The sequence below is a fragment of the Sphingomonas sp. Leaf22 genome (genome assembly GCF_001421715.1).
In the GTDB taxonomy this organism is placed as follows: Bacteria; Pseudomonadota; Alphaproteobacteria; order Sphingomonadales; family Sphingomonadaceae; genus Sphingomonas.
The window spans coordinates 56,810-138,525 of sequence record NZ_LMKP01000003.1; the positions used below are offsets into that span (position 1 = coordinate 56,810).

At 67.0% G+C, this 81,716-nt stretch carries 70 protein-coding genes and 1 tRNA gene; 36 read left to right on the forward strand and 35 right to left on the reverse strand.

Translation table 11 applies throughout. The annotated features are described in order from the left end of the window. Nucleotides 1-162: 162 nt before the first annotated feature. Entirely contained in the window at nucleotides 163-795 is a 633-nt protein-coding gene (locus tag ASE70_RS02840; protein WP_056399358.1) for a tyrosine-type recombinase/integrase, read from the reverse strand. Nucleotides 796-1,020: 225 nt separating this feature from the next. Further along, on the reverse strand, nucleotides 1,021-3,027 hold the full coding sequence (locus ASE70_RS02845) for a TonB-dependent receptor plug domain-containing protein (protein ID WP_055818822.1): 2,007 nt from the start codon (nucleotides 3,025-3,027) through the stop codon (nucleotides 1,021-1,023). 120 nt (nucleotides 3,028-3,147) lie between these two features. Here ASE70_RS02845 and ASE70_RS02850 point away from each other — a divergent pair, with 120 nt between their 5' ends. Then, a complete protein-coding gene (locus ASE70_RS02850) occupies nucleotides 3,148-3,582 on the forward strand; it encodes a MerR family transcriptional regulator (RefSeq protein WP_055818817.1) in 435 nt (144 codons plus the stop codon). Further along, nucleotides 3,579-4,190 carry a cation diffusion facilitator family transporter gene (locus ASE70_RS02855; RefSeq protein ID WP_056399361.1) on the forward strand — a complete coding sequence of 204 codons (612 nt, stop codon included), beginning with the start codon at nucleotides 3,579-3,581 and terminating at the stop codon, nucleotides 4,188-4,190. Before ASE70_RS02850 ends, ASE70_RS02855 begins: the two co-directional genes overlap by 4 nt. Nucleotides 4,191-4,404: 214 nt before the next feature. Here the strand turns inward: ASE70_RS02855 and ASE70_RS02860 are convergent, their stop codons facing one another. After that, entirely contained in the window at nucleotides 4,405-4,812 is a 408-nt protein-coding gene (locus tag ASE70_RS02860) for a MerR family transcriptional regulator (protein ID WP_056399364.1), read from the reverse strand. A gap of 63 nt (nucleotides 4,813-4,875) precedes the next feature. Here ASE70_RS02860 and ASE70_RS02865 point away from each other — a divergent pair, with 63 nt between their 5' ends. Then, nucleotides 4,876-5,643, forward strand: coding sequence for a MauE/DoxX family redox-associated membrane protein (locus ASE70_RS02865; protein WP_055818807.1), 768 nt, complete (start codon nucleotides 4,876-4,878; stop codon nucleotides 5,641-5,643). Between the two features lie 425 nt (nucleotides 5,644-6,068). Continuing rightward, entirely contained in the window at nucleotides 6,069-6,272 is a 204-nt protein-coding gene (locus ASE70_RS02870) for a hypothetical protein (protein ID WP_055818803.1), read from the forward strand. 36 nt (nucleotides 6,273-6,308) lie between these two features. Here the strand turns inward: ASE70_RS02870 and ASE70_RS02875 are convergent, their stop codons facing one another. The 8 genes from ASE70_RS02875 to ASE70_RS02910 form a co-directional block, all read right to left on the reverse strand. Continuing rightward, the gene (locus ASE70_RS02875; RefSeq protein ID WP_055819568.1) at nucleotides 6,309-6,740 is read right to left on the reverse strand and encodes a DUF411 domain-containing protein; all 432 of its coding nucleotides are present in this window, start codon (nucleotides 6,738-6,740) and stop codon (nucleotides 6,309-6,311) included. Nucleotides 6,741-6,799: 59 nt separating this feature from the next. Then, nucleotides 6,800-7,183, reverse strand: a complete 384-nt coding sequence (locus ASE70_RS02880; RefSeq protein ID WP_055818800.1) for a DUF305 domain-containing protein — start codon at nucleotides 7,181-7,183, stop codon at nucleotides 6,800-6,802. A 93-nt stretch (nucleotides 7,184-7,276) separates the two neighbouring features. Further along, a complete protein-coding gene (locus ASE70_RS02885; protein ID WP_055818797.1) occupies nucleotides 7,277-8,011 on the reverse strand; it encodes a PepSY domain-containing protein in 735 nt (244 codons plus the stop codon). Continuing rightward, on the reverse strand, nucleotides 8,002-9,156 hold the full coding sequence (locus ASE70_RS02890; protein WP_056399372.1) for a copper resistance protein B: 1,155 nt from the start codon (nucleotides 9,154-9,156) through the stop codon (nucleotides 8,002-8,004). Before ASE70_RS02890 ends, ASE70_RS02885 begins: the two co-directional genes overlap by 10 nt. After that, entirely contained in the window at nucleotides 9,153-11,102 is a 1,950-nt protein-coding gene (locus tag ASE70_RS02895) for a copper resistance system multicopper oxidase (protein ID WP_056501212.1), read from the reverse strand. Before ASE70_RS02895 ends, ASE70_RS02890 begins: the two co-directional genes overlap by 4 nt. Before the next feature lie 66 nt (nucleotides 11,103-11,168). Then, nucleotides 11,169-11,738 (reverse strand): RNA polymerase sigma factor, encoded by a 570-nt coding sequence (locus tag ASE70_RS02900; protein WP_056399380.1) that lies wholly within the window; start codon nucleotides 11,736-11,738, stop codon nucleotides 11,169-11,171. A 10-nt stretch (nucleotides 11,739-11,748) separates the two neighbouring features. Then, nucleotides 11,749-12,189 (reverse strand): periplasmic heavy metal sensor, encoded by a 441-nt coding sequence (locus tag ASE70_RS02905; RefSeq protein ID WP_056399383.1) that lies wholly within the window; start codon nucleotides 12,187-12,189, stop codon nucleotides 11,749-11,751. Further along, nucleotides 12,186-12,452, reverse strand: a complete 267-nt coding sequence (locus ASE70_RS02910) for a hypothetical protein (RefSeq protein ID WP_056399576.1) — start codon at nucleotides 12,450-12,452, stop codon at nucleotides 12,186-12,188. The genes ASE70_RS02905 and ASE70_RS02910 overlap by 4 nt, the downstream gene beginning before the upstream one ends. Before the next feature lie 126 nt (nucleotides 12,453-12,578). On the opposite strand from ASE70_RS02910, the gene copC reads away from it, so the two are divergent. Together copC and copD are read left to right on the forward strand one after the other, a co-directional pair. After that, on the forward strand, nucleotides 12,579-12,950 hold the full coding sequence (gene copC, locus ASE70_RS02915) for a copper homeostasis periplasmic binding protein CopC (RefSeq protein WP_056399385.1): 372 nt from the start codon (nucleotides 12,579-12,581) through the stop codon (nucleotides 12,948-12,950). A 19-nt stretch (nucleotides 12,951-12,969) separates the two neighbouring features. Further along, on the forward strand, nucleotides 12,970-13,875 hold the full coding sequence (gene copD, locus ASE70_RS02920) for a copper homeostasis membrane protein CopD (protein ID WP_056399581.1): 906 nt from the start codon (nucleotides 12,970-12,972) through the stop codon (nucleotides 13,873-13,875). A gap of 342 nt (nucleotides 13,876-14,217) precedes the next feature. Here copD and ASE70_RS02925 read toward each other — a convergent pair whose 3' ends face one another. Beyond that, complete coding sequence (locus ASE70_RS02925; protein ID WP_056399389.1) at nucleotides 14,218-15,363, reverse strand: hypothetical protein; 1,146 nt, start codon at nucleotides 15,361-15,363, stop codon at nucleotides 14,218-14,220. Between the two features lie 147 nt (nucleotides 15,364-15,510). Between ASE70_RS02925 and ASE70_RS02930 the strand changes: the two genes are divergently transcribed. The 8 genes from ASE70_RS02930 to ASE70_RS02965 all read left to right on the forward strand — a co-directional run bounded on the left by ASE70_RS02930 (nucleotide 15,511) and on the right by ASE70_RS02965 (nucleotide 26,047). Further along, on the forward strand, nucleotides 15,511-16,302 hold the full coding sequence (locus tag ASE70_RS02930; RefSeq protein WP_156347387.1) for a hypothetical protein: 792 nt from the start codon (nucleotides 15,511-15,513) through the stop codon (nucleotides 16,300-16,302). Nucleotides 16,303-16,415: 113 nt separating this feature from the next. Next, the gene (locus tag ASE70_RS02935) at nucleotides 16,416-16,688 is read left to right on the forward strand and encodes a hypothetical protein (RefSeq protein ID WP_056399395.1); all 273 of its coding nucleotides are present in this window, start codon (nucleotides 16,416-16,418) and stop codon (nucleotides 16,686-16,688) included. Nucleotides 16,689-16,839: 151 nt separating this feature from the next. After that, nucleotides 16,840-17,652 (forward strand): hypothetical protein, encoded by an 813-nt coding sequence (locus ASE70_RS02940; RefSeq protein ID WP_056399398.1) that lies wholly within the window; start codon nucleotides 16,840-16,842, stop codon nucleotides 17,650-17,652. Nucleotides 17,653-17,678: 26 nt separating this feature from the next. Beyond that, nucleotides 17,679-19,985, forward strand: coding sequence for a hypothetical protein (locus ASE70_RS20110; protein WP_056501214.1), 2,307 nt, complete (start codon nucleotides 17,679-17,681; stop codon nucleotides 19,983-19,985). Nucleotides 19,986-20,011: 26 nt separating this feature from the next. After that, nucleotides 20,012-21,220 (forward strand): ATP-binding protein, encoded by a 1,209-nt coding sequence (locus ASE70_RS19055; protein WP_162235914.1) that lies wholly within the window; start codon nucleotides 20,012-20,014, stop codon nucleotides 21,218-21,220. Between the two features lie 4 nt (nucleotides 21,221-21,224). After that, entirely contained in the window at nucleotides 21,225-23,075 is a 1,851-nt protein-coding gene (locus ASE70_RS02955) for a TniQ family protein (RefSeq protein WP_056399416.1), read from the forward strand. Nucleotides 23,076-23,256: 181 nt separating this feature from the next. Next, entirely contained in the window at nucleotides 23,257-25,158 is a 1,902-nt protein-coding gene (locus ASE70_RS02960) for a DUF4209 domain-containing protein (RefSeq protein ID WP_056399424.1), read from the forward strand. Between the two features lie 16 nt (nucleotides 25,159-25,174). Beyond that, nucleotides 25,175-26,047 (forward strand): bacteriophage abortive infection AbiH family protein, encoded by an 873-nt coding sequence (locus ASE70_RS02965; RefSeq protein WP_056399427.1) that lies wholly within the window; start codon nucleotides 25,175-25,177, stop codon nucleotides 26,045-26,047. On the opposite strand, the gene ASE70_RS02970 is transcribed toward ASE70_RS02965, so the two are convergent. Beyond that, a complete protein-coding gene (locus ASE70_RS02970) occupies nucleotides 26,044-27,036 on the reverse strand; it encodes a DUF4238 domain-containing protein (RefSeq protein WP_056501217.1) in 993 nt (330 codons plus the stop codon). The genes ASE70_RS02965 and ASE70_RS02970 overlap by 4 nt on opposite strands. 178 nt (nucleotides 27,037-27,214) lie before the next feature. After that, nucleotides 27,215-27,290, reverse strand: a tRNA-Thr gene (locus ASE70_RS02975). 252 nt (nucleotides 27,291-27,542) lie between these two features. Here ASE70_RS02975 and ASE70_RS02980 point away from each other — a divergent pair. Continuing rightward, the gene (locus ASE70_RS02980; RefSeq protein ID WP_156355938.1) at nucleotides 27,543-28,571 is read left to right on the forward strand and encodes a PAS domain-containing protein; all 1,029 of its coding nucleotides are present in this window, start codon (nucleotides 27,543-27,545) and stop codon (nucleotides 28,569-28,571) included. 150 nt (nucleotides 28,572-28,721) lie between these two features. Here the strand turns inward: ASE70_RS02980 and ASE70_RS02985 are convergent, their stop codons facing one another. Further along, entirely contained in the window at nucleotides 28,722-33,335 is a 4,614-nt protein-coding gene (locus tag ASE70_RS02985; RefSeq protein ID WP_056501223.1) for an NAD-glutamate dehydrogenase domain-containing protein, read from the reverse strand. A 217-nt stretch (nucleotides 33,336-33,552) separates the two neighbouring features. Between ASE70_RS02985 and ASE70_RS02990 the strand changes: the two genes are divergently transcribed. The 4 genes from ASE70_RS02990 to ASE70_RS03005 all read left to right on the forward strand — a co-directional run bounded on the left by ASE70_RS02990 (nucleotide 33,553) and on the right by ASE70_RS03005 (nucleotide 39,681). Next, nucleotides 33,553-35,178 (forward strand): DUF5597 domain-containing protein, encoded by a 1,626-nt coding sequence (locus ASE70_RS02990; RefSeq protein ID WP_056501226.1) that lies wholly within the window; start codon nucleotides 33,553-33,555, stop codon nucleotides 35,176-35,178. Beyond that, nucleotides 35,178-38,030: a glycoside hydrolase family 31 protein gene (locus tag ASE70_RS02995; RefSeq protein ID WP_082450587.1), complete on the forward strand. Its 2,853-nt coding sequence runs from the start codon at nucleotides 35,178-35,180 to the stop codon at nucleotides 38,028-38,030. The genes ASE70_RS02990 and ASE70_RS02995 overlap by 1 nt, the downstream gene beginning before the upstream one ends. A gap of 124 nt (nucleotides 38,031-38,154) precedes the next feature. Beyond that, entirely contained in the window at nucleotides 38,155-39,207 is a 1,053-nt protein-coding gene (locus tag ASE70_RS03000) for an aldose epimerase family protein (RefSeq protein WP_056501231.1), read from the forward strand. Between the two features lie 90 nt (nucleotides 39,208-39,297). Continuing rightward, nucleotides 39,298-39,681, forward strand: a complete 384-nt coding sequence (locus ASE70_RS03005; protein ID WP_056501235.1) for a hypothetical protein — start codon at nucleotides 39,298-39,300, stop codon at nucleotides 39,679-39,681. Nucleotides 39,682-39,813: 132 nt separating this feature from the next. On the opposite strand, the gene ASE70_RS03010 is transcribed toward ASE70_RS03005, so the two are convergent. Further along, a complete protein-coding gene (locus ASE70_RS03010; RefSeq protein ID WP_056501237.1) occupies nucleotides 39,814-40,761 on the reverse strand; it encodes a TraB/GumN family protein in 948 nt (315 codons plus the stop codon). 147 nt (nucleotides 40,762-40,908) lie between these two features. On the opposite strand from ASE70_RS03010, the gene ASE70_RS03015 reads away from it, so the two are divergent. Continuing rightward, nucleotides 40,909-44,064 carry a DEAD/DEAH box helicase gene (locus tag ASE70_RS03015; protein ID WP_082450589.1) on the forward strand — a complete coding sequence of 1,052 codons (3,156 nt, stop codon included), beginning with the start codon at nucleotides 40,909-40,911 and terminating at the stop codon, nucleotides 44,062-44,064. A gap of 42 nt (nucleotides 44,065-44,106) precedes the next feature. Beyond that, a complete protein-coding gene (locus ASE70_RS03020; RefSeq protein WP_056501240.1) occupies nucleotides 44,107-44,868 on the forward strand; it encodes an SDR family oxidoreductase in 762 nt (253 codons plus the stop codon). A 213-nt stretch (nucleotides 44,869-45,081) separates the two neighbouring features. Here ASE70_RS03020 and ASE70_RS03025 read toward each other — a convergent pair whose 3' ends face one another. After that, the gene (locus tag ASE70_RS03025) at nucleotides 45,082-45,369 is read right to left on the reverse strand and encodes a 4a-hydroxytetrahydrobiopterin dehydratase (protein ID WP_055996701.1); all 288 of its coding nucleotides are present in this window, start codon (nucleotides 45,367-45,369) and stop codon (nucleotides 45,082-45,084) included. A 47-nt stretch (nucleotides 45,370-45,416) separates the two neighbouring features. On the opposite strand from ASE70_RS03025, the gene ASE70_RS03030 reads away from it, so the two are divergent. From ASE70_RS03030 to ASE70_RS03040, 3 genes are read left to right on the forward strand one after another with little or no spacing between them, the layout of a single operon-like run. Further along, the gene (locus ASE70_RS03030) at nucleotides 45,417-45,812 is read left to right on the forward strand and encodes a metallopeptidase family protein (protein ID WP_056501243.1); all 396 of its coding nucleotides are present in this window, start codon (nucleotides 45,417-45,419) and stop codon (nucleotides 45,810-45,812) included. Then, nucleotides 45,809-46,375 (forward strand): heme ABC exporter ATP-binding protein CcmA, encoded by a 567-nt coding sequence (gene ccmA / locus ASE70_RS03035; protein WP_056501247.1) that lies wholly within the window; start codon nucleotides 45,809-45,811, stop codon nucleotides 46,373-46,375. Before ASE70_RS03030 ends, ccmA begins: the two co-directional genes overlap by 4 nt. Then, complete coding sequence (locus ASE70_RS03040; RefSeq protein ID WP_056399459.1) at nucleotides 46,372-47,007, forward strand: heme exporter protein CcmB; 636 nt, start codon at nucleotides 46,372-46,374, stop codon at nucleotides 47,005-47,007. Before ccmA ends, ASE70_RS03040 begins: the two co-directional genes overlap by 4 nt. Nucleotides 47,008-47,032: 25 nt before the next feature. On the opposite strand, the gene ASE70_RS03045 is transcribed toward ASE70_RS03040, so the two are convergent. From ASE70_RS03045 to coxB, 13 genes are all read right to left on the reverse strand, one after another. Beyond that, nucleotides 47,033-47,902: a class I SAM-dependent methyltransferase gene (locus ASE70_RS03045; RefSeq protein ID WP_056501250.1), complete on the reverse strand. Its 870-nt coding sequence runs from the start codon at nucleotides 47,900-47,902 to the stop codon at nucleotides 47,033-47,035. Then, nucleotides 47,902-49,296, reverse strand: a complete 1,395-nt coding sequence (thrC, locus tag ASE70_RS03050) for a threonine synthase (RefSeq protein ID WP_056501252.1) — start codon at nucleotides 49,294-49,296, stop codon at nucleotides 47,902-47,904. The genes ASE70_RS03045 and thrC overlap by 1 nt, the downstream gene beginning before the upstream one ends. A 10-nt stretch (nucleotides 49,297-49,306) precedes the next feature. Next, complete coding sequence (locus tag ASE70_RS03055; protein WP_056501255.1) at nucleotides 49,307-49,915, reverse strand: SURF1 family protein; 609 nt, start codon at nucleotides 49,913-49,915, stop codon at nucleotides 49,307-49,309. After that, nucleotides 49,912-50,295: a DUF983 domain-containing protein gene (locus ASE70_RS03060; RefSeq protein WP_056501260.1), complete on the reverse strand. Its 384-nt coding sequence runs from the start codon at nucleotides 50,293-50,295 to the stop codon at nucleotides 49,912-49,914. The genes ASE70_RS03055 and ASE70_RS03060 overlap by 4 nt, the downstream gene beginning before the upstream one ends. After that, nucleotides 50,295-51,209: a cytochrome c oxidase subunit 3 gene (locus ASE70_RS03065; protein WP_056501297.1), complete on the reverse strand. Its 915-nt coding sequence runs from the start codon at nucleotides 51,207-51,209 to the stop codon at nucleotides 50,295-50,297. The genes ASE70_RS03060 and ASE70_RS03065 overlap by 1 nt, the downstream gene beginning before the upstream one ends. A 52-nt stretch (nucleotides 51,210-51,261) precedes the next feature. Next, nucleotides 51,262-51,798 carry a cytochrome c oxidase assembly protein gene (locus ASE70_RS03070; RefSeq protein WP_056501299.1) on the reverse strand — a complete coding sequence of 179 codons (537 nt, stop codon included), beginning with the start codon at nucleotides 51,796-51,798 and terminating at the stop codon, nucleotides 51,262-51,264. Continuing rightward, nucleotides 51,792-51,926, reverse strand: coding sequence for a hypothetical protein (locus tag ASE70_RS20845; protein WP_268795536.1), 135 nt, complete (start codon nucleotides 51,924-51,926; stop codon nucleotides 51,792-51,794). Before ASE70_RS20845 ends, ASE70_RS03070 begins: the two co-directional genes overlap by 7 nt. Next, nucleotides 51,923-52,822, reverse strand: a complete 900-nt coding sequence (locus ASE70_RS03075) for a heme o synthase (RefSeq protein ID WP_056399489.1) — start codon at nucleotides 52,820-52,822, stop codon at nucleotides 51,923-51,925. The genes ASE70_RS20845 and ASE70_RS03075 overlap by 4 nt, the downstream gene beginning before the upstream one ends. A gap of 300 nt (nucleotides 52,823-53,122) precedes the next feature. Further along, nucleotides 53,123-55,414: a TonB-dependent receptor gene (locus ASE70_RS03080; RefSeq protein ID WP_056501262.1), complete on the reverse strand. Its 2,292-nt coding sequence runs from the start codon at nucleotides 55,412-55,414 to the stop codon at nucleotides 53,123-53,125. A 162-nt stretch (nucleotides 55,415-55,576) separates the two neighbouring features. Next, nucleotides 55,577-56,968 (reverse strand): DUF1501 domain-containing protein, encoded by a 1,392-nt coding sequence (locus ASE70_RS03085; RefSeq protein ID WP_056501264.1) that lies wholly within the window; start codon nucleotides 56,966-56,968, stop codon nucleotides 55,577-55,579. Further along, entirely contained in the window at nucleotides 56,965-58,734 is a 1,770-nt protein-coding gene (locus ASE70_RS03090; protein WP_082438945.1) for a DUF1800 domain-containing protein, read from the reverse strand. Before ASE70_RS03090 ends, ASE70_RS03085 begins: the two co-directional genes overlap by 4 nt. 194 nt (nucleotides 58,735-58,928) lie before the next feature. Continuing rightward, nucleotides 58,929-60,587 carry a cytochrome c oxidase subunit I gene (gene ctaD, locus ASE70_RS03095; protein WP_055996667.1) on the reverse strand — a complete coding sequence of 553 codons (1,659 nt, stop codon included), beginning with the start codon at nucleotides 60,585-60,587 and terminating at the stop codon, nucleotides 58,929-58,931. Nucleotide 60,588: 1 nt separating this feature from the next. Further along, the gene (gene coxB / locus ASE70_RS03100) at nucleotides 60,589-61,785 is read right to left on the reverse strand and encodes a cytochrome c oxidase subunit II (protein ID WP_056501265.1); all 1,197 of its coding nucleotides are present in this window, start codon (nucleotides 61,783-61,785) and stop codon (nucleotides 60,589-60,591) included. A 204-nt stretch (nucleotides 61,786-61,989) separates the two neighbouring features. Here coxB and pyrE point away from each other — a divergent pair, with 204 nt between their 5' ends. From pyrE to ASE70_RS03140, 8 genes are all read left to right on the forward strand, one after another. Beyond that, nucleotides 61,990-62,571, forward strand: a complete 582-nt coding sequence (pyrE, locus tag ASE70_RS03105; protein WP_056501302.1) for an orotate phosphoribosyltransferase — start codon at nucleotides 61,990-61,992, stop codon at nucleotides 62,569-62,571. Next, entirely contained in the window at nucleotides 62,568-63,296 is a 729-nt protein-coding gene (locus ASE70_RS03110) for a pyridoxine 5'-phosphate synthase (protein ID WP_055996661.1), read from the forward strand. The genes pyrE and ASE70_RS03110 overlap by 4 nt, the downstream gene beginning before the upstream one ends. Nucleotides 63,297-63,447: 151 nt before the next feature. Beyond that, nucleotides 63,448-63,855: a holo-ACP synthase gene (gene acpS, locus ASE70_RS03115; protein ID WP_056501268.1), complete on the forward strand. Its 408-nt coding sequence runs from the start codon at nucleotides 63,448-63,450 to the stop codon at nucleotides 63,853-63,855. 8 nt (nucleotides 63,856-63,863) lie between these two features. Beyond that, nucleotides 63,864-64,820, forward strand: coding sequence for a signal peptidase I (gene lepB / locus ASE70_RS03120; RefSeq protein WP_056501271.1), 957 nt, complete (start codon nucleotides 63,864-63,866; stop codon nucleotides 64,818-64,820). After that, nucleotides 64,817-65,467: a maleylacetoacetate isomerase gene (gene maiA / locus ASE70_RS03125; RefSeq protein WP_056501275.1), complete on the forward strand. Its 651-nt coding sequence runs from the start codon at nucleotides 64,817-64,819 to the stop codon at nucleotides 65,465-65,467. The genes lepB and maiA overlap by 4 nt, the downstream gene beginning before the upstream one ends. A gap of 42 nt (nucleotides 65,468-65,509) precedes the next feature. Further along, a complete protein-coding gene (locus tag ASE70_RS03130; RefSeq protein ID WP_056501280.1) occupies nucleotides 65,510-66,424 on the forward strand; it encodes a hypothetical protein in 915 nt (304 codons plus the stop codon). After that, on the forward strand, nucleotides 66,421-66,936 hold the full coding sequence (locus tag ASE70_RS03135) for a DUF2141 domain-containing protein (RefSeq protein ID WP_443024825.1): 516 nt from the start codon (nucleotides 66,421-66,423) through the stop codon (nucleotides 66,934-66,936). The genes ASE70_RS03130 and ASE70_RS03135 overlap by 4 nt, the downstream gene beginning before the upstream one ends. A gap of 8 nt (nucleotides 66,937-66,944) precedes the next feature. After that, nucleotides 66,945-68,141, forward strand: a complete 1,197-nt coding sequence (locus ASE70_RS03140; RefSeq protein WP_056501282.1) for a glycosyltransferase — start codon at nucleotides 66,945-66,947, stop codon at nucleotides 68,139-68,141. A gap of 166 nt (nucleotides 68,142-68,307) precedes the next feature. Here the strand turns inward: ASE70_RS03140 and ASE70_RS03145 are convergent, their stop codons facing one another. After that, complete coding sequence (locus ASE70_RS03145; RefSeq protein ID WP_056399506.1) at nucleotides 68,308-69,444, reverse strand: GGDEF domain-containing protein; 1,137 nt, start codon at nucleotides 69,442-69,444, stop codon at nucleotides 68,308-68,310. Between the two features lie 74 nt (nucleotides 69,445-69,518). Further along, nucleotides 69,519-72,107, reverse strand: coding sequence for an aminopeptidase N (pepN, locus tag ASE70_RS03150; protein WP_056501308.1), 2,589 nt, complete (start codon nucleotides 72,105-72,107; stop codon nucleotides 69,519-69,521). 97 nt (nucleotides 72,108-72,204) lie between these two features. Here pepN and ASE70_RS03155 point away from each other — a divergent pair, with 97 nt between their 5' ends. The 3 genes from ASE70_RS03155 (at nucleotide 72,205) to ASE70_RS03165 (ending at nucleotide 76,482) form a co-directional block, all read left to right on the forward strand. After that, a complete protein-coding gene (locus tag ASE70_RS03155) occupies nucleotides 72,205-73,875 on the forward strand; it encodes a M28 family metallopeptidase (RefSeq protein WP_056399512.1) in 1,671 nt (556 codons plus the stop codon). A 157-nt stretch (nucleotides 73,876-74,032) separates the two neighbouring features. Continuing rightward, nucleotides 74,033-75,655 carry a M28 family peptidase gene (locus ASE70_RS03160; protein ID WP_056501285.1) on the forward strand — a complete coding sequence of 541 codons (1,623 nt, stop codon included), beginning with the start codon at nucleotides 74,033-74,035 and terminating at the stop codon, nucleotides 75,653-75,655. Next, the gene (locus ASE70_RS03165; RefSeq protein WP_235519533.1) at nucleotides 75,652-76,482 is read left to right on the forward strand and encodes an NAD(P)-dependent oxidoreductase; all 831 of its coding nucleotides are present in this window, start codon (nucleotides 75,652-75,654) and stop codon (nucleotides 76,480-76,482) included. Before ASE70_RS03160 ends, ASE70_RS03165 begins: the two co-directional genes overlap by 4 nt. Here ASE70_RS03165 and ASE70_RS03170 read toward each other — a convergent pair. From ASE70_RS03170 to ASE70_RS03180, 3 genes are all read right to left on the reverse strand, one after another. Next, nucleotides 76,392-77,303 carry a DMT family transporter gene (locus ASE70_RS03170; protein ID WP_056501288.1) on the reverse strand — a complete coding sequence of 304 codons (912 nt, stop codon included), beginning with the start codon at nucleotides 77,301-77,303 and terminating at the stop codon, nucleotides 76,392-76,394. The two genes, ASE70_RS03165 and ASE70_RS03170, sit on opposite strands and share 91 nt — an antisense overlap. Further along, nucleotides 77,300-78,301 (reverse strand): threonine aldolase family protein, encoded by a 1,002-nt coding sequence (locus ASE70_RS03175; RefSeq protein WP_056399524.1) that lies wholly within the window; start codon nucleotides 78,299-78,301, stop codon nucleotides 77,300-77,302. Before ASE70_RS03175 ends, ASE70_RS03170 begins: the two co-directional genes overlap by 4 nt. Nucleotides 78,302-78,852: 551 nt before the next feature. Beyond that, on the reverse strand, nucleotides 78,853-81,024 hold the full coding sequence (locus ASE70_RS03180) for a transglycosylase domain-containing protein (RefSeq protein WP_056400216.1): 2,172 nt from the start codon (nucleotides 81,022-81,024) through the stop codon (nucleotides 78,853-78,855). 136 nt (nucleotides 81,025-81,160) lie between these two features. Between ASE70_RS03180 and ASE70_RS03185 the strand changes: the two genes are divergently transcribed. Next, a complete protein-coding gene (locus ASE70_RS03185; RefSeq protein WP_056501289.1) occupies nucleotides 81,161-81,523 on the forward strand; it encodes a hypothetical protein in 363 nt (120 codons plus the stop codon). Nucleotides 81,524-81,716 lie beyond the last annotated feature (193 nt).

An 81,716-nucleotide genomic window follows, 5' to 3' on the forward strand; every position in this document is an offset into this window, starting at 1 on the left:
TGGAACCTACCACGGCCTCTCAAGGGTTTGCGTGTGTCAGAACCGTGGTTCAGAATGTCCGCTCCGGAGATCGGCAACGTGCCTCGGCTACGACCGACTTTGGGTCGGCAGCGGTCTGGCATGGAAGCGACCCACCGCTCGTTGAGATGGGCCGCCCCAGGGTCAGATTTCGGTCCGTTCAGCCAGGACGAGGGCATCTTCGATGTCCACGCCGAGGTACCTGACAGTGTTCTCGATCTTCGTGTGGCCCAGCAGGATCTGGATCGCCCGAAGGTTCCCGGTGGCCTTGTAGATCATTGATGCTTTTGTGCGGCGAAGCGAGTGCGTCCCGTACTCGGCCCGGCGAAGTCCGACCGCATCGACCCACTCGTCTACGAGCCGGGCATACTGCCTCGTGCTGAGATGCCCCGCATGATCGACGCGGCTCGGAAAAGCGTAGTCGTGGACAGTGCCGCCGCGGCGTTCGAGCCACGCGAGGAGGCTTGCCCTGACATCGGCCGTAAGCTCGAACTGGACAGGGCGTCCGGTCTTCTGCTGCACGACGATCGCTCGAGTTCTGATATCAGGCCCGGAGACGAGGTCGCCGATCCTGATCTTCACGAGATCGCAGCCTCGCAACTTGCTGTCGATCGCTAGGTCGAAAAGCGCTCTGTCGCGGAGGCGGCCTTCCCGATCCAGGAAGAAGCGAACCGCCCAGATTTGCTTCTGCGTCAGCGGTCGCTTCGTGCCGACCGTCTTGCCCGCATTCCACACAGGGCGGCGGTGCGTGGCAGGATCATATTGTGCATGTCCCATTGTTCGTCTCCACGGCCGTGATTGGCCGTGGAATCAACGTGGTCACCCGATGGGATTGCGGGCGGCCCTGTCAGCAACCGACCCAAAGGCAGACGTAGCCGCGGCATGTTGCCGGTTTTGGAAACTGACATTCTGAACCGGGGTTCTGACACACGCAAACCCTCGGAATACCGTGGTCGAGTCTGCAGCGTCAAAACCGACCGGTTTTGACACCGGTAGCTCGGGTCAGTTCCGGCCAAAGCGGAGCCGGACGCCGCCGTTCAACACGAATCCCTCGGTCGGAGCCCACACGTCCACGGTCCAGCGCCCATCCGACCCCCGGGTCGGACGTAGGATCGGGTCGTATTTGGTCTGTCGGACGCCAAGGATGTTTTCGGCATTGAGGAACAGGCTGGCGCGGCCAAGGATGATCTCGCCCAACACGCCTAGCTCCACATAGGGACGGCTGCGGTCGCGGTAGGGATTGTCCTCCAACCGCTGCCGTCCGGTATAGTAAGCCTCGAAGCCGAGTCGGCCCTTGCCCTCCGCTTCCCATATCGCGGTCACGCCCGCGGTGTCGCGCGGGGTGCGCTCAATCCGCTGCCGTCCTCCCACCGAGCTTGGCTCGGTCGCGTCGATGTGGACGTAGCTGCCGGTGATGCTGAACGCATCCCAGCGCTGCCGCACCAGCAGCTCGACGCCGCTAGTGCGCGTGATGCCGTTCACGGAGACGAGCCGGACGCTTGCCGGCCCGGTCGAGTCAAGCCGCAAGGCGTTGTCGACACGCGACGCGAACAGCGAAGCGTTCACCTCGGTCCGGCCGCGCACATAGCCTATGTCGAGCGAGGCGGTGTCCGCCACCTCGGCCTTCAAACCTGCCAGCGGCTCCAGCCGCGACAGCCCGGCGTCCTCGATCTCGTCCACGAACGGCGTAGGCGCGAAGAAGCCGCGCCCGACTGACGCGCGCACCGTCCAACGGTCGGGCCGCCAGAGCAGCGACACGCGCGGGGAAAGCCGGGTGCCGTAATCGCTGTGGAAGTCGGCCCGTGCGCTGCCGGCAATCGTCACGTCGGGGCGAAGGTCATGCTCCACCTGCCCGAACACACCGGGCGCGGTGTAGGTGTAGTCGAACGCGGCAAACGTCTCGTTGCGGTAATCATCGACCTGGAAGGCGACGCCCGCCACCCAGCTCGTCGCCCCTGCCCGATCGCCAATCGACGCTTCGCCGAACGCGGTGCGGTGCCGGTCGTCCTCCACCACATCGCCGAACCTGTGCCGGTGATCCTGCGTCACGCCGGACGCGCGCACCCGCAAGATGCCAAGGCCGTCGATCGGCTTCTCGGCGACAAGCCCGGCGTCCAGTCTCGTGCTGTCCTGGTCCTGCTGGAACGGTCGCCCGTCCGGCACGGTGCGCCCGGGTAGGGTGCCGCCGTCGCGGTTCTCCCTCATCGCGCCGATCGTGAGCAGCGCACTCGTGCCGTCCGCCCCTTTGAAAAACAGGCGCGGGCGCACCGTGAACCGCTCGAAGCCGGGCATGTCCGCCCAACCGTCGCCGTCCAAGTCTTGGGCGCGCTGGCGATGCGCACCGCCGGTGATCGACGCCCCGAACCCGCCTCCCAGCGGCGTTGACGCGTAGCCGGTCGCGTCTTGGCCGTTGCGGGTGGTGGCGTTCAACAGCGCCTCGGCCACCGGCTCATCACTCGGGCGACGCGAGACGAGATTGATGACGCCGCCTAGCGCGGACGGGCCGTAAAGGGCTGACGCCGCGCCCTTAATGACCTCCACCTGACCCAAGTCGGTCGGCGGTATCTGCAACAGGCCGATGCCGGCGGCCTGGCCGCCGTAGAGCGGAAGCCCGTCCGATAGGATTTGCGTGTAGCGACCCTCCAGCCCCCGTACCCGGACATTCGCCGCGCCAAGCCCGGGAGAAGTGACCTGCACCCTCAAGCCGCCGGTTTCAGCGACGATCATGCTGATGTTACCGGGGACCATGAGGTTCTTCTCCTCGATCTCCTCCCGGTCGATCACCTCCACCCGGATCGCCTCGTCCTGCACGCGGCGGCCGGAACGAGTCCCCTGAACAATAATCTCCTCGCCTTCCTCCTCCTCGGGCGCTTCGGCCTCGATCTGAGCCAGCTGCGTCTCCTGGGCGCGCGTCGGGCTCGCGATGCCGATCGCCAGCACCGCTGCGGCGCTGGCAAGGAACAGGTGAGTTGAAGCCGGTCGGCTTGGCGCGTTGTTCTTGAAGGTCATGCAGGTTCGTCGTTGCTCACTCTGGCGGGCTCATTGTTCGCTGCGGATGCCGCGACCATCGGCTCGACCGAATCGGGATAACGACCTATATGCAGCCTGTAGCCGCTACAGGGTCAAGGCATGGAACAGGCGCTCACTATCGGAAAGCTCGCCAAGGCGGCCGACACCAAGGTCGAAACCGTGCGCTGGTATGAGAAGGAAGGACTCATCGACGCGCCCGCGCGGACGGAGGGCAACTATCGCTCCTACACGCCGCGCGACCTTTCCCGGCTCACCTTCATCCGGCGCGCGCGAGACCTAGGGTTCTCGCTCGACCAAGTGCGCGCCCTACTCGACTTGGCGAGCGATCCCGGCCGCGACTGCGGTTCGATAGACGAACTCGCCACCGGGCACCTGGCCGCGATCGACCGCAAGATCGCAGACCTGTCCGCGTTGCGGCGCGAGTTGGCGGCGCTTCTGACCTCGTGCCGGGGCGGCACCATGTCCGAGTGCAGCATCCTTGAAGCGTTCAGCCCGGCATCAATCCGATCCGCGCCCGCCGGAGCGGTGACGTGAGCGACGATTGCGGCTGCACGGGCGATCAGGACCGTGCCAAGGTCGATCCAGCCTACCGCCGCGCACTATGGATCGTCGTCATCCTTAATGTCGGCTTCGGCTTCGCCGAACTCGTCGGCGGCTTCTGGACGGGCTCGCAGGCGCTCAAGGCGGACTCGCTCGATTTTCTCGGCGACGGCTCCATCACGTTCGTCGGCCTGCTGGCACTAGGATGGAGCGCGCGGGCGCGCTCGCGCGTCGCGCTCGTCCAGGGGCTGTTCCTAGGGGCGCTCGGGCTAGGCGTGATCGGAACGGCGATCGTCCGCGCGCTCGACGCCGAACCGCCGGAAGCGTTGTTCATGGGCGGCATCGGCGTGGCGGCACTGGTCGTCAACGTGGCCGCGGCGCTCGTCCTGGCGCGGTTTCGCAAAGCTGGCGACGCTCAGGGGCGCGCCATCTGGCTATTCTCGCGCAACGACGCCCTCAACAACGTGGCCGTGATCGTCGCGGCCGGCCTAGTGGCGTGGACCGGCAGTGGCTGGCCGGACCTCGTGGTCGCCGGCGTCATCGCGGTCGTATTTCTACAATCGGCCTGGGAGATCGTGCGCGACGCGCGACGAGAACGGTAGTGTCAAAACCGAACGAGGCTGTTGAAAAAGTAGCTCCGGCGCGGAAGAGGCGTTGGTCCGAGCAATATTCTTCTTGTATCGCCCCGACCGTCGCAACCTCTTGTGCAAAAGAGGCGACCTGCAAGCAATCATATTACGCGCGAGGTGGCCGCACTGCCTGCTCGCCGAGTTTTTCAACAGTCTCGACCGGTTTTGACACCTATGTTCAACAAGGTCAGCCCTGCTCGAACGCGGTCAGTATAGGGCATGGACCTGTCGAGCTGGACCCGCACTCCTGCGCGAGCCGGAGAAGCGAGGCGCGCACCCGCTTAAGGTCCACGATCTTCTCATCCAATGCCGCAATGCGTTCGGTCGCAAGCTCGCGGGCGCGGGCGCGATCGTCGGTCGCGTCCAGCGCTAGCAGCTCGCCGATCTGTTCAAGCGTGAATCCGGCTGCCTGAGCTGATCGAATGAAGCGGAGCCGGCGCACGTCCTGCACCCCATAGCGCCGGACGCCACCCGCGATCCCGGCCCCGTTCGGCCGGTCGGGCGTGTCGAGCAAGCCGCGGCGCTGGTAGTAACGTACCGTCTCGACGCCCACGCCGCCCTCTCGCGCCAGCCCCGCAATCGTGATGCTCGCCATGTCTTGACTCCGGACTATGGTACGGACCCTATATAGGTGGGGCGAGCAAGCTGGAGAAGCGACATGGCGACCGCCCCCGTCAAACAGGCGACGATCTACCGGATGGTGATGTCTGAACACACCTGCCCCTATGGACTGAAGGCGAAAGACCTTCTGCGTCGCCAAGGCTATGCGGTCGATGACCACTGGCTGACGACGCGCGACGAAACGGATGCCTTCAAAGCAAAGCACGGGGTCAAGACCACGCCGCAAACCTTCATCGGTGGCGAGCGGGTAGGCGGCTATGACGATCTGCGCCGCTTTTTCGGCAAGACCGTCCGCGACCCCAAGGCGCTTACCTATCGACCGGTGATCGCGCTGTTCACGATGACGGCGCTGATGGCGCTCGCCGCCAGCTACGCGGTGCTGGGCACGCCGTTCACAATTCGCGCGATCGAATGGTTCATCGCCTTCTCGATGTGTGTGCTGGCGCTGCTCAAGCTCCAGAACATCGAGAGCTTTTCGAGCATGTTCCTCAACTACGATCTGCTCGCCAAGCGCTGGGTGCCCTACTCCTATATCTACCCGTTCGCGGAAGGCGGAGCGGGCGTGCTGATGATCGCGGGCGCGCTTACCTGGCTGTCGGTGCCGGTCGCGCTGTTCATCGGCTCGATCGGGGCGGTGTCGGTGTTCAAGGCCGTCTATATCGACAAGCGTGAGCTGAAGTGCGCGTGCGTGGGCGGGGACAGCAACGTGCCCCTAGGCTTCATCTCGCTCACCGAAAACGTGATGATGGTGGCGATGGCGCTGTGGATGGCCGCCGCCGCGATCGGCATCGCCGGGGCGCACTGACGCTCGTTGACATTGGATCGGAGAGAGTGCCGATAGCCGGGATGACGAAGGGAGCACCAGCCTTAGCCCGAGCGCTTCGCGCGACCGTCCTGGTCGTGCTCGCGGCGCTGCTGCTAGTGCGTCTCGGCCCGTTTTGCGAAACGGCGGCGCAAGCCGCACCGATCGCGTCGGCGATGGTCGGGTGCGATGGCGATGGCACGCCAGCGCCCGTTAAAAAGGCTCCGCTATCGAGCTGCGCCACGCCTTGCACGGCCGTTCCCGGCGAAGCCCTGGTGCGGGTCGAGCCGATCGCCAACCATCCGGTCGCGCCTTGGCCTGCTCTACTGACCGGGCTGGCCGGTTCTCCGATCCCGCCGGCGACACCGCCTCCTCGAACCGTGTGACGCTTCAACAACCTCACATATTTGATCGATGGAGATTTTCTGATGACCAAGCTGAAACTGATCGGTGCCGCACTGGCGCTCGCCCTCCCAACCGCGGCGTTCGCGGCCGGCTCCTGCTGCGCCGACATGGCGTGCTGCAAGGAGGGGGCGGACTGCTGCAAGGACGGCAAAGGGGACTGCTGCGCGGACATGAAGAAGGGCGGCGACCACGCCGGCCACGACATGCCGGGCGCGCCCAAGAAGTAAGTCGGCGGGGGGAGGCGTTCGCGCCTCCCCTTCGTCTCAATGGCGCGCGAAAACCCTGCGCCCGTTCGGCCCGAACGCGACGACCTCGAAAGACTGCGCCGCTCGTCCCGGCACTTCCATTCCGGGTGATCCAAGCGGCATTCCGGCGACCGCTAGACCGCTGACACCCTTTGGACGCTGCGCGAGCGCGCGCTTCATATCGGCGATCGGGACATGACCCTCGAAGGTCATCCCGTCGATTATCGCGGTGTGACAGGATGCAAGGTCGGCGGGGACGCTGCGTGCCTTCATCATTGCGGGACGGTTCGCATCGTCAACAATCCGCACCGTGCGGCCGAACTGCGCCTTCACGATCTTCGCCCATTCGCCGCAACACCCGCATCCGGGGTCGCGATGCACGAGGATCGCATCGGCCGCGACGGCGACGGAGGGGACGCCCAGCGCGAGGGCGGCAAACAGGTAGCGCATATTGGTCATGGTCGATGCCTGGTTGGCGGCCCCGCCCGGTTGGGAGCGGGGCCATGCATTTATTGAGCGGGCTTGCCCATCTTGCGAAGCATAGCGTTCAACATGGCGATCTCGCGATTCTGGCTGGCGATGGCCTTCTGCGCCTCGCGGCGAACCTCGGCATTCTGTGTGCTACGAAGCGCGATCTGCGACATTTCCACCGCGCCACGATGATGCTCGATCATCTTGCGCGTCCACGTTTCGCCGGCGTCGGCCCCCATCGCCGCCATCATCTTCTCGTGCATTTTCATCTCGGCCGGACCGTAGGGGTTGGCTGCGGTCGCTGGCATCGCATGGTTCATGCCGGCCATGTTGCCGTGGTTCATGCCCTGGTGGTTCGCCTGCTGTGCAAGAGCCGGGGTCGCCAGCGCGGCGACGAGGAAAAGGGGTGCGAGTTTCATCATCAATCTCCTGGGGTGCGAGGTGTTAAATGCCTCTCACGTCAATTACGCGGCGCGAGCACCTACCCCTCATGTCGGACGCGATTGGCTGCTGGGTCAGCTTCCCGGCGATCTGCGGCGTCGCCGTACGGGCCAGCGCATCCACAGGAGAACCGCGCCGCCTATCCACAACGCCAGCCCCCCGATCGCGAAAGCGAGCAGCCAAGGCGTGTTAAAGTCCTCGTGGTTCTTCCAGTCCATGATGTGGAGACCCCAGAAAAAATCGTAAAGCCGCCAGGTGCCTGTCCTGACAGCGGTGATCCGTCCTGTGTCACTGGCGACAAAGACGCGGGTGTTGTTGGGGTCGTCAAACGCGATCCGCCATGCGGGGAGCGCGCCACGATATTCGGGTGCGGCACGCTCGATCCGCTCCACGCGAGCAACCAGTCGACCTTCCCCTCGCCAAGCAGCGCGTGCCACGGCCTCGGCCTGGGCGGCGCTAGCAGCCGGCAGGAGCACCCCCGTGGTCGCATCGGCAAGCCGGGTGCCCTTGGCCGTTGACAGCTCGGCGACGGGACGCCCGAGCAACATGCGATAGGTGAGCGATGTGACGGGCGTTCCGACGCTTCTCGTCAGGTCCGCTGGCGACGCCAAGGCCATGCCCGCCGGTATAGGGGCGACGGTCTTCCGATCAACGAGGTGATCGCCATGCACCTTGTCGATCGGCAGGAAGCTCATCACCGTCCCACTGGTGAACCAGAGGAGGAGCTGGATGCCGATAATGATCGCGAGCCACTTATGCGTCTTGCTCGCTAGCTGGTGAAGCCTCGCGCGCCGGCCCCTCAGAACCACGTCCGAACGCCGACAACAAAGCTGGGTCCGCCAACGCCCTCGCCATCGGCGCGCGCGAAGCGGGCGCTGTCGCCTAGACGGCGATCGTAGGAGACGCCGATATAGGGCGCGAACTCGCGCTTGATCTCGTAACGAAGGCGAAGCCCCAGCTCGATGTCGCTCAGGCCCGAACCGATACCGTTCTCCGGCACGTCCTGCGCCGCGAAATTAAGCTCGGCGCGCGGTTGCAGGACAAGTCGCTGGGTGATGCGCTGGTCGTAATAGCCCTCAAGCCGCCCCAGCACGTCGCCCTTGTCGGACAGAAACAGCGCGCCCTCCACGTCGAACCAATAGGGTGCCAGTCCCTCGAATCCGAGCGTGGCGTAGGTGCGCGAGGGGTTCGGCTTGAAGTCATAGCGGATGCCGGCCTGGAGATTGAAGTAGGGGCCGATCGCGCGGCTGTAGAGCGCCTGCACCTCGGCATCGTCAACGCTTCGCCCGAACTCGCCTTCGCCCTCGGTCTTGACGGTCAGCCGGTTGATGTCGCCCCCGAACCACGCTTCGCCATCCCAGCGGAAACTATCGCTCCCGTCGCGTATCTGCACCTCGGCCAAGTTGAAATTGACCTGCCAGAAAGTGCTCCCACCATGCTCGCCGCGAAGAATGGCACGAGCATCGGCCATCTTCTGCGGCGAATAAACGCGATCGGCATAATTCGGCTTGGGCGCGGCCGGGGCGGGTGCGTTGCCGGGGGGAAGGGCGGTTCCCCCCGTTCCCATATCGTGGCTCATCCCGCCCGCCATGCCGCTCATGTCATGGCCCGCGTGAGGATTGGCCGGCGTCGCTACCGCCGCGCTATCGGGCATGACGTGCCCGGCATGGGGATCTGCCTGGGTCGGGGCGTCAGGCATCGTCATTCCGGGCATGGTGTGGCCCGCGTGCGGGTCGGCCGCCGCGGCCGGAGCTGGCGACGGCTTTTTTGGTGCGGGCTTTGCTTTCGTGCGAGCGGGGGGGCGCGGCTTGGCGGTTGGCTTCGCCTGGGGCTTCGCTGCCGGCTTCGCCGGCATGGTCATCCCCGGCATGTTGTGCATCGAGTGATCCTGCGCGGTGACGGGGGTCGCAAGCGCGATCGGGGCCGCGGCGACGAGTAGGGAAAGCGCCTTCATGCCGCGTCTCCCCCGCGTGGCCGGACGGTCACGACCTGCATCATGCCGGCGTGCATGTGGTAAAGCATGTGGCAGTGGAACGCCCAATCACCGACGGCATCGGCGGTAAGGTCGAACGTCGCGGTCCCGCCCGGCTGAACCATGACGGTGTGCTTGCGCGGTGCGAACTCGCCATGCCCCGTCACCAGCTCGAAAAAGTGGCCGTGAAGATGGATCGGGTGACCCATCATCGTGTCGTTGACGAGCGTCACCCGCACCCGCTCGCCCTCAAGGAATGGGATCGGGTCTTTGACCTCCGACAGCTTCTCGCCGTCGAACGCCCACATATAGCGTTCCATGTTGCCGGTGAGGTGGATTTGCATCGCGCGATCAGGCGCGCGCACGTCGGGGTTGCGGTCGACGGCCATCAGGTCGCGATAGACCAGCACCTTGTGTCCGACATTTTCCAGCCCCTGGCCCGGCTCGCCCATACGATCCATCGGCATCGGGGATATGGTCTGCACGGTCGGAGTCTTCTTGACCCCCGGCGCATTCGAGAAGTCGCGCATCGAGTGATTCATGCCGCCCGCGCCGTGATCCATACCTGCCATCTGCCCGCTAGCGCCGCCCTGCATGGCCCCGTGGTCCATTCCGGCCATGCCGCTTGCGGCTGCTCCCTCGGCGGGCATCGTATGCCCCATAGCGGCGTGATCGACGGCCGCACCCGCCTGGGGAGCGCCACCCTGGTTCATGCCCGCCATCGCGCCAGTCGCCGCACCCGTCGCGGGCATGGCATGGCCCATCGCGGCATGATCCATGCCGGCCATTGAACCGCCGCTCATGTCCATGCCGCCCATGCCCATGTCCTTCATGCTGGCGAGCGGGCGCTTGCGAAGCGGCGGGACCGCCGCGGCCATGCCCTCGCGGGGCGCGAGCGTGGCGCGCGCCATGCCGGAGCGATCTACGCTCTCGCCGACGAGCGTGTAGGCGCGATCGTCGGTCGGGGTGACGATCACGTCGTAGGTCTCGGCGACGCCGATCTGGAACTCGTCGAACGTCACTGGCCGGACATTCAGGCCGTCGCACGCCACCACGGTCATTTTCAGGCCGGGGATGCGGACATTGAAGGTGGTCATGGCGGAAGCGTTGATGACGCGAAGCCGCACCCGCTCGCCGGGGCGGAACAGCCCGGTCCAGTTGTCCAAGGGGCCGTGGCCGTTGACGAGATAGGTATAGGTCGAGCCGGTCACGTCGGCGACGTCGGTCGGGTCCATCCGCATCTTGCCCCAGTCGGCGCGCTCCTTCGCCGACTGGCCCTCGCCGCGTAGCAGCCCGGCGATCGTCTGCTTCTGATAGTTGAAATAGCCGCCCTGCATCTTGAGCTTGCGGAAGATGACGTGCGGGTGAAGCTGGCTGTGGTCGGACAGCATGATGACGTGCTCGCGGTCGGACGCGATCGGGTCTTCGCCCGCCGGGTCGATCACCAGCGGGCCGTAATGCCCCATCTGCTCCTGCAAGCCGGAATGGCTATGATACCAGTAGGTGCCGGCCTGCTTGACCGGAAACTCGTAGGTGAAGCTCTTGCCCGGATCGACGCCGGGGAAGCTGATGCCGGGGACGCCGTCCATCTGGAAAGGCAGGATCAGTCCATGCCAGTGGATCGAGGTCTGCTCGTCGGGCAGCGCGTTGGTGAGGGTCAGCCGGGCATTCTGCCCTTCGCGCAACCGGATCAGCGGTGCGGGCGCGGTGCCGTTGATGCCGATCGCGTGACTCTCACGCCCGTCGATCATCATCATCTGGTGCGCGACGCGAAGGGTGATGTCGTCACCCGAGACGGTCGGCATCGGCTTGACGACGCCGCCGGAAGTCGTCTGCGCCCATGCCGGCATGTAGGCCGATAAAGCGAGTCCGCCCCCTGCGAGGGTTGCGCCGCGCAAAAGCTGGCGGCGGTCGATGGTCCGGGTCATGGGCTTCCTGGTCGATTGGACGCGTTGGTGTGGTCAACGATGATACGCGGGCCTGGTCGCTACCCCTTACCTCGCGTCCAGCTTTTCCCGCAGCTTCGCGCGGGCGCGGTAAAGCCGGGTTTCTACTGCCTTTTCGCTGATGGACAGGACGGCCGCAGTGTCAGCCTGGCTAAGCCCCTCGATGGTGTGGAGCACCAAGGGTTCCTTCAACGTCGCCGGCAGCTCGGCAATGGCGCGGCGAACCCGGTCCAGCTCCTGCCGGTCGCCCGCGGCGTCATCGACCGCCACGCCGGTATCGACGACAGCCTCGGCGTCCGCCCCGATCGGGACCGCGAACGACAGGAACCGCCGCACCTTTCGTTTGCGGGTCCAGTCGCGGCATTTATTGAGCGCGATCGCCGATAACCACGTCCGCATCGGACGCGCGCCGTCATAGCGGCCGATCGCTCTATACGCGGCGACGAACGTCTCCTGGGACAAGTCCAGCGCCTCGTCGGCATCGCCGATGCACCCTCGGGACAGCCGAAAGATCGCCTGCCCGTGGCGGCGCATGATCTCGGCGAACGCGGCCTGCCGCCCCGCAAGGCTGAGCGTCGCCAGCTCTCCATCGGAAAGCGCCGTCCAGTCGAGGCTCATCGCCTCGATCTCAACGGGCGTCGTCGGTGAGCGCCTTCACCACCGCCCGGTCGAACTGCGCGGTCTGGTCGGGTCGCAAGAGCTGCCGCATCGCGAAAATATGCGCGAGCGTCGCCTTTTGCAGCTCGCCCATCGCGGCGTGGCTCCGATCGACCGCTGCGGCGACACGGGGGCCGTTGCCATGCTCGGCCTCGATCGCCTCGGCGAGCCGCGCATTGTCGGCCCGCAATTCCAGCTCCAGCGCACGGCGTTCGACCGCGAACCGCTGCTCCAGCTCTTTCAGTCGAGCCTCCTGGTTCGTGTCGAGCGCGAGCCGATGATGCAGCACGTCGTGCAGCTCCGCGCCTGGCTGAGCCGGGGCGGGCAAAAGCGCGCGCCCGACGAACACGCCGCCGATCGCGGCGACGAACGCCGCGATCACGCACAAAATCAGCCGCGCGCGCGCGCTCATTGCGCCCCGACAAGCAAGGTCGAGGGCGCGAACGGGGAGTTTGCCCCTAACGGGGATATCGAGGCCGCGGCGCTGGGTGATGCCGGGAAGCCCGCCCCGATCACGCCGATCGCGAGCGCCGCGACCATGATCGCGCCTATGCCAAGTCCAGCCTGGGTGGCGCGAGGCGTCGCGATCTGCGCGAGAACCCGCGCCTCCAGTCCGTCCAGTTCGGGCACCGGCGCTCGCGCGAGCCTGGTCAGCGCCTCGTCAAGATCGTTCATGTCGTTCACCTCCGCTCCCCTTGTTCCATGTTACGCGGGATCGCCCGCTACCCCTCATGGCGCATGGTGAGGGGTGGGCGGCCTGGGCGCGTAGATGGATGTAGCCGCCTTTTTGGAGAGTGTTCCATGCGTCGTGTGTTTGTTCCTGCCGCTGCTGCCCTTCTCGTCGTCGCGGGTGCCGCGAACGCGCATCCCAAGCTCGTCTCCGCAACCCCCGCACCGAACGCGACGGTTGCCGCGCCCGCTCGCGTCACGCTGCGATTCAGCGAGAAGCTGATGCCGAAGTTCTCGGGCGCGGACCTGATGATGACAGGAATGAACGGCATGAAGCACGCGCCCATGAAGGTCGCGAGCGCCGCCACGGTGGCGGCCGATGGCCGCACGCTGGTCATTGCGTCGAAGTCGCCGCTGGGTGCCGGCAACTATAGCGTCGCCTGGCACGTCGTCTCGGCCGATACGCACCGGATCGCCGGAAACTACGCTTTCGCGGTGAAGTAAGGTGGGTGCCGACTGGCCGATGATCGGCGTCCGCTTTGCGCTCTACGGCGTGCTGGGCGGCCTGTTCGGCTTGTCGGCATTCAGCCTCTATGGTCTGCGCGCTGGCGAGCGTGTCAGTGCGCTCGCGCTCCGCCCTTGGCTGGTGGCGGGTGCGGTGCTCGGCCTCCTGCTCTCGGCCGTCGCGCTCGCGCTGCTCGCTGCTGCGATGATGGGAACGCCACCCTGGCCGGTCGATCGCGATGCGATCGGGATGCTGCTCGATCAGCCGGGGATCGGAACGGCGTGGAAGCTGCGGGTGGCCGCGCTCGCCGTGGCGGCGCTGGCGGCGCTATTCACGGCTCGGCGCGGGCTTTGGCTGGTGGTGGTCGCGCTCGCCTCGGGCGCGTCGCTGGCGACGCTCGCCTGGACCGGGCATGGCGCGATGAATGAGGGAACGGTGGGCTGGGTGCATCTGGCCGCCGACATTCTCCACCTGGTCGCGGCGGGGGCCTGGACTGGTGCGCTGCTTGGATTGGTCTTGCTGGTGGCGCGGCCCGCGCGCCGGGTCGATGCCACGCACCTCGCGCTCTCGTACCGTGCTCTCCACGGGTTCGGCACGGTCGGGACGATCGTTGTCACCACGCTGGTCGTCACCGGCCTCATCAACGCTTGGCTGCTGGTTGGCCCCGGCAACGTCCGGGCGCTAGGGACGACGCTCTATGGTCAGCTCCTACTCGCCAAGCTGGCGCTGTTCGCCCTCATGCTGGGTCTTGCCGCGCTAAATCGCTTTCGCCTGATGCCGCGGTTCGAGGCGTCGATCGCCGCGAGCGATCATCGCGGCGCGCTTGGCGCGTTGCGCCGAAGCTTGGGTGCCGAGACGGGATGCATAATTGCTATTCTTGCGCTGGTAGCATGGCTTGGGACCCTTGAACCGCTCGCCCCCTAAGTGTCACAACCGAACGGTTGTGACACCACGTGCCGGCGGCTTTCGACCATTCCAATCCTGAAAGCTGACTAGCAGGAAAGTCCCCACCTCATGCCATTTGGGACGGCTGAAGCCGTCCCGTTATTCGATCGTTTTCAAGAATGCTGGTCGAGGTCGGCACGCCGCAATGAGGAGTCACTCGCGCATAAAGTGGCGAGTCATATCGACTGGAGCCAACATTGAGCACGCAAGCGGGAGATATCCGACCGTCGCAACCTTACCCGGAACACGTGATGATCGAGACCCTGATCGGGTCCGCCTGACAGGGCCGATGTGCCACCTCCGGTTGAATAGCGAGTCAGGTCAATTCGAACCGCCCGCCAGCGTCCTCAGCGCGACGAGAAGATCGTCGGGCAGGGTCGCGTCGGGTGCCGGGGGAAGCAGCGCACGACGATCCGCGTCGTGCTCGTCGAGCTGGACCGCGAGGAAGGCGTCCGCGTCCGCCGGATCGAGGCGGAGGCTGCGATCGGCGACCTTCGGCGCACGCGCGTCGTCCGGAACCGTCCGCCCGTACCACATGTCCAGACGGCCGAGGCGATCACCCACCGCCGGTTTCAGGTAACGCCCGAACCGCTTCGGGCTGGTCGACGGCTGCACCGGTGCCTTCACTCCGGCGGACGCCATCCGGGCCTGAAGCGCCACCCAGTGGTCGGCGTCCAGCCCCGCGACCAGCGCCATGCGCGCCACGGCCTCGACCCACGGCAGTCCGTCGAAGAGGCCGGCGTCGATCCGGCGCAGCGCGTCCCCCGCCGCGGCCGCATAGCCGGCCCGACTGTCCGAGACGTCGCCGAGCGCCGCCCCCAGCAGCAGCTGGCTGCCACGGTCGAGCACGGCGAACAGCGTGTAGGGCGAATCGTCCGGACGCAGCAGCGAGCACGCACCGCAGTCGAACTGGATCTCGTTGCCCAGCTGACCCTCGACCTCGCGGCGGCGGAGCTCGTCCTCGACCACGCGACGCAGCATGCTCGTACCGACCTTGCCCCCGCCCGCCTCCTCGAACGCCTGACCCAGGTCCATCGCCATCTGCCTCACGCTCCCGGTCGGCCACTTGCCGATCACCCGAGCCACGATCCGCTGGAGGGCAACCTCGCGGGGATCGGTGCGGCGGGATGACTTGGCGAAGGTTCCGAGCGAACTGAGCGACCTGGCTTCACGCCAGGCTTTGGCCATCTCGAAGAAGCGGTTCAGCGACACGCCGGCATCGGCCGCGGCCTGGGCGGGCGGGATGTCCCCCTCGCCGTCCTGCCATCGCGCGAGCGTCTTCAGGCGCTGCATCGCTTTGGCCCGGCGTTCCATCGACATCGCCGCCCACATGGCAACCTCGGCCGGGGGCGGCGGATCGCCGAGGAAGGGGATGAGCACCGTGTGGCCCGCATCGTCACCCGATTCGGCGGAGCCCGTCCCCGGTCCGGCCGAGCCGTCGTCATCGTCGCGCAGATCGTCATTCATGACCGCGTTCTAGCCGCTCACGAGAGGTCGCGCCACCTTTCTGCACATTTTTCGACTTTCGGCAGACGTTTTTGCACAAGTACCGATTGACACTCCTGGACGGCCCACCTAGTTGGCGGCCTCCACCCAGTCGAGGATTGTGCAAAAATGATTCGCCATCTCCAGAAAGAAGCCGACGTCGCCCGAGCCTCAACGTGGCGTCGGCGCCGACGCATTCAAGAGTCGGCGACCCGCCTGCCGTCGCACAAGCCAGGTCCGGTCGATTGGAACGATGTCGTTCGCCCCGTCCCTGAAGCGGTAGACCCGATGCCGCGAAGGCTTCCCGCGAAGAAGTCGCCCGCGAAGAAGTTGCTTGAGACCGTACCCGCCGCGGTCGCGGAGAACGTCCCCGTCATCCTGAAGCTCATCGAGCGCATTCCGTCCGGCACCGACCCGCTGCGCGACGTGGCGATCTTCAACATCCTCACCGGAATGGGCGGGAAGCCATCCGGGCCGATGACCGCGATGCTCGTCGGAGATCTCGCGGAACGCATCGCCAACGGTTCGATCCGCCTGGATCGCGGGGACGGCCACCGTCGGCGCAGGACAGGCGGATGGGAGGCTCCGCACCATTTCGAGGAGATGAAGACATATGTGATCGATCGCGTCCGCGAGGCGCGCCTAGAAGAACTGAACATCTGCGCCGCCAAGCCGTACGAGATGGTTTGCCTCCTGGCGCAGGCAATGCGCGTGCCGAACACCCTCCGCGACAACGATCGATATATCGACGCCGTGTGGACGGCGGGGCATGACGCGGTGTTGGGCCGCCGCCCGACCGCCCGCAGGCTCATGACAGTGCGCGAGGCGCTTTATCTCCGCGAAGTCACGCGGGCGCGACGCCGGTGGAACCGCGGCGTGAGTGGCCCGGTCCGCACGGCAGGTTCCCCAACGGAAACCTGAGCGAACGCCACCGCTCCGCCCGCCTGCAATCGACCTTCCGCGCCGAGCACGAGATCGATCGCCCAGCCCAGCCAAGCGCGGTCCAGCCCAGCCCAACCCGAAGGAACACGACCATGAAGACCATCCGCATGTCCGCTTCGACCGAGAACCGCAACGCCCGCAAGGCGATCACCGCCCTCGGTGGCAACCGTGGCCGGGGGGTGAGGATCCCCCAGGAAATGCAGATCGTGAGCGGCCGGCGCCTGCGTCGCGCAAACCGGTCGGGGAAAGCGCATATCGGCACCTTCATGCTCGAGGACGATGGCACGCTCCGTCACCTGCCCGTCAACCTGAAGGTCGACGTAGACCCGTACACCCGCCTGATCACAGCCTGGTACGTCGGCTGATCCGCTCGGGCCGCACCAGACGGGGCGGCCCGGCATCCTGGATAAGGATGTCGCACCCTCGGGACCTGCGTTCCCCGCGCCATACCTCCCTGCGGACGGCCGCCGCCGCAGACACCCACCGCCGCACACCCCCGCCAAGACGGAGAACGCAGTGCCACACCAGTCCGAGGTCTTCCCGAAGACGTTCCCCGATGAGGACGAGGGCGGCCGTCGTCTCACGTTCGTCGAGCACGGCTCCGACGCGGCGGCGGCGGCACGGATCGGCGCGCGCATCTACGTGGCGGACGACGGCGGCCCGATCCGCACAATCATGGGCGACGCCCACCGCCACTACACCGGGGAAGAGCATTCGGCGAAGACCGGGCTCTCCAACCCCTACGAAGGCGGCACGGAGCACGCCCTCATCGTCGACAGTGAACTGCGTCCTTCGGTCCTGGACTACCGGACGCAAGGGGCGCGCCTCCGCTACCCATATGGCGGCGGGCGGGCCGAGTGGATCATTGACCACCTGCGCCACGTGCGCGGTCCGGGTGGAGACCATGTGGAGGCAATCGAGTGCAAGCCCGACGTCTCCTACCTCGCCGACCCCGAGGAACGCGCCAAGCTGGAGGCCGCATTCCGCGTCGCCGCCGCGATCGGCTGGCGTCCGCGCGTCATGTACGAACGCCAGATCCGGGGCGGCGGCGAGCGGCAGATCAACTTCGGCCACATCTACGCCCATCAGACCGCGACAGTGCCCGGAGACCGCCTCGACGCCTTCGAGGAATTGGTCCTGCGCACCCCGGACACGACCTTCCGCGAGCTGCGCGAGGCGCTCGACCCGGATCGTCGTCGAGGGACGGCGATGGCGCACGCCCTGATCTGCCGCGGCCGCGTAGACGTCGACCTCGACCTCCACCTCCATGGCAAATCGCGCGTGCGGCTGCTGCCCGAACCCGCCTTCACCTCCCTGATCCGCTTCTGAGGCCCGCTGTGAGCACTCTGACCAGGATGATCGGCTCGCTGTTCGTCGCGGATGGGCGCGAGTGCGTCTATCGCGGTTCCGCGATCAACGGCCGACACATGGTCGGGGACGGCGCGGGCTGGATGTTCGAGATGCCCGATCCGGTCACCGGCATGCCGATGTGGCCGACGACGGCCCAGTTCATCGACGCCATGGCGACCAAGCGCCTCGTCCTGCGCTCGGACCCGCTCCAGAGCGCCGTGCGCAACCGTGCCCGGCGCAAGGAGATGACGCGGGAAGATCTCGTCAAGGCACAGACGAAGGACGGTTCGAAGAGGCTGCGCGACCGTTGGTTCACGCTTCGCGAGGACGCCATCAAGAAGTGGCACGCGGGCGACGGATGCGCTCTCAGCAAACGCGGCATCGATGCCTGGTTCGAGGACAATTACGACGTCGCGGCGCTGAAGGCGGAATATGGCCGCCTGCCCAGCGACACGACCTTTCGCACCTGGGTTCGCACCCGCGGCCTTCCGAACGACTACCGGCCCGCCGACTTCGCGTCGGAGAGCGGGCTTGGTCCGCGTCGCCGCAAGATCGACCCCGTCGTCCTCGCGATCATCAGACACTGGGCGCTGAGCTTTCACTCCAAGCCCAAGCAGTTCGTCAACACCTACTTCCGCAAGGCCAAGGACGACGTCGAGCGCTACGTGCTCGGCAAACCGCTGGAGATGTTCCAGTTCCAGGAGGCGCTCGCCAAGCCGGCGAAGAAGAAGAAGATGTGCACGCGGCGCATCTTCACCAACGAGGTCGGGAAGGCGAAGAGCGCCAAGGGTCTGGGCATCGCCTACAACCAGGCGGCGGCTCGACAGCGGTACGGCGGCGGTGGTGTGGCCCAGGAGCCGACGCGCTTCCTGGAATACGTCCAGATCGACGACACCCCGTTCCCGATGGTCTTCGTCATCGATGCGGTGCGCCGCTTTCCCGTGGGCGTTCCGACCGTCACCATCGCGCTCGACGTCTTCACGCGGGCGATCGTCGGATGGGACATCTCGTTCGATCCGCCCGGCCACGCGACGTACATGCGGACGCTGCTCAGCATCGCCACCCCGAAGCGGATTCCCGAGGGGTTCGAAACCTTTCCGGACCTGGCCGAAGTAGGCGGCAAGATCGTCGGTCACGCCGTCCTCGACCACGCAAAGCACCAGACCGCGCGTTCTGCCCAGGATGCGGGCGGCGACATCGGCCAGGCGGTCAGGGCCGCCGGCAGCAAGGAGCCGACCCACAAGCCGCACGTCGAAAGTTGCATCGGCACGCTCGAGAACATCCTGCGCGAGATGCTTCCGGGTGGCACCTGGGACATTCCGCTGATGCGGGAGTTCGATTACGATCCGTCAAAGCAGGCGATCGTGACAATCGAGCAGTTCCGGTCGATCTTCGCCATGGTCGTGGCGAAATACCACACCCACGATCACTCGGGTCATGGCGAGCGCCCGCCGCTCGACGTCTGGACTGAGCAGCGCAACGCCCACGGGCTCGACTGGGTCTACGACATCGATCAGTTCGAGCGCGCCATCGGCAACGTCTACTACCCCAGCTTCCGCGGCGCGGGCGCGGTGATCGAGGGCCTGAGCTACGGCGGCGACGACACCGACGAGCGCTACCCGTATTCCAACGTCGAGATCCTGCACCATCTGGCACTAGCCCGGGGTACGTCGTCGCAGACCAAGAAGCCGACCTACAAGAACGTCAAGATCAAGGTCGACCCGAACGACATCGGTCGCGCATGGCTTTTCGACGAGCATCTGGTCACCTACGTCCCGATCCCCTGCACGATGCGCCGTTACTCCGATGGACTGCCGCTCTGGCTGCATCTGAAGATCAAGGCCTTCGCCAAGGCGCGCGGCCTCGCGTTCGCCGAGGAGAACGACATGCTCTCCGTGCGCGAGAGGTTCGTCAAGGAGGTCGATGCCGTCCTTCCAGCCGCCGGGGTGGCCGATCGCCACGCGGCCGCCCGGCTCGCCGATTCCACCGAGGGACGCGCCTATCTGGGCGATTCCGTCGAGGTGCTGCGCGTCGCCGGATCGGTTTCGGGGATGGAGAGCAGGATCATGCACGACCTGCGGACCAACACCCGCGGCGACGCCACCCGGATCGCGCCGCGCTCGTCGAACCGTGGTGGCGCCAACGCTGGCGGAAAGCGCGATCGGCGCGGGACCCCGGCACCCAACCAGGACCAACCCGAGACCACCCCGGCCCAGCAGGAGAGGCAGGACCGGGAGGACGCCGCCTACCTCGCCCGCAGGCTGGACCCGGGCGGGTCGGACGCCGGCCACCAGTGGCAGGGCTACAAGTGAACGACAACGTGAAGGGAAGGACGACGATGACCGACGCCTCGAAGAAGAGTCAATCCGCATCCGACGCAGCCCTGCCGGACGCAGCACCCCCGCCGCCCCGTCGACGCACCCGCTCCAACACAATGCCATCAAAACATGGCACTAGGAGTCGCGCGTCGAGTGCCGGGGTCATGCGGTGCGTAGAGCCGGACGAGAATGCCGTCGACGATTGCGTCACCGGCGAAGAGCCGACGCCGAACATGTCGTCGGATCTCACCTCCGTGTCGACGGAAGCGGCGCCGGCGCAACCGGCCTTGCCCGCGACTCCTGCGGTCCCGGTAACCGCTCCATCATCCCTGGCCCAGATCGCAGGAGAGGGCATGGCGGCGTTCGAGAACATCGTCCTGCCGACGCCGGCACAGGTCGAGTGCATCCGCCAGATGGACACGCTGCGCATCATGGGCCTGTCGCAGCCCGCCGGCCAGCAGCGCCGTGCGTTCCGCTACCTGAACCAGTCCGGCTCGGGGAAGAGCACGTGCGCCAAGCTGCTCAAGCGGCACGTCGAAGGCCAGCCTGGCAGGGATCCGCGGAAGAAGCCGATTCTCCACGTGACGCTGTCGACCACGGGAACGCCGAAAAGCCTGGCCACGTCGATCCTCAACGAGGTCGGTGACGGCTACTCCACCCGCGGCGAGGCGGAACTGCTGCTCGAGCGCGTCAAGACCGCGCTCAACGAGCTCGAGGTCGAGCTCCTCGTCATCGACGAGCTGAACCACTTCAAGCAGAAGCACCTCGCCGAGGACGCCGCGAACACCATCAAGAACATCCTGACCATGGGATGGGTGCCGATCGTCCTGATGGGCACGACGGACGCGCAGACGCTCTTCACCCGCAACCGTGAGCTCAAGAACCGTTGCCTCCCGCAGGTCGTCCTGCAGCCGTTCGTCCACACCGACGCGGGCAGTCGCGAGGTATGGACGCAGTTCCTCCACCAGATCGACCTGGAGCTGGTCGGTCGGGGTGTCATGAAGGAACTGTCCGGGCTGGGTGAGCCCACGCTGGCGAAGGACCTCTGCGAGGCGAGCAACGGCCTGATCGGCGAGTTCCACAACATCGTCCTAGCCGCGCTCGAGGCGACGCTGCTCGCGGGGGAGCGGTTCATCGGCCATGCCCGCCTCATGGCCGCCATCGACGCCTGGTGCATCCAGGACGGCACCATCGACCACAACCCGCTCCGCCTGCGCGTGGGCGGCTGACGCGATGCCCGGCCCCGTCCTCCTACGCGTCGCGCCGATCGCCGGCGAAAGCCTGATGAGCCTCGCCACGCGCGCCGCGGTCCGCAACGTCCTGCCCTCGTCGCACGTCATCCTCGAGCAGGTCGGGGCACCGCACGCGCAGAACCCAACCGCCGCAATCGCCCCTTCGCTGGACAGGGGCCTGCTCGCGCACATCCTCAGGGTGCCACTCGAGGAGGTGGTCGATCGCTATCACCCGTCCGCGAACGACCCGGGCTTCATCGAGTTCTTCGGCGCCGCCGTCCGCGTCGACGAGATGACGTTCCGGCGCCGCCGCTTCTCGCCGGCGAGCATCGGCATCAGCCCGCACGTCCGGGCGCTCTGGTCGCTGATGATGGTGCCGTGCTGCACGGAGACCTGGGAATACCTCGTCGATGCATGCACCTGCGGGACGGTGCAGGGTTGGCGGCAGGCGTGGAGCCTCCATCGCTGCGACCGCTGCAACACCCGGTTGGACAGGCAGCCGGCCGATGTGGTGGACGGTCCGCTGCGCGATGGGCTTGGCTTCCTCATCGGCCTGCTCGATCCGGACCGGGACCGCCGCGACGCCGCCCGCGCGATGCTGCCGCCCGCTCTCGCCGAATGGGACGGCGGCATGGCCTTCGAGCTCGCGCTGGCGCTGCTGCCGCTGTCCCCGACGGGGTATCGCCTGAAGCGCGGCGCGGCCATCCCGTCCGGTGACCGCAGCCGGTACGCGACCGCGGTGGCAGAGGCGGCGGGCCTCGTCCGCAGGTGGCCGGACTCCCTCGTCCCGGCTCTCCAGGCGGCGGTCGCGACCCGCTCGAGGTCGCGCGCCAATGTCCGTTATACCGGCACCGCGGACTACATCCCGGCGCTGGCCAGCGACATCCTGCCGCCGACCGTCCGCACCGCCATCGAGGACGCGTTGGCCCCAATCACGGCGGAATCCGGCGGGACGCCGGCCGGACAGATCGGGATGATGGACGCGGCGGCGCTGATGGGCCGGCCGCTCCAGGTCCTCGCGCCCGCGCGGCGCGACGGTCACCTGCAGACCCGCATCTGCATCCGCGCCAACCGCGTCTTTCCGACCCTCGATCGGGCGGAAGTGGACCACATCCACGACTTCGCCGCCAACCGCATCAGTGCGGAGAAGGTCTCGGATAGCCTCGACCTGCCGGCCTACGCCATCACCCAGATCGCAGACGCGCGCCGCATATCGGTCGCTGACCACCCCTACGTCATCGCCCACTACGTCGATCCGCAGCTGCACCGGGCGGAGTTCGCCCGCTTCAAGGCCGCACTGCGGGCGGCGGCGCTCCCGATGGTCGTGGATCCAGAAGCCTCCGCCGCTGCGCCGGATGGCGGCACGCCTCTCGTCAGCCCAATCGCCGACCCGATCGCGCTCCACCGCGCCGCCCGCGCCATCGGTGGCGGCTTCAAGCCTTGGGGCGTCATCGTAGATCGCCTCCTGGTCGGCACGATCCCGTTCACCGCCACCGGGGATCGCATCGGCAGAATCGCGGTAAGTGCGAGGGACGCTTGTTCGTTGCGCACGCTGCCGTCCGCCCCGCCTACCATCCTGCCGCCGACATGCTCGCAGCGCGACGCCCTTGAGATCCTCAACCTGCCCGGCAAGCACGCCCACCTTCTGAAAGAGTTCGCCGACGCCGACGACGGCTGGGAAATGGATTGGGACAAGGTGCTGACGCTCGCGGCGACGCGCATCACCCTGACCGAACTGTGCGCGCGCACCGGGGTGAATGGCGTGAGGTTGGAGAAGCGGCTGGAGGAGGACGGTTGTCCGCGCCTTGATCGGTTCGGGTGGTGGCGGGATGAGGTGCTCGCCGCGATCTAGCTCAGGCTCCGGGACAGAGCGACGCCGCGATGCGCACGTGCCGCTCTTCTTGCCTCGACGCGCCAGCATCTGACAGCGTCAACCCGCGGCCGAGCGAAGTGAGCCTCTGCCGCGGCGGCCTATCACAGCGCCAGAGGGTCGGGCAGACTGCTGTCCGATAAACCAGAACAGGCTGCCCCCAATGGACGACAACACAATGCTTGATAACGAGGGTTCTCCCGATGTTCGGGAGCAGGCGCTCATCGAGCCGGTGTCGATCGACGACTTGGAAGCCGTTGATCTCAACGCGATCACAGCTGACGTCAGGCGCCTCGATCGCCATGTCCTGGTAGACCTGTTCCGATCCGAGTTGATGACCACCCTCGAGAACGCAGATCCGGTCCGCGAACGAGTTCTTCGACTGACGGCGAACCTGGTCGGGCTTCACCTTCGGGTCGAAGCGGAGGGCGATCCGTTCGGCGTGCAGTGGCAGAGCGCGACGCGGCGCACCGCCCTCCCGCACGACTTCAGTGGAGACCAGAGCGAGGTCCTAGCTACATACGCCCCCAGGATCCTGCATCCCACGCTCCGCGCCCGCTTCGCCGACATCGCCTACGAAACGGGCGTCCGCCGCGCCGGCCGCACGGCGATCGAGGCCTATTGCGAGATCGTCCACCGCCTCGCCGATGGCACGGCCGAGCACCAGTTCCCCGACATCGGCACGCGCGCCATGGACTGCGTCAAACCGCTCGAGCGCTGCTTCATGATCAACTCCCGGATCGCCAAGCGCTTCACCTACGTCGAACCGATGGAGGAGACGCTGCGCCTCGCGTTCCGGTACGCGATCGAGGAACGTGCCTTCTTCCCCCTCGCGCAGATCGGCAGGCGGGTGCTTCACACGAAGGTGATCCCGGCCGACGAGGTCGCCGGAGCGGTTGCCGATCTGGCCGGCAACGCACTACCTGAGGACTACCAGCTGGCCGTCAAGGAATGCTGGACGCTGGCAGCCGAGGCCTTCTCACAGGCCGGTGACGTCGATGGCAGCCGCGACGCATCGATCAACGCGATCGAGCAGACGCTCGCGATGGCGGATACCGTCTCGCAGAGCTCCGCGAAGGCGCACTGGGTCAAGGAGGCGCTCCGCGAGTTCCGAGGACTGGGTGACGCCAAGGACCGCGTCACGAAATTACGAAGGCGTCTTCGCGAGCTGCAGGACCAGGCCATGGATGAGGTCCATGGCATCGAGATGCCGCTCGACGGGATCGCGGAGGTGCGCGATCGCACCTACGAGCAGTTCAACGCACTCGGACTATCGGATGCGCTCCGCGACATCGCCGGCTTCTCGGCTCCGGACGACGTGGGGGCGCTCAAGTCCGCGGTTCTGCAACAGGCCCGTGACTTCCCCCTCTCCAACCTGTTCGCATCGAGCTACGCCGATAGCGAAGGCCGCGAGATAGCCAGGGGCCCGTCACTCGACTTCGCGGACGAGCCGACCGAAGCCTGGTATAAGGAGCATGGCATCAGGCATCTCGAGATCGTGCGCCGCTTCCGCGTGCATGGGAACATCGAGCCGGCCCGCCGTTCCGTAGTGGAGCGCTTTTCCATCAACGAGCAGCACATGCTCCCCATCGTCCAGCTGAGCGGTCTCATCCCGGCGGGACATCATCACATATTCTCGATCGGGTTCGCCCGGCTATGGCAGGGTGATTACGTCACGGCGGGACATCTGCTCTTCCCCCAGGTCGAGAACTCGCTCCGCCATCTTCTCAAGTTGCACGGGCACGACTCTTCGAAGATCGAGGAGGACGGCATCGAGGGAGATCGTTCGCTCAGCGTGCTGCTCACGACCTTCCGGCGCCAGCTGGAAGCAATACTGGGCGAGAAGCTCGTCTGGGAGATGGACAGCCTCCTGAACTTCCGGCCGGGACCGGCGCTTCGAAACGAGCTTGCCCACGGCAAGATGCATTGGAACCGCTTCTTCAGCGATGAGGCGATAATGGCCTGCTGGCTAATCTATCTTCTCGTCATCTTACCGATCAGGCCTCATTGGGAGACTCATGTTGCTCCAGCATTGAGATCGATGTCATCTTCATCGCAGATTTGAAAGCGAGCGACTCCATATGGCATGTCGCCTTTACATCATCGGTAACGGCTTCGACCTCCACCACGGCATTCCATCCGCTTATGGCGAGTTCGCCAAATATCTGCGTGACGCGGATCCCACCGTCTATAGACTGGTGGACGAACACTTCTCAGTCGACGCTGCTTTCTGGGCAGAGTTTGAGACTCGATTGGCCGAGTTTGATGCCGACAACGCCATCGACTACGCCTCGCAGTTCCTCGACGACGAGGGGCACGGCGACTTCCAATACGAACTGGAGCAGATAGCCACCGGCCTGTCATCCGGCCTGCGTGGAAGATTTGCAGAATGGATCCGCGGCCTCCACATCCCGACGCTGCTGGAGGTCGACCGACCACTCGTCATCGATCGGTCCGCGATCTTCCTCAGCTTCAACTACACCACGACGCTGGAGCGGGTCTATGACGTGCCCCGCTCGAACATTCTCCACATCCACGGATACGCTGGCGACCCAACAGACTCGTTGATCCTCGGTCACGGTTGGGAACGTAGGCCCGAGGACAGTCTGAACTTTGCTCCGGTCGGCCCCGACGAAGATTGGCGGGTCCGCGATGGAATCGAATACGTGGATGGCTATTTTTCCGACACCTTCAAACCTACCGCCAAGCTGATCGAGCGGAATGCTCTATTCTTCGATAGCCTCTCGACGATCACCGACATCATAATCATGGGTCATGGTCTTGCCGAGGTCGATGAGGCCTACATTGAGGCGATCATGGAGCGGGTTGATCTAGCCACCACCCGTTGGACGATCAGCGTCTACGGCGATATGCAGGAACGGATGGCCCGCTTCGGAGCGTATGGGCTGCGGCCCGACCTCGTGCGATACCTTCCGCTCGACCAGTTCGACTAGGCGCCAGCGTCGTCCACGCGATCGTCAACCGGACGGTCCCGCACCCGACGCCACAACTCGCTTCCTGAGAAGGATCGAACGACGCGACCGGCATCGTTGATCGAGAAGTCGGCCTGGGCATAGACCTGACGCATGGCCGAGAAGAACATGGTCGAGTTCACGGCCGCGACCATCCGCTCGTCCACCACGCTCGATCCTGCGCCATCCTCGAAACTGCCGATCAGGGCGAGGTCGTGGCTGATGGGGAAGACGAGGGTCGTCTCGCTGCATCCCAGCCCGACACCGTAGGGACCACGGTTCATCGCCTCGTCGTTCCAGCGCAGCGAGAACGGGCGATCGGACGTCACGAAGCCGGCAGAACCCGGTGGCGCGATCAGTAACGTCCACTTCCGAGCCTCCAGCACCGGCAGGATCTCGGGCCAGAGCGCGATCTCCTGCTCGATGAGCGTCTCGCGAGCGGCCGTCGCAACAATGCCCCCGCTCTCCACGATCGCCCGCATCTCCTCATACGGGACCGGATCGCCGATCAGTTCGGCACCCGCCTGACGGGTCACCGCCTCCCAGCGCTCCGGAGTCGCCACCATGTTGCGCATCATCATGGAGCCCATGTCACTGATCAGCCTCCCGCGTTGACCGCGGAAGGACGGGTTCGAAAGCGCGATGCGGGCGATAAGCACTAGGACAAAGGAGAAGTCCTCGCGATCGTCGATAGAGCGTGAGGCGATGATGCGCCGGAAAGCCTGATCCGCATCCCCCTCGAACTTCGCAAGCTGGCTTTCCACGACGTTCGGGTCCTGGCCTTCGATATCGACCCGGTTGTAGTCGCGCTTGGCGGCCACGTTCCGAGGGCGGGTGACGAAGTTCTTCCGATCCTTCAGATCGAAGACGACAAGCTTGCCGTCCTTGGACCGCGGCTTGGCGAAGCCCTTCAGGTAGAATTGCGGGACGAAGTGGTGGTTGCGCGCACCTCCATCAGTGTCATTCGTCATCGGCTCAGGTCCCACACCCCGGAGCGGCAAGCCGGCGGATCGTCAGCATGATAGGACGCCCGACGGCAACGGGACATACCTGCCTAGCAACCGGGCTGGGCAACTGCCGCCGGTTGGACGCCGCAAACTTCGCCTAAGTAGCAAAAGCGAAGGCGCTAAGTAGCAATGTCAAAAGGGGTGGTGCCGCTTACAGGACTCGAACCTGTGACCCCCGCATTACGAATGCGATGCTCTACCAACTGAGCTAAAGCGGCCCGGGACGGTGTGCCGTCTGGACGCGGGCGATTAGCAGCGGGGGGCGGGGGTGGCAAGCGGATTTGCATGGGAAAGTGTCGCGCGGCACTTTACCTGACGTTTACCACGCGTGGTACAAAAGGCGAGCGATCGGGCAGAAGGCCCATGGGGACCTGTATATGGACATTGTGGGTGGGCCTTCGGAGCGGGGGGATGGGGACCGGGAGGGTGTTGGTAGCGAAGTGGTCTCCGTCGGGACCGACGAACGCCGCATGCATGTCCGCGCGTACAATTACTGGGTGTCGCTGCTGCACGGGCGGCCGTGCCCGCTGATCGAGTCGCTCGACCCAGCAGGCATCGCCGATTTCGGGCCGAACAGCGTCCTGCTCGACTTCACCGCAGGGCGTGACGATGCCGAGATCCGGTTCCTGGGCCATGCCCTGCGCGAGGAAAGCGGAACCGATTCGTCGATCGTCCGCATGTCGCAGGTACCGTCGCGATCGCTGCTGTCGCGGCTGACCGACCATTATCTGCAGATCATCGCCAACCGCGCGCCGATCGGGTTCGAGGCCGAGTTCGTCGGCCATCGCGGCTTTCCGATGCTGTACCGCGGGATCCTGATGCCGTTCTCGTCGGACGGGGAGGCGATCGACTATCTGTACGGCGTCATCAACTGGAAGGAAGTGGTCGATGCGAGCGTCCAGTCGCAGCTGGCCGCCGAGCTGAGCGAAGCGCGCCGCACCACTACCCCGCGCCGCACCCCCGTCATCGCCACCGCCGCCGCATGGGCGGACGGCCCGAGCGCCCCGATCGAGACGATGCCGGCCGCCCCCGCCGCGCCGACGCTGTCCGAGCAACTGGTCGCGACGCGGCGCACGATCGAGGCCGGCCCGGCATCGCCCGAAGCACTGGCCCGGGCGTATGACTTCCTGATCGCCAGCGAACGCGACGCTGCCGGCTATGCCGCGATGCTCGCCGGGGCCGGCCTGACGGTCGATCCGCGCGCGCCGGTCGAGGCGCTGGTCCGGCTGTTGTTCGGCACGCCGCACGAGGGCAATGCCCGCCTGCTCGCCCGCGCGCACCGCGCCGGGGTGGGCGAAGGCGAGTTCGCCGAATGGATCGAGCGGACCGGCGCCCGCCCCGCCGCCGCACCGAACGTGATCGTCCCCGTCGCACCCGGCGACGAACCCTATGTCCTGCTGCTGGCCCGCGCGGTCGATGCCGGGTCGGTCGAGATCATCGGCCGGGTCGCGGCGGATGCGGCGTTCGTCGACGCCGCCGTGCGCGATCTGGGATATTGAGGGCGGTTTCGGCAGGCGGTCGCGGGCACCGGTTGATCTGACACCGGAGCCGGCGATGCCGGCGTGACCGCCGACGGCCGGTATCGCAGCCGGCCGGCCGACGGTCGCCAACGACCATCGGCCGTACCGTCACTCCTCGGGACTAAACACCTACCGCGCCAGCAGGACGCGGGCCTGTCCGGCGATCTGGGCCAGCATCGCGGCGCTGGCCACCGGGGCCTGCCGCGCGCGGTGGACCAGCGCCGCGAACTGGGCGACGCGGTCGCGGTTTGCCTCCAGCCATTTCTCGACCGCCGCCTGCGGGTCCTTGCCGGCATTGCGGTTGAGAAATTCGAAGCGCAGCTGCTGGAAATCGCGGGCGAGGCCGGCGATCAGCAGCCGTTCCCACGGATCGCCGGTCTGGATGCGCGCCGCCACCGCCTGTGCCCAGTCCAGCCCGAGCGCGAAGCCGAGATGGGTGAAGGCGAGCGTCAGCCGCGTTTCGTCGAGCTTCAACCGCTGACCGAGATCGGCGAGGCCGACCGCGCCGTCGAGTTCGAACAGGCGTACCACCTGTCCGGCCAGCTCCTGCGGTGCCCCCGCATCCTGCAGGATGCCGGCGATCCGGTCGCGCTGTTGCGCCGCCTCGGCGCGCAGCAGCGAACTGGTCTGCCCGGCAAGGCTCGCCACGCCCTTTTGCAGATGGGCCACGGCGCGGGCCGGGGTGGTGCCCGCCGGGAAGGCGCGCAACAGGTCGGCGATCTGCGAGCGGACGCCCACCGCGACCTCGTCGAGCAACGCGATGCGGGCACGCTCCGAAATGTCGGCAGCCTCGATCCGGTCGTACAGCTTGTTCGTGTCGAACAGGCGTTCGGCGGCGACGAACATCGCGGCGATGTCGGCCAGTGCTTCGCCCTCTTCCTCCGCCAGTTCGAAGACGTGCAGCACGCCCAGCCGGTTGACGATCCGGTTGGCGAGCTTGGTCGCGACGATTTCCCCGCGCAGCCGGTGATCGAGAATCGCCTGTTTGTGGCGCTCCTGCATCTCGCGCGGGAAGGCGGCGAGCAGGTCGCCGGACATATCGGCATCGGTTGCGACGGCCGAGTGTTCGATCGCCTCCTGCAACGCCAGCTTCACGCTGGCCAGCAGCACCGCCAGTTCGGGGCGGGTCAGCCCGCGTCCGTCCTGTGCGCGGCGGACATAGTCGTCATTGCCGCTCAACCCCTCGACCACGCGATCGAGCTTGCCGGCGGCTTCGAGCATTTCGATCACGCGGACATAGCTCGGCACCGCGACCGGCCCGTCATTCTCCATGACCGACAGCGCCAGCGTCTGCAGCCGGTTATCCTCCAGCACCAGATGCGCGACATCGTCGGTCATCCGCACCAGCAACGCGTTGCGATCGTCCTGCGTCAGACGTCCTTCGATCACCTCGCGGTTCAGCGCGATCTTGATGTTCACTTCATTGTCCGAACAATCGACGCCGGCCGAATTGTCGATGAAGTCGGTGTTGATCCGCCCGCCATTGGCGCTGAACGCGATGCGCGCCGCCTGTGTCACGCCCAGATTCGCGCCTTCGCCGATCGCTTTGGCACGCAGGGTCTGCGCATCGACGCGAATCCGGTCGTTGGCGGGATCGCCGACGTCGAGATGGCTTTCGGCGCGATCCTTCACATAGGTGCCGATGCCGCCGAACCAGATCAGGTCGACCGGTGCCTTCAGAATGGCAGAGATCAGCGCGCTCGGTTCCATCTCGCGGTCGGTGACGCCCAGCATCGCGCGGACCGCATCGGTCAGCGGGATCGTCTTGGCCGTGCGCGGGAACACGCCGCCGCCCGCGGAAATCAGCGACGGGTCGTAATCGGCCCAGCTCGACCGCGGCAAGGCGAACAGCCGGTCGCGTTCGGTCCAGCTGGCCGCCGCATCGGGTTCGGGGTCGAGGAAGATGTGGCGATGGTCGAACGCCGCCTTCAGCCGGATCGCCTTCGACAGCAACATGCCGTTGCCGAACACGTCGCCCGACATGTCGCCGCAGCCGACCACGTCGATCGACTGCGTCTGCACGTCGACGCCGAGTTCGAGGAAATGGCGCTGCACCGAAATCCACGCGCCCTTGGCGGTGATGCCCATCGCCTTGTGATCGTAGCCGACGCTGCCGCCGCTGGCGAAGGCGTCGCCCAGCCAGAAATTGCGTTCGAGCGCCAGCGCGTTGGCGACGTCGCTGAACGTCGCCGTGCCCTTGTCCGCCGCGACGACGAAATAGGGGTCCTCGCCGTCATGGATGGTCACGCCCTGCGGATGGACGACCTTCCCATCGACGATATTGTCGGTGATCGACAGCAGCGAGCGGATGAAGATGCGGTAGCTTTCGGTCCCCTCCGCGATCCACGCATCGCGGTTCGACGGTGCGGGCAGTTGCTTGGGGTAGAAGCCGCCCTTGGCACCGGTCGGCACGATCACCGCGTTCTTGACGCGCTGCGCCTTCATCAGACCCAGGATTTCGGTGCGGAAATCGTCGCGCCGGTCGGACCAGCGCAGCCCGCCGCGCGCGACCGGTCCGGCGCGCAGGTGGATGCCCTCCACGCGGGGGCTGTACACGAACACCTCGCGCCACGGCAGCGGCTTGGGCAGGCCGGGCACCTTCGCGCTGTCGAGCTTGAACGCCAGCGCCTCCTGCGACGCCGGGGCAAAGGCGTTGGTGCGCAGCGTGGCGGCGACGACCCCGCGATAGCTGCGCAGGATTCGGTCGTCGTCGATCGCCGACACCGCGTCGAGCCCGGTTTCGATCGCGGCATCGGCGGCGGCGACGCCGCCGTCGCGGTCGGTCCGCGACGGGTCGTGCGCGGCGTTGAACCGCTCGATCAGCGCGGTGGCGACGCCCGGCGCACGGCGCAGCGCGTCGACGGCGGTGGCGAGGCTGTAGCTCAACCCCGTCTGGCGCAGATACCGGAACCATGCGCGCAGCAGCACGACGGCGGTCGGGGCGATCCCCGCCTCAACGGTCAGGCGGTTGAACGCATCGTTTTCGGCGCGGTTTTCCAGCACCGCCTCGATCGCGCGTTCGACCACCGACACATCGAACTTCGGCGCGACCCCCGATGCGACCTCGACCTCGAAATCATGGATGAAGCTCTTTTCGTCATCCTCCAGCCGGGTCGGCAGTTCCTCGATCACGCGGAAGCCGAAATTCTCAAACACCGGCACCGCATCCGACAGCGGCAGCGCGCCACCGCGGCGGTAGACCTTGATCCGCATCCGTTCGCCGGGGGCGGTGAGGATGCGCACCGACCGCGAGGTCGCGTCGGTCAGCCCCGCGACGCGGACGATGTCGCGGGCCGCCTCGTCGGGCAGGTTCGAATTGCGGTAGTTGGCGGGAAAGGCGTTGGCGAAGCGCAGTGCCATGCGCGTCGCCCCTTCGGGAGCCAGTTCGGTCAGCGCCCCTTCGACCGCCGGCCGCCAGCCGCGCACCATGCGTTCGATCCGGCGGTCGAGGTCGCCCGCCTCGGGCATCCGTCCGTCCTGTCGCAGGTCGAGGACGTAGCGGATCAGCGCCGCCTCGCCATCCTCCATCGCGATCGACCAGTTGAGGATCGACGCATTGGCCGCCTGTGCCAGCATGTCGCCGATCGCGAGCCGCCGCTGCGTCGTGACGTCGTCGCGGCCGAGCCAGACGAAGGCGAACAGATGCCGGCCGAGCGCCGAGCGGATCAGCACGAGGCGCGAGCGGGGCCGGTCGGCGACCGACATGGCGGTCAGCGCCAGTTGTTCGAGCGCGTCGGGGCTGAACGCGGTGGTCAGGTCGTGCGGCAGCGTGGAGAGCGCGTGGCTCAGCGCCTTGCCCGCATGGCCCGACGGGTCGAAGCCGAATTTGGTGCGCAGCGCCGCCAGATTGCGGCGCAGCACCGGCACGTCGGCCGGATCGGCCTGCAACGCGGCGCTGGTCCACAGCCCGCCATGGATCGAAAGGCCGGTCACGGTGTCGCCGTCGACCACCGGGACCAGCACCAGATCAATCGGCGCGCGGCGATGGACGGTCGAGATGCAGTTGGATTTGAGCAGCAGCGGCTGGCGGTTGCCGGCGTCGAACCACTCGATCGCGCGCTGGCGCGATGCGTCGGCGAGCAGCGGCACGTCGAGCCGCGCGCGCGACAGGCCCAACCGTTCGCCGACCACGCCGTCGCGCGACCAGCGTTCATGCGCCAGCTGCGTCAGGTTGCCGGCGATGAACCAGTTCAGCAGCGCCGCATCCTCGGCCGTGTCGGCATGGGCGGTCAGCCGTGCGGCATCGGCCTGCATCGCCGCCTGCATCGCGCGCCAGTCGGCGACGGCGGCGCGGACATGGTCGAGATTGCGTTCGATCTCGGCGACCAGCGCGTGGCGTACGCGGGCATCGGCGCGCTCCATCTCGATATAGATCATCGATTCGCGGCGACCCTCTCCCGCCAGATCGACCAGCGTGCCTGCCGCATCGCGGGTGACCGGCGCGACCGGGTGCAGGATGCGGTCGATGGCGATGTCGTGCGCGACGATGGTGCTGGCGATCGAATCGACGAGGAAGGGCATGTCGTCGTTGATGACCGCCAGCCGCATCCGCCGCGCCTCGCCCCGGCTCAACGTCTCCAGCGCGACGCTGACCGTGCCGGGCGACCGGTGGGCGGCGGCGGCCGCCACGAACTGCGCGGCATCGGCGCGGGCGGCGGCGTCCAGACCTTCGATTTCGCCGGGGAGCGCACTGTCGACCAGCAGCGTTTCCAGGGGGCGGGCGAGCTTGGCTTTTGGTGTCATGGCCGGGATATGCGACGCCTTGCCGACCGGCTCAACCCTTGTGGCAGTTGCGAACAAAATGTCGCGATGCGGCAATTATATTACTTGCCGCGGAGTCACGGTTCCGGCGTACCTGCGGTAACCCGGCAATAAAGAAGGTAATTGTCTGATATGTCGTCCCGCGGTAAGGGCGTGACAACGTTGTCGGCACCAAGCCGGAGGCAGGGGGAGAGCAGCGATGCGCGGATGGGCGGCGGCACTGGCTTCATGGGCGCTGGTCGCAGGGGTGGCGGCGTCGGCCGCCCCCGGCGACGTGCCGCGGATCGAGCGCCGGGACGGTCGCCATGCGTTGCTGGTCGACGGTGCGCCGTTCCTGATGCTGGGCGTGCAGGCGAATAATTCGAGCAACTATCCTGCCATGCTGCCGCAGGTATGGCCGATGGTCGAACGGCTCCACGCCAATACGCTGGAGATACCGGTCGCGTGGGAACAGATCGAACCGGTCGAGGGGCAGTTCGATTTCAGCTATCTCGACGCCTTGCTGCCACAGGCGCGCGAACACGGCGTCAAGCTGGTGCTATTGTGGTTCGGCACGTGGAAGAACACCTCGCCCGGCTATGTCCCGGCATGGGTGAAGCGCGACAATGCGCGCTTCCCGCGGATGCGGACCAAGGACGGCAAGACGCACTACGCCTTGTCGCCGCATGGCGAGGCGACGTTCGAGGCCGACCGCAAGGCGTTCGTCGCGCTGATGCGGTATCTGAAGGACCACGACCCCGATCACAGCGTCATCATGGTCCAACCCGAGAACGAAGTCGGGGTGTACCAGCAGGCGCGCGACTATTCGCCCGAGGCGAACCGCCTGTTCGCCGGCGACGTGCCCGCCGCACTGGCAAAGCAGACCGGCAAGCGCGGCAACTGGACGCAGGTCTATGGCGACAATGCCGAACCAGCGTTCAACGCATGGTACACCGCGCGCTATATCGACCGGATCGCCGCGGCGGGGAAGGCGGTGTGGAAGCTGCCGATGTACGTCAACGCGGCGGTCGGCGGTCCGTTCGCGCCGCCGGGCAAGTCGGGAGGGGCCAGCGGCGGTCCCGACTGGCAGGTGATCGATGTGTGGAAGGCGGCGGCACCGAACCTCGATGCGGTGGCACCCGACCTCTATACTCGCGATGCCAAGGATTATCTGAAGTTCCTCGACCATTATGCGAGGCCGGACAATCCGCTGATGGTGCCGGAAACCGGCAATGCCGTCGATTTCGCACGCTTCCTGTGGCCGACCATCGGGCGCGGTGGCATCGGCTGGGCACCGTTCGGCATGGATGGCACCGGATATTACAATTACCCGCTGGGCGCGGTGACGCTGGACGATGCCACGATCGAGGCGTTCGCCAGCAAATACCGGTTCCTGAAACCCATGGCGCGCGGCTGGGCGGCAATGGCGCTGGCGCATCCCGGCTGGGGCACTGCCAAGGGCGCGCCGGACGCCGAACAGGCGAAGGTCATGGGCCGGTGGCGCGTATCGGCCAAATATGGCGAATGGCAGTTCGGATCGATGGATTCGCCATGGCTGAAGGCTGCACCGCCCGCCACCGCCACGCAGCCGGTCGGCGGCATGGCGGTGTTGCAGGTCGCGCCCGACCAGTTCCTCGTCACCGGGACCGATGTGCGCGTGAACGTCGACCTGGCCGACAAGGGCAAGGGCGATACCGCGATGTTCATCAGGGTCGAGGAGGGGACGCTGGCCGATGACGGCCGCTTCGTCGCCCGCCGCGTGATGAACGGCGACCAGACCGATTATGGATTGAACTTTACCGCGCAGCCGATGCTGCTGCGCGTGACGATGGGGACGTATCGCTGATGAAGACGCTTCGCTGGACGCTGTTGTCGCTTGCCCTGTCGGTCTCGTTGCCGGCGCTGGCCGCCGAGCTGGCCAAGGTGCCGGGCGGGGTGGTCGTGACCCCCGATGCCGGCCCGGCCAAGCGGGTACGGGTGCTGGTCTATGGTCCCGACCGGTTCCGGGTGACGGCGGTGCCCGATGCCAGCCTCGACACGCCCGACAGCCTGATGGTGACCGCCAAACCCGCCGGCGACTTCACGGTGCGCAAGACGCGGGGCATGGTCGTGATCAAGGCCGCCGGTGGATCGGCCGAGATCGACACCGATGACGGGCAGGTCCGGTTCCGCGATGCCGCGGGCAAGCTGACGCTGGAGGAAGCGCCGCGCGCCGCGTTCGTGCCGCGCAGTGCCGGTGGCGAGCAGTTCGTGTCGATCCGCCAGCAGTTCAACCGCGGCACCGACGAAGGATTCTATGGTCTGGGCCAGCACCAGAACCGGCAGATGAATTACAATGGCGAGGACGTCGAACTCGCCCAGCACAATATGGATATCGGCATCCCGTTCGTTGTATCGACGAAGAATTACGGGGTGCTGTGGGACAATAACGGCATCACCCGTTTCGGCAATCCGCAGCCCTACAAGCTGGTCGGCGATGGTATGAAGGTGACGTCGGGCGGGCAGGCCGGGTGGCAGGCGCAATATTATCTGGGCGACCGGCTGGCGGTGACGCGCCGCGAACCGACCATCAACTATCAGTTCATCAAGGATCAGGCGAACTGGCCGGCGGAGGCCAAGGCGCAGACCGTCGCGGCAACCACCGGACAGAATACCGCCGGCAACGCAGTGCAGACGCAGAAAGTGGTGTGGACCGGCACCGTCGTGCCAACTACGACGGGCGTGCAGAAATTTCGCCTCTATTCGTCGAGCTACGTCAAGGTCTTCGTCGACGGCAAGGAAGTGCTGAACCGCTGGCGGCAGAACTGGAACCCGTGGTTTCATAACTTCGACCTGCCAATGACCGCCGGAAAAGCCGCCGAAGTGCGGATCGAATGGGAGCCGAATGCCGGCTATATCGCGCTGTTCCAGAACGATCCGTTGCCGCAGGCCGACCGCCATTCGCTCTGGTGGTCGTCGGACGTCGCCCATGCGCTCGATTATTATTATGTCGCGGGCAAGAACATGGACGGCGTCATCGCCGGATACCGCGCGCTGACCGGCAAGGCGGCGCTGATGCCGCGCTGGGCCTATGGTTTCTGGCAGAGCCGCCAACGCTACAATACCCAGGCCGAGGTCGAGGGTGTCGTCGCCGAATATCGCAAGCGCGGCCTGCCGCTCGACAATATCGTGCAGGACTGGTTCTACTGGCCCGAGGACCAGTGGGGCTGCCACTGTTTCGACACCAAGCGTTTCCCCAGGCCGCAGGCGATGGTCGACACCGTCCATAGCCAGAACGCGCGGATCATGATTTCGGTGTGGCCGAAATTCTATCCGAACACCAAGAACGCGCAGGAACTGGCCGCCAAGGGCTATCTGTATCAGGGTAACCTGATCGCGAAGGAGCGCGACTGGGTCGGCAAGGGCTATCTGAACACCGATTACGATCCCTATGCGCCCGAAGCGCGCGCGATCTATTTCCGGCAGATGAAGGAGGCGCTGGTCGACAAGGGCTTCGACGCGTGGTGGATGGACGCGACCGAACCGGATATCCATTCGAACCTGTCGATCGAACAGCGCATCGACCGGATGGGACCGACCGCGCAGGGGCCGGGCGAGGAGTTCTTCAACAGCTATCCGCTGGTCCATGCCGAGGGGGTCGCCGACGGATTGCGCGTCGCCAAGCCCGATGTGCGCCCGTTCATCCTGACGCGGTCGGGCTATGGCGGCATCCAGCGTGCCAGTGCCGCCTTGTGGTCGGGCGACGTCGCATCGCGCTGGGACGATCTGCGCGACCAGATTTCGGCGGGCGTGAACCTGTCGATGTCGGGCATTCCCAACTGGACCCATGATATCGGCGGCTTCGCGGTCGAGGATCGCTATGCCAAGAAGGACCCGGCGCATCTGGCCGAATGGAAGGAGCTGAACCTGCGCTGGTTCCAGTTCGGCGCGTTCAGTCCGCTGTTCCGCAGCCATGGCGAGACGCCGTATCGCGAAATCTATGAGCTGGGAGCCAGCGATCCGGCGCTGTACGATGCGCTCGCAACCTATGACCGGCTGCGCTACCGCCTGCTGCCCTATATCACGTCGCTGGCGGCGGAGACGTGGCATCGCGACGGGACGATGATGCGCGGGCTGGCGATGGACTTCACCGCCGACCGCAAGAGCTGGGGCATCGACGACGAATATATGTTCGGATCGGCGTTTCTCGTCGCGCCGGTCACGCAGTTCCGCGCGACCAGCCGGTCGGTGTATCTGCCGGCCGGGGCCGACTGGTACGACTTCACGACCGGCGCCTATGTGAAGGGCGGGCAGACGATCACCGCCGCCGCCCCGATCGCGGTGCTGCCGCTCTATGTCCGTGCCGGATCGATCGTGCCGACGGGTGCGGCGGTGCAGTCGACCGCCGAAAAGCTCGACGCGCCCTATGTGCTGCACGTCTTTACCGGCAAGGACGGGGCGCACACGTTGTTCGAGGATGACGGCCTGAGCGAGGGCTATCGCAAGGGGCAGTCGTCGCAGATCCCACTGACGTGGAACGAAGCGACGAAGACGCTGACGATCGGCGCGCGTACGGGCAGCTTTGCGGGGATGGCGGCGAAGCGGTCGATGTCGGTGCGCTTCCATGTGCCGGGTAAGGCGGTCGCGCCGGACTTTGCCGACAATGCGGCGACGGCCGTGGTGTATGACGGGCGGGCGGTGAGCGTGCCGTTGCGGTAATATCCGTATCCCCGCGCAGGCGGGGATCCAGGGTTCCAAGCGCCCACGGTGCATTGCTTGGCTCTGGACCCCCGCCTGCGCGGGGGTACGGTGGTGACTGGTCCAGGCGTTGGCGGAGAGTGGCATGGCGGACGCAGAACGGATGGCCTTCGGCACGCTGGACGGCGCGCCCGCCGAGGCGATCGAGCTTCGTGCGGGGACGCTGTCGGCGCGTATCCTGCCGTTCGGGGCGACGCTGCAATCGCTGTGCGTGCCCGATCGCGACGGGGTGGTGGCCGATGTCGTGCTGGGGTTCGACGACGTGCAATCCTATCGCGACCGGCCGTCATGGTTCGGGGTGACGGTCGGCCGCTATGCCAACCGGATCGCGGGCGGGCGGTTCAGCCTCGACGGGCGGAGCTACACCCTCGAAACCAACAATGCGCCCAATCATCTGCACGGCGGGTCGGACGGGTTCGACCAGCGGCTGTGGGACGTGGCCGAGATCGGCAGCGACGCCGATGCGGCGTGGGTGCGGCTGACGCTGACCAGCCCCGATGGCGATGCCGGCTATCCAGGGACGTTGCGGGCGGGCGCGACCTATCGCCTGACGTCGCAGGCGCTGACCATCGATTATGAGGCGACGACCGATGCGCCGACGGTCGTCAACCTAACCAACCACGCGTTCTTCGACCTGGGCGGGCGGGGTGAGGCGCTGCGCCATTTGCTGACGATCGAGGCGGATGCGTTTCTGCCGGTCGATGCGACATCGATCCCGACCGGCGAGCAGCGCGCCGTCGCGGGCACGCCGTTCGATTTCCGCACCCCCCATGCGATCGGCGATCGGGTGCGTGACGGGCAGGACGAGCAGATTGCGATCGGGCGCGGCTACGACCATAATTTCATCGTGCGCGGGGACGTAGGCGCGTTGCGCGCCGCCGCCGTGCTGGCCGATCCGGAATCGGGGCGGGTCATGACGCTGTCGATCACCGCGCCGGGGCTGCAACTCTATTCGGGCAATTTCCTGGGCGGGGCGGAGCCGGGCAAGGACGGGCGGCTGTACCGGCAGGGCGATGCCGTGTGTCTGGAGCCGCAGGCATGGCCCGATACGCCGAACCGGCCGGAATTTCCGTCGGCGCGACTGGACCCGGGCACGCGGTGGAACAGCGTCCTGCGGTTCGCCTTTTCCGCCGCCTGACCGGGCGTGCCACGCCGCGACGGGCGGTCGTTGCGCGGTGCACAACCCTGCTTGACGAAAACGTTTGCGTTTGCGAACGGCTTTAATCCTATGAAGCACCCCCTTCTCCTTGCCGCCACTGCCGCGGCCTTCGCCCTTTCGGCCTGCGGTCAGTCGCAGCCGGAACAGCTCGACACCCGCGCCGCCGATCCGCTGGCCGCCGAAGTCGCCAACCGCGCACCCGTGGAACTGCCGCCGCCCGTCAAGGCAAGCGTGACGTTCCGCTGCAAGGACAACACGCTCGTCTATGTCGACTTCTTCGATGGCGATACGCAGGCCAATTTCCGCAGCAAGCAGGGCGACATGCCCGTCCGCCTGAAGGCCGAGGAAAAGGGCAAGCCGCTGACCGCCGAGGGCGGCTACAGCCTGACCGGCAGCCCGAAGAGCATCACCCTGACCCAGCCGGGCAAGGCGGCGCAGGCCTGCAACGCGTGATGTGATTGCCGATGCGGCCGCCTTCCGGGCCGCAATTCGGAAACCGTGCCTGACGGCCGGCGGAGCGATCCGCCGGCCGTTTTCTTTTGGGGGCTTCTGCTCCCCTCCCTTGTCAGGGAGGGGAGTCAGCCTTCAGTACTTCACCCGCGTCGCGCGCAGCTTGTAGCGCTTGAGCGCGTCCTGCACGCTGCCGGTGCCGGCCAGATGGCCCGCGCCGACCGCGACGAAGACGGTGCCGGGGCGCTTCATCCGTTCCTCGATCCACTTCGCCCAGCGGGCGTTGCGGTCGGTCAGCAGGACGCGGCGCAGTTCGGGGGAGACGGTCATGTCCTCGTTCATCGTCGCGGCGAGCGCGGCGGGATCGCCCTTGGCCCATTGGTCGACCATCTTGTCGATCTGTTCGCCGGCGGTCGGCAATTCCTTGATCGTTTCGCTCAAGAAAGTGACCTGCGCGGCATCGGACAGGGCGTCGAAGAAGCCGAACTGCTGTTCGAGCGTTTCGAGGCCGGTGACCGGCTTGCCCGCGACCTTCGCCGCCTGCGAGATGGTCTGTTCGGCGCCGCTCTGCGGATCATAGCCCTGCTTTTGCAAGGTCACGAGCGTGAGCGTCGAGGCGGCGAACCATGGGTCGAGCTGTTCGAGCGCGCCCGCCGGCAGGCCGGCATCGGCCACCGCCCTGGCATAGGCGTCGCGTTCGGCGGCGGGCAGCTTTTCGCTGAGCTTCGGACCGGTCACGTTGACGGCGGACTTCATCACCGCCGCCTGCGCCTGTTCGGGCGTCGGCATCGGAATTTCGAGCACGACCTCGTTCGATTTGTCGAAGGCGGTCTTCACCGCTTCGTCGAACCACGACAGGCCGGGTTTCAGGACGTGGATCGTCCCGAACAGATAGATGGTCGTGTCCTTGTCCCTGACCACCCACAGCGCCGGATCGGCTTCGCGCGGGGCAGCGGCGGCGGGGTCGGCGGAGGTGGTATCGGCCGGGGCTTCGGCGGCCGGGGCCGGTGCGGTCTGCGCCATGGCGGGCAGGGCGGTCATCAGGCTGAACGCGGCGCCGAAGCGCAGCAGGATCGAGGGCATCGGCGTCTCCAAAGCACCGGCGAACCGGCAGTCCCGCTTGCATAGCAGCGGCTGCGCCCATGCGACAGGCCGCAGGAACGGACGCGGCAGACGCTTCGTTGGGTTTGCATCTCCGCCCGTCTTCAGGGCCTTGCCGGGACCTCCGCTATGCCGAACACGACCGCCGCCCCCGATCGACCCGATGCGAAGGGGGAGGACGCCGCGATCGGACCCGTCGCGGCGCTGCTGGCGGGGGAAGTCGCTACACGTTCGGTACTGTTCATCGCCTCCGACGAACTGCGCGCCGGCGCGATTGCGGCGGCGCTGACCGCGTTCGCGCCCGATGTCGAGGTCGTCCATGTGCAGGCGAGCGACGCGCTGCCCGGCGACGATGCCCCGGCATCGCCCGGCAATGCCGGCGCGCGGGTGGCGGGGCTGCGCCGGTTGCGGCTGGCGTCGGTCACCAGCCGCCGCGTCGCGTGCATCACCACGCCGGAAGCGACGGCGGTGCGGATCGCCGCTCCGGACGATTTCGATGCCGCGCCGCCGGTGCTGCGGATCGGCGATGCGATCGACATGGCGGACTTTGCCGAACGCGCGGTCGAACTGGGCTATGTCGTCGACGACCGGGTCGACGAACCGGGCGAGGTCGCGGTGCGCGGCGGCGTGGTCGATATCTTTCCCGCTGATGCGATCTGCCCGATCCGGGTGACCGTGGAGGATGGCGCGATCCGCACGATCCGCAGCTATGATCCGGTCACGCAGCGCGGCGATGCCGATCTGGGCGAGGTGACGATCGGCCGCGCCGCCGAGCCGGTGGCGGCCGAGGGCGTGTCGCTGCTGGATCATCTGCCCGAAGCGGCAGTCGCGATGGACCCGGACGTCGAGCGGCGGCGCGCGCGGTTCCTCGATCTGGTCGAGGATGCGACGCGGCGGCGGCGGCGTGGTGCGGCGGCGCTGGTCGACCGGACGGCGTGGGAGCAGTTGCTGAACGGCCGCGACCGGATCGACGTGCCGGCGGATGCCGCGCCGCCGCCGCGCTTCGTCACCAGCCGGGCACCGACGCGCGCGTTCGGCAAGTTCGCGCGCGAGGTGCTCGGTGGTGGACGGCTGGTGCTGGCCGGCAGTCCGCGCGACCTGCGGTTCCTGCGCAAGCGGCTGGCGACGCTGGGCCGGACCGAGCCGGTGACGATCGGGTCGTGGGACGAAGCGGTTCGCGCCGAGCCGGGCAGCGCGATGCTGCTGGTCGCGCCGATCGATCGCGGTTTCGTGGCCGATGGCGTGACGGTGGTGACCGGCGGCGACCTGCTCGGCGGGCGGGCGCGGGGCGACGAACTGGCGGCGGCGAGCGCCAATCCGTTGTTCGCCGAGGCGGGCGAGTTACGGGTCGGCGATGTGATCGTTCACGAGGATTTCGGCATCGGGCGCATCGTCGGGCTGGAGCAGCTGCCCGGCGAGGAGGCGGGCGACGCCGTCGTGCTGGAATATGCCAAGGGCGCACGGCGGCTGGTGCCGGTGGCGGAGGCCGACCGCATCTGGCGCTATGGCGCGGACGGCGATGCGGTCACGCTCGATGCGCTCGACGGATCGAGCTGGCAGAAACGGCGCGGCGCGATCGACGCGGCGATTGCCGAGAGCGCGCGCGAACTGGCGGCGATCGCGGCGGCGCGCGATGCGATCGAGGTCGCGGCTGTCGAGGCCGATATCGCCGCCTATGAACGCTTCGCCGCCGGCTTCCCGTTCACCGAAACACCCGATCAGGCGCGCGCCATCGCCGCCACCCGTGCCGATCTTGCGGCGGGGCGACCGATGGACCGGCTGGTGATCGGCGATGTCGGCTATGGCAAGACCGAGGTCGCGCTGCGCGCCGCCGCGATCGTCGCGCTGGCGGGGCGGCAGGTCGCCATCGCCGCGCCGACGACGGTGCTCGTCCGCCAGCATGTCGAAACCTTTCGTCGCCGGTTCGAGGGGACCGGGATCGAGGTCGCCGGCCTGTCGCGCCTGTCCGATGCGGCGGAGAAGAAGCGGGTCAAGGCGGGCCTTGCCGACGGATCGATCGGCGTCGTGATCGGGACGCAGGCGGTGGCGGGCAAGGACGTCGACTATCGCGATCTGGCGCTGGTGGTGATCGACGAGGAACAGCGGTTCGGCACGAAGGACAAGGCGCGCCTGCGCGACATTGCCGACCATGTCATGACGCTGTCGGCGACGCCGATCCCGCGCACGCTGCAAAGCGCGCTGATCGGGTTGCAGCAATTGTCGGTCCTCGCCACCCCGCCGGCGCTGCGCCAGCCGATCCGGACCGCGGTGACCGCGTTCGACGAGGTGACGGTCCGCACCGCGCTGCTGCGCGAACGCACGCGCGGCGGGCAGAGCTTCGTCGTGGTGCCGCGGATCGAGGATATCGCGCCGCTGGAGGAACGGCTGCGCAAGATCGCGCCCGAACTGACCCTGACCGTTGCGCATGGCAAGATGCCGGCGGCGGAGATCGACGCGGCGATGGTCGGCTTCGCGCACGGCGAGGGCGACGTGCTGCTCGCGACCAATATCATCGAGGCGGGGCTGGACGTGCCGCGCGCCAATACGATGATCGTCCACCATGCCGACCGGTTCGGCCTGTCGCAGCTGCACCAGTTGCGCGGGCGCGTCGGGCGCGGTGGGCGGCGCGGGCAGATCCTGTTGCTGACCGATCCCGAGCATTCGATCGCCGAGGCGACGCTGAAGCGGCTGCGGACGTTGCAGGCGTTCGACCGGCTGGGCGCGGGCTTCGCGATCAGCGCGCGCGACCTCGACCTGCGCGGGGCGGGCGATCTGGTTGGCGAAGCGCAGGCCGGGCATATGAAGCTGATCGGCATCGACCTGTACCAGTATCTGCTCGGTCGGGCGCTGCGGGCGGCACGCGGCGAGGTGGTCGACCGGGTCGTGCCCGAACTGCATCTAGGTATCGCTGGACGTCTGCCCGAGGGGTGGATCCCGGAGACCGAGATGCGGCTGATGCTCTATGGTCGCCTTGCGCGGATCGAGGATGCCGGCACGCTCGACGCGTTCGAGGAGGAGCTGGAGGACCGGTTCGGCACCCTGCCCGAGGAAGCGCGGTTGCTGGTCGATCTGGCGCGCATCCGCTTGCTGGCGCAGGCGGCGGCGGTGGCGAAGGTCGATGCCGGGCCGGCGGCGATCGCCCTGACGCCGCAGGGGGGCAGCGAGGTGCCCGCCATGGACGGGCTGACCGAAAAGAACGGGCGGTGGATCGTCGCGGCGCGAATCGAGGATGCCGGCGAACGGCTGACCAGGGTCCGCGACGTGCTGGAGATGGTGGCGGCCTGAAAACCGTTGGCATCGTTGCCGTTCTTGTCCGATGCTGCGGGGATGAAAGCGATCTTCATCACCGGCGGCGGGTCGGGTATCGGGCGGGCGGTGGCGCAGTTGTTCGCGGGCCGCGGCTGGCGGATCGGTCTGGCAGACGTCAATGCTGCGGGACTGGCGGAGACGGCGGCGTTGTTGTCCTGCGGGGCGGCGACGTTCGTGTTCGACGTGACCGACCGCGCGGCATGGGATGCGCCGCTCGCCGGGTTTGCCGTGGACGGCGGGATCGACGTGCTGTTCAACAATGCCGGCATCGCGGCAGGCGGGGTCTTTGCCGAGATGACGCCCGCCGCGATCGAACGAACGATTGCCGTCAACCTGACCGGGGTGATCCACGGCGCGCATGCCGCGCATTCGTTGCTGAAGGCGAGCGGTGGCTGCCTGCTCAACACCGCATCGGCGGCGGGGATCTACGGGACGGCGGGGGCTGCGGTCTATTCGGCGACGAAGTTCGGAGTGCGCGGGCTGACCGAGGCCCTTGACGGCGAATGGGCGGCGGACGGCATCCGCGTGCGCTCGCTAATGCCGGGGTTCATCGACACGCCGCTGCTCGACGCGTCACTGGCGGGGAGCAACCATACTGTCCGCCAGCAGGTCCGCGCGGCGGGGCTGGAATTCACGCCGGTAGAGGTGGTGGCGCAGGCGGCATGGGACGCCGTCCATGGTGACGCGATCCACACGCCGGTCGGGCCGACCGCCCGGCGGATGCGCTTCGCCGCGCGGTGGCTGCCGGGAAAATTGCGGCAGCAGATGCGGCGGCGATAGGGGCGGTCGACGCTCAGCGGCAGGGTTCGGGCATTACTCCCCTCCCTGACAAGGGAGGGGCTGGGGGTGGGTCGGCCTGCGAGGGACGGTCACGCCCGCCAACAAACCGACCCACCCCCGACCCCTCCCTTGTCAGGGAGGGGAGAGGAAACGCGGTTCTCGAATGTCGGTCGGCCTTCGTATCCCTCGACCTGCGCGCGTAGGACCGTTGGCCTATTCCACCAGCGCGTCGATTGCCTGCGCCATGTCGATATCGCGGTCCGACAGCCCGCCCGCGTCGTGGGTGGTGAGCAGGATGTCGACGCGGTTGTAGACGTTCGACCATTCGGGGTGATGGTCGGCCTTTTCTGCCAGCAGCGCGACCTGCGTCATGAACGCGAACGCCTGCGAAAAATTGTCGAAGGTGAAGCTGCGCACGATCGCGTCCCGCCCGCCATCATGGTCCCAGTCGGGCAGGCCGTCGAGCGCATCGGCGCGTTCGGCTTGGCTCAGCGGTTCCATCGTCGCTCCCTTGTCTCGTGGTGGCGGCAAGGCCTATTGCGTGGACCATGTCCGATCAAGCGCGAACCGCCCCGAGTGCCGCCGAGATGGAAGCGTTGGCGCGTGCCGCGCTGGCGCGCATTCCCGAACCGTTCGCCGGCCACCTGTCCGACATCGTCCTGCTGGTCGAGGAATTTGCCGACGAGGAGACGCTGTCGGCGATGGCGATGGAGCCGTACGAACTGACCGGCCTGTATCATGGCAGTCCGGTCGGCGAAAAATCGATGTTCGACGGAATGCGCCTGCCCGATCGCATCCATCTGTACCGCCAGCCGCTGCTCGCCGAATGGTGTGAGACCGGCGTCGATCTCGGCGACCTGATCCGGCATGTCGTGGTGCATGAGGTCGGCCATCATTTCGGCCTGTCCGACGACGACATGCACGCGCTGGAAGATGCGGATTGAGCCTGCTGGCGTTCGACCGGGTCAGCGGCGCGCGCGGACAGCGGGTGCTGTTCGCCGACCTGTCGTTCGACCTGGGGGCCGGCGCGGCGCTGCTGGTGCAGGGGCCGAACGGGGTCGGCAAGTCGACGCTGGTGCGGATCGCCGCCGGTCTGTTGCCGCCGACCGAGGGTGACGTCACGCGCGGCGGGGCGGTGGCGTTGCTGGGCGAGGCGGCGGCACTCGACCCGCAAGTGCCGCTGGCCACGGCGCTCGGCTTCTGGGCCGGGCTGGACGGGGCGCGGGACGGGGTGACGGCGGCGCTGGCGGCGATGGGGATCGGGGTGCTGGCCGAGGTGCCGGTGCGGATGCTGTCGACCGGGCAACGGCGGCGCGCGGCGATCGCGCGGGTGATCGCCGGCGGTGCGCCGATCTGGTTGCTCGACGAACCCGCCAACGGATTGGACACGGCATCGCTCGAACGGCTGGAGGCGGCGATCGCGGCGCGGCGGGCGGACGGCGGCGCGGTGCTGGTCGCCAGCCATGTGCCGGTGGCGTTGCCGGGTGCCGTCATGGTGACGCTGTGACCCCGCTGATCGTCCGCGAATTGCGGATCGCGTGGAGCGGGGGCGGGTTGCTGCTGCCGGTCGCGTTCTTCCTTCTGGTCGCGACGCTGTTTCCGTTCGCGATCGGGCCGGATGCGGCGCTGCTGGCACGGATCGGCGGCGGGGTCGCGTGGGCGGCGGCGCTGCTGGCGGCGTTGCTGCCGATCGAGCGGCTGGTCGCGCCCGATGTCGACAGCGGGGTGGTGGATCAACTGGTCGTGCGCGGGTGGAGCGACAGCGGCATCGCATTGGCCAAGACGATCGGCCACTGGCTGGGCTTCGCGCCGGCGGTGATGCTGGCGGCGGCGCTGTCGGCGGCGCTGCTCGGGATAGATGGCCGCACGCTGGTGATGCTGGAGGCCGGGTTGCTGATCGGCACGCCGGGGCTGGCGGCGCTGAGCGTGGCGACGGCGGCACTGGTCGCGGGCTTGCGCGGCGGGGGCGCGGTGGCGGGGCTGGTGATGCTGCCGCTGGCGTTGCCGATCGTGATCTTCGGCGCGGGCGGGCTGGAGGGGGGCGCGGGGGCGATGAAGCTGCTGGCGGCGACCAGCCTGTTGCTGTGCGCGGGCGGGCCGGTGGTGGCAGGCGCCGCGATGCGGATCGGCCGGACGTAAAAATCCTCCCCGGCACGGGGAGGACTCAGTCTCTACGCCACCGTGCGAAGATCGCGGTCGGTAGGGTCAGCCCGCGCGTTTCCTCGCGCACGCCCAGTTCGCCGCATTCGACCCGCCCGCCCAGATCGCCGAGTGACTGGCGCAGCAGTTCCCCGATCGCCAGCGCCGACATCCGCACGGCATAGACGGTGAGGAACAGGAAGCGCGACTCGCCGTCGAGCAACTGGCGACAATCGGCGATCATCGCCGGCAGATGCTCTTCGAGCTTCCACACCTCGCCATTCGGCCCGCGTCCCCATTTCGGCGGATCGAGGATGATGCCGTCATAGCGCCTTCCGCGCCGCACCTCGCGCGCGACGAACTTCGCGGCATCCTCGACCAGCCAGCGGACCGGCTTGTCGGTCATCTCCGACAGCGCGGCATTGGCGCGCGCCTGTTCGACCGATTTCTTCGACGCATCGACATGGACGACGCGCGCGCCCGCCGCCGCCAGCGCAAGGCTGCCGACACCGGTATAGCCGAACAGGTTGAGGCATTCGGGATCGCTCGCCCCGTCCAGCCGCACGCGCATCCAGTCCCACACCGGGGCCATGTCGGGAAAGAAGCCGAGATGGCGGAACGGCGTGTTGCTCGCCGAAAACCGCACCTCGCGCCATGTCAGCGGCCAGTCACGCGGGGGTTGTTTGAAGAACTGCCAGCGGCCGCCGCCATCTTCGTCCGATCCCGGCACGAACTCGCCATGCGCGTCCCATTCGGCCAGCGCCGGTGCCCACATCGCCTGCGGTTCGGGCCGGATGAAGCGGAACGGGCCATAGCGTTCGAGCTTGCGACCATGACCGCAGTCGATCAGCCCGTAATCACCCCATGGTTCGCCGATAAGTGCGATCGGGTCCATTACGCGCGGGGCGTCGCCCGTTCGGCGATCCAGCTCGTTACCGCCTCGAACGTCGCGGGCAGGGTGACATAGCGTTCCTCGCGATCGAACAGGTCGCCGACGCGCGGCGGCAGCGGGGCGCGGGTGCCGATCGCGCGTTCGACTGCGTCGGGAAATTTGGCCGGGTGTGCGGTCGCCAGCGTCACCATCGGCGCGTCGATGTCGCTGTCGAGCGCGGCGGCCAGCGCGATGGCGGTGTGCGGATCGATGATCTGCGAGGCATGATCGCGTGCCCAGCGCATCGCCCGCGCCATGCCCTCGCCATCGACGCGCGCGCTCTGGAACAGCGATGCCGCGCCCTGCTGCTGCGCATTGGTCAGCCGCATCGCCCGCGTCGATTCGAACCCGCGCATCTGTTCGCCCAGCGCGACGCCGTCGCGACCGCCCAGATCGTACAGGAGCCGTTCGAAGTTCGAGCTGACCTGGATATCCATCGACGGGGTCGCGGTCGGCGTGACCTGCGCGCTGGAATAATCGCCGTTGGTCAGCGCGCGGTGGAGGATGTCGTTGACGTTGGTCGCGACGATCAGCTTCGCGATCGGCAGCCCCATCTGCGCGGCGACGTATCCGGCGAACACATCGCCGAAATTGCCGGTCGGGACCGAAAAGGCGATCGCCTTGTCCGGTCCGCCCAACCGCACCGCGGCATAGAAATAATAGACGACCTGCGCCATCAACCGCGCCCAGTTGATCGAATTGACGGCGGACAGGCGGAAGCGACCCGAGAAACCGGGGTCATTGAACATCGCCTTGACCAGCGCCTGCGCGGTGTCGAAATCGCCCTCGATCGCGATATTGTGGACGTTGGGCGACAACACGGTCGTCATCTGCCGCCGCTGCACGTCGGACACGCGGCCGGCGGGGTGCAGCATGAAGATGTCGATATGCTCGCGCCCGGCGACTGCATCGATCGCCGCCGATCCGGTATCGCCGCTGGTCGCGCCGATGATCGTCAGGGGATCGGTCGTGCCGGTCAGGAACCGTTCGAAGAACAGCCCCAGCAATTGCAGCGCGACGTCCTTGAACGCCAGCGTCGGCCCGTGGAACAGTTCGAGCAGCCATTGGTCATGGTCGATCTGCACCAGCGGGGTCACTGCCTTGTGGCTGAACCGGCCATAGGCGGTTTCGCACAGCGCGAGCAGTTCGGATTCGGACATCGCATCGCCGACGAACGGCGCCATCACCTTGGCGGCGGTCTCGGCATAGCTCAGGCCGGCCAGTGCGGCGATCGCTTCGCGGGTCAGCGTCGGCCAAGCATAGGGCAGATACAGGCCGCCGTCGCTGGCCAAACCGGCCAGCGTCGCGCCGGCGAAGTCGAGGTCGGGCGCATGGCCCCTGGTGCTGACATACCGCATGGGGCTGCGGTTAGCGGCTGCGACGGCGAAGTGCCAGCAAGTATATGATGACCGCGGCCAAGGCGAAGGCGAACCACTGGATCGCATAAGCGAGGTGGTTGTCGGGCAGGCTGGCGGGATCGGGGCGGCGGCTGGCCTTCAGGCCCGGGGCGGGCGTATCCGACACGATCATCGGCGCAGGCGGCGTGGCGCGGCCGGTCATCCGGTCGAGCAGCGTCGGCCCGCCCGGTGCGTGGCTGAGCGTACCGGCCACCGCGCCACCGGACCATAGCGGACGCAGTTTCGGATCGGCGGCGACGCCGAGGTCGACGCGGAACACCTGACCGGTCGGACCGGTGCAGCTTGCGATATGGCGATAGCCCGAGCTGTCATCGACCGCGCGGCCGGCACCCATCGTCCAGTCGCCGACCCGCGCACAGGTGGCGGTCACGCGGGCGAACAACAGGTCGTCGGTGATCCGCGACGGTAGGGGCTGCACCGGCCGGTCGAGATTGGCACTGGCATGGGCGATCAACGCCGCCTTTTCGGCGCGGCGCTGCAACTGCCACAGCCCGAGCGCGACCATCGCCGCGACCGCCAGCAGCACGATCAGCGTGGACAGGATCGGCAGGCGTTTCATGGGCGCGGGTCGATCCGGCCTTCGCCCGCGCCGCGCCGATATTCGAGTGCGATCAACATGCCCTTGGCGATGCGCAGGCTGCCGACCACGCCGAGGATGGTCAGCGGTACCCACAGCAGCACATGCACCCACCATGGCGGTCCCGCGGCGAGTTCGAGCCAGATGGCGAGGACGGTGATGATCGTGCCGATGCCGAGCGTCAGAAATGCCGCCGGGCCGTCACCGACGTTGAACGCGTCGAAATCGAGGCCACAGGCCGAACAGCGATCGGCGAAGGCTATGGGACTGCGGAACAGGGTTGGCGCGGCGCAACGCGGGCATAGGCCGCGCACGCCGCAGTCGAAGGGCGCAGGGGCACCCGCGCCCGGTTGGCCGGGCATCAGCCGCCGTGGATCGGCGCGCCCCAGCCGCCCCAGACATAGATGACGACGAACAGGAACAGCCACACCACGTCGACGAAGTGCCAATACCACGCCGCCGCTTCGAAACCGAAATGCTGCTTCGGGGTGAAGTCGCCCTTATAGGCGCGGATCAGGTTGACGGCGAGGAAGATGGTGCCGACCAGCACGTGGAAGCCGTGGAACCCGGTCGCCATGTAGAAGGCCGCGCCATAGTTCAGCCCTTTGAACGGCATCGGCGCGTGGATATATTCATAGGCTTGGATGCACGAGAACAGTGCGCCGAGCAGGACGGTCAGCCACAGCCCCTTCTTCACGCCGTCATTCTCCCCCACGCCGATCGCGCCCCACAGCCCCTTGAGCGCGCCACCGCGCTGGTTGTGGATCAGCGCGTGATGCGCCCACGTCACGGTGGTGCCCGACAGCAGCAGGATGAAGGTGTTGAGCAGCGGCAGTTCGAAGGCGTTGAGTACTTCGAGGCCCGCCGGCGGCCATTGCGCGACGACGGCGGTATTGCCCGCCTCGATCAGCGAGACGCCGTCTTCGTGATTATACTGGACCGCGGCGGGGAAGAGCGAGAAGTCGAACCACGACCAGAACCAGCCGACGAAGAACATCACTTCGGACGCGATGAACAGGATCATGCCATAGCGCAGGTGCAGCTGCACCACCGGGGTATGGTCGCCCGCCTTCGCTTCGCGGATCACGTCGGCCCACCAGAAGCCCATGCAGGACAGGGTCGCGATCAGGCCGGCACCGAACACGAATCCGCCGAGCGCCGCTTCGTTGAGATACATGACACCGCCCGCCGCCATCATGAAGGCGGCCATCGAACTGGCAAGCGGCCAGATGCTGGGGGGCAGGATGTGAAAATCGTGGTTCTTCGCGCCTGCCATCATCCGTCCCTAAGCTGTTCGCGCCTTGTGCGGAGCGCGTTTGCGCGTGATCCTAGCTGGTCGTCGCGCCCGAATCCACCGGGTAAAATGTGTAGGAGAGGGTGATTGCGCGAATGTCCTTCGCATCGGGATCGTCATGGATCTTGGGATCGACGAAGAAGATCACCGGCATGCGCACCGTCTCGCCCGGTTGCAGCGTCTGCTGCGTGAAACAGAAGCACTGGATTTTCGTGAAATATTTGCCCGCCTGGCTCGGCGTCACGTTGAAGGTGGCGGTGCCGGTGACCGGGCGGTCGGACAGATTCTTCGCGGTGAAGAACGCCATGTCGCGCGCGCCGATATCGACGGTTTCCGACGCGCGTTCGGGCTTGAACTCCCATCCCAGCGCTGGATTGGTGTTGGTGTCGAACCGCACCACCACCTTGTCGCCGATGCCGCCCGGGGCGACCTGCCCGCGCTGGGTCGTGCCGTTGAAGCCGGTCGCCTGACAGAACATGCGGTACAGCGGCACGCTGGCGAAACCGACGCCGGTCATGCCGACCACGCCCGCCACCGCCAGCAACGCCACGCGCAGGTTACGGGTCACGATCCCAGCCCCGCCTGAATCTTGACGATGGTGATCGCGAACAGCAGAACGACGAACGCGCCGAGCAGCCACGCCATCACCCTGGCCCGTTCGCGCTGCCGGGCGCGGATGCGGTCGTCGTGTTCGCTCATGCCAATATCCACCGGTCGGCGACCAGCGCGCCGAACATCGCGAAAAGATACAGGATCGAGAAGGCGAACAGCCGCTTTTCGGGCTTCATCCTGTCGTCGACCCCGGTCGAACGCAGCGCGACCTGCACCGCCAGCAACCCGAAGGTTGCGGTCAGCAGGCAGGCGGCAATGCCGTAGATCGGACCGGTCAGCCCCAGCGGCCACGGCGCGACCGCAACCGCGGCCATCGGAATCGTGTACAGCCCGATCTGGGTCCGCGTCGTCCGCTCGCCCGCGACCACCGGCAGCATCGGCACGCCGGCATTGGCGTAATCGGTCTTCACGAACAGCGCGAGCGCCCAGAAATGCGGCGGTGTCCACAGAAAGACGAGGCTGAACAGCAGGAACGGCAGCAGCGCGACGTCGCCGGTCGCCGCCGCCCAGCCGATCAGCGGCGGAAACGCGCCCGCCGCCCCGCCGATCACGATGTTCTGCGGCGTCCGGCGTTTGAGCCACACGGTATAGACCAGCACGTAGAACAGGATCGACACCGTCAGGATCGCGGCGGAGGCGAGGTTCACCGCCAGCCCCATCAGCACGACCGAAAAGATCGCGAGGCCGACGCCGAAATGCAGCGCCGATTGCCGGTCCATCCGGCCGGCGGGAAGGGGCCGGCCCTGCGTCCGCTTCATCTTGGCGTCGAGATCGGCCTCGTACCACTGGTTGAGCGCCCCCGCCGCGCCCGCGCCCAGCGCGATGCACAGCACGGCGGTGAAGCCGATCACCGGATGGATCGCGACCGGCGCGGCCAGCATCCCGCACAGCCCGGTGAAGACGACCAGCGACATCACGCGTGGCTTGGTAAGAGCAAGGAAATCGCGCCACTCGGCGGGCAGGGTAATCGTCTGCGCGGTCATCGCCGTCGTATAGGCGGTTGTGGGGGCGGGGGAAAGCGGTGTGAAGTTCGCGCTGTCTCCATGGCTCTTCGTCATTCCCGCGCAGGCGGGAATCCATAGACGCAACGTCCGTAGGAGTCCCAACCGGCGTCGGCGGCTATGGACCCCCGCCTGCGCGGGGGTGACGATAGGGGGGAACCTCGTCATCCCGGCGAAGGCCGTGATCCATTGTGTCGGAGGGTCTCGAATCCATCACCGCCGTCCCCCCATCCATGGATTCCGGCCTGCGCCGGAAGGACGGACGGGGGAGCGGTCAGCGCGTTACCGGAACTTGCCCGACAGCGAGACGCCGATGATCCGCGGGTCGTTGAACACGGCGGCCATGTAATTCTCGATCACGCCCTTCAGGTTCTTTTCATTGGTGATGTTGCGCGCGAACACCGACAATTCCCATGCGTCCGACGGCGGGGCATAGCCGATCTTCAACCCGCCTTCGAAGTTGCCGTTCGCGGTGAATTCGCGCGCGCGGTACAAAGTGAACTGCGTATAGCCCTGCAAATTCCAGTCGGTGGCGACGAACACGCGCGAACCGTCGTTCAGCGGCTGGTCCCAGCGCGCGGTCAGGTCGAGCGTATATTCCGGCGCGTTGGGCAGCGGTTCGCCGTCGATCTGGGCAAAGACGTTGGTGCCGACCCGGATCGTCGGGTTGTCGACGGTGCAGACGACCACGCCGTTCAGCGCGCAGACCTGTGCGAACACGCGCTTGTCGCGGATCGCCGAGTGCAGCCAGCTGCCGCCCAGACCCAGCGTCAGCTGCGGCACCGGCTTCCAGTCTAGCTCGGCCTCGACGCCGTATGCCTGCGCCTTGTCGGCATTGAACAGCACGCCGTTGCCGTTCGAATCATTGCCGTTCAGCTGGATGTCCTTGACCCGGTAGCCGAACACGGTGGCGTTCAGGCGCAGCGTGTTGTCGATCAGGCTGCTCTTGAAACCCGTCTCGAACGACAGGATCGTTTCCGAATCGGCGGTGGTGAAGTCGGCGTTGAACACCGCCGAACGCCCCTGGATCGTCGGCCCCCGGAAGCCGCGGGCGACGCGCGAATAGAGACTGAAATCGTCGCTCGCCTTGTACAACAGGCTGACGTCCCAACTCGGCTCGGTCGACGACAGCTTAACGTCGGTCCGCCCACGATAGGTGACGACATTGGCGGCGGTATTGGCGGTCTTCACCAGCCGCGTATGCTTGCTGTCCTCGGTGATGCGCGCGCCGGCGGTCAGCGTCAGCCGGTCGGTCAGGTCGTAATGCGCCTGTCCGAACGCGGCCCACGACGTGTTGACGTCGCGCAGCCGGACCCAGTTGTTCGGGTTGCGCGCCGCCGTCGTCAGGAAGAAGCCGCGCTGATAGAATTCGGTGACGTCGCGATTGTCGAAATAGAAACCGCCGACCTGAAAGCCGAACGGGCCGGTCCCGGTCGAGGCAAGGCGGATTTCCTGCGACCACTGGTCGAGGTCGCGGATATTGCCACGGCTCTGGCCGAAACCGTTGGCAACGCCGTTCACCGGGAACAGCGCGGCCGCACCGCCATCGGTGTCGCCACGGCTCGACCCGCTGGTCGTCTCATACGCAGTGATCGAGCTGAGCACGACCGGCCCGATGTCGAACGCCATCCGCGCCGACGCGCCATAGGTGTCGTATGCCTGCGGATTGTTGCCGCCTTCGTCGAGCGCGATGCGATCGCGCGGTTCGGCCGAGACGTCGTTCGACCCACGCTTCAACGCGGCCCGGTGGAAGATGGTCGAGGTGCCTTCATACCAGCGGGCATGGCCCGACAGGTCGATGGTGACCGCATCGGTCGGCTGGGCGCGCACCTGCACGCGCAGGTTGCGATCGTCGAAGCCGCCCATCGCGTTCTTCTTGGGCGTCTGGGTATTGTCGGCGCTGACGCCGGCATAGGTGTTGTCGACCCAGTCGTCGCGGTGCTGGACCAGCGCCGACACGCGGACCATCAGCCCGTCGGTGATCGGACCACCGACGCCGGCATCGAAGCTGGCGCTGTTATACGTGCCGTAGGACGCCTGTGCCCGGCTCTGGAACGTGGCCGAGGGGCGGATCGTGTCGAACTTGATGATGCCGGCGGTGGTGTTGCGGCCGAACAGCGACCCCTGCGGCCCGCGCAGCACCTCGACCTGCTGAACGTCATAGACCGGGTTCGATTTCAGGACGACGTGTTCGAGGATCACATCGTCCTGGATCACCGTCACCGGCTGCGACGCGCCGAGATAGAAATCGATATTGCCGAGCCCGCGAATGTAGAAGCGCGGGAAGATGCGGCCGGTCGTCGTTTCGGCATAGAGGCCGGGGATGCGGCCCGACAGCGACAGCAGCGTGTCCTCGCCGCCCGACTGGAACTGACGGAGGTCGTCGCCGGTCGCGACGCCGACCGACAGCGGCGTATCCTGCAACCGTTCCTCGCGGCGTTCGGCGGTGACGACGATATCGTCTAGACCGGCCTCGGTCGCGGGTTCGGCGGGTGTCGGCGCGGTCTGCGCGAATGCCGGTGTGGCGAGCGCGATCAGTGCGGCGCTGGCGAGCAGCGGCAAACGGGTGTTCATCTCGGTTCCTTCCCTGTGACGGATGGACCCGCTGCCGTACCGCCGCGCGTGGTTCCCCCGAACCCGAACGACTAACTATCTGTACGGCATGGCGGACCATCCCCGGCGGGCGCGCTAGGACCGAGTTATGGCAATAGCATGACAGCGATATTCGTTATGCGATCAGACGAACCCCTGACCCCAGCTCGATTTGTCGTAATTGCCGATATTGGGCAGCACCGTCGACATGTCGCCGTCCGACACGCCGAACCAGCGCGCCAGCGTCGACGCATATTGGTCGACCGACATCGTCGGGATCAGCCGCCCCTGTCCCACGTCGTCCGGGGTGTTGGTGCCGACCAGCGGGGCGGTGCCGTACAGCCGCTTGCCCTTGACCGCGCCGCCCATGACGAAGTGCATCGATCCCCAGCCATGGTCGCACCCATTGCCGTTCGACGGCAGCGTCCGCCCGAAATCCGAACCGGTGAAGGTCGTCACCTTGTCGGCGACGCCCAGCGCGGCGGTGGTGTCGTGGAACGCGCGCATCGCGTCGGCCAGTTTGCCGAGCAGGCGCGGCTGGTTCGATGCGAGATTGTCGTGCAGGTCGAACCCGCCCATCGACACGAAGAACACCTGGCGCTTCGTCCCCAGATTCCCCGAGATCGCGATCATCCGCGCGACCATCCGCAGCTGGTCGGCAAGGCCGTTATCGTCGGGGAATAGCGGGAAATTCGCCTCCGGAACCCCCGCCAGACCGTTGGCGAGCTGGACCTGCGTATCCATCGCCCGCTTGTTGATCCGCGCATATTCGCCGCCGAACATGTGCGGATTGGTGTCGGTCATCATCTGGCGCAGCGTCTGCGCGGCGACGGTCGATCCATAGAGCGACGTGGCGTTGCGCAGCAGCGGGACGGGGCCGCCGGTGCCGACATTATACTGGATCGCGTTACGGCCCGACAGGAAGACGGCGTTGCCCGATGCGTTGATGCAGGTGACCGCCGACGTGCCGTTGCCCGACTGGAACAGATCGCCGATCCGGCCGCCCCAGCCCGAGCCGGCCCCTTCGGGGCTCGACGCCTGAAAGAAGCTCTGCTGGTCGTTATGGCTGAACAGCTTGGGCGGCAGGCGCACCGACTTGTTCTGATATTGCGCCTTGGTCGTCGGCTGGATCAGCGTGCCGACGTTCATCGCCACCGCCATCCGCCCGGCATCGAACAACGGGCCGAGCGGGGCCATCGCCGGTGCCAGCGCATAGGCCCGCCCGCCAAGGTCGGCGGTCGGCAGCAGGACGGTCGGTGCCAGCGCCTCGCGCGAGAAGGCGAGCGAGCTGCGCAGCGACGCATATTTGGCGTGGCTGGTCGGATCATAGGGGACCAGCGTGTTGAAATGGTCGTTACCGCCCGCAAGGAAGATGCAGACCAGCGCCTTGTAATCATTGGCGGTGGCCGCCGCCGCCTCGCCGATCGCGCCGAGGCTGGTGACGAACGGGGCTGCGACCCCGGCCACGCCGAACAGGGCGGAGCGTTGCAGGAACGCGCGGCGGGATACGTCGGTCAGGATGGTCGGAGCGTTCATTTCAGCACCAGATAATCGGGCGAGGCAAGGGTCAGCAGGATCGCGACCCCGGTTCGGTTGAGCGTGGCGTTGTTCGCGGTGAGCGGTATGCTGTCGACCGCGGCCCGGATCGACGCGAGCGTCGACGCGCGCAGCTGTCCGGCGGCGAGGATCAGGTTGACCTCGTCGACCAGCTTCGCGCTGTCCGACGCCAGCGCCATCATCGGCGCGTAATCCGCCTTGGTATCGCCGGTGCCGCCGCCGACCAGCGACTGCATGTAATTGATGTAGGCGATGTTGGTCTGTTCGCTCGACATCAGGAATTCGGGTGCGGTCAGCCCGGCCTGCACCATCGCCGTTCCCGGCGGGGTGAAGCCCGGCCGGACGAAGCCGAACACGCTGGCGGCGCGCCCGATGCCCTGCCCCAGCCGGGTGGTGGTGCTGGTCGTGTCGCCGATCGCCCATGCGTCGCTGGGCGAGGTGACGCCGAACGCACGCGCCCAGTTGGTCAGCCGCAGCACCGGTTCGCGCAGGCGGCCGGCGGTGGTGCTGGCCAGCGCGGCGGCTTCGTCGCGCGCTTCGGGGTCGAGCAGGATCGCGCGGATCACCGCTTTCATGTCGCCGCGCACGCCGCTGCCGTTATTGGCGAAGGCGGCGGAGACGCGCCCGACATAGGCGGGACTGGGGTTGGAGGTGACCAGCCGCTGGATCAGCTGCTTCGACACGAACGGCGCGACGTTGGGATGGCGGAAAATAACGTCGAGCGCCGCGTCGAGCGCGGCCATGCCGCCCCCCGATACCGTCGCGCCAAGGAAGGTCGCCGATCCGGTTTCGTTGTTCGCCGCGTTCAGGATCAGCGGCTGGCGCATCCGGTCGGGGGTCGTCGTATCGCTGCTGACAAGCTGCAATCCGGTGAAGATGCGGGCCAGCTGCGACACGTCGTCGAGCGTATAGGTTTCGAGCGCCTGTCCGTTCGACATGCGGACGGTGCCGTCCTGTTCGAGCTGATTCACGCCGAGCGTAAACAGCTGCATCAGTTCGCGCGCATAATTCTCGTCGGGCAGGCTGCCGGTCGACGGATTGCCCTTCTTGCTGTTCACGAACGTCAGGAACATGCCCATCGCCGCGTTCCGGCTGATCGCACCCAGCAGATCGCGGTAGTTGCCGAACGCGTTATCTGCCAGCACGTCGGTATACGCCGCGACCGCCAGCGACCGCCAGCTGATGTTCAGCGCGCCCATGCCGACCACCAGATAGTCGAGCAGCGCCACCGTCACCCGTTGGCGCAGCGCATCGGGGCCGGCGATCACCTGCCGCCAGACGCTGGCGTCATAGCCGCTCTGGACGTTGATCTTGTTCGCCTCGGCATAGCCGTTGGCGACCATCCAGTCCCAGTGGCTGGTTGGGCGGGGGACCGCGAACTGCGCCTCGATCCAGCCGGCGATCCCGGTGTTCAGCACCGAATCGATGCCGGTGCGGGTCGCGCCCATCGTCGCCTGCGCCAGGAAGCGGCTGGCGCTGCGGGCGTTCAGGGCGGCGACGGTAGGGGTCGGGGTCGGCGTGGGGGCGGGCGTCGGCGTAGGGCTGGGGCCGGCGACGGTCACCGTGCCGGGGCCCGAGCCGCCTCCGCCCGAATCGCATGCCGCCAGCAAGGCGGCAGCGGCGACCACGCCGTGCTTCGCCGCGAAGCCCGAAGCGGGCAAGGCATCGACGGGCAGCGCCCGCGTCGCCTGTTCAGAAACCGGTGTCCGATCAGCGGTGTCGATGATCGTTTCGTCGCCCAACATGGCAATCCCCTGTACGCTGACGACGGGGATAGCGGCCTATGGTTGGGGAATGATTAACATGCGGATTTTCCTGCGGATTCATGGTTTACCGGCCGTTAACGCGACGGTTGCGCAGCCGTATCGAGCCCTGTGAAACCCCAAAAAAACGCCCCGGATCGCTCCGGGGCGTTTGCTGTTTCGATCGGGCCGTCGGGTCAGTCGACCTTGGGCAGGGTTTCGAACTGGTGGAAGGGCGGGGGCGACGACAGCGTCCATTCGAGCGTCGTCGCACCGTCGCCCCATGGATTGTCCGCCGCCTTGCGCCCGCCGATCAGCGAGATGACGACGTTGACGAAGAAGAACACCATGCCGATCGCCATGATGCCGTATCCGGCCGAGGCGATGTGGTTGAAGAAGGCATAGGCGTCCGGATAGTCCGGATAGCGCCGCGGCATGCCCTGCGCGCCGAGGAAGTGCATCGGGAAGAACATGACGTTCACGCCGATGAAGAACACCCAGAAGTGCAGCTTGCCGAGCAGTTCGTTGTACATCTTCCCCGACATCTTCGGGAACCAGTAATAGAAGCCGGCGAACAGCGCGAACACCGCCCCCAGCGACAAGACGTAGTGGAAGTGCGCAACGACATAATAGGTGTCGTGCAGCACGTCGTCGACGCCGCCATTGGCCAGCACGACGCCGGTCACGCCGCCGACCGTGAACATGAAGATGAACCCGATCGCCCACAGCATCGGCGTGGGGAAGCGCAGGCTGCCGCCCCACATCGTCGCGATCCACGAGAAGATCTTGATGCCGGTCGGCACCGCGATGATCATCGTCGCTGCGGTGAAATACATCTTGGTGTTCACGCTCAGGCCGGTCGTGAACATATGGTGCGCCCACACGACGAAGCCGACCGCACCGATCGCGACCATGGCATAGGCCATGCCGAGATAGCCGAACACCGGCTTGCGGCTGAACGTCGCGACGATGTGGCTGATGATGCCGAAGCCCGGCAGGATCATGATGTAGACTTCGGGGTGACCGAAGAACCAGAACAGATGCTGGTACAGGATCGGATCGCCGCCGCCGGCCGGATCGAAGAAGGTGGTGCCGAACTTGCGATCGGTCAGCAGCATGGTGATCGCCGCGGCGAGCACCGGCAGCGCGAGCAGCAGCAGGAACGCGGTGACCAGCACCGACCACACGAACAGCGGCATCTTGTGCAGGGTCATGCCCGGCGCGCGCATGTTGAAGATGGTGGTGATGAAGTTGATCGCGCCCAGGATCGACGACGCACCGGCGAGGTGCAGCGACAGGATCGCCATGTCTACCGAGGGACCGGGCTCGCCATAGGTCGACAGCGGGGCATAGACCGTCCAGCCGGTACCCGCCCCGCCGCCGAACATCGTGCTGCCCAGCAGCAGCGCGAAGGCGGGGATGAGCAGCCAGAAGGAGATGTTGTTCATGCGCGGGAACGCCATGTCGGGCGCGCCGATCATGATCGGGACGAACCAGTTGCCGAAGCCCCCGATCATCGCCGGCATGACCATGAAGAACACCATGATGAGGCCATGCGCGGTAATCAGCACGTTCCAGAAATGGAGCGCCTGATCGCCTTCATGTCCCGACAGCCATGGCAGCCACTGAATGCCCGGTTCGGCGAGTTCGAGGCGCATCACCCCCGAAATCGCCCCGCCGATGATCCCCGCGACGATCGCGAAGATCAGGTACAGCGTCCCGATATCCTTGTGGTTGGTCGACATGAACCAGCGGGCGAAGAACGCCGGCTTGTGATCGGCATCGTGGTGATGCGCGTCGTGGCCGTGCCCGTGCGCGTCGAACGCGTGGTGGCCGGAAAGGGCGGAATCGGTCATCTTACTGGTCCACGTTGCCGACGCCGCCGCCGTTGCCGGTGGCGCGCTGGGTGGAGGGAGAGGCGGCTTCGGTCGCGTTGACGACCGGCGTTGACGCGTCGCTGGCGGTGTTGCCGGCTTCCGACGTGGCGTCGGCGGCATCGGCACCCGGCTGCGGGATCACGGCGTTGCTGGGGGCGGCGGCCTGTGCCGGGCTGGGCAGCGTGCCGCCCTTGGCACGGATCCACTGGTTGAACTGCGCGACCGGCACCGCTTCGACCGCGATCGGCATGTACGCATGGCGCGCACCGCACAGCTCGCTGCACTGGCCGAAATACAGGCCCGGCTTTTCGATGGTGAAGCTGGTTTCGTTCAGCCGTCCGGGTACCGCGTCGAGCTTGATCCAGAAGGCGGGCATCGCCCAGCTATGGATCACGTCGGTGGCGGTGGTGATCAGCCGGATCGGCACACCGACCGGCAGCACGATGCGATTGTCGACGGCGAGCAGGCGGGGACCGTCGGCATCGGTGCGGAACCGCTGGCCCGGACCGACTTCATTGCGTTCCTTCAGCATGTTGGCGGTCACCGACACGCCGCCATAATCGGGATATTCGTAGGACCAGAACCACTGGTTGCCGATTGCCTTCAGCGTCACCGCATTGTCGGGGGCCGGCTTGAACTGGCGAGCGAGCAGCCCGATCGACGGTACCGCGATCGCGGCGAGGATCAGCACCGGAGCAGCGGTCCAGATGATTTCGATGACGGTGTTGTGCGACGTCTTCGATGGGACCGGGTTCGCCTTCTCCCGGAACCGGAACGCGACATAGCCGAGCAGGAACAGCACCAGCAGCGAGATGACGACGATCACCGGCATCAGGATGTGGTTGTGGAACGCCTTCCCCTCGCGCCCATTCGGCGTGACCTGCGTCTGCAGGTCGATCGTGCGGTCGGTCGGCTGGCCGACATTCGGCGTCGCGACCATGCGCGGCGATCCGTCGGCATTGAGCGTCGGGTCCTGCACCGCAGGCGGCGTCGGGGCCGCGGCGGTCGCCGGCGGCGTCACCTGTCCGGTCAGATTGGCCTCCGCCGATCCCGGCGGCGGGGCCCCTGCCTGCGGCGCGGTCGCTACCGCGCCGGTGCCCGGCGTTACTGCCGCTGGCTGCTGCGCATAGGCGGTTCCCGCCAATGCCGCGGCGGCCGCGTAAACAAACATCCTCATCCCAATGCTTCGCATCGTGTCGTGTCACCCCGTTACAAGTTATGCTGCACGCTTCTTGACCGGCGTGGTCGCATAGGGCGGGCGTTTGGAAACCCTAACCCTCCGGGCTATACGCGGCATGTCGCCCGGCCTCAAGCGATGGTTGCGAACGTACCCGGTGCCGGACTAATGCGGCGCGCGACGGCAACCGGCGGGACGACAACCATGAACGACGACGCGATCCTCGATGAATTCCGGCAGGCGGAAGCGCTGCTGGAGGGACATTTCATCCTGTCGTCGGGCCTGCGCTCGTCCCGCTATCTGCAATGTGCGCGCGTGTTGATGGACCCGCGCCGTGCCGCACGGCTGTGCGACGAACTGGCGGCCCGCCTGCCCGCTGATGCGCGCGAATCGATCGATGTCGTGATCTCGCCGGCGATGGGCGGGGTGATCGTCGGGCATGAGATGGGCCGGTCGCTGGGCGTGCCTGCCATGTTCCTCGAACGGCCGACCGGCACCTTCGAACTGCGCCGCGGTTTCCGCATCGATGCCGGCACCCGCGTGCTGATGATGGAGGATGTGGTGACCACCGGCCTGTCGTCGCGCGAGGCGATCGCCGCGATCGGGGCGGCGGGCGGCAAGGTCGTGGCGGCGGCGTCGCTGGTCGACCGGTCGAACGGCGGGGCGGATCTGGGCGTGCCGTTCTTCCCGTTGATCCGCCTCGACGTGCCGAGCTATCGACCCGATGCGCTGCCCGCCGATCTGGCGGCGATCCCGGCGATCAAGCCGGGGAGCCGCGCGGCGTGAGCGAGCCACTGCGCCTCGGCGTCAACATCGATCACGTCGCAACCGTCCGCAACGCGCGCGGCTCGGGCTATCCCGATCCGGTACGTGCCGCGCTGCTGGCGGCGGAGCATGGCGCGGACGGGATCACCGCCCATCTGCGCGAGGATCGCCGCCACATCACCGACGACGATATCGCGCGGCTGTCGGCGGAACTGACCGTACCGCTCAACCTCGAAATGGCGGCGACCGACGAGATGCTGGGCATCGCGCTGCGCCATCGCCCGCACGCCGCCTGCATCGTGCCCGAAAAGCGCGAGGAGCGCACGACCGAGGGCGGGCTGGATGCGGCCGGGCAGCACAACACGCTTGCCCCGATGATGCGCGAACTGGGCGCGGCGCGGATCCGGGTATCGCTGTTCATCGAACCCGATGCGGAGCAGATCGCGGCGGCGGTGGCGCTCGGCGCACCGGTGGTCGAGCTACACACCGGCCGCTATGCCGAATTGTCCGGTGACGAACAGGTCGCCGAACTGCGGCGTATCGCCGATGCAGCGGCGCTGGCGGCAAAGAACGGGATCGAGGTTCATGCCGGCCATGGCCTGACCTTCGACAATGTCATTCCGATCGCCGCGATCCCGCAGGTGCGGGAGCTGAATATCGGCCATTTCCTGATCGGTGAGGCGATCTTCGGCGGGTTGGGGCCGATGGTGCGGCGGATGAAGGATTTGATGGAAACCGCACGGTGAGGGCCGTGCAAATCCTCCCCAAGCGTGCTTGGGGCGGGGGACCGCCGCCGAAGGCGGTGGTGGAGGGGCGGCGCGTAGCGCCGGCTGCGCCAACGCCCCCTCAACCATGCGACGCATGGTCTCTCTCCCCATCTGCGATGGGGAGGATTTCATGATCGTCGGTCTTGGCTCCGATCTCTGCAACATCGACCGCATCCAGTCGTCGCTCGACCGGTTCGGCAATCGCTTCCTTCAGCGCGTCTTCACCGATGTCGAACAGGCGAAGGCCGCCAGGCGTCCCTTCACCCGCGCCGGTACGCTCGCCAAACGGTTCGCCGCCAAGGAAGCCTTTTCCAAGGCGGTCGGCACCGGCTTTGCGCAGGGCGTGTTCATGCGCGACATCGGCGTCGTCAACGCCGCGTCGGGAGCGCCGACGCTGGCATTGACCGGTGGCGCGAAAGCGCGGCTTGACGCGATGATGCCGGCGGGCCACGTCGCGAGGGTGCATCTGACGATGACCGACGATCACCCCTGGGCGCAGGCGTTCGTCATCATCGAAGCGGTGCCGGCAACAGAGTAGGACGTTCGATGGCCGATCATCTGGCGCTGGAGAACAAGGGAGTTCCCGCGTCGTCGCCGACCCCGGCGCCCGCCCACCATCATCCGCGCCGCGCGCGGCTCGACTGGAAGGGCGAAGTGCGCGGGCTGTTCTGGCTGTTGCTGGTGGTGCTGGGTTTCCACAGCTTCATCGCCAAGCCCTTTTACATCCCGTCCGAATCAATGCTGCCGGGGCTGCGCGTCGGTGACCGGCTGGTGGTGAGCAAATATGCCTATGGCTGGTCGTTCGTCTCGCCGACCATTCCCAATCCGGTGGCGATGTTCCGCGACATCGTCCTGCATCAGCCGCAGGATACGTGGAGCGTCCAGTTGCCGGCATGGCGTGGCCGGCTGTGGGGTTCGCTGCCCGAGCGCGGCGACGTGGTCATCGTCAAGCCTCCGGGAAGCAACACCGACCTGATCAAGCGTGTCATCGGCCTGCCGGGCGACCGGCTGGAGGTGGCGGGGGGTGTCGTCTACATCAACGACGTCGCCATCCCGCGCAAGGCGATGGGCGATGCGATGATCCCGGTCGACGCGAATACCCGCTGCGATCCCGATCAATATCCGGGCGCGCTGGTGCAGACCGACAAGGGCGCGTTCTGTCGCCTGCCGATGTACCGGGAAACGCTGCCGAATGGTCGGCAATATGACACGATCGACTTCCGCCAGGGTTCGCAGGGCGACAATTTCGCGCCGATCGTGATCCCGGCCAATTGCCTCTTCCTGATGGGCGACAACCGCGACAACAGCGCCGACAGCCGTTTTTCGGAAGCCGAGCGGGGCCTGAACGGACCGGTGCCGTGGGAGAATATCGGCGGGCGCGCCGAGTTCATCACCTTCTCGCTCGACGGCACCACTAGCCTGAACCCGGCGACTTGGTTCAGTTCGTTCCGCAGCGGCCGCGCGGGCACTTCGCTGGTGCCGGCGAGCGGAGCCGCGCAGTGAGCGATGTGACGCTGTACGACTATTTCCGGTCGTCGGCGGGGTATCGCGTCCGCATCGCGCTGAATCTCAAGCGCGTCGCCTATGACCGGGTCGAGATTTCGCTGCTACAGGGCGAACAGCGCCGGGCCGAGCATCTGGCGCGCAATCGCCAGGGACTGGTCCCGGCGCTAGTGCTGTCCGACGGTACGGTGCTGACCCAGTCGCTGGCGATCCTCGACTGGCTCGACGGCACCTATCCCGAGCCGCACCTGTTTCCGTCCGATCCGCTGGCGCGTGCGCAGGCGATGGCGCAGGCGCTGGTGATCGTCGCCGACATCCACCCGATCGACAATCTGCGGGTGTTGCAGCGGCTCGAAAGCCAGTTCGGGGCCGATGCCGGGGCCAAGGCGGACTGGTATCGCCACTGGATCGCGCTGGGGCTGGATGCGCTGGAGGCAAGCGCGCCGACTGACGGATTCTTCGGGGATACGGCACCGGGCGTGGTCGATTGCTGCCTCGTGCCGCAACTCTACAATGCGCGACGGTTCGAACTCGACCTGTCGCCATGGCCGAAACTGGTCGCGATCGACGCGCGGGCCGCGCACTTGCCCGCCTTTGCCGCCGCGCATCCCGACCGGGTGGCCGACCGGATGGCACCTGCGGCATGAGGCTGGCGAACGCCGGGCCAAGCGCGTAGGACGTCGCGCGACATGGTAAGCGATACCGAGGCCGTACGGGGTGGTCCCGACCTTGCCGGGCTGGAACCGATGGAGCGGTTCCGCCCGCGCTGGCCGCGTATGCTGGGTGCGGCGCTGTCGGCGCTGATGATCGTCGGGCTGGCGTGGGAGCTGTTCGACCATGGCTGGGCCGGGGTCGAACTGGCCGCGCCGGATTCGCCGTGGTTCTATGTGTTCTTCGCGCTTGCCTATCTCTCGCCGCCGCTGTTCGACTTCGTCATCTTTCGCGCACTGTGGCGGTTGCCGTTCGACGGGTTCGGGGCGCTGGTGCGCAAGCGGATCGCGAACGACGTCGTGATCGGCTATTCGGGCGACGTATTCTTCTATGCATGGGCGCGTGCCCGGCTGAAGATGGTGACGGCGCCGTTCGGCGCGGTGAAGGACGTGACGATCCTGTCGGGGATCGCCGGCAATATCGTGACCGTGGCGATGCTGGCGGTGGCGCTGCCCTTTGCGTTCGAATTGTTCACGCCGCCGCAATTGCGGATGCTGGCATGGTCGGCGGCGGTCGCGGTCGGAATATCGGGCGTGCTGCTGTTGTTCTCTCGGCGGGTGTTTTCGCTGCCGGCACCGACGCTCGGCTGGATCTTCGGCGTGCATTGCATGCGGCTGATCCTCGGGTCGCTGGCCTTCGGCATCGCCAGCTATTTCGCGATGCCGCTGGTGTCGATCAAATGGTGGCTGTTCCTCGCCGCCGGGCGTCTCGTGGTGGCACGGCTGCCGCTGTTGCCGAACAAAGACCTTCTTTTCGCCAACTTCGCGATTATGTTCATCGGGCATGGCGAAGCCCTGTCCGACCTTGTCGCGTTCGTTGCGACACTCACCCTGTTTACCCACGCGGTGTTGATGGCGGCATTCGGGCTTCCTGCGCTCGCAAGGAAAGAATGATGCAATTGCCCATGACGCTGCTCGGTGCGGCGTTGCTCGTCGCGACGCCCGCCGCTGCGCAATCGATCGGCACTGACGCCGCCGCCTGCAACAACGGGCAGGGGCCGGCGATCCGTGTCAACGTCGTCGGGTTGAAGGACCGGACCGGCCGGTTGAAGCTGGAGCTGTACCCGGCCAGCGAGGCCGATTTCCTGAAGGACGATCGCGACCTTCACGCCGAGGGCAAGTTCTTTCGCCGCGTCTGGGCCGACATGCCCACGTCGGGGACTGTGCAGCTGTGCATCCGTGCGCCGTCGCCCGGCCGCTATGCGTTGCTGTTCACCCACGACCGCGACGGCCGCAACAAGTTCAATTTCATGCGCGACGGCGCGGGGTTTCCGGGCGCGGGCAAGCTCGGGCGCGCCCGGCCGAAACTGGCACAGGCGATCGTGAACGTGCCGGCGGGCGTGACGACGACGACGGTGCGCGCCCAGTATCTGCGCGGACTGGGCGGTTTCGCCCCGCTGGGCTGACCGATCCGATGCGCGTCGTCGACGTCAACGAATTCTATTCACCCACCGGCGGCGGGGTCCGCACCTATATCGATCACAAGATGACGATCATGGCCGAACTGGGCCACGAACTGATCGTCATCGCCCCCGCCAAGCACAATGCCGTCGAGGAACGCCCCGGCGGCGGCCGCATCCATTGGGTGAAGGCACCGACGCTGGTCCTCGACCCCAATTACGGTATCTTCCTGCGCGGCGGGGCGATCCACGCGCTGCTCGACGAACTGCATCCCGACGTGGTCGAGGCGTCGAGCCCGTGGCGGCCCGCCACCATCGTCGCCGACTGGCCGGGCGATGCGGTGAAGGTCTATTTCGCGCATAACGACAATGTCGGGGCCTATCCGCTGCGCTGGTTCGAACGCATGGCCAGCCGCGAGCGGATCGAGGAGGCGTTCATGTGGTGGACGCGCTACATGGCGCGGTATCTCGCCAGGATGGATGCGTTCGTCACCAACGGCCCGGCGCTGGAAAAGCGGCACGCCGCGCGCGGGCTGACGGTCCATGCGTCGATGCCGCTCGGCATCCAGCGCGGCTTCTTCTCCCCCGAACATCGCGACGAACAATTGCGCGCGTCGCTGCTCGAACAACTGGGCCTGCCGCCCGAGGGGCATTTGTTGCTGGGGCTGGGGCGGCACCATGCCGAGAAACGCTGGCCGATGATCTTCGACGCGGTCGAGATGGCGGGCGAGCATCTGCCGGTCGGGATGATCCAGATCGGCAGCGGCGTGCATACCCGCCGGCTGGAACACCGGTTGCGCAACAGCCCGCATATCAGGCTGTTCCGGCCGGTGTACGACCGGGTGCGGCTCGCCCGGATCATGGCCAGTTGCGACGCGCTGATCCACGGATCGGATGCCGAACCGTTCGGACTGGTCGGGCTGGAGGGTCTGGCGTCGGGCCTGCCGCTGATCGTACCCGACGAGGGCGGGTGCGCCGAGATCGCCGAGCCGGGCTTTGCCGAAACCTATGCCGCGCGCGATCCCCGATCGGCGGCGGACGCGATCGCGCGGCTGTTCGCGCGCGACTATGATGTGGTGAAGGCGGCGGCCAACGAAGCGGCGGCGCGGGTCAGGACCGATCGCGACCATACGATCGACCTAATGCGCTATTACGAGGGGCTGGTGGCGGAAAAGGCGCAGCGGTTTCCCGAATGGTTCGCTCGCGGCTGACGAGCGGGTTTCAAGCGGTTTTTCGGAAACTCGCGAAAGAGCGAGTTTCAGGCGGTACCGGCCCGCTCCCCCACCCGGCCACCCACACGGTATCCTCGATGGGTGGCCGGGTGGGGGAGCGGGCCGGTACCGCGAAATGCGTTTCGACGCATTTCCAAACGGCTTCTCAGGCGGCGTGCGCGACGTTCGCCCGCCGCGCCTGCTTGGCGGCGTAGAGCGCTTCGTCGGCCTGCTGCATCGCGCCCTGCAGGGTCGCCGATCCGGGCGGGCAGGGGGCGATGCCGATGCTGGCAGACCATGGCGGCAGGGTCGCCGGACCACGCGGCGCCGCAGCGAGGTGGCGGCGCAGTCCGGCCGCCAGCACCTCGTCATCGGCCGCGAACAGGATCACGAACTCGTCACCGCCCAGCCGGACTACATCGGCACCATGGGCATCGGTCCAGCGGTGCAGATGCGCGGCGAAATCGACCAGTAACCGGTCGCCCGTCGCATGGCCGCAGCGGTCGTTGACGCCCTTGAACCCGTCGAGGTCGATCATCGCCACCGCGCATCCCGCCATGGCCCGCTGGGGCTCGACCGTGCCCAGCCAGTGGCGGTTGCACAGCCCGGTCAGCCCGTCGCACGACGCCGCTCGACGCAACCGTTCCATCGCCAGCATCCCCGGCATTGCCAGCATCATCAGGTCCATCGCCAGCATCAGCACCGGCTGCGTCAGCCACAGCCATGTCGCCAGCACGTCCAGCGTCGAGCCCGGCGTCCATGCCGAGATCAGGACGGTGGCATAGCTCGGCAGATGGGCGATCTGCGCGATGCCGATCGCCTTCGCCCATGCCCCTGTCCGGCGGGCGACCGTCCCGACGATCAGCGCCACGCCGCAGCTGGCCAGCACGATCGTCAGCCCGATCCCGCCCGCCATCCGCTGCATCGACGCCCCGGCCGGAGTGGTCATGCCGGGCAGGGCGAGCGCGCTGGCGACATAGAGCAGCGGCGGCAACAGCAGCAGCAGCGTCATCCAGCGGCACCATGGCCGCAGCCCGGCGAAGTCGCGCAGCCCGGCAAAGGTGAGCACGGTCGCGGTGCTCGACGCCCCGAACAGCAGCGCGCCGACCGCCACCGGCACCGGCTGCGGCAATTCGTTGAAGCCGATGACGCCGACGACATAGACGAACCGGCTCGCCGCCCACAACAGCCAGAATTGTTCGCCCGGCTGCCGTCGCCACAGGCCGACGAACGTCGCCGCAAAGCACAGGCTGACGACGACGGCGCACAGGCTCAGCGTCGTTTGGTCGGGTACCTGAAACATCCTCCGGCTTTATCCTGTCCGCAAAATCGACGGGCAGGATTGCACGGGTGCGTTGAGAAACGATGAAAACCCGCTTAGCCGAGCGACTTCCCCACCTGTTCCAGCATATCCTTCGACAGGCCCGGCACCGACAGGATCCGTTCCAGCGCCGCGCGCATCAGGCCGCCGCGCGCACCGTCGAATCGCCGCCAGCGGGCCAGCGGCGGCAGCATCTTCGCTGCCGTCTGCGGATTGATCCGGTCGAGCGCGATCAACTGGTCGGCAAGGAAGCGATAGCCGGCACCATCGGCCCGGTGGAACGCCTTCTGATTCATGCTGAACGCGCCGATCAGCGCGCGGGCACGATTGGGATTGGTCAGCGTGAAGTCGCGGTGGCCGGCGAGGTCGGCGACCTGTTCGAACGCATCGGCGCGCGTCGACAGCGCCTGCGTCGTGAACCATTTGTCGAGCACCAGCGCATTGTCGCGATACCGGTTGTAGAAGATGTCGAGCGCGGCGACGCGGTTGTCCGAGTCCGAGTTGACCAGCGTCATCAACGCGCCCTGCCGGTCGGTCATGTTGTCGGCCTGCCGGAACTGGGCAAAGGCGAGGTCGTCGGCATCGCTCGCCCCCGATGCCGCAATATAGCCCAGCGAAACCGTGCGCAGCCGGCGCTTGCCCTTGGCATCGGGCGTATATTCGAACGCTTCCGCTTCGGTCGCGGCATAGGCCGCGCGCCATTCGGTCAGCAGCGCGCGGCCGATATCGGCGCGCAACGCTTCGCGCGCGGTGAAGATGGCGTCGGGATCGACCACCCCCATCTGATCGCCGACGAAGCTGTCGGAGGGGAGCAATACCGCCTCTGCGACGAATGCCCGGTCGAGCCGGTCGTCGGTCAGCGTGTTGCCGACCGCCTCGACTACCGCCGCATGGTCGCCGTGCCCGCTCGCGACCGAGGCGACCAGCGTGTCGAGCATCAATTGCTGCATCGCTTCGTACCGGGCGAAGGGGTCGTCGTCCTGCGCGCTGAGAAAGGCGAGGTCGGCCGATCCGCGATCGGTCTCGACGATGACCGGTGCCGAAAAGCCGCGATTGATCGACAGGACCGGGCGTTCGGCGACGGTTTCAAAGGTGATCGACCCCTGTTCCTCGTCGAGGATGAAGAGATGTTCGTCGCTCAGCGCGCGGCCGGTCTCCGCCCCGAACAGGCGAACGCGCAGCGGCAGCACCATCGGCAGCTTGGAGGTCTGGCCCGGCGTCGGCGGCACGGTCTGGGTCAGCGACAGCGTCGCCCGCCCGCCGCCGGCTTCGTGCGCCAGCGTCGCGGCGACGCGCGGGGTGCCGGCCTGCTGGTACCAGCGGCGGAACCGGGTCAGGTCGATGCCCGATGCGTCCTCCATCGCCACTACGAAATCCTCGCAGGTCGCCGCCGTCCCGTCATGGCGGCTGAAATACAGGTCGGTGCCGGCGCGGAACGCGGTCTCGCCAAGGATCGTCGCGATCATGCGGACGACCTCCGCCCCCTTGTTATAGATGGTGGCGGTGTAGAAATTGCTGATCTCCTGATAGGAATCGGGGCGGATCGGATGGGCGAGCGGGCCGGCGTCCTCGGGGAACTGCGATGCGCGCAGCGACCGGATGTCCTCGATCCGCTTGACCGCCGCCGAACCCTGATCGGCGGAGAATTGCTGGTCGCGCAGGACGGTGAAGCCCTCTTTCAACGACAGCTGGAACCAGTCGCGGCAGGTGACGCGGTTGCCCGACCAGTTGTGGAAATATTCATGGGCGACGACGGCGGCGATGCCATCATAATCGTAATCGGTCGCGGTGTCGGGGTCGGCGAGGATGTAGCGGCTGTTGAAGATGTTCAGCCCCTTGTTCTCCATCGCGCCGAAATTGAAATCGTCGACCGCGACGATGTTGAACACGTCCAGATCATATTCGCGGCCATAGACGCGCTCGTCCCACGCCATCGACGTCTTGAGCGCGCGCATCGCATGATCGGTCTTGGCCAGATCGGGCGCACGGACCCAGATGCCCAGTTCCACCTCGCGCCCCGATGCGGTCACGAACTGCGCGCGATTGGCGACCAGATCGCCGGCGACCAGCGCGAAGAGATAACAGGGCTTGGGGAACGGATCGGACCATTCGGCCCAGTGGCGTCCATCGTCCAGATCGCCCGCCGCCACCGGATCGCCATTGGCAAGCAGGACCGGAAACCGAGCCTTGTCCGCGGTCAGCTTCACCCGGTAGCGGCTGAGGATGTCGGGGCGGTCGGGGAAGAAGGTGATGCGGCGAAAGCCCTCCGCTTCGCACTGGGTGCACAGATTGCCGCCCGATGCGTAGAGACCCATCAACTGGGTATTGGCCTGCGGTTCGAGTTCGACCTCGGTCGTGATCTCGTGCGCGTCGCCGGTCAGGTCGAGGACCAGCGCGCCGTCCTCCAGCCGCCAGTCGTTGCGCGGCGCGCCGTCGACCGCGACCGATAGCGGCGTCAGCCCGTCGCCGTCGAGGCGCAGCGGACCGGTGCCGTTCCGTTCGACCGACAGGGTGGCGCGCACGCGCGTGCTGCGGGGGTCGAGATCGAATTCCAGCGCGATCGACGGGACCTGCCATTCGGGCGAACGATAGTCGTCGCGACGGATGATCGGCGGAGCCATCGGAGTACGCGTCGCATCGACCATCATCTTCTCACCCGTTTCAATCGCGTTCGTGCCGTCGTTGCGTGAGGTCACGGCATTGGCTACGCCAGTATCTATGATCGCTTGTCGAAGGATTCCAATGTTCCGTCCAGCCTTGTTGCTCGGTCTCCTCATCAGCACCGCCGGAATTGCGCAGGATGCGCCGATCGCTCCGGCCTCCGCCCCCACTGCCGCCGAACTGACCACGCGTAACGCAGCGGTGAATGCCGAGCTGCCGGCGGCACAGGCGGCGATGAAGGCGCACGTCATGTTCCTTGCCAGCGACGCGATGCGCGGGCGCGATGCCGGGTCGCCCGAATATGCCATCGCCGCCAATTATGTCGCATCGCAATTCTATGCGGCGGGGCTGCGTCCGGCGGGCGATGACGGCAGCTATCTGCAGAACGTGCCGCTGATCCGCATGAACGCCGCCGGCAAGGGGCAGGTCAGCCTGAACGGCCAGGCGCTGACCTTTGGCGAGGAATATCTGCCGGGCATCAATCCGCAGGCAGCGGAATCGATGACCGAGGGCAAGGTCGTCTATGTCGGGTACGGTATCGTCCGGCCGGGTCGCGACGATTATGCCGGCGTCGATGTGCGCGGCAAGATCGTGGCGGTGGTGCGCGGCGCGCCCGACGGCCTCGACAGCGAGGAATCAGCGCATTTCGGCGGTATCGCGACGAAGGCGGCGATCGCCAGGTCCAAGGGCGCGGTCGCAGTAATCTCGCTCCAGACGCCCGACTCAGCGGCGCGCATGCCGATGTCGAAGATGGCATCGTCCTACGATAGTGCGAGCGTCAGCTGGGCCGCACCCGACGGTGCCGGCCATGTGATGGGCGGCGGCGCGCCGACCATCGCCAGCATCGGCGCGGCGGGTGCGGAGAAGCTGTTCGCCGGTTCGGGGACGAGCTGGGCCAAGGCGGCGGCTGCGCTGTCGGGCAAGGGCAAGTTCCGTGCGGTCGCGTTGAAGCCGACCATGGCCGTGACGATCAAGACCGCGATCACGCCGCTGCCCAGCTACAACGTTGCGGGCATCCTGCCGGGCAGCGACCGTTCGGTCGCAGCCGAAACCGTGGTGTTGTCGGCGCATCTCGACCATGTCGGCGTCGGCAGCCCCAATGCGAAGGGCGACACGATCTATAACGGCGCGATGGACAATGCGGTCGGCATCGCCTCGCTGATCGAGGAGGCCAAGCGGTTCAAGGCAGCAGGCAAGCCGCCGCGCCGCTCGATCCTGTTCCTCGCGGTCACTGCCGAGGAAAAGGGGCTGGTCGGCTCCGATTACTTCGCCAACCACCCGACGATCGAAAAGGCGCGGATCGTCGCCGACGTCAATCTCGACATGCCGATCATCACCTACAAATTCACCGACGTCATCGCGTTCGGCGCGGCACGGTCGACGCTGGGCGATATCGTCAAGCGGGCGGCGGCGCAGGCGGGGGCCAGCTTCTCGCCCGATCCGATGCCCGAAATGGCGCTGTTCGTGCGATCCGACCATTATCGCTTCGTACAGCAGGGGGTGCCGTCGGTCTTCCTGTGGCCGGGCACGTCGGGGCCGGGCAAGGCGGCCGTCGATGCGTTCTTCGCCAATAACTACCACAAGCCGTCCGACGAGGTGGTGCAGGGCCCGCCGATCGACTGGGAATCGGGCGAACGCTTCATCAATGTCAACTATCAGATCGCCCGCGACATCGCCGACGCCCCCGCGCGGCCGGCGTGGAACAAGGGCGATTTCTTCGGCACGCTGTATAACGGGTACGGCGCGAAGTGAGATGCGGGGAGCCGCCGCGCTCCCCCCATCCGCCGTCATCCCGGCGAAGGCCGGGATCCAAGGTTCCGCAAGCGCCGACGCGGGCGAACATGCGGCACGGTGGATCCCGGCCTTCGCCGGGATGACGAAGCAATGAATGTCTGTATCGAGGACTCCCATGTGCCTTCTCCCGCTTGCGCTGATGCTGGCATCGACCGGTGCGCTTGCCCAAACGGCGCAAACCCCGCCGCTGACCCGCGACGAAGCGGCGATGCGGGCGCATGTCGCGTTCCTCGCCGCCGACGACATGAAGGGGCGCGAGCCGGGGACGCCCGAATATGACCGCGCCGCCGTCTATGTCGCGCAGCAGTTGCGCGCCGCCGGGTTGCAGCCGGGCGGCGACGACGGCAGCTTTCTGCAACGGGTGCCGCTGATCTCGGCGGTGCCGGCGGGGAAGGGCCGGATGACGGCGGCGGGGCGGCCGGCGCTGACCTTCGGTGCCGATTATCTGACCTCGACCAGTTTCCTCGAACCCGATCTGCGGCGCTCGGGCGAAGTGGTGTTCGTCGGGCAGGGCGTGACCGACGCCGCCAACGCCATCGACGATTATGCCGGGCTGGACGTGCGCGGCAAGATCGTCGCCTATCTCGATGGCGCGCCGGCCCGGCTGCCGAGCGAGATCCGCGCGCATCTGGGCAGCGGCGATACCAAGCGCGCCAATGCCGCCGCGCATGGCGCGATCGGAGCGATCCGGGTCGACACCGACGAACCGTCGAAACGCTATCCGTTCAGCTTTCTGATGTCGCTGTATCGCAGTCCGCACCTGACGTGGGTCGACAAGGACGGGCGCGCGCAGGTCGCCGGCAACAGCGCGCCGTCGATCGGGTGGTTGAGCGCGTCGGGCGCGGCCAAGCTGTTCACCGGATCGGCTATCGACTGGCCGGCGGTGCTGAAGGCGGCGGCGGCAGGCACGCCGGTGCCGCATGGGGCCACGGGGGTGCGGGTGACCACCCGCCAACGTTCGCGGGTCAGGCGCTTCGACAGCAGCAACGTCGTCGGCATCCTGCCCGGAAGCGATCCCCGTTTGCGCGATCAATATGTCGCGCTGTCGGCGCATCTCGACCATATCGGCGTCTCGACCGACCCGACGCTGCCCAAGGGTGCGGACCGGATCAATAACGGCGCCATGGACAATGGCGTCGGCACCGCGGCGATGATCGAGGTCGCGAAACAGTTCGCCGCCGATCCGCGCAAACCGCGCCGCAGCCTGATCTTCGTCAGCGTGACGGCGGAGGAGAAGGGGCTGATCGGCAGCGAATATTTCGCGATGAACCCGACCGTGCCCAAGGGATCGATCGTCGCCGACGTCAATCTCGACATGCCGATCCTGTCCTATCGTTTCCAGGACATGGTCGCGATCGGCGCGGATCATTCGACCGTCGCGCAGGCCGTGGCGCGCGCGGCGGGCACGCGCGGCATTGCGCTCAGCCCCGATCCCGAGCCGGAAGAGGCGATCTTCGTCCGGTCGGACCATTACAGCTTCGTCAAGGCAGGCGTGCCGTCGGTGTCGCTCGACACCGGCTGGGCCGGGCCCGGCAAGGCGGCGGTCGCCGATTTTCTCGAGAACCGCTATCACCAGCCGGGCGACGACATGCGCCAGACGTTCGACTGGACGGCGGGGCGGATCTTCGTCGCGATCAACCACGACATCGCGCTCGACCTCGCCGATGCCGACGACCGGCCGCGCTGGAACAAGGGCGATTATTTCGGGCTGTTGTACGACGGTTACGGGGCGAAGTGAGCCGCCTGCTGATCTTCGGCATGGGCTATACGTCACGCGCGATCGCGGCCCGGCTGGAGCCACGGGGCTGGCGGGTGGTCGGCACGACGCGCGACGGGCGTGACGGCACGATCGCCTTTGCCGATGACGACCGCGTGCGGTTCGAGGCGACGCAGGCAACCGCCATCCTGTCCAGCGTGCCACCGGACCGCGACGGCGACCCGGTGCTGGAACGCTATCGGGACGTGCTGGACGGAGCGACGCTCGCCTATCTGTCGTCGACCGGGGTTTATGGCGATGCCAATGGCGGCTGGGTCGACGAAAGCACGCCGATCGCCGGGCGGCGGGGCAACCGCAATGAAGCGGACGCGGCGTGGCTGGCGCTGGGGGCGCGGGTGTTCCGGCTGCCCGGCATCTATGGGCCGGGGCGCTCGCCGCTGGAACGGGTCGCGGCGGGCGAGGGGCATCGGGTGGAGCAACCGGGGCAGGTGTTCAGCCGCATCCATGTCGCCGATGTTGCCAAAGGTGTCACGTGCGGACTGTCTGCGCCGGCGGGTTCGTATAATATATCCGATGATCTGCCAGCTTCGCAGAACGAGGTCGTCGAATATGCGGCGCATTTGCTGGGGCTGGACCCGCCGCCATTCGTCACGCTGGAGACGCTCAGTCCGATGGCTCGCGCCTTCTATTCCGAAAACCGGCGGGTGGCGAATGGCAAGGCGAAGCGGGTGCTCGGCTGGACGCCCGATTACCCCGATTACCGGTTCGGCCTGCGCGCCTTGAGCGCGACCACCAGCCCGGCCAGCGCCAGCACCGCCCCGGCCCCGGCCAGCGGCGACCAGCGATAATCCTCGAACAACGTCGACAACAGCATCGCGATAACCGGCACGACGACGCCGTTATAGGCCGCCTTGGCCGGGCCGATCGTGCGGATCAGCCCGAAATACAGGGTGAAGGCGACCGCCGACGCGACGATGCCGAGATAGAACAGCCCGGCGACATAGGTCCAGCGCCAGTCGAAGACCGGCGCACCGACGGTGAGGGTTGCATAGGTCGCATCCATCGTCGCGCCGATCAGCATCGCCAGCCCGAGCAGCGGCACCATCGGATAGGCCTTGGCGGTCGGGGTCGCCTGCATGACGTTGGCGACCGAGGCGGAGAACACGCCGGCCAGCGCGATGGCGAGGCCGATCAGCACCGCCGCGCCGTTTTCGGGATGCTCGCGCGCCTCATGGACGAACAGCAGCGCCACGCCTGCCAGCGCGATCGCCGATCCGACCAGCAATTGCCGCCCCATGCGCTGACCCAGAAGGATGCGGGCAAGGATCGAATTGGGCACGATCAGCAGCGCATACATCAGCGCGACCAGCCCCGAGGTGACATATTGTTCGGCGCGGTAGACGAAATTGAAGTTGAGGCAGAATTGCGCGAGGCCGAGACCGGCGGCGAACAGCAGCCCGCGCCGGTCGACCGCGATCCGGTCGCCGCGCCGCCATGCCCAGAGCAGCATGACGACACCGGCGATCAGGAAGCGATAGGTCACCGACCATGACGCGGGCACCACGCCCAGTTGATCGCGGATCACGATCCACGTCGATCCCCAGATCAGGGTGACGATGCCGAACGGGACCAGTACCGCCGGCGTCGCCGAACGGGGGACGTCGGTCACAGCGCGGCGATCGCGTCGGCAAGCGGGCGGACAGTCGCCGCATCCTGATCCCAGGCGACGACCAGCCGTGCCTGTCCGACCCCCCAGTCGTAGAAATCGAAGCCCTGACCGCGCAGGCCGGCGGCTTCGTCGGCGGTCAGGTGCAGGAACACCTCGTTCGCCTCGACCGCATGGACCAGCCGGTCGCCCGCCGCCTGTGCCAGCATCGCCGCACCGGCATTGGCGGCGCGGGCGTTGGTCAGCCAGACATCGCCGTCGAGCATCGCCAGCAACTGCGCGGCGAGGAAGCGGCCCTTCGACGCGAGCAGGCCGGCGCGCTTGCGGCGATAGCGGGCGACCTTCGCCAGTTCGGGGCGGAAGAAGACCAATGCCTCGGCCGACATGCCGCCATTTTTGATGAAGCCGAACGACAGCGCGTCTACGCCGGCTTTCCACGTCACCTCGGCGGGCGTGCAGCCGAGATACGCGACGGCATTGGCGAACCGTGCGCCGTCCATGTGCAGGCCGAGACCGTGCGCGCGGGCGAGCGCACCGATCGCGGCGACGTCGTCGGGGGTGTAGACCCGGCCGGCCTCGGTCGCCTGCGTGATCGAGATGGCGTGCGGCTGCACTTGATGCACGTCGTCGCGGATCGTCGCGAGATATGCCTCGATCGTGGCGGGCGCGAGCTTCGCGCCGTCGCCGCCCAGCAGCATCAGTTTCGCGCCATGGGTATAGAATTCGGGCGCGCCGCCTTCGTCGTTCTGGATGTGGGCGTCCGCGTGGCAGACGATGCCGCCATGCGGCGGGCACATGGCGGTCAGCGCGAGGCAGTTGGCGGCGGTGCCCGATGGCACCCACAATATCGCGACCTCGCAGCCGAACACGTCGCCGAACCGCGCGTCGAGCTGGGCGCTTAGCCGGTCGCCATCATAGGCGGTATCCTGTCCGTTGGCGGCGACGATCGCGTCGAGGACGGCTGGGCAGGCGGGGGCGGCGTTGTCGGAAAAGAAGCGCATGGCAATGCCTTGGGCGGACGGGGGGCGGGGGTCAACCGGGGTGGGTTGTATCGGGGGCCGGCTTGGCATCCCGTCACCCCGGACTTGATCGAGACCTCTGCGAAAGTCGCGAGCTTCGCCAAAAACGCACCGTACCCCCGCGCAGGCGGGGGTCCAGAGCCAAGCAGAACAACGGCTTGCGCCTGGAACCCTGGACCCCCGCCTGCGCGGGGGTACGGCAGGGGGCGGGAGTCGGGACTTTCGCCTAGGTCCCGTCTTGATCCGGGGTCTCGGTTCTGTTCTTTCTTGGGACGATGCGGGTGTGCGGGCCGTACCAACAGCGCGACGCCGTAGCCCGCATTGACGGCAACGTGGCGATCTGACCTCGCCATGTCCTCTGTTTTTCGACGACGGAGAAGAAGCGGGACCCCGGGTCAAGCCCGGGGTGACGGGGTTTGGGGTCGGTGCGTCCCACCGAGGCGTACCCCTGCGCAGGCGGGAGTCAGAGCCATGCAGAACAACGGTTTGCGCTGACCCTGCACCCCCGGCCTGCGCGGACGACGTGGGCTGCCTTACTGCTCATCCTCTTCGGGTGGCCGGCGATCCTCCGGCGGGACCGGTTCTTCCTCGCGGCGGCGGCGGTCGTTGGGGCCGAAACGGACCTGGCCGTCGGGGTCGACCGATACGTCGAAGCCGGGGCCTTCGACCCGTAACGGCCCTTCGTCGGGGATGCCGAGCACGTCCTGTACCGCGTCGATCGCATTGTCGATCGGTTCGGGTTCGGGCGCGGCGACCGGCACCGGATCGCGCAGGTTCAGCGCCTGTCGCATGAAGTCGCGCCAGATTCGCGCGGGCAGGCCGCCGCCGGCCAGCCCCGGATTGGTGCTGTTGTCGTCATTGCCGAGCCAGACGCCCGCGACGATGCCGCCGGCATAGCCGACGAACAGCGCGTCGCGATTGTCCTGCGTCGTGCCGGTCTTGCCGAACGCCTCGACCGGCAGGTTGGCGGCGATGCCGGTGCCCGAGCGGATCGAGGCGGCGAGCAAGGTGCGCATCCCCTCCAGCTCCTCGCGCGACAATGTCTTGCGGGTCGAGCGCAGGCGGTCGAGCCAGGTCGGTTCGTCCTTTTCGGCAAGGCCGCGCGGGATGACCGGCGCCTCGCCCGCTGCGATCGCGGCATACGCACTGGTGAGTTCGAGGAGAGAGACGGTCGAGGTGCCGAGCGCGATCGAGGCTTCGTTGGCGATCGGCGTCGAAATGCCGAGGTCGCGGGCGGCGCGGATGACGTTGCGCACGCCGACTTCCTTGGTCAGGCGCGCGGCGGCGACGTTGCTCGACCGCTGGAACGCGCGTTCGAGGGTGATCGCGCCGAGATAGCGGCCGTCGCTGTTCTTGGGGCTCCATTCGCCGATCGTGACCGGTTCGTCGAGCACCTGGCTCTGCGGTGTCAGGCCCGATCGCATGGCGGCGAGATAGACGAACAGCTTGAAGGTCGATCCGGGTTGCCGCCGCGCCTGTACCGCGCGGTTGAACGGGCTGGCGCGGTAATCCTTGCCGCCGACCATCGCGATCACCCGGCCGTCGGGGCGCATCGCGACGATCGCGACCTGCGTCTGGCGCAGGCCGGCATTGCGGACGGCGCGTTCGGCGGCACGCTGCATCCGGACTTCGAGCGTGGTCGCGACCTTGCGATCGGCACCGATCCCGCCCGCCCGGTCGCGCGCCTGTGGCAGCACCCAGTCGGCGAAATAGGTGCCCGACGGGAGCGTGCTGTTGTCGGCGACGCGCAATATGGCGGGTTTGACGCGGCGCGCTTCGGACGGGGTCAGATAGCCGGCATCCTCCATCGCGCCGACGACCACCGCCTGCCGGGCGCGCGCGCCCTTCAGATTGCCGGTCGGGGCAAGGCGCGAGGGAGCCTTGACCAGTCCGGCCAGCATCGCCGCCTGTCCGACGGTCAGATCCTTGGGCGCGCGGCTGAAATAATGGCGGGCGGCGGCGTCGAGGCCATAGGCGTTGTCGCCGAAATAGGCGTTGGACAGATAGCGGGACAGGATCTCGTCCTTGGTCAGCCACGCCTCCAGCCAGAAGGCGATCAGCACCTCGCGCAGTTTCCGCGCCGCCGTCCGGTCCGAATCGAGGAACGCGTTCTTGGCGAGCTGTTGCGTGATCGTGCTGGCACCCTGTCGTACGCCGCCGGCCTGGGTATTGGTCCACATCGCGCGGACGATGCCGCGCGGGTCGATGCCCCAATGGGTGCGGAAGCGGCGGTCCTCGATCGCCATGAAGGCTTCGGCGACATGTGCGGGCAATTTGGTCGCGTCGACCGGCTTGCCGATATTCGCGCCGCGTTCGGCGATCGGGGTCCCTTCGGCCGACAGCAGCGTGATCGACGGCGGGGCGGGCGGTTCGAGCGATTTCGACAGCGGCGCGGTGAAGGCGAGCCATGCGATGGCGATGACCAGCAGGATGATGAGGATGCCGAAGCCGCGCATGGCCCAGCGCAGCCACCAGCGTAAGGGGCGGCCGCGGCGGGCGGTTTGCGGCGCGTCGGGGCCGGGCGGCGGGGGTGGCGGCGGACCGCCCGTACCCGGATAGCTGCGATCATAGTCCGCCAGCGCATCGTCGAACGCGGCCAGCCGTCGACGCCGTTCCAGCGCGTCGCCCGACAACGGGGTCGTCAGACGCCCGATCCGGCTGGGATCGATCGGGCCGGAGGGCGGGTACGGGGGGTCATAAGCCATGATACCGGCCGTGTATTATCGTTCTGATACAGCTTCGGCAAGCGGGGTTGCGGCGGGGCGAGGGTGCGCTGCGCACCATCGCCGGAACCGCTGAGGCGGCCGCGCGCTAGGTGCCGGACAGCCAAGGAGAAACGGCGTGGACGACGATCGCATCTGGAGTTTTGAGGAAAGCCTGTGGACCGCCGACGCGGCGCATTACGAGGAATCGATCGACGACGAATGCCTGATGGTGCTGCCGATGCCGCCGTTCGTCTTTACCGGCAGGCAGGCGATCGACGCGGTGAAGGACACGCCGCGCTGGGAACAGGTGTCGCTGACCGAGCGGCAGGTCGCCCGGCCACAGGAAGGGCTGATCGTCGTCGCCTACAAGGCGGAGGCGCATAAGGGTGGCGAGGCGTATCTGGCCTATTGCACGTCGACCTATCGCTGGATCGAGCATGGCGTGTGGACCGTGGTCCAGCACCAGCAGACCCCGCCGCTGACGTCGAAGGGCGAGTAGGGGGCGATCCGACGATTTCGTCACCCCGGGCTTGATCGAGACGTCTGCCAAAGTACTGCCCCTTGCCGTACCCCCGCGCAGGCGGGAGTGTTCACTTCGGACTCTGTAGACGTTTTCTGGCGAGGAAGATGTCGAGGGTGATCTCGAGCATCTGTTGGGTCTTGGAGGCGCGTTTGGTTCGGCGGTTGAAGCG

Coding starts and splice junctions, on each gene's coding strand:
- ASE70_RS03045 (WP_056501250.1), bottom strand. CDS start 47,902: ATGGACCCGATCGCACTTATCGGCGAACCATGGGGTGATTACGGGCTG.
- ASE70_RS02960 (WP_056399424.1), top strand. CDS start 23,257: ATGGACGACAACACAATGCTTGATAACGAGGGTTCTCCCGATGTTCGG.
- ASE70_RS03075 (WP_056399489.1), bottom strand. CDS start 52,822: ATGACCGCGCAGACGATTACCCTGCCCGCCGAGTGGCGCGATTTCCTT.
- ASE70_RS03010 (WP_056501237.1), bottom strand. CDS start 40,761: ATGCCCTCGATCCTGCTGCGCTTCGGCGCCGCGTTCAGCCTGATGACC.
- ASE70_RS02925 (WP_056399389.1), bottom strand. CDS start 15,363: ATGAATGACGATCTGCGCGACGATGACGACGGCTCGGCCGGACCGGGG.
- ASE70_RS03005 (WP_056501235.1), top strand. CDS start 39,298: ATGAAGCACCCCCTTCTCCTTGCCGCCACTGCCGCGGCCTTCGCCCTT.
- ASE70_RS03000 (WP_056501231.1), top strand. CDS start 38,155: ATGGCGGACGCAGAACGGATGGCCTTCGGCACGCTGGACGGCGCGCCC.
- ASE70_RS03085 (WP_056501264.1), bottom strand. CDS start 56,968: ATGAACGCTCCGACCATCCTGACCGACGTATCCCGCCGCGCGTTCCTG.
- thrC (WP_056501252.1), bottom strand. CDS start 49,296: ATGCGGTATGTCAGCACCAGGGGCCATGCGCCCGACCTCGACTTCGCC.
- ASE70_RS02895 (WP_056501212.1), bottom strand. CDS start 11,102: ATGACCCGGACCATCGACCGCCGCCAGCTTTTGCGCGGCGCAACCCTC.
- lepB (WP_056501271.1), top strand. CDS start 63,864: ATGGCCGATCATCTGGCGCTGGAGAACAAGGGAGTTCCCGCGTCGTCG.
- ASE70_RS02850 (WP_055818817.1), top strand. CDS start 3,148: ATGGAACAGGCGCTCACTATCGGAAAGCTCGCCAAGGCGGCCGACACC.
- ASE70_RS02905 (WP_056399383.1), bottom strand. CDS start 12,189: ATGAGCGCGCGCGCGCGGCTGATTTTGTGCGTGATCGCGGCGTTCGTC.
- ASE70_RS02890 (WP_056399372.1), bottom strand. CDS start 9,156: ATGAAGGCGCTTTCCCTACTCGTCGCCGCGGCCCCGATCGCGCTTGCG.
- ASE70_RS03155 (WP_056399512.1), top strand. CDS start 72,205: ATGTTCCGTCCAGCCTTGTTGCTCGGTCTCCTCATCAGCACCGCCGGA.
- ASE70_RS03030 (WP_056501243.1), top strand. CDS start 45,417: ATGTCCGATCAAGCGCGAACCGCCCCGAGTGCCGCCGAGATGGAAGCG.
- ASE70_RS03140 (WP_056501282.1), top strand. CDS start 66,945: ATGCGCGTCGTCGACGTCAACGAATTCTATTCACCCACCGGCGGCGGG.
- coxB (WP_056501265.1), bottom strand. CDS start 61,785: ATGAGGATGTTTGTTTACGCGGCCGCCGCGGCATTGGCGGGAACCGCC.
- ASE70_RS03130 (WP_056501280.1), top strand. CDS start 65,510: ATGGTAAGCGATACCGAGGCCGTACGGGGTGGTCCCGACCTTGCCGGG.
- ASE70_RS02900 (WP_056399380.1), bottom strand. CDS start 11,738: ATGAGCCTCGACTGGACGGCGCTTTCCGATGGAGAGCTGGCGACGCTC.
- ASE70_RS02840 (WP_056399358.1), bottom strand. CDS start 795: ATGGGACATGCACAATATGATCCTGCCACGCACCGCCGCCCTGTGTGG.
- ASE70_RS02870 (WP_055818803.1), top strand. CDS start 6,069: ATGACCAAGCTGAAACTGATCGGTGCCGCACTGGCGCTCGCCCTCCCA.
- ASE70_RS03055 (WP_056501255.1), bottom strand. CDS start 49,915: ATGAAACGCCTGCCGATCCTGTCCACGCTGATCGTGCTGCTGGCGGTC.
- ASE70_RS02880 (WP_055818800.1), bottom strand. CDS start 7,183: ATGATGAAACTCGCACCCCTTTTCCTCGTCGCCGCGCTGGCGACCCCG.
- ASE70_RS20845 (WP_268795536.1), bottom strand. CDS start 51,926: ATGAGCGAACACGACGACCGCATCCGCGCCCGGCAGCGCGAACGGGCC.
- ASE70_RS03135 (WP_443024825.1), top strand. CDS start 66,421: ATGATGCAATTGCCCATGACGCTGCTCGGTGCGGCGTTGCTCGTCGCG.
- ASE70_RS02990 (WP_056501226.1), top strand. CDS start 33,553: ATGCGCGGATGGGCGGCGGCACTGGCTTCATGGGCGCTGGTCGCAGGG.
- ASE70_RS02930 (WP_156347387.1), top strand. CDS start 15,511: ATGATTCGCCATCTCCAGAAAGAAGCCGACGTCGCCCGAGCCTCAACG.
- ASE70_RS03025 (WP_055996701.1), bottom strand. CDS start 45,369: ATGGAACCGCTGAGCCAAGCCGAACGCGCCGATGCGCTCGACGGCCTG.
- ASE70_RS02965 (WP_056399427.1), top strand. CDS start 25,175: ATGGCATGTCGCCTTTACATCATCGGTAACGGCTTCGACCTCCACCAC.
- ASE70_RS20110 (WP_056501214.1), top strand. CDS start 17,679: ATGATCGGCTCGCTGTTCGTCGCGGATGGGCGCGAGTGCGTCTATCGC.
- ASE70_RS03065 (WP_056501297.1), bottom strand. CDS start 51,209: ATGGCAGGCGCGAAGAACCACGATTTTCACATCCTGCCCCCCAGCATC.
- ASE70_RS02910 (WP_056399576.1), bottom strand. CDS start 12,452: ATGAACGATCTTGACGAGGCGCTGACCAGGCTCGCGCGAGCGCCGGTG.
- ASE70_RS03175 (WP_056399524.1), bottom strand. CDS start 78,301: ATGCGCTTCTTTTCCGACAACGCCGCCCCCGCCTGCCCAGCCGTCCTC.
- ASE70_RS02865 (WP_055818807.1), top strand. CDS start 4,876: ATGGCGACCGCCCCCGTCAAACAGGCGACGATCTACCGGATGGTGATG.
- ASE70_RS02985 (WP_056501223.1), bottom strand. CDS start 33,335: ATGACACCAAAAGCCAAGCTCGCCCGCCCCCTGGAAACGCTGCTGGTC.
- ASE70_RS03080 (WP_056501262.1), bottom strand. CDS start 55,414: ATGAACACCCGTTTGCCGCTGCTCGCCAGCGCCGCACTGATCGCGCTC.
- ASE70_RS02980 (WP_156355938.1), top strand. CDS start 27,543: ATGCATGTCCGCGCGTACAATTACTGGGTGTCGCTGCTGCACGGGCGG.
- copD (WP_056399581.1), top strand. CDS start 12,970: ATGATCGGCGTCCGCTTTGCGCTCTACGGCGTGCTGGGCGGCCTGTTC.
- ASE70_RS03145 (WP_056399506.1), bottom strand. CDS start 69,444: ATGTTTCAGGTACCCGACCAAACGACGCTGAGCCTGTGCGCCGTCGTC.
- ASE70_RS03160 (WP_056501285.1), top strand. CDS start 74,033: ATGTGCCTTCTCCCGCTTGCGCTGATGCTGGCATCGACCGGTGCGCTT.
- ctaD (WP_055996667.1), bottom strand. CDS start 60,587: ATGACCGATTCCGCCCTTTCCGGCCACCACGCGTTCGACGCGCACGGG.
- pepN (WP_056501308.1), bottom strand. CDS start 72,107: ATGGTCGATGCGACGCGTACTCCGATGGCTCCGCCGATCATCCGTCGC.
- ASE70_RS02860 (WP_056399364.1), bottom strand. CDS start 4,812: ATGGCGAGCATCACGATTGCGGGGCTGGCGCGAGAGGGCGGCGTGGGC.
- ASE70_RS02955 (WP_056399416.1), top strand. CDS start 21,225: ATGCCCGGCCCCGTCCTCCTACGCGTCGCGCCGATCGCCGGCGAAAGC.
- ASE70_RS02845 (WP_055818822.1), bottom strand. CDS start 3,027: ATGACCTTCAAGAACAACGCGCCAAGCCGACCGGCTTCAACTCACCTG.
- ASE70_RS03060 (WP_056501260.1), bottom strand. CDS start 50,295: ATGCCCGGCCAACCGGGCGCGGGTGCCCCTGCGCCCTTCGACTGCGGC.
- acpS (WP_056501268.1), top strand. CDS start 63,448: ATGATCGTCGGTCTTGGCTCCGATCTCTGCAACATCGACCGCATCCAG.
- ASE70_RS02935 (WP_056399395.1), top strand. CDS start 16,416: ATGAAGACCATCCGCATGTCCGCTTCGACCGAGAACCGCAACGCCCGC.
- pyrE (WP_056501302.1), top strand. CDS start 61,990: ATGAACGACGACGCGATCCTCGATGAATTCCGGCAGGCGGAAGCGCTG.
- ASE70_RS02970 (WP_056501217.1), bottom strand. CDS start 27,036: ATGACGAATGACACTGATGGAGGTGCGCGCAACCACCACTTCGTCCCG.
- ASE70_RS03090 (WP_082438945.1), bottom strand. CDS start 58,734: ATGTTGGGCGACGAAACGATCATCGACACCGCTGATCGGACACCGGTT.
- ASE70_RS03020 (WP_056501240.1), top strand. CDS start 44,107: ATGAAAGCGATCTTCATCACCGGCGGCGGGTCGGGTATCGGGCGGGCG.
- ASE70_RS03015 (WP_082450589.1), top strand. CDS start 40,909: ATGCCGAACACGACCGCCGCCCCCGATCGACCCGATGCGAAGGGGGAG.
- copC (WP_056399385.1), top strand. CDS start 12,579: ATGCGTCGTGTGTTTGTTCCTGCCGCTGCTGCCCTTCTCGTCGTCGCG.
- ASE70_RS02875 (WP_055819568.1), bottom strand. CDS start 6,740: ATGCGCTACCTGTTTGCCGCCCTCGCGCTGGGCGTCCCCTCCGTCGCC.
- ASE70_RS19055 (WP_162235914.1), top strand. CDS start 20,012: ATGACCGACGCCTCGAAGAAGAGTCAATCCGCATCCGACGCAGCCCTG.
- ASE70_RS02995 (WP_082450587.1), top strand. CDS start 35,178: ATGAAGACGCTTCGCTGGACGCTGTTGTCGCTTGCCCTGTCGGTCTCG.
- ASE70_RS03180 (WP_056400216.1), bottom strand. CDS start 81,024: ATGGCTTATGACCCCCCGTACCCGCCCTCCGGCCCGATCGATCCCAGC.